Origin of the sequence: Streptomyces sp. NPDC048001 (genome assembly GCF_043203115.1) — a bacterium.
In the GTDB taxonomy this organism is placed as follows: domain Bacteria; phylum Actinomycetota; class Actinomycetes; order Streptomycetales; family Streptomycetaceae; genus Streptomyces; species Streptomyces sanyensis.
The window spans coordinates 114,838-230,180 of the sequence record NZ_JBIDBN010000005.1 but is presented as its reverse complement, the minus strand read 5'-3'; the positions used below and the strand labels follow the sequence as shown (position 1 = coordinate 230,180).

The window sequence follows — 115,343 nt, the reverse complement described above, 5'->3', positions numbered from 1 at the left end:
CGCTCCCGCAAGCTGGCGCTGACCGAACTGGCCCCGGGGAACAGCTTCTACGTCAACGGCTACCGGCACGTCGTGCGCGCGCTCGACGTCGGCACGCCGGACCGGCGGGCCTGGGCGGAGTGGCGGCTCTGCCCCTCGTGCGGGTACGCCCGTACGCACGACGCGCGCAGCGACACCAGTCCGTGTCCCCGCTGCGGCGGGCGGGAGATCGCCGACGCCGGCTGTGTGCAGTACGTGCTCCGGCCGCGGCGCGTCGTGTCCCGGGACAAGCGGGACGACGCCCGGGTGCGGGACGACCGGGACGAGCGGGACCGGCGGCGCTACGCGGTGCTGACCACGGTCGACATCGACCCGGAGCGGATCGCTCCCGGTTCGTGGCGGCACGAGACCGCCGTGTTCGGCGTGGACTTCACCCGCCAGGCGACGATCCGCACGCTGAACCTGGGACTCGACCGCGAGGAGGGCAGCAGCACCGTGCCGCTCGCCGGTGCCGACGTGCGGCTGAACCCCTTCTACGTGTGCACCAGTTGCGGTGGCGCGACGGCGGAGGGCCGCCCCGTGGTGGACGTGGCCCAGCACGCGCTGACGGAGTCGGGCGCGGCGAGCACCGCGGCCGCCGCCCACCACCTGCTGTGGTGCCCGCGCCGTCGAGTGAGGACGGCCGGGGCGGAGGAGCAGCAGGGCAAGGGGCAGGACGTACCGCTGCTGCTCGCGCACGAGCTGACCACGGAGGCGGTCCGGGTCCTGCTGCCGGCCTCCGTGGCCCGTGCCAAGGAGCGGCTGGCCTCGTTCACGGCCGCGCTGTTCGTCGGGATCGCCGCGCAGTACGGCGGCGATCCCGACCACATCGACATCGCCGAGGCGACGATGCCCGACCATGCGGGCGCCGACGGCTCGGACTGGCCGCGGCGCTTCCTGGTGGTCTACGACCGGTTGCCGGGCGGCACCGGCTATCTGCACCGGCTCGCCTCCGCCGACGGGTTCCGGGACGTTCTGCTCAAGGCCCGGGACGTCATCGAGAACTGCGCCTGCCGCGAGAAGGGCCTCGACGGCTGCCACCAGTGCCTGCTGCGACGTGTGCCGGCCGCCGACTACGACAAGGTCAGCCGCAACGAGGTGCGGCAGATGCTGGAGGATCTGCTCGGCGAGGACGGCTCGCGCTGGCGCACCTCCCCCGTCGCGACGACACGGCACATCCCGCTGGAGCGGCAGGCCGAGAGCGACCTGGAGATCATGTTCATCGACACCCTCCAGGAATGGGCGAAGCTCGCCGAGTCCGGGGCCGCGGCCGACGCGTACACCACCTCGGCCGGCACGTACGCCCTCGACCTGCGGCTGACGGGGGACGACGGGTCCACCCTGAGTTGGCGGGTCTCCCAGCAGCGCGCGCTGGACGGCACCCGGCCCGACATACTCCTGGAACGTCTCGACGCGCCGGGCCCCCGCGTCGCCGTCTACCTCGACGGCTACGCCTATCACGCGACTCCCGAGCACAACCGCCTGGCCGACGACGCCACCAAGCGGACCGCCCTGCGCAGTGAGGGACTGCGGGTGTTCCAGCTGACGTACGACGACGTCAAGGAGTGGCGCGAGCGGGTCCGGGACACCGGGTACGCGGGGGCGGGCCCGGCCGACCCGGTCTGGCTGCCCTACCCGGATCAGGCGCGGAACCGGGCACGCGACTACTACAGCCGGGTCGGCGGCGGTCTGCCCGGCGAGCTGTCCGACACCGTCTGGGTCAACCCTTCCCACCTCCTGCTCTCCTATCTGCGGTCCCCCGACGCCGCGCGCTGGCAGCGGCGGGCGGAGGCGGTCGCGGCAGGTCTGAGCGGTGCCGCCGCCGTCCGCGGTGCCGCCCTCGGGGCCGGCGTCCTCGTACCCGCCCTGGAGTCCGCCCTGCGGGGCGAGACGGTCACGGGCGCAGCAGGACAGATCCGGTTGGTGTACGGGCCCGACGGCTCCGGTTGCCGTCTGGTCCTGGTCGCGGACGGCAGGCGCACCCCTCCCGTGTGGACGGGCGTGACGGTCCTCGACGACAGCGCGGGGGCCATGGCCGACGCGCAGGCCCACCGGCGGCGCTGGCGGGCGTGGCTGTACTGGAGCAATGTGCTGCAGTTCCTCGACCACGGGGGCGGCGACAGCGCCCAGCTCACCACGGGCCAACTCGACGGCTTCACCGCCGAGGTGCTGACCGTGACCGGCGGTGAGGGCTGGTTGCCGTCCGCCCGGACCGCGATCCCCCGCACGCAGACCCCGCCGGCGTCCGCGGTGGAGGTCGGCGCCGTCCGGGACGTCGCTCCGGCGGCCGGTGACGGCGCAGCGCCCTCGCCGGCGGCGGGCGAGCGGGACGCCCGATGGGACGAGGTGCTGGAGTACCTCGACCCCGACGAGAGCGGCCTCGCCGAGCTGGCCCGGGCCCTGGCCGAGGCGGGCGTCCCCGCCCCCGAGGACGGCTACGAGCTGGACGAGCGGGGGTGGCAGGCCGAACTGGCCTGGCCGGCAGCGCGGGTGGGCGTGGTCCTCGCCGCCCGGGAGGAGACCGGGGAGCCCGACCACGAGGCAACGGACCGGGACACGGCGTTCACGGCGGCAGGCTGGGACGTACGCACCGCGGCGGCCTGGGAGGCCGCGGACCTGGCAGCCCGGGTGACGGGACGGGACCGGGGCACGCAAGACGACGGCACGGACAACGGGGAGCACACACGATGACCGCCACGGGCGTGACACTGCGCCTGCTCGACAAGGCCGACAAGGAGATCCTGAAGCTCCCCCGCACGGTCAAGGGCGCCTTCTTCGACTTCCAGCACAAGTTCAAGGCCAACCCGCACACCACCGGCCTCAAGCTCCAGCAGCTGAAGGGCGACAGCAGGCTCTGGTCCGCGCGCGTCAGCGACGACTACCGGGCCCTGCTGATCCGGCTGGCCGAGGGCGACTGGCTGATCGTCTCCGTCAAGCACCGCAAGGACGTCTACGACCGGCTGTCGGCCGGGGTCAACCAGGTCACCGGCGGTATCGAATACGTCGACCTGGAGGTCGTGGAGGAGAGCATCCTCCGTCGTCTCCCCGCTCCGCCGACCGCCCCGTCAGTCGCTCCCCAGCGGGCCGAACCAGCAGAGCCCCCACGACTTTTCGCGGCCTGGTCCGACGAACTGCTGACGGACCTCGGTGTCGCCGAACCGCTGCTCCCCGTCATCCGGACCCTCACCACCGAGGACCAGCTGCTGGGCCTCGTCGAGTACGCTCCGCAGCTCACCGGTGAGGTGCTGCTCGCGCTCTTCGACGGCACGTCCTACGACGAGGTCCTGGAGCAGGTGACCGCGCCGGTCGCCGCCGCCGACCCGGTCGACCCCGAGGACTTCCAGGCCGCCGCACAACGCCCGGCGACGGTGGTCACCACCTCCGACGAGGCCCTCCGAGAGGCCCTGGAGGGCGGCGACTTCAGCCGCTGGAAGGTCTTCCTGCACCCCACGCAGGCCAAGCTCGTGGAGCGGCGCTACTCGGGACCCGCCCGGGTCGGCGGAGGTCCCGGCACGGGCAAGACCATCGTCGCCCTGCACCGGGTGCGCCACCTGGTGGAGCAGCTGCGGCCCGGCCGCGACAAGCCGGTCCTGCTGACCACGTACAACAAGAACCTCGCCGCGGACCTGCGGTCCCGCCTGCTGGAACTGGGGGGCGAGGAACTGCTGTCCCGCGTCGAGGTCAGCCACGTCGACCAGCTGGCGCTGCGCATCGTGCGCGAGGCCGAACCGGGCAGCGGGAAGCAGGTGATGGACGACAGCCAGGCCGTACGGGAATGGCGGGCCCTGCTGGACGAGCTGGGCGAGGACGGCTGGGATCCCGAGTTCCTGCACGACGAATGGACGCAGGTCATCCTCGGGCAGGCCGTCGCCACACGCACCGACTACTTCCGTGCCCGGCGGGCCGGCCGCGGCCGGAACATCACCCGCGCCGAACGCGCCGCCGTCTGGCAGCTCGCCGAGCGCTTCACCCAGCGCCTGGACCGGCTGGGCCGCCAGACCTGGGACCAGGTCGCCGAGCGCGCCGCACGTCTGGAGATGGGACGCGAGCAGCGCATCCTCTCCCTCGCACGCCAACGGGAGGAGGCGGGCGGACTCGACAACGTCCACGTCCAGGACGGGTCGGGGGGCTGGCTGCGCTTCCGGTACCGGCACATCGTGGTGGACGAGGCACAGGACCTGCGGCCCGCGCACTGGAAGATGCTACGGGCGATGGCCCCCCGGGAGGCAGACGACCTCTTCCTCGTCGGCGACACCCATCAGCGCATCTACAAGAACCAGGTGACGCTGGGCAGCCTGGGGATCAACATCAGGGGCCGGTCGTCGAAGCTGAGCCTGAGCTACCGCACGACGCGTCAGATCCTGCGCTCCGCACTCGACGTGCTGGGCGAGACGGACTACGACGACCTCGACGGCAGCCAGGAGACGCTGGCCGGCTACCGCTCCGTGCTCAGCGGAGGCCGGCCCACCGGGCACGCCTTCCCGGACTGGTCAGCGGAGCGCGAAGGCATCGCCGCCCTCATCGAAGGCTGGGACGCGGACCCCGACCTGCGCATCCCGCACGAGCAGATCGCGATCTGCGTGCCGACGAACCAGATGGCCTCCGAGATCGGCTACACACTCGGGCTGCACGGCATCCGCCCGGTGGAGATCCGCGCCGACGGCCCCCACGGGGACGGCGGGGTGCACGTCGGCACGATGTTCCGGTTCAAGGGGCTGGAGTACCAGCGGATGATCATCGCGGGTGTCTCGGACGGTCTGGTGCCGCGGGAGTCCGTGAGCCGGTTGCGCACGAGCGACCCGGCCCGGCACCGGCACGAGATGCAGCGTGCCCGGTCCCTGCTGTTCGTGGCGGCCACCCGGGCCCGGGACAGCGTGGACGTCTTCTGGCACGGACGGCCCAGCCCGTTCCTGGGGCCCTCGCTCACACGGCGGGAGTAGGGGCGCCACCCGCCGGACGCCCCCTCACCCCGCCCCTTCGGCGGCCCCGCCCGGCGGCGGGCCGGGCAGGGGCAGCAGGATGCGGAAGGTGCAGCCGCGGCCCGGGGCTGCGTCGACGGTGAGGCGACCGCCGTGGGCGGTGACGAGGGCGTGGGCGATGGCCAGGCCCAGGCCGGAGCCGCCGGTGGCGCGAGTGCGGGAGGCGTCGGTGCGGTAGAAGCGGTCGAAGACCCGCGCGCGTTCGGCGTCGGTGAGGCCGGGGCCCCGGTCCGCGACCTCCAGGACCGCATGGGAGCCGGCGGTGCCGACGCCGATGCGCAGGGGCGTGCCGGGGGGCGTGTGGGTGACGGCGTTGCCGATGAGGTTGGTGACCACCTGGCGCAGCCGGGCCTCGTCGGCATGGGCCGGGGCCGTGGCGGGCGGTCCGCCGCCCGGACCGGTCAGCGTCACCGCTCGTGTGCTGTCGAGGGCGCGGACGTCGCGCAGGGCGTCCGCGGCCAGGGTGCGCAGGTCCATCGGGGCCGGGTCGAGGGCGGGTACGGGTTCCCCGGGGGCGGGCGCGCCCGCGGCGTCACCGCCCGCGGTGGTCCCGCCCGCGGTGTCCTCGTCGAGGCGGGCGAGGAGGAGCATCTGCTCGACGAGCCGGGTGAGGCGTTCGGACTCCTCCGCGATCCGGGTCATGGTCCGGTCGACGTCCTCGCGGGTGGGCGTCGCGCCCATGCGGTACAGGTCGGTGTAGCCCTTGATGCCGACCAGCGGTGTGCGCAGTTCGTGACCGGCGTCCGCGAAGAAGCGGCGGGTCCTCGCCTCGGCCTCGGTGCGGGCGCGGAAGGCCGTGTCGATCCGGTCGAGCATCCGGTTGAGGCAGGTGGTCAGGCGTCCCACCTCGGTGTGTGGGGCGGCCGGTTCGGGGATGCGGTGGGAGTAGTCGCCGTCGGTGATCGCGGTCGCGGTCTCCTCGATCCGGGTCAGGGGGCGCAGTCCCGAGCGGACGGCGAACCAGCCGGCGGCCCCCAGCAGCGCGAGCAGGGCAGAACCCGCGGTCAGGGAGAGGTTCCGGACCTCGGCGGTGGTGCGGTCGACCTCCGCGAGCGAGGTGGCCACGACGACGCTTCCCCGGCTCCCGGGGCCGTCCGGCGGGAAGACCTCGGCGGGCTGGGCGAGGGCGAGGACCCGCCAGTCGTGCCCGCCGTCGCGGGCGGGCACGGTGAACGGCCGGCCCTCGTGGGCGAGGACGGCCGGGCGGTCGAGACGGGGCAGCTCGGGGCCGCCGCCCGGGAGGACCGTACCGGTGTCGAAGGTGCTGCGGGTGGCCCCGGCGTCGTCCATGTACGACACGGTGGTGTCGCCGAGCACGTTCAGGGCGCGCACGCCGAGCGGGGTGCCGGTCCCCGTCGGGGGCGACAGCCGGGCGGCGACGCCTCCGGTCAGGGCGAGCCGGTCGTCCACCCGGTCCTGGAGGTAGCCGTGCAGGGCGGTGGTGACGAGCAGGCCAGTGCCGAGGAGCCCGACAGCCACCAGGGCGAGGCACAGGACCAGCAGGCGGCTGCGCAGCGACATCCGGCCCGACCAGGACGCGGCCCGGCCCGGGGAGGGGCGCCTCACGGCCGGGGCTCGCGGACCACGTAGCCGACGCCGCGGACGGTGTGGATGAGCTTGGGGGCCTCCGTGTCGACCTTGCGGCGCAGATAGCTGATGTAGGTGTCGACGATGCTGGGGTCGCCGCCGAAGTCGTACTCCCAGACGCTGTCCAGGATTTGACTCTTCGTCATGGTCCGGCCCGCGTTGGCGACCAGGAAGTGCAGCAGGCGGAACTCCGTCGGGGACAGCCGCACCGTCCGGCCCGCCCGGGTGACGTGGTGGCTGTCGGGTTCGAGGTCCAGGTCGCCGACGGTGAGCCGGGCCGGCGGCTCGCCCCGGGTGCGGCGCAGGACGGCGTGGATGCGGGCGATCAGCTCCTCCAGGTCGAAGGGCTTGGTGACGTAGTCGTCGCCGCCCAGGCGCAACCCGTGCAGCCGGTCCCGGCGCTCCTCGCGCGCGGTGACGAAGAGGACCGGCACGTCGCCGCCCCGGCCGGGACGCGGTGTGCGGGGCCGGGCGCGCAGACGGCGGATCACCTCGAAGCCGTCCATGTCCGGGAGCATGACGTCCAGGAGCACCAGGTCCGGGGTGCGCCGTGCGGCCAGGTCGAGGGCTTCACCGCCCGTGGCGGCGGCGTCGACCTCGAAACCGGCGTACCGCAGCGCGGTGCGCAGCAGCTCCCGGACGGTGGGCTCGTCGTCGACGACGAGCAGGTGGTCCGCGCGGCCCGTGGGACGCGCGGGGGGTGTCGGTGCCGTCATGTCCTGTGCTTCGCCGCCTTCCGAATGCCGTGGTGCCCCGTCCGGCTCGCGGGCACTGCTCGGCGCCCTCTCAGGAGACCACACGGCCGTCCTCGTCGGACCGGAGCCCGGGCGGCGCGGGAGCTGGAGTGGGAGCGGGGCCGGGAGCGGGCGGGGGCGCGGTGCCGGGCCGGCCCGTACGGCGTCCGCGCCGCCCGGCCCGATGGCCGTGCAGGCGGCTGCCGCCGTAGGAGGCGAGGGCGGCCACGGCGAAGGCGGTGAGCGCCGACGGCCCCGGGCTCGCGTCGAGGGCGGCCCGGAGGCCGCCCACCTCGCGTCCCATGAACTCGACGCCGATCCTGATCCCGCCGCGTGCGAGGAGGGGGAGCACCAGGGCCGCGACGCCGGCCACGGCGCCCGTGCGCAGGGCGATGTCCGTGTGCGGGCCCAGGAGCAGGCCGGCGTCCTCGCGCGCGGTGCGGGCCGGGGTGCGGGCCGCGGCGAGGTAGCCCGCGGCCGACAGCAGCAGGAGGGCGAGCAGCAGCCCGAACGCCCACAGCGGGATGCCCGCGGGCGCCAGGTGCCCGAGGTCCACGACCCGGTCGCCGCCCGCGCCGCCGTCCGGCCCGCCCGCGGCGAGCAGGCCGAGCAGCCCGCCGCCCTCGGGCTGCAGCCGCTGCACCCTCGCCTCCCAGGAGGTGCCCGTCCCGGCGGTGAGCAGGACCGCGATCATCTGAGGACCGGCGAGCAGCACCGTCCCTGCGGCCTCGGCGGCCCGCTCCCGGCCGGTCGGCGCCAGGGCCCCGGCGAGGAGGGCGGCCGCGGGCACGGCGCAGCACACCGCGGCCGCCGTCCCCGCAAGGGCGGACAGCACGGGGTTCCACCTCCGCCGGAGGCGGCTCAGCGCGAGGGGGCGCGGCAACGCCGTCCGGCGGGCGGCGAGGCAGCCGACCGCCAGCACGGCGGCCGCGCCCAGGACCCCGAGGAGCACGGTGGCGGCGGCGTCGGCCGAGAAGCCCACCGAGGACAGCCCCGGGGCGAGTCCGTCTCCGCCCCGGCCGCCGAACCTGGCGAGCAGGTCCGCCCCGGCGCCCCCGCCCATGCGGTCCCGCAGGCTCCCGGGCAGGCGGGCCGTGCCGCGGGCCAGGTGGGCGCAGACCGCGAGGGCCGCTCCCGTCACCGCCAGGGCCCCGGCGCAACGCGCCCACAGCATCGCCGGGGTGGGACGCGCCCGTCCCCTCAGGGGCCGGAAGAACCCGACCGCCAGGACGGTGGCGCCCAGGAAGGACAGTGTCAGGAGCGTCGCCGCCACCTCGCCGCTCGGCGCGAGCCCCAGGCCGCCGCCACCGCCGAGCAGTCCGGCGAGGCCCTGCGCGTCGGCGGGGGGCCCGGCCCCGGCGGGTGGTTCCAGGGTGAGGCTTCCGCCGACGGCCAGGCTCACCAGGGCGGGCACCAGGCGGGAGAGCGGTGCGAGGGCCCCGGCGCCCAGCAGGGCCAGGCCCGCCCAGGCGGTGGCGGCCATCGTCAGGAGCGCGGCTGCGGCGGCCAGGCCGCCGCCGAGGGCGTGGCGCCACGGGGAAGGGCGCCACGGGGAAGGGGAAGGGCGGTGCGCGGGTGCGGACATGGCGGGTTCCTCCGGGCGGGACGGGGTTCAGTTGCCGGGGACGCGGCCGGCGGCCGTACCGGCGGGGCCGGAGGCGCTCACCTCGGCCGGGCCGTCGTGCGGGGCGCCCGCCGGCGGCCCGCCCTCGATGTCGAGCCGGGGCACGAACCGGTCCAGCCATCGGGGCAGCCGCCAGGCGCGGCGGCCGAGGAGGGCGAGCACGGCCGGGACCAGCGCCATCCGGACGGCGAAGGCGTCGAGGAGGACGGCGGCACCGAGCCCGAAGCCGATGGTCCGCAGGATCTGCTCCTCGGACCCGAGGAAGGCGGCGAACACCGAGATCATGATGACGGCGGCGGCGGTGACCACCCGTGCGCTCTGCCGGAACCCGCTGACCACGGCGTCCTTCGGCGACTGCCCGTGCAGATACGCCTCGTGGATGCGGGTCACCAGGAACACCTCGTAGTCCATGGCGAGTCCGAAGACGACGCCGACCATGAAGACGGGCGTGATCGACACCACCGGCCCCGGTTCCGCTCCCCCGAGGACGGGCCCCAGCCACCCCCACTGGAAGACCGCGACCACCGCGCCGAGCCCGGCCAGCACCGACAGCAGGAAGCCGAGCGCCGCCTTGAGCGGGACGAGCAGCGAGCGGAAGACGGCGATCAGCAGCACGAACGCCAGGCCGACCACGAGGGCCAGATACGGGACCAGGGCGTCCGACAGCTTCTGCGCGACGTCGGCGTTCATCGCGGTCGTACCTGTGACGAGCACGGCGGCACCGCTGTCCCGGGCGAGGTCCGGTGCGCGCAGTGCGCGCACCAGATCGGCGGTCTCGGTGCTGCCGGGGGCCGAGGCCGGTACGACGTTCAGCACGGCGGTGTCGCCGGAGGCGTTCGGCTGCGGCCGTCCGACGGCCTGGACGTCCTCACGGCCGCCGATCCGCCCGGCGACCCGCCGGGCGGCCTCTTCGGCGCCCCCGTCCGCCCCGGTGCGCACGACCACGGTGAGGGGTCCGTTGAAGCCCGGCCCGAAGCCCTCGGCGATCAGGTCGTAGGCCCGGCGCTGGGTCGTGGAGAGCGGCTTGCCCTCGTCGCCGGGCAGGCCCGTCTCCAGGGACGCGGCCGGTACCGCAACCACACCGAGCAGCGCGGTCGCGCCGAGGAGCACGGCGAGGGGGCGGCGCACGACGAACCGGGCCCAGCGCACGCCCAGGTCCTGGCGCGGGGCCCCGTCCGCCGTGCGCCTGCGCCGCGGGCGGGACGGCGGGATACGGCGGCCGCAGAGCCCGAGGAGCGCCGGGACCAGGGTGAGGGCGATCAGGACGGCGACGACGACCGTGCCCGCGGCGGCGAGACCCATCTGCGTCAGCAGCGGGATGCCCACCACCCACAGTCCGGCGAGGGCGATCACCACGGTGAGCCCGGCGAACACGACCGCCGAGCCCGCGGTGCCGACCGCGTGCCCGGCGGCCTGTGCCCCGCCCCGGCCGTGGGCGAGTTCGGCCCGGTAGCGCGAGACCACGAACAGGGCGTAGTCGATGCCCACGGCCAGTCCGATCATCACGGCGAGGCCGGTCGTCGTGGAGCCGAGGCCCAGGGGTTCGGCGAGCGCCCGGATGGCGAGCGCGCCGATGCCGACGCCGAGCACCGCGGTCAGCAGCGTCAGACCGGCCGCGAGCAGCGAGCCGAAGGTGAGGACGAGCACCACGGCGGCCACCGCGAGGCCCACCGCCTCCGCGGTGTGGCCGGCGGCCCTGGTGTCGACGGCGTTGCCGCCCGCCTCCACGGTCAACTCCGGCGAGGCGGCCTGCTCGACGGTGTCCCGCAGCGCGCTGCGGGAGCCCTCCGGCAACTCGGCGGCGGGTACCCGGTAGGAGACCTGGGCGTAGGCGGTGGAGCCGTCCGGGCTCACGGACCCGGCCGTGAACGGGTCGGTGACACGGCCCACCTGCGGATCGTCCCCGAGGGCCCGCACCGCCTCCCCGATCGCCCCGCGCGCGCCGGGGTCGGTGACCTTCCCGCGCTCGGCGCGGAACACCACACGGGCCGTGGCGCCTTGGGCGTTCAGTCCGGGGAAGCCCTCCTCCAGGAGGTCGTACGCCTGCTGGGCCTCCGTGCCGGGCATGGAGAAGTCGTCCGGGGGCGCGGCGGGCGCCCGCCCGGCCAGCACCCCCGCCCCCACGAGCAGGACCACCCACAGCGATACGACCAGCCGGTGCCTGGAGAAGGAGAACCGGCCCAGTCCGGAGAGGAAGGTTGCCACGTCACAGGGCTCCACATCAGATCGGGGCTCACGGAGGATCCGTGCGTGACGCTCCCAGCCCCGTCTGACCGGACCCGGGGAGTTCCTGGGAACTTCCTGGGAGTCCGGCCGCCCGGCACGGGGCAGGACGGGCAAGTCCCCCGCCGCGGCGGCCGGATTCACAGAGGACTCCCGGGCTGCGGGGGGCCCTCGCGCGGTCCCGCCCCGGCGGGGCGTGACGGGCCGGGCGTGACGGGCGGGGCGCACGTGGGCGCCCCCGGACCGGCCGACGGGGTCCGGGGGCGGGGCGTCCCGACTACGGCCGGGGGGCAGCCCCACGGCAGCCGGGGGCGGCCGGGGGCGCTCTTCAGCCCGTCAGGCTCACTTCCGGTAGCCGAGGACGGTCATCATGCCGGACTCCGCGTGGTAGACGTTGTGGCAGTGGACCATCCACAGACCGGGGTTGTCGGCGTCGAAGTCGACGTCGAGCCTCCTGCCCGGCAGCACGATGGCGGTGTCCTTGCGCGCGCCGCCGTCCGGCAGAGCGAAGGTGTGGCCGTGCAGGTGCATGGGGTGCCACATGGTCGTGCGGTTCACGAAGGCCAGCCGGACGCGCTCCCCGGAGCGGACGGGGTAGCGCCGGGCGGGGTCGTACCTCTGTCCGTTGATGGCCCAGTCGTACGCCCCCATCGAGCCGGTGAGCCCCAACTCGATCGTCGTGTCCGGGCGTCGCGGTGCCAGCCGCACGGACTCCGCGGCCTTCAGCCGGGCGGCCTGCACGACCGTGCCGGACAGTTCCTTAGGACGCACGGAGGCCGTGGGCGCGGCTCCGCCGGAGGTGCGCAGGACGGCGAGCGCGGCGCCGCCCTTGCCCTCGGCGAGCGCGGTCAGGGGGAAGACCCCGTCCCCCGCGGTCACGAGGGCGTCGAACCGCTCCCCCATCCCGAGCAGCAGCGCCTCCGCCGGTGCCTGCTCGACGGGGAAGCCGTCGGTGTGGGTGACGGTCAGCCGGTGGCCCCCGAGGGCGACGCGGAAGGCGGTGTCACCGCCCGCGTTGATGATCCGGAGCCGGATCCGGTCGCCCGGCGCGGCGGTGAAGGTCTCCGGGTCCTCCGCCGTCCGGCCGTTGACCAGGTAGTACGGGTAGGCCACATCGCCCGCGTCACCGCCCAGCAGTTCACTCCTCGCGCCCATCAGCATCCGGGAGGGGCCGGACGGGGCGGGGGACGGGGACCTCCCGTCGGCCGGCTGCATACCCGGCATGGCATGGCCCTCCATGCCGCCGGAGGCTCCGTGGTCCATGCCGCCCATGCCCGCGCCGAGCTCGGCGAGCACGGAGTCCGGGGTGGAGCCGTCGACACCGTCGACCCAGTCGTCGAGGACGATCACCCACTCCTTGTCGTACGCCAGGGGCTCCCTGGGGTCCTCCACGATCAGCGGGGCGTACAGGCCGCGGTCCTGCTGGACACCCGAGTGCGGGTGGAACCAGTAGGTGCCGGGGTGGGTGACGGCGAAGCGGTAGTCGAAGGAGGCACCCGCCCTGATGTCGCGCTGGGTGAGCCCGGGGACGCCGTCCATGTCGTTGCGCAGGGCGAGGCCGTGCCAGTGGATGCTCGTGGGCACGGGAAGGCTGTTGGCGAGCGTGAGCGCGAGGGTGTCACCTGCGGTGACCCGGACCTCGCTGCCGGGGAGCCGGTCCCCGTACGCCCACGAGCGGACCGTCCGCCCGCCGCCGAGGTCGAGCGGGGTCTCGACGGCGGTGAGCTTGACCTTCCGCTCCGGGCCGGGCCTTCGCAGGGCTTCGGCCGCGACGATCTCCCTGCTGTCGGGCGTGAGGTAGCCGGCGGTCGGCGGTGTACCGCCGCCGTGGGAGGAGTGGCCGGGGGCGCTGCCCGAGCAGGCGGCGAGCAGACCGGTGCCGGCGGTGGCCAGGCCGGCACCGAGGACGGTGCGACGGGTGATTCGGGACATGACGGAGCAACCTCTGAACGTGGTCGTGTGATGCGGAAGGGACCGGTGCCGCTCACGGGGCGGAGCGGCCGGTCCTCCTATCTGCGCAGCGACGACAGGCGCGTCAGCAGGGATCCGGGCGGGGCGGGCGGCGGGTGCGCGCGGAGCGCATGGGCGAGGCGTGGCGAGGCCGCCACCAGGTCGCCGGTCGACGGCCGGCAGTGCGCGGCGCCTATCAGGAGCAGCGCCCCGAGGCCCGCGCCGAGCACGGCGAGGCACATGGCCGCGCCGTCCGAGCCGTGCACCGGGACGGTCTGGGCCCGGTGGAGGCTCCCGGAGGACGCGCTCCACTCGCCCGGCACTGCGGGGGCATGGGACTCCGCGACCGCGTGCGGGGTGTCCGGACGGGGTGCCGTGTGCTCGCCGGGGTGACCGAGACCGTGCATCAGCAGGAGGCCGAGGAGCAGCGCGGCGGCAAGGGCACCACGGCCCAGCCATCCCGTCCTCTCCCCGCGCACCGCCACCTCGTCGGTCCCCTTTCACGGCCAGGCCCTCCGGCACGTGCCCCATAGTACGGGGAGGGGGTATGGGGGACGTGAGTGGAGCCCGGGCCCGCGGGCGGGACGTCGGTGGGCCTCTCGCGCGTGCGGCCGGGGCGGTGCGGCGTTCCGGAGCGCCGCGACGCCGGGGCGGGGCGGTCGCTCACCCCGGCGTGTCGGCGCCGCGCCTCCGTCGGCCGCGCCGTGCCCGCGGTCCGGCTTCGGGGCGAGCGGGACGCCCGTCGACTGAACGCCTGCTCGCCACTGCCGTCCGGTGCCCCGCCGGTGCACGCGCCCCTTGGGGCCCCGGCCCCGGCGGGACCCGGCGCTCACTCCGCGATGTCGACGCCGTAGCCGCGTGCGAGGTCGGCCAGGCCGTGGTCGTACCCCTGCCCGACGGCACGCAGCCGCCAGCCCTCGCCCCGGCGGTAGAGCTCGGCGAGGATCATGGTGCGTTCGGTGGTGGCGGCGTCGAGAGTGGCCCGGGCGACCGGGGCCGCGCCGACCCCGGACGTGGCGGTGACCTCGATGGCCCCGACGTCGGCGAAGGCCGCGGCACCGTCGATCGCGGCGGCGACGACGACCCGCTGGATCTCCAGGGGCAGGCGCTCCAGGTCTGCGGTGACGGCCTGCTCCGTCGGACCGTCCGTGGCGAGGTGCAGTGTGCCGTCCGGGTGCTCGGGGGCGCCGTAGAAGACGAAGTCCTCGTCTCCCGGCACCTGTTCCCGCGCATCGACCGCGAACGCGACGACATCCACGTCGCAGGCGGTCTGCTGGCGCCACGTGGCGGCCACCGTCCATGCCGTACCGGTGAAGGGAAGGTCGGTGACAGCGCCTCGGACCAGGACCTCCGCCGCGTCCGGCCGGTCTCCGGCCCCGCCGGGCGCGGGGGCGGGCGTCTCCGCCGTCGCGGGGGCGAGGAGCCAGGCGGCGTCATGCACGCGGAGGTCGAGAGCGGCGACGCGTCCCATGCGCCGATCCGCCTCGCCTCCGGGCAGGACCACGACATCGGACACGCTGGCGGAGAGGTTGACCGCCGCGGAGGCGCCGAGGGCGACAGCACGTGCACGGGCCTCGGCGGCCTGGGGGTGCGTGCCGCCCAGGACCAGGACCCTGCGCCCGGCGAGCGACCGGCCCGCAGCGGGCAGGGCAGGTGCAGCCGTCTGCTGCGCCGGGACGCTCGCTGCCGGTGCCGGTGCGGACCGGACAGGCGGTGAGGCGGGGGCGTCCGCGGGCACCGGTGCGGCGCGGCGCGGCCGGACGACCCCCTTGGCCAGGCCTGGCCGCACGCTCCCCAGGAGCCGCACGTAGGTCGGTTCGTCCACGAGCGGGACGCCCTCGGTCGCGGCACGCAGCAGCTTCCCGGACGCGGCCCCGGGGTCGTTGGTGACGACGACACTGGTCCGGCCACTGACCGAGGTCATCATGTTCAGCCCGGCCGCCACCGAGCGGGCGACCAGTTGCTCACGGGAAACCCGGGTCTCGCCGGTGATGGCGACCTTCATCCCCTGCACCAGCTCCGCACCCGGCTCAAGACGCCCCGGATTCCGGTACGGACAGGGCGTCTTGGGGATGTACGGCCTGTAGTCCTGGCGGGGTGGGCACTCAAGGAGCGGCAGTGACAGGCCCAGTTGCTCCGCCGCACCCAGCGAGCCGCGCAGGATGCCGGAGAGCACCCGTACGTCGTCCCGCGCGTCGTGGGCCTTCTCCTGGGGCACCCCGTAGTGCACGGCGAGGGTGCCCAGTCTGAGGTCCGGAGTGGCAGGCCCGACCAGGCGGTTGAGAGCCAGCGTGCACAGCCGCCTGCTCACCGGCACCCAGGAGCGGACGCGGGCGAACTCATGGGCCAGGAAGTCGTAGTCGAACTGCGCGTTGTGGGCGACCAGTACACGGCCGCTGAGCAGCGCCCCTACCTGCGGCGCGATCTCCTCGAAGGTGGGGGCGTCGGCAAGGCGGGCGGAGGTGAGGCCGTGGATGTGCACCGGACCGGGGTCGCATCCGGGATTGAGGAGGGTGGAGAACTCCCCCGTCCTGTTGCCGTGTGCGTCCAGCGTGAGGACGGCGAGGGACAGGACACGGTCCCGGCCGGGTCTCAGCCCGGAGGTCTCCACGTCCACCAGTGCCCAGTCGTGGAAGTAGTCCGGAACAGCGGGCCACTTCGGGCTCGATGACCGCAGGACCATACGACTCCCCTCCCCCGGGTGCGGACAGCATGCGCTTCCCACAGCGGTGATCCACCGACGGGATTCTCGCACGCACCGAGTGCCCTTCGTGGTGGTTCTGCGACGGAGAGCCATCCGTCCGGAGGAGGTAGGGGGCCGGTGCCCGGCGGAGTCAGCCTCACCGCGGGTACGCCCTCCGACCGGCCTCCGGCGAACCGCTACGTGCTCCGGCTTCGCGGCGCCCCGTAGGCCCGTCGCCCCGTCCACGCTCCCCGGGGCCCTGCCCGGAGTCCTCCAGGTCTGTTCGGCCGCACCTGGGGAGGGCTGAGCCGGGGTCGGGGCGCCTCCGCACCGCGCTCCCGGCCCGACGGCGAGCGGCCGCCGCTGCGGGAAGGACGGCGCGCACCCGCCCGGCCCCCGCCTCGACATGCGCCGGGAGACAGGGTGACGCCTGCCGGGGAACTGAGTGGCCGGGAACTCCCCGCGCCGTGGGCTCAGCAAGGAGGCGTCACCAGCCGCGACGGGCTCCGCACGAGCGGAGATCCGCTGGAGGCACCAGTGGCGATCCGGCCCGTGACCGACTCGAAAGCCTCCCGCCGTCGGACGGAGCCTATGCCGTGGCCTGTGGTCACCAACTCGTCGTTTGCCCACACCATCCATGTGTGTTCAACGGCGGTCGCGCCGATCGCCGGAACTTCCGTCCAGCGAGATCGTGACCTACTGCCGGAGCGCCAGACGTACCCACGTTTGACGGAGTGAACCCTGGGAAGGGGCGGCCAACAGAGGTAAACAAGCCCCGACTTCTGACAGTTGACCGAAATGCCCCGCTGATCACCATTGACCCACACCTGACAAGAATGGTCCAGTTGGCGCCTTCGGCGATCACTTGCACCGGGCGAGTGAATCGCTCACATGGCCTTCAGGAGGGGCCTTTCTGTGAGAAGAGCTGCATCGGCTGTCGTCTTCGCGGCAGCGACACTCGTGTTCGGGATTGCCAGCCCTGCGAACGCCGGAACGTCTGGCGCCCAGGAGACCGCGAAGTGCGGAAACCTCAGCAACGGTGAAGTCTGCATCATCGGCCCGGACACCGGCAGGACCGGCACGTACCGCACCGAGTACTGCAAGAGCAGTGGCTCCGGTGACGTCTACGTGCAGCTCGGCTATCAAATAGCGTACGACGGGTCGGATTACAGCGACCTGCCGGCGCGGATCATGGACTCGCCCCTCTACGGGGTGTGGGCGGGGTCCTGTACGTCGTACTCCCGCCACCTCAATGTGAGCTCCGACAATTGCGTGCGGGGCATCATGAAGTGGCAGGACTACACCTACATCTCCAAGTGGCACTGCTGAGGCTCCTGAGAAGCGCCGTCCAGCCGTGACCGACCCCGCCGGGGGCGGAACCGGGGCACTGCGCGGGAACGGCCCTTCGGTGAGCGGCCGCACAGGAGGCTCCGTCGGGGCGAGAGGAAGAGAGAGTCATGTGGCGCGTCATCCTGTACCTGACGCCTGCGACGGTGGCGACGGCATTGTTGCTGACCCTCCTGGGGGCGCTGGGGCTACGGTGCGCCGCTGCCCGTTGGCCCCGGACTGTCGGTCGCATCGGCTCTCTCGCTCTCGCCCTCTGGCTGGCGCTCATCGCCGCGGCGACGTTCACCGCCTCTGATGGCAGTACCGGCGGAAGCGGCGGCAGTCCCTGGCTGAGCCCGGGAATGGAAACGTTGAGAGCGGACAGCGCTTACGTCACTGCCTATGAGAAGGAGATGGTGGTACGGCAGTGGGTAGCGAACGGGCTGATGTTCGTGCCACTGCCAGTGCTGCTGGCGACAGCACGCCCCGGCCTTTCGGCAGCGAAATGCCTCGGACTATGCGGAACGACGGCTGTCGTCGTCGAGCTTGTGCAATGGCTTGGGGGCAACGGACGGATCGTGGACCTCGACGATCTGCTCTTCAACTCCATCGGTGCAGCCGTAGGCGTCGGCTTCAGCGTGGCGGCCGGTCTGCTGCTGAAACGGCTCCGAGACCGAAGGACAGGCACCGAGGAGCGAGTGTGAACCTCACCCGGTGACTGCCGGCCTGCCGGCCGGCGTCAGCAGTTCCTCACACCCCCCGGGCCCGCTCGGCCCCCTCCCGCGCGGCAGCCACCTCCGCCTGCCACGCCCTCCGCGATCACACCCCGCACACGAGGAAGGCCCCTGCCCATCGAGGGGGCGCCCTCGACCACAACGCACCAAGAGCACGACCAAGGCCCGCACAACGCGCGGACTCTCAGGCAGGGCCGAGCGCCAACGCGCTTATGGCAGCGCCTTCGTGACGTGTCGTCACACCAGAGGTACGGATCTGACCGATCGTGATCGACGCGTGATCATTATTAGGGCGAAATGTCTGACTTGCACCAAGTAGGCACAGTGAAGATTTCGTAAGGTTCTTCTGACCTGTGCAACAAAACGGAGGGGATCTGGTGCTCAAACGCGGAGCCAGAAGCAGACAAGCCTCACTGGTACTTGGGATATCGATGGCGCTGTGCGGGCTGTCCCTGGGAGCGCTCGGTGGATCGACCGCCGCGGCGGCGTCGGGCTGCACCGCAGGAACGGAGTCGGACTTCAACGGGGACGGCATCCGCGACATGGCGATCGCCGACCCGGAGGCGACGGTCGCCGGGAAGGACGAAGCCGGGCTGGTCCGCGTCGTCTACGGCGGCGGCAAGGGGACGGCCACAGTCCGTCAGGGCTCCAAGGGTGTCACCGGCACCCCGGAGGCGGACGACCGGTTCGGCCACACGCTCGCGGTCTACGACGGCAACAAGGACGGGTGCAGCGATCTCGTCGTGGGTGTCCCCTATGAGGGCGTCGGCGCCGAGGCGGAGGCGGGTGTCGTGCAGGTGATCTACGGCGCTCCCGCAGGGCTCGGGGAAGGGCCCGCGGGCGTCAGCCTGATCCAGGGCACCGGCACCGGCAGTATCGCCCGTTCGGCTCCCGAGGCGGGCGACTGGTTCGGCTTCTCGCTCGCAGCCGGGGCCACCGCGGGCGGCGACCCCTATCTGGCCATCGGTGTGCCCGGCGAGGACCTGGGCACGACGAGGGACGCGGGCGGAGTCCACTACGTACGCCGGGACACCAATGTGACCCTCCATCAGGATGTCGCCGGGTTCGCCGGGGTGGCCGAGGAGAACGACCGGTTCGGCTACTCCCTCGCCGGCTCCCCCCGCCACTTCGCCATCGGCAGCCCGGGAGAGGCCATCGGCACGGAGAAGTTCTCCGGCGGTGTTCAGATAGTCGCCCATGAACCGTACTCCCAGGGCATGCCCGCGCCGGTCGCCGGGCTCGACCAGGACAGTCCCGGCATCAACGGGGCGGCCGAGGCGGACGACCGGTTCGGCGGCTCGCTGGCCATGGTTCCGTACCGTCCGTCGGGAGCTTCCGCGGCCACCGACTCGATCCTGGCGGTCGGCTCACCAGGAGAGGATCTGACCACGGGAGAGGATGCCGGACGCGTCGTTCTGATCCACGTCCAGGCATCCGGGAAGATCTCCCAGACGGCCGACATCAGCCAGAACATCTCCGGCGTCCAGGGAGTGGGCGAGGACGGCGACCAGTTCGGTCAGCACCTGACGGCTGTCAATGCCGCGCCGGCTTCCGTCGGTACTGCCTCGACGATGCTGCTCGCCGTGGGCATTCCCGGCGAGGACACCGCAGCCGGAGCGGACGTCGGCGCCGTGCAGGTGTTCCCGATGACCGGCCCCGTGGGCAAGGGGGCCTGGGTGCCGCAGAGCGGCCACGGACTCCCCCACGAGGCCGGTGAGCGTTCCTACCTCGGCAGCAGTCTGCTGGCGACGGCGGACCGCCTCCACGTCGGCCTGCCGTACGGGCCGACCGCCCAACGCGGCGTCTACGGCCTGCCCTGGGCGAACATCCTCTCCGGCGGAACCGGCGAGGTCACGGCCACCAGGCCCGGCGAGGGCGGCGTGCCTGCCGAGCAGACGTCCTTCGGTGCGGTGATCCGCTGATGAGCGCAGCCGCACCCCAACGCGGCACAGACCGACGGGGAAGAGAACACATGGGCATCCATCGGCGACGCGCCGCGTCGTCCCGTACGGCCGCCGGCCTCGCCGCCGCCCTCGGGCTGCTGGCCACCGGTCTGACCTGGCCCGCCGCACAGCCGTCCGAAACGACGGTCACCTCGGGTACCGCGGCGCGAGCCGCCGGCGCGACCGCCGGGACCGACGGGGCGCACGGCGCCTTCGGCGAGCAGACCGCGAGCGCAGCCGCCGAGAAGAACGGCCGGCGGGTCGAGGTCACCGGGCTCCGGCAGGAGCGGCGCGAGGTCTTCGCCAACCCGGACGGCTCCTTCACCGCGATCGAGTACACCGAGCCCGTCCGCACCCTGCGCGGCGGCGACTGGGTCGACGTCGACGACACCCTCGCCCAGCGCGAGGACGGCAACTGGTCGCCCAAGGCGGCGACCGTGGAGCTGGAGTTCTCGGGCGGTGGCGAGGGTGCCTTCGCCCGGATGCGCAAGGCGGGCCGGGAGTTCGCGCTGACCTGGCCGGGCGGTGCACTGCCCGCGCCTCACGTGGAGGCCAACACCGCCACGTACCGCGACGTACTGCCGGGCGTGGACCTCGTGGCGAAGGCCGAGGTCGACGGACTGGGCCACCTCCTGGTGGTCAAGACGGCGGAGGCGGCCAGGAACCCTGAGCTGGCACGCATCGAACTGGGCGTCAGGACCGAGGGCCTGAAGGTCGAGGAGACCGAATCGGGCGCGCTCCGGGCCGTCGACGCCACGGTCGGCGGCACGGTCTTCGAGGCGGGCCAGCCTGCGATGTGGGACTCGGCGGCTGTCGCGGAACAGCGCGCGGACTCCCCGGGCGGCCCCGCACCGCAGCTGGCAGCGGCGCGGCCGGTCTCGGTCCGCACCACCGCGTCGGCCCGCGCCGCCACCGAGCCGCAGGCGAACCCCGAGGTGCCGGCCGGCGCGGCGGAACTGGACGGTCCCGGCGGCGGTGGCGCCACTGCGGCAGTGGACCTGGAAGTGGGGGACGAGAAGCTCACCCTCGTGCCGGACACCAAGCTGCTGAACAGCGAGGAGACGGTCTACCCGGTCGTCATCGACCCCGTTTCCAAGACCACGCACCGCTCTGCCTGGACCGCCGTGATGTCCGGCATGCCGAGCACCAAGGAGTGGAAGTACTCCGGCAGCGCGGGCGTGGGCAAGTGCCCGCTCAACTACAACCCGACGAGCTGCAAGAACGTCGGCGTACGGCGGACGCTGTACACCGTGCCCACGTCCTTCTACAAGGGCAAGCAGATCCTCAAGGCCACCTTCTCGGCCCGCGTCGAGCATGTCTACTGGGCCGACGCCAAGGCGGAGCCGATCCAGCTCTACCGGATCGGCGGGAAGAACCACACGATCACCTCGTCCAGCAACTGGAGCAACACCAAGGACGACTGGGACGACCTCCTGATGACGGTGGACAGGAAGATCTCGCCGACATCGTGCTCCAGCTCGGCGAACCTGCACTTCGAGGGCGGCGAGCTGACCAGCGAGCTGAAGACCGCGGCAGGCGGCGGCTGGTCCTCGCTGTCGCTCGGGCTGAAGGCCGGGGACGAGAGCAGCTACGCCGGCTGGAAGCGCATCTGCGGGAACACCTACCTCTCCGTGGACTACAACAACCCGCCGAAGCAGGTGGACTCCCGGCTGATGTCGTCGTCCCCCGGCGGCACGTGCGTCTGGGGTGCCGGCCGGCCGTACGTCGAGGAGCCGCCGGAGCTGCGCGCCGAGGCACGCGACCCGGACCACTCCTCGTCCGGGACCGACAAGGTCAAGATGCAGTTCCAGGTGGACTGGACGGATTCCGCGGGCAAGGCGCAGTCGTACACCTACGACACCTCCTACAAGGCGCCGAACGCGGGCACGGTGTTCCGCCACCGGGTGAAGTCGTCGATCCCGGAGAACACGGTCGTCTACTGGAGCGCCCGGGCCTACGACGGTGACGCCTGGGGCGAGTGGAGCCACGCCGGCAGTCCGCAGCGCTGCGAGTTCGTCTACGACGCCTCCAGGCCGGGTGCACCGCTGGTGAGTTCCGCGCAGTACCCCGACGACGAGATCTGGCACCACGGCGTGGGCACCGCGGGGACGTTCACCTTCAGTCCCGACACCGAGGACGGCACCCCGGACGATGACCTGGTCGAGTACCGCTACGCCTTCGACGGCGATGCGGTGAAGACGATCGCGGCCGACAAGGCCGGGGGCTCCGCCTCGGTGACCTGGACCCCCCAGAGCGCGGGCCGCCACTGGGTGACGGTGGAGGCGTTCGACAAGGCCGGTCACTCCAGCACACGGGCCCAGCACGAGTTCCTGGTCACCGACGGCCTGCCCGCGGCCGGGCAGTGGAACCTGGCCGACGAGGAGGGCGTCGCCGACGCCCACGACGAGTCGGGCCGCAACCCCGCGGCAGCAGGCGGCGGGGTGAGCTTCGGTGTGCCGGGGCCCGGGGGCGGCGCCGACTTCGCGGCTCGCCTGGACGGCTCCCGGAACGCCTACCTGGACGTCGGCCGGACCGTCGTGGACAGCGACGCGAGCTTCAGCGTCAGCGCCTGGGCCCGCCCCGCGTCACTGGACCGGGACATGGCCGTCGTCAGCCAGGACGGCACCGGCGAGCCCGGCTTCGTCCTCGGCTACGACGCGGCTGCCGGCTCCTGGGCCTTCTCCGTCCCGGTGTCCGACGTGAACACGCTCGGACACTGGAAGGTCAGCGCGGGCGTCACTCCCGTCAAGGACCAGTGGGTGCTGCTGACCGGCGTCTACGACGCCCACGCCGCCGGCGGGCCGGAGCTGCGGATCTACGTCAACGGCCAGGCCAAGGGCAGCGTCGGGCGCCACTCCCACTGGACCTCGTACGGTCCGCTGCAGATCGGCCGCACCCTGGGCAAGAGCGGCTACCGGGACCACTTCCACGGCGACCTGGCGGAGGTACGGGCGTTCGACCGCGTCCTGCCGCCCGCCCAGGTGGCCGAGCTGATGACGGTCGCACCGCAGCGCAGGGGCTACTGGATGCTGGACGAGGCCCCAGGCGGATCCGCCGCCAACACGCAGCAGGGCGGCGAGCCGCTGACGCTCGCGGGCGGCGCCTCCGTCTACCAGCCGGATCCGCTGTTCGGCTGGCCCACCGCGCTGGTCGGCGAGGGGCATCTCGAGCTGGACGGATCGACCGGCCATGCGGCGACCGAGAGTGCCCCGGTCCGGGGCGACTCCAGCTTCACCGTCGCCGTACGGGCGCTGCCGACGACGCTCGACCCCGAGCGGTCCCAGACGGTCATCTCACTGCCGGGTGCGCACGCGGACCGCTTCGCCGTGCGCTATCAGGCGACCACAGGGCAGTGGGAGCTGGTCGTGGCGGAGGAGGACACGTCGGGGACGGCGACCGTGAAGGTCACCGACGACGTCCACCCGGCCACGAACGAGGGATCGGGCCAGCATCTGGCCGTCGTCTACGACGCGTTCGCCAACGAGCTGCGGCTGTACGTGGAGGGGCAGCTCGCCGACTCGGCGATCACCTCGGACGACACGCTGTGGAAGGCCACCGGCGGCCTGCAGGTCGGCCGGTCGGCACTGGGCGGCGGCGAGTACTTCGCAGGCGCCCTGGACGAGGTCCGGGTGTACGCGGGTGCGGCCGACCCGCTCGCCGTCCGGCACATGGCACAGATCACCGCCAGGCCGGACATCTAACGAGCGCTCGGGCGGGCCGGTCCGGTTCCCGGACCGGCCCGCTCAGGCAGCTCTTCATGAAGACGCCCGCATGGGCACAATCGGGGAGATCCAGTGAAGTCCTTCAGAGGACGATTGTTGACCCGGCGCATATCGCGCCGCTGGGCGGGATCGGTCGTCATCGGCCTGAGTCTCGCCCTGTCTGCGGGGACGGTGCAAGCCGTTCCGGTGGAAGCCGCAGGCACAGACCGGCCGGGCGTCCAGGACCTGGGCGAGCCGGCACAGGGGAAGAACGCCAGGACGAAACCACGCGGTGCCGACCCGGCGGCAAAGGCCGCGGTGGAGACGCTCGACGCGCCCGAGTGGCCGGACGGCGACAGCACCACGCTGCGCGTGGGCGCACAGCTCGGCAGCCGCGACGGCGTGCCCAAGGGCGCCGCGGCGCCCGGCGGTACCGGCGACACCGCCACGATCGGCGGACTTCCGGTCACCGCGAGCGACGCACACATCTCGGCGAAGGCCACGGCCGGCAGCGAACACTCCTCGGCGGCAAGGGCCGGGAGTCCGGCCCCGGACCGCGTGCGGGTCTCGTCGCTGGGCCAGGAGCGGGCCGCCGAACTGGGCAGCGCGGCGCTGCTGCGGGTGCAGCGCGCGGACGGGGTGGAGACGTCCGCACCGGTCGAGCTGACCGTGAACTACGCGAAGTTCGCCGAGGCGTACGGCGGCGACTACGGGGCCCGTCTGCGGCTGGTGGAGCTTCCCGCCTGTGCCGCCAAGGCGACCCCGGGCAGCAGGGACTGCCCCGAGCTGCCGAAGCCGCTCGACTCCCGGAACGACGCGGACGCCCGGACGGTGACCGCCACCGTCGAGGCCGACGCCGACCGAGCGGGCCTGTCCACCCATGCGGGTGAGGCGGCCCCCCTGCTGGCCGTCACCGGCGGGGACTCCTCCTCGCAGGGCGACTACAGGGCGACTCCGCTGTCGCCTTCGTCGAAGTGGTCCGTGGCCAACTCGTCCGGCGGGTTCTCCTGGAACTACCCGATCCGGACGGTGCCGACCCCGGGCGGCCTGACCCCGTCGGTCGGGCTGGGCTACTCCTCCCAGGCGGTGGACGGCCGCACCTCGGCGACCAACAACCAGGGTTCCTGGGCCGGTGAGGGCTTCTCCTACGAGCCCGGCTACATCGAGCGCCGCTACAAGCCCTGCTCGGACGACGGCCACAAGTCCTCCGCCGAGCAGTGCTGGGCGTTCGACAACGCCACCATCATGCTGGAGGGCGCCTCCGGTGAGCTGATCAAGGATGACACCTCCGGCAAGTGGCATCTCGCCAGCGAGAACGGCGCCAGGGTCGAGCAGCTGACCGGGGCGCACAACGGCGACGACAACGGTGAGCACTGGAAGGTGACCACCACCGACGGCACGGAGTACTACTTCGGCCTGAACCGCCGCCCCGGTTGGACGTCCGGCAAGGAGGAGACCGACTCCACGTGGACGGTGCCCGTCTTCGGAGACGACGCCGGCGAGCCCTGCCACAATGCGACGTTCAGCAAGGCCCACTGCCAGCAGGCCTGGCGCTGGAACCTCGACTACGTCAAGGACGCCCACGGCAACGTGATGTCCTACCTGTACGGCAAGGAGACCAACCACTACGCCCTCAACGGCAAGACCGACGTCGAGGGCACCGCGTACACGCGCGGCGGCTACCTGAAGCGCATCGACCACGGCCAGCGCGACGGCAAGGTGTTCTCCACCGATGCCGGGGCGCGCGTCGTCTTCCACACCGCCGAGCGCTGCCTGCCGACGAAGGACTTCGACTGCGCGGCGGGCAAGTTCACCAAGGCCAATGCCAGGCACTGGCCGGACACCCCGGTGGACCGCTACTGCAAGGCGGGGGCGAAGTGCGACTCCAGCCAGGTCTCGGCGACCTTCTGGACCCGTAAGCGGCTGACCGGCATCACCACGCAGATGCACAAGGGGTCCGGCGCCTACACGGATGTGGACGCCTGGACCTTCACCCACCTGTTCACCGACAACGGCGACGACTCCAAGACCCTGTGGCTCTCCGCGATCGACCACGAGGGCAGGGTCGGCGGCAGCGCCAGGCTCCCCTCGCTCGAACTGCAGGGCATCCAGCTGAAGAACCGGGTGGACAAGGACGGCGACAACATCGCGCCCTTCCACCGCTTCCGACTCGCGTCGGTGCTCACCGAGACCGGCACACAGCTGGACGTCAACTACGCGCCCACCCAGTGCACGGCCGACAAGCTGCCGAAGCCGGGTGAGCAGACGGGCCGCTGCTATCCCGTGAGGTGGGCCCCGCCCGGCCATATCGACCCGATCACCGACTGGTTCCACAAGTACGTCGTCGCCGAGATCATCGAGACCGACCGCACGGGCGGCGGCGAGGATGTCGTCACCCGCTACGACTACAAGGGCGACGCCGGCTGGCGGCACGGCGAGCCGGACGGCATCACCGACGAGAAGTTCCTGACCTGGGACCAGTGGCAGGGCTACGGCAAGGTCACCGTCACCAGCGGCAACGGCCAGACCATGTCGACACGGCTCGACTACACGTACCTCCAGGGGCTGGACGGCGACAAGAAGCCGGGAGGCGGCACCCGCACCGAGGAGGTCACCGACTCCACCGGCAAGACCTACACCGGGCACGAGAAGTACACCGGCTTCGAGCTCGAGACCCGGACCTGGGACGGGGACAAGGTCGTCTCCAAGGTGATCAGCGAGCCGTGGAAGCACGACACGGCCACACAGACCAGGAAGTGGAAGACGACCAAGGCCACGATCGTCCAGCCGAGGGTCACCCGCGGGTACACCGCCCTCGCGTCCGGCGGCTGGCGGGAGACGAAGTCCACCTCGTGGTACGAGACGGGGAACCGCACCGGCCGGGTCAGCATGGTCGAGGATCTGGGCGATGTCTCCACCGCCGAGGACGACAAGTGCACCCGGCTGTGGTACACGGACAACGCCTCCGAGCACATGTACGAACTGCCCTCCCGCAGTGAGGCCGTGTCGGTCAGCTGCTCGGCAACGCCGGACCGCAGGACGCAGGTGATAGCCGACGAGCGGACCTCGTACGACGGCGGCTCGTTCGGCGACCAGCCGACCAGGGGCGACGCCACCAAGACGGAGCGGCTGGCCTCCCACGACGGCTCCACGGCGACCTACCAGGTCACCGGACACACCACATACGACGTCTTCGGCCGCCCCACGTCCCAGACCGACGCTGTCGGGGCAAGGACGACCACCGAGTACACCGACGTCAACGGCCTGATCTCGAAGACCAAGGCCACCAACGCCCTCGGGCATGTCACCACCACCGACTTCGCCCCCGCGTGGGGCCAGTCGGCCGGCCAGACCGACCCGAACGGCAAGCGCACGGATTTCGCCTACGACCCCTTGGGCCGCCTGGTGTCGCTCTGGCTGCCCGACCGGCCCAGGACCCACGCCCCGAGCATCAAGTACTCCTACCTCGTCCGCCGGGACAAGCCGGTCGCGGTCAAGACCGAGAAGATCGAGATCAGCGGCTCCTACGGTGTGGAGTGGCAGCTCTACGACGGACTGCTCAGGCCCCGGCAGCTGCAGACCGAGGGCCCGGACGGCAGCCGCATGGTCGCCGACACCTTCTACGACGGCGTCGGCAAGATCAAGAAGACCAACAGCACCTACAACGCCGTGGGCGCACCCTCCAGCGAGCTGCTGGAGGTCGGCAACGGTGAGGTCGGCGCGCAGACGCTCTACGAGTACGACGGTCTCGGCCGCCCGACGAAGGAGACCTTCGCCGTCGCCGGCGCGCCGCAGTGGTCCACCACGACCCGGTACGACGGCGACCGCACTCATCTCGACCCGCCGCAGGGCGGCGTGCCGGTAACCAAGATCACCAACGCCGCGGACCAGATCACGGAGCTGCGCTACCACCACGGCGAGTCACCCGCGGTGAACGGGCCTCCCGGTCCGGGCGCAGGGTACGACGCGACGAAGTTCAGCTACACGCCGGGCGGCGAACTGGCCCAGGTCACCGACGCCAAGGGCAACGTCTGGCAGTTCGAGTACGACCAGATGGGCCGCAAGGTCAAGACGGTGGACCCGGACATCGGCGTCTCCACGTTCGCCTACGACGCCGCGGACCGTCCGGTCTCCGGCACCGACGCGCGGGGCAAGAAGCGCTCCACCGTCTACGACAAGCTCGGCCGCACCCTGACCACCTGGGAGGGCGAGCCGAACACCGGCACCCGGCTCACCGAGACCCGCTACGACCGGCCCGGGTGGCTGGGCCAGGCATGGGCCTCGCTGCGCTATGTCAACGGCGGCAGCGACTACTTCGCCACCGTCACCCAGTCCATGGACGCCTTCTACCAGCCGCTGAAGACCGCGTACTCGGTACCCAAGTCCGAGGGCGCGCTGGCGGGGACCTACACCTTCACCACCGGCTACAACTTCGACGGCACCGTCCAGGGCATCGGTATGCCGGCCGCCGGGGGCCTCGGCAACGAGACCGTGGTGTTCGGCTATGACGACCTGCAGCGCCCCACGTCCATGCGCGGCAAGACGTCGTACGTCACGGACACGGTGTACTCCAACACCAGCCTGCTCCAGCAGCTGGAGCTGTCCGACAACGGCGGCCAGAAGCTGTGGCAGACCTTCCAGTACGAGAAGGGAACCGACCGGCTCACCCGTGCGGTGGTCGACGTCTCCTCGCAGAGCCGTTCGCTGAAGGCCGCGCACTACTCCTACGACCAGTCCGGCAAGGTGCTGTCCATCTCGGACACCGCCGACACCGGGGCCGGCTCCGCGGATCTGCAGTGCTTCGCCTACGACAACGGCCAGCGGCTCGCCGAGGCATGGACGCCTGCGGCCACCGCCGAAACGGCGGCGGGCGCGGGTACGTCCGGCGCGGCGACGGGCGGCTCCCGGCCGTCCGCCTGTACCGCCCCCGCGGGCGGCAAGGCACTCGGCGGCCCCGCGCCGTACTGGAAGTCGTACGAGGTCGACGCGATCGGCAACCGCACCAAGGAGGTCGTCCACGACACCGGCCTGAACGCCGCCGAGGACATCACCCGCACCTACACCTACGGTGAAGGCGCGGCCGGACCGCACGCGGTGACCAAGGTCGTCGAGGACGGCCCGAGCGTGGACCAGCAGTACACCTACGCCTACGACGCGACCGGCAACACCACCGAGCGCGTCATCGGCGGCGACGCCCAGAAGCTGGAGTGGGACGTCGAGGGCCAGCTGGTCAGGACGACCGAGGCGGGCGGCGCGGAGGCGACCTACGTCTACGACGCCGGGGGCAACCGCGTGGTCCGCCGTGACGCGACGGCCACCACGGTCTACCTGCCCGGCATGGAGCTGCGGCTGGCCAAGGGCTCCTCGAAGGTCGAGGCCACCCGCTACTACTCCTTCGCCGGCCAGACGGTCGCGGTCCGCTCCGACAGCGGGAACCTGGCCTTCCTGTCCTCCGACCACCACGGCACGGGCCAGCTGGCGGTCGACGCCACCACTGGCTCGGTGTCCCAGCGGCGCTTCGACCCCTACGGGCTCGACCGCGGCAGCCCGGTCGGCGAGTGGCCCGGCGAGAAGGGCTTCGTCGGCGGCACGATCGACAAACAGACCGGCCTGACCAGCGTCGGTGCCCGCGAATACGACCCCGCGCTGGGCAAGTTCATCTCAGTCGACCCGATCATCGACTACAGCCAGCCGCAGCAGATCAACGGCTACGCCTACGCCAACAACAGCCCCGTGACACTCTCCGATCCGTCGGGCGAGTTCGTGGGATTCGTCCTCCAGGTCTTGTGGGCGATGCAGGCGATCGCCAAGTACTCGGAGGTCAGGAAGCAGCAGGCGGTCTACCGGGCCCAGAACGACAGGGACCGGGCGGAGCGCCAGTACAACGACGCCAAGCAGCAGACGAAGCAGGCTGTCAAGGAACTGGTCAAGATCGCCAAGCGGGAGCTCGGCATCGACGCCGCTCTGGACTGCTTCTCCAGCGGCGACCTGGGTTCCTGTGGCGAAACGGCGCTGAACATCGCAAGCAGCTTCGCCGGCGGCCTGGCCGGCAAGCTCCTCGCCAAGTACGGCAGCCCCTTCAAATGGAAGAAGGGAATCCAGCTCGCCAAGCGTGTCTGGGACCTGCTCGATGACCTCATCGGCGGCGCCAAGGACATGTGGAAGCGCTCCGAGGTCCTGGACAAGGCGAAGGACAAACTCGCCGCTGCCAAGGCGAAAGTGACCAAGCAGGCGAGTGCATGCCTGACCAAGCACAGCTTCCCACCAGGCACCGGGGTCCTTCTTGCCGACGGGAAGACGAAACCGATCGAAGAGGTCGAACTCGGTGACAGCGTCACCGTCACCGACCCGGAGACCGGCGAGACCACCACGCGTGAGGTGGTCGCCACGATCGTGACGGAGGACGACAAGGACTTCGTCGACCTGACCGTCAGGAGCGACGGCAGCGCGGCGGCGCTCATTTCCACGACGACGCATCCCTTCTGGGCCGTCGACGAGGCCACCTGGATCGACGCCGGGGACATCAAGCCGGGCACGCGCCTGCGCACCCCGGAAGGCGACACCGTCGAGGTCGCCAAGATCCGTCACTTCGAGAAGCGCCAGCGCACACACGACCTCACGATTGAGGACGTCCACACGTACTATGTACTCGCGGGCAGAACGCCTGTGCTTGTACACAACGCCAGCAAGCCCGATCAGCCGAACATTGTCAAGAACGCGATCCAGCACCTCCTCGCGGGCAACCTCGCGCAGCGGCGGCATCCGAATGGAGCTCTGGACTTCTTCATGGGACACGACCTGCCGAACGCGCGGGCGAAGGCCTACTGGGCCGACGATGAAGCGAACGGGAGAAGGACCAGGATCTATTCGGTGCCGGGCGGAGGTGACGACTACCGACTGATCGTACGCGAGACGCGAGGCGTACCGGACGCGTACGCATGGGTTGGGCCGAAGGGAATGAAGAAGGGGGCCGGACACGACTACGGCAGGCTGCTCCAGTTCAAGCCGGGATGCCCGTAAGGAGCCACGATGAACATCGAAGCGCTCACTGGCAAGCTGGCCGCGTCGGGGCTGAACCTTCTTGGCTGCGAACCAGTGGTGACGACCTGTCCGCCTGAGGCCGCCTCGCAGGCCAGTGCCTGCGGTCCGGAGCACGGGCGGGTAGATGAGGTCATCGATCTCAAGCGACCTGATGCCCTTCGGGATGTCAACGCCGTGTGGTACAGGCTGGCGACACGTTTCGCACTGTTCGGTGAGCGGGGAGAGTTCCTGCTCTTCGCCAATCTGAGCGACGACGATGACGACATCGATTTCGGCTGGCTCCCGGTGAAGCTTCAAGAGAGCTGGAACATGGCCGGATCCGCCGAAGGCACCATCAACGGTCCTTCACTCGACGGGCTACTGACCATGTCGCCGCACGGTGACGTCATCATTGAAGGGACGACTTATCAAGGTGGTATGGCGACGGTACTGGCCGTCCCAAATCCCCAACGCGCTCTCCCCATTCGCCGCTTCGCGGAAAGCATCATGAAAAGCGGGAATATCCCGCCCGAAAAGGCGGCGAGCATCGGCGCTTGGCTCGACCGGAGCTGAGGTATCGGGGCCGGTAGTAAGTAGAACGCTCGACTGGGTTTCCAGTCGAGCGTTCTGCGTTGTGGCTTGAGCTCCACCGTGGCGCGGTCGCCGAGGGCACGGATGGCTCCGATCAGGCCGTCGACCCCTCCGCCACCCAGCGGGGAGAGGACGAACACCGCGGGGTGCGGTGCGGGCGGGCGACCGCGACCTGCTCGACCTGACCGTCCGCACGAAGGGCGGCAAGACCGCCACCCTCCACACCACGTCCAACCATCCCTTCTGGAACGACACCACCCACACCTGGGTCGCCGCCGGTGAACTTCACCGCGGAAACCTGCCCCGCCCCGACCATGTCGCCGGACATCCGGCCTTCGTCGCGCTTCAGGCCCTGCCCCGGCCTCGCCCTCGAAGGCCACCCACGCGCCCAGGAGCCGGCCCGTCCTCTTGCCCGCGACCACGGCTCCGTCCGCCACACGGCGACGGCCCGCCCATCCCGCTCGGCCGCCCGATGTGCGGGCACCTGAGGCGACCAGCCCAGCCGGTGCAGCGGATACGACACCCCACGCGGGTGTACCGGTGGGCCTCGGGCACCAAGAGTTGCAGAAATTTGCAATTACATACATCCTTAGGTGCCGTGTCCGCAGGTAGCCGCGGGCACGGCCCCGGGCATCCGTGGGCGGCCTGGAGATCGAGCGGAGGAGAGACCGTGCCGGTTCCGCTGCAGCTGGCGAGGGCCGAGTCCTCCCGCAGGCTCGGGTACCCGGGGCGCGCACGCGTACCGGAACCGCCGCGGACCGCGCCGGTACTGCGGAGCACGCTCCCGGGGGAACGGCGCACGGGCGGGGATCCGGCTCCGTGAATCCCCTGCTGCTCGGCGCGGCCGGTCGTCTGCGTGCCGTCCTGCCCGCACGCGCCGATCTCCGGCTCATGGCGCGCAACCCCCGCCGGGACCTGCTGGCCGGGATGACCGTCGCGATCGTCGCCCTCCCCCTCGCCCTGGGATTCGGGGTGTCCTCGGGGCTCGGCGCGGAGGCGGGGCTGGTGACTGCGGTGGTCGCGGGCTCCCTCGCCGCCGTGTTCGGCGGCTCCAACCTCCAGGTGTCGGGGCCCACGGGCGCGATGACCGTGGTGCTGGTGCCGATCGTGGCCCGGTTCGGGCCCGGCGGTGTGCTGACGGTCGGGCTGATGGCCGGTGTGCTGCTGATCGCTCTGGCGCTGCTGCGGGCCGGGCGGTACATGCGGTACGTGCCGGCTCCGGTGGTGGAGGGCTTCACGCTCGGCATCGCCTGCGTCATCGGCCTCCAGCAGGTGCCCCATGCCCTCGGGGTCGCCGTGCCCGAGGGGGAGAAGGTCCTGCCGGTGGCGTGGCGGGCGGTGCAGGCGTTCGCCGCGGCCCCGAACTGGAGCGCTGTCGTCCTCTCCCTGGGCGTGGCCGGGGTGATGCTGGCCGGGGCGCGGTGGCGTCCGGCGGTCCCCTTCTCGATCGTCGCGGTCGTCGCCGCGACCCTCGCCGCGCAGCTCCTCCACCTGGACGCGGCTGCCACCATCGGGGACCTGCCCGCCGGGCTCCCGGCCCCCTCCCTGGCGTTCCTCGACGTCTCCGCGCTCGGCTCACTGCTCGCTCCGGCGGTGGCGGTGGCGGCACTGGCCGCGCTGGAGTCGCTGCTGTCGGCGACCGTCGCCGACGGGATGACGGTGGGGCAGCGGCACGACCCGGACCGGGAGCTGTTCGGGCAGGGCGTCGCCAACCTGGCCGCCCCGCTGTTCGGCGGGATCCCGGCGACGGCCGCGATCGCCCGGACCGCGGTCAACGTCCGCAGCGGCGCCTCCTCCCGCCTCGCCGCCCTCACCCACGCCGCGGTCCTCGCCGCCGTGGTGTTCGCCGCCGCTCCCCTGGTGTCGGCGATCCCGCTCGCCGCGCTCGCCGGTGTCCTGCTGGCGACGGCGGTACGGATGGTGGAGGTCGGCGCGCTGCGCGCCATGGCGAGGGCGACCCGCTCCGACGCCGCCGTCCTGGTGCTGACGGCCGCGGCCACCCTGGTGCTCGACCTCGTCTACGCGGTGATCATCGGGCTCGTCGTGGCCGGGGCCCTGGCCCTGCGCGCGGTGGCCGCCCAGGCCCGCCTGGACGAGGTCGGGCTCCGCCCGGACCTGCCCGGCGGGCACAGCGACGAGGAGCACGCGCTGCTGGCCGAGCACATCGTGGCGTACCGGATCGACGGTCCGCTGTTCTTCGCCGCCGCCCACCGTTTCCTCCTCGAACTCTCCGAGGTCTCCGACGTGCGGGTGGTCATCCTGCGGATGTCGCGGGTGACCACGGTGGACGCGACCGGGGCCCTGGTGCTGAAGGACGTGGTGGAGAAGCTGAACCGGCGCGGCATCGCCGTGCTGGCCTCCGGCATCCGCCCCGGCCAGCGCCAGGCCCTGGAATCGGTCGGCGCCCTGGCGCTCCTCCGGCACGAGGGCCGCGAGTACGCGACCACACCCGAGGCGATCGAGGGGGCCCGCAGGCACCTCGAACACGCCGGGCTGCTGCCCGCACGGCACCACCCCCTCCCCGCCCCCCGTCCGCACCGCATCCGGAAGGCGCCGCGATGACCGACCCCGCCGCCGCGGCCCTGCGCTTGATCGAGGTCTCCGGCACCGAGGCGCTGTGGCTCCTCGAGGGCTCCTCCCGGGGCAGGCTCGTCCACCTCCAGCGCGATCAGGCCGTCATCCGCCCGGCCTCCCATGTCGTGGAGTACGGGCGCCTGGTGGTGCGCGCGCCCGTCCAGGCGGCCGCGGCCCTGGCCAGGACGGCGCTGACCTACCAGGTCGACGAGATCCGTCCGGCGGGCACCGGCTGGACGGTCAGCGTCCACGGTCCGGCCGAGGTCGTCACCGACCCCCACGAGGCCGCCCACTACCGGCGTACCCTGCCCGGCCGGAGCCACGGCCCCCACGACACGCTGCTGCGCCTCCGTCCGCAGTCGGTGTCCGGGTTCCGTATCGCCCGTGCCGACCACCCGGCGGGCCGATGACGGCCGCCCTGCCGCAGGCGCTGCCGTACCGGCATGTCCTGACCGTGCCCGCGATGGGAGCGGCGGTACGGATCGCGCGCGAGACCACCGAGCTGGTCCTGGTCGAGTGCGGGGTCGGCCTGCGCCACCCGAGTACCGGACCGGCGCTGCTGATCCTGGCCGAACTCGTCACCAACGCGGTCCGGCACGCCGCGGCCGTCACCCCGACGATCACGGTCACCTACGCGTACGGGCCGGGTGTGTTCGCGTTCGCCGTCCACGATCGCCACCCCTACCGGCCGCCGCTGCTCCGCGCCCCGGCCACGGCCCCCGGCAGCGGGCTGGCCACCGTGACCGAGCTGACCGCGGAGCTGGGCGGTACCGCCGTGGTCCGCGGCGACGCGGACGGAGGCGGGAAGAGCATCTGGATCACCCTGCCCCTGTGAGGCCGGGTGACGGCAGCGCACGGGGCCGGGCGACGGCGTGGTCGGGACCCCCGGCAGCCCGCGGGGGTCCCCGGGAATTGCAGGAATCTGCAATTGTGGAGGTCGCACACTGTGTGGCGGGGCGGAAGGGCTGCCCCCGGGACGATGGGCATGGGGTGGACGAGGTGCGCAGTACAGGCGCGAGAGGCAAGGCGGGGGCCGCCGGCGGGACGCAGGCGCCGCTGTACCAGCTCAAGGCGGAGTTCTTCAAGACCCTCGGCCACCCGGTCCGCATCCGCGTCCTCGAACTGCTGAGCGAGCGCGAACACGCGGTCGCCGAGATGCTCGCCGAGGTCGACGTCGAGGCGGCCAGCCTGTCCCAGCAGCTCGCCGTCCTGCGCAAGGCCAACCTCGTGGTCACCCGCCGCGAGGGCTCCACCGTGTACTACCGGCTCACCAGCCCCGAGGTCGCCGAACTGCTCCGCGTGGCACGCAGCATCCTCTCCGGTGTGCTGCAGGGCCAGGCCGAACTCCTGGCCGACCTGCGCGCCACCCGCCCGCGCTGACAGGGCACCCCCGGAGGGGCCCGCCGCAAGGCCACCGCCGGGCCGCCGGTACGGGTCCGCCGCGGCCGGGGGAAGCGGCCCGCCGCACCGGTCGGCTCACTTCTGGGAGTGCTGCCCCACGTAGAACAGCAACCACACGAACCCGGCGATGAGGTGGGTTCCGAACATGTAGAAGAAGGCGCGCAAGGCGACACCCCTCTCCAGCCACCGCTCGTGCGCCGCCGCCGCGTCGTCCTCGGGTTCCACCGTCACGACCTTCCGCCTCCGCTCCCGGCACCGTCGGCCGGATGACCGGGGTACGGGTGGACGAGCCCCGCCCGCGCCTCCCCGGAGGCGGCCCCGGCCGCCGTACCGGCCCGCACCTGACGGGCCGGCCCCGGTGCCGGGTCGGCGGACCCGAGCGCGTCCGCCGACCACCCGTATCCGAAACTGGCAAATTGCATAACTCTGCAAGTCTACGCGGATCGGCCGTTCCCGGGAACGGTACGGGTGGGCCCGCGACCAGCGGCCCCTCCGGGCGGAGGCGGCCTCCACGGCCCCACCGCCCCCAACCGGCTCCCCACCGGCTCTCCACCAGGCCACCCGCCGGGCGGAGAACCCCCGGCCCCGGGGTGTGCGCCGGGTGCCTCAGGGATGCCCGGCCGGCGCCCGGGAGCCCTCCCGGGGCGGGTCCGCGACGGGCCGCGGGCGGCGCGCCCGCACCGTGCCCCAGGTCACGGCCGCGGCCACCGCAAGACCGATACCGGTCCAGGCGAGCGGACTGGCCCACACCCCCTGGGGCAGCTGCCCGCCGAGGACGAAGACGCCCATGACGACGACGAACCAGCCGAAGGCCTTGCGCAGGGCATCCTGGGGGATGCGCCCGGCGAAGCGGCTGCCGACCACACTGCCGACCACGGCCGCGGCGGTCACCATCAGCGCGAGGTTCCAGTCGATCTGGACGCCGGCAAGGTGGCCGGCGAGCCCCGAGAAGGACTTCATCGCGATGACCAGGAGCGAGGTGCCGACGGCGACGCCCATGGGCAGCCCGCCGAGCAGGGCGAGGGCGGGGACGACGAGGAACCCTCCGCCGGAACCGACCAGACCGGTGACCGCGCCGACCACGAGGCCCTCGACGACCACGTGCGGGACGGGGAGCTCCGCCGGGGCGGGTCCGGCCGCCTTGGTCCTGCGGGACTTGCGGAGCATGGCGGCGGCGGTGGCCAGCATCATCAGCGCGAACGCCACGAGCAGGGCGGTGGCGGGGATGTACTCGGCGAGGCGCCCGCCGCCGTAGGCACCGACCATGCTGACCGCACCGAAGATCAGGCCGGTGCGCCAGCGGACCCGGCCGGCGCGGGCGTGCGCGACGAGACCGACGAGGCTGGTCACGCCGACGACGAACAGCGAGGTGGCGATCGCCTCCTTGGTGTCCTGACCGGCCAGGTAGACCAGGATCGGCACGGTCAGGATGGACCCGCCGCCGCCCAGGATGCCCAGGCTGACGCCGACCAGCACGGACGCCGCGAGGACGAGCGTGATCACGACCGGTCCCGCAGTGAGGCGACCACGGTGCGGATGTCGGTGCGCGGGCCGCGGTTGTAGGGCAGCTTGGACAGCATCATCCCCATGGCGCAGGTGTTGCTCAGTGCGGCGAAGGTCAGCCCGGCGCCGATCGCCGTGCCGATCAGGTGCACTCCGGGCACGAGCAGCCCGGCGACGCCCGTGACCAGCACCACGGCGCCCGCGACCAGGCGGACCTGGCGCTCCAGGTCCCAGCGGGCCTCGCCCCGGTTGACCGGGGCGCCGGAGGCCTCCCAGGCCGTCATGCCGCCTTCCAGGACCCGCAGATGGGGCATGCCCGCCTCGGCGAGCGCCTCTCCGGCCTGGGAGGCACGGGCGCCGGAGCGGCAGACGAGGACGACGTCCTCGTCGAGGTGGTCGAGCAGTTCGGCGCGGTGCTCGCGCAGGGTGTCCAGCGGGACGTTGTAGGAACCGGGGATGTGGACCGTCCGGAACTCGCCCGGGGTGCGCACGTCCAGCACCCGGGGACCGCGTCCGCCCTCGGTGAGCCGGCGGAGGGCGGCGGGGGTGAGGCCGGGTGCGCGGGAGGCGTCGATGGTCATGAGTACTCCGTGGTGGTGAAGGGACCCGCATGAGTTGCGGGGAGGGGGTTGGAGGGGGGACGGGCGGGGCCGGTGCTTCCGCGGGTGCGGTCGGCCCCGGGCCCCGCACCGGTGCGCCGGTGGCGCCCGGGGCCGGGCCGCTTCCCGTGAGGCCGGGCGGGCCGGGCCGTTTCCCGTGAGGCCGGGGGCCGGGCGGGCCGGGCCGTTTCCCGTGAGGCCGGGGGCCGGGCGGGGACAGGCGGGGCCCGGGGGCCCGGCCCGGCCCGTCAGGCGGCGGCGGGGGCCTTCGACAGGTCCCAGGCGGCGTAGCCGCCGAGGATGTCGGAGACGTCGGCGAAGCCGTGGTGGCGCAGCAGGCTCGCGGCGATCGAGGAGCGGAGGCCGCCCGCACAGTGCAGGACCAGGGGCCGGTCGCGCGGGATCTCGTCGAGGCGGCGGGGCAGTTCGCCCAGCGCGATGTGCAGGGCCCCGTCGATGAAGCCGTGTTCGCCGCGCTCGCCGCAGTTGCGGACGTCGACGACGACCGGCGGGTTGTCGCCCGCCAGGGCGGCGCGGACCTGCGCGGCCGTCAGGCGGCTGGCCGGAGCGACCTCCCCGGCCAGTGCGGCCAGGGCGTCGCCCGGGGAGCGCAGGTAGCCGGCGACGCGGTCGAAGCCGATCCGGGCCAGGCGCGTGACGATCTCCTCCTCGCGGTTCTGCGGAGCGACGACGAGCAGCTCGGCGTCGGCGGGCAGGACGGTGCCGGCCTGCTCGGCGAACCGCCCGTCGGCCGGTACGTTCACCGAGCCCCGCAGATGCCCGGCGGCGAACTCCTGCGGGTCACGGGCGTCGACCACCACGGCGCCGGAGGCGCGGAGCGCGGTGGCGTCCTCGGCGGTCAGCGGCCTCGGTGCGGCGGCGGGGTCGAACAGCGGGCGCTCGCTGCGGTTGAGGACCGCGTCGTAGACGAAGTAGCCGGGGGCCGCGGACTGGCCGGCGGTCACGAGCGCGACGAAGTCCTCCTGCGGCATGGGCGCGCAGGCGTAGTTGGTGGCGCGCTGCTCGCCGATGGTCGACTGCCGCTCCGTGGACAGGTTCTTGCCGCAGGCGGACCCGGCACCGTGCGCGGGGAACACGCGCACCTCGTCCGGCAGGGCCATCAGCCTGTTCTGGACGCTGTCGTGGAGCATGGCGCCGAGCTCCTCGGCGGTCACCCCCACGGAGGCCAGCAGGTCGGGGCGGCCCACGTCGCCGATGAAGAGCGCGTCGCCGGTGAGCACCCCGTACGGGACGGTGTCCTCGCGGCGCTCGCGGACCAGCACGCTGATCGACTCCGGGGTGTGCCCGGGCGTCTCCATGATCTCCAGGGTGACGTCACCGAGGCTGACGACCTCCCCGTCGGCCAGTGCGCGGATCGGGTACTCCGTCTCGGCACGGCGGCCGTAGCCGATCCACGCGCCCGTCTCCGCCGCCACCTCCAGGTGCCCGGCGACGAAGTCCGCGTGGAAGTGGGTGTTGATGACGCCGACCACGGTGAAGCCGCGGGCCTCGGCGTCCGCCAGGTACTCCGAGACGTCCCGGCGGGGGTCGACGACCACGGCCCGGCCGGTCGCCTCGTCGGCGATCATGTACGACGCCTGCGAGAGGCAGTCGAGGTAGTACTGGGCGAAGAACACGGGAACCTCCGTCAGCGATGGCATATACCCCATGGGGTATATGGAGGGTGGAAGATCGGCCCACCCCGGAGCGGCGGGCACACGAGCAGGGAGCGGTCGGACCGACCCCGGGGCGGATCCGGTCGCCACCGGGCGGCCGGACGCGGTCCGGCCCCGGGCTCCGTCGGCGACACGGAGGACCTCCGGGTCCCTGCGGCGAGCCGCGGGCGGATTCACCTCCGTATACCCCCCTGGGTATCTGATACCCGACCGTAGGGGCGGTCGCCGGGCTTTGTCAAATACCCCCCTGGGTATCCACCCCCGAGCCGCCGGCCGGGCGCGGGAACAATCCCGGGCGGACACCGGTTGAACCCGCCATATACCCCACCGGGTATACAGGAAGGAGTGTGGAACCCATGGCGACCGTCGAGCTGACCCAGCAGAACCTCGAAACCACCGTCACCGGCTCGGAGATCGTGCTGATCGACTTCTGGGCCGGATGGTGCGGACCGTGCCGCATGTTCGGCCCCGTCTACGAGAGGGCCTCCGAGCGCCACCCGGACATCGTCTTCGGCAAGGTCGACACGGAGGCGCAGCCGGAACTCGCCGGCGCCTTCCGGATCTCCTCCATCCCCACCCTGATGGCCGTCCGCGACCGGACCGTGCTCTACGCGCAGCCCGGTGCACTGCCGCCGCAGGCCCTGGAGGAACTGATCGCCCGGATCAGGAGCGTCGACATGGACGAGGCACGCGGCGGGGCCGTCCGCACCGCCGGCCCGAGGTGAACCGCCGCAGGGCCCGGGACACCCGGCGGTGCGGGGGCCGCACCGGGCGGGCCCGCGTGCCGCGGCTCCCGGACGCGCGCCAGGCTCCGGGAGGCCGGGGCGGCACGGGGCCGCGGGGCGGCTCCGGGACGCCGAACGGCCCCTCGGCGCCTGTCGCTCCCCTCCCGGCGGACACGCCGGGAGATCATGCTGCCGGAGGCCGCGCGCCCTCGCGGGCGGGCCTCCGGCAGCCACGAGGCCCGAGGCCGCCGCGGACCGACGGGTCCGCCAACGGAACAGCGAGGTGAGGACCATGCCCTACGACCGCACCGTCCGGCTCCCCGGAACCTTCGGCGAGACGGTGGAGTCCGTCCGCCGCGCCCTCTCCGACCAGGGCTTCGGGGTCCTGACGGAGATCGACGTCCAGGCCGTGCTCAGGGCCAGACTCGGCCACGAGATGGAGCCCTACCTGATCCTCGGCGCGTGCAACCCCCCGCTCGCCCGCCAGGCCCTGGAGACCGACCGCTCGATCGGCCTGCTCCTCCCCTGCAACGTCGTGGTCCGCGCCGAGGGCGAGCAGGTGGTCGTGCAGGCGATCGACCCCTCCACCATGGTCACCCTCACCGGCGACGAGGCCATGGCCCCGGTGGCGGACGAGGCGGCCCGCCGCCTCGACGCCGCACTCGCCGCCCTCACGGAGGCCGGTGGCTGAGCCGCCGGGGACGGGGCGCCCTTCCCTCGGTTCGCGGGGCAGCACGCGACCGCCCCCACCCGCCTCAGCTCGGCGGGCATCGATCCCGATGCCCGCCCCGGGCACTGCGGGCGGCGCCCTCGGCCGCGGCGCTCCGGCCGCCGTCCCGGACGCCCGGCCCGGCGGCCGGGCGAGGGGCCGGTCAGGCCCGGTCCGGCGGCGGCGCCTCGTGAAGGCGGCGCGTCTGGGTGTCGTAGTCGCTCAGCACCTGCGTGAGCTGCTCCAGCGACTCCTCGGGCAGGTCGGGGGGAGCGGACTCGACCACATAGCGGGCCGCGGCCACGAGCGCCGCGAACTCGAAGGCGTGCGCGGTGACCCGCAGGACGCCGGGCCGGGACCACTCCAGGTGCATGATCAGCCCTTCGACGACAGGTACTCCTTGATCTGGCCGAGCTCCTTCTCGAAGTCGTCGTAGTCCTCACGGATGCCGTTGAGGTACCCGCTCCAGCCGATGCTGTTCTTCGCGTAGTGGACGGCTTCCTGGATCTCCTCGTCGGTGGCCCCGAACAGCTTCGCGGCCTCGGTGTGGAAGAGCGTGCAGTACCGGCACTTGGTCTCGGAGTGCACCGCGATCCCGATCAGTTCCTTGTACTTGTTCGGGATCAGCGTCTCGCCGAGTTCGAGCCTCTTGAAGATCTCCCACTCGTGGTCGAGCAGGTCGTCGGGGATGCGGGAGAAGAAGTGGGGAACAAGCCCCAGGGTCTCCTTGATCTCCGCCTCCACCTCGCTCCGGTTGCGTCCCGCCATGGCGACCACTCCTCTCAGCCGAGCGGAACAGGCCCCTCCCTCCACGCTAGGCCGCCGGGACGGCTCCGGCGACTCCTTGCGGCCCGTGCCCCGCCGGGCCTCCCCCGCGGCACCGGACCGGCGCCCGGGGGTTCCCCGTCCCCCGGGGCCCGGGAGCGGACGGGGCACGCCACCGCGCGGGAGGGGCGCGCCCGGCCGGGGAGGACTCCGGCCGGCCTCCCGCCGCCATGATCGACGGCCGTGCGAAGCCCCGCCGTCCGGGAGCCGAAAAGGCGTGCGCACCCCACGGATTGACAGCCCGTCAGCAAAGATCGGCATTGTCCTTCACGCCAGGGGACCCGGGTCATAGGATTCCCCGACCAGAGGGATCGGCGGGACCGGAGGAGCCGGAGGGGACGGAGCCCTTCGGGAGCGGCTTCGCCCCGGGCCGGTGCGGCTTCATCCGGGCACGTCGCGTCTCCTGTGCCCCAGTGAGAGAACACGAGCAGCTAGGACGAGTGTGGCAAACCCGAGTGGTTCCGGCGGCGGTGACGAGCTGGAACGGTTCAGAAGGATCCTGGCCGACTGGCGGACGTCGCTCGTCGACCTGAGCGGCCGAAACCGGCTCCTCAACTTCAGGCACACCAAGGCGGCGACCCTGGAGATCACCTATCCGCCGGCCGGGGAACTCCTCAAGGGACTGGAGCGCGGCTGGGACTTCGCGCCGCTGCCCGACGAGGAACCCGCCGCCCCGGAACCCGAGGGGGCGCAGGCGCGGACGCCCGTCACCGGACAGCAGGGCCGCACGGGCGGAATCGTCACCCAGAAGAGGACGGGCCCGGCGCTCCTCCGTGCCCTGACCCGCCTGCGCGGCAGGTCCACCCAGCTCTTCAACGACTACGGTCTGTGGACGCTCCAGTTGGGCGTCGGCATCCTGCGCTGGCACGAGGACGGCGCATCGACGCGCAGCGACGCCCCGATCGTCCTGCTTCCCGTGCGCATCGAGCGGCTGGGCAACGGACGGGTCCGCCTGGTGGCCAACGACGACGAGGAACCGCGCCTCAACCCCGCGCTCAAGGTCAGGCTGGAGCAGCTCTCCCTCGACTGGTCACCCGTCACGGAACGGGAACCGACGGACCTCGACGCGGTGATCGACGCGGTGACCACGGCGGTGGCGGGGAAGCCGGGCTGGCAGGTCTCACGGCGCGTGGTGCTGGCGCTCTTCGCCTCCCACAAGGAGTCGATGTACCAGGACCTGCTGGACAACGAGGCCCGCATCCTGGACAGCGACCTCGTCCGGGCCGTGGCGCTCGGGCCCGGGGCCGGACTGGCGCCGGACCGCTTCGACTTCGAGGAGGTCGACGCCGACCGGATCGACGAGCTCAGCCCGCCGGAGGCGGGTCCGCTCGTGCTGGACGCCGACGCCTCGCAGCGCCAGGCCGTCGCGGCCGCCGTCGCCGGGCGGTCCTTCGTCCTCGACGGCCCGCCGGGTACCGGCAAGAGCCAGACGATCACCAACATGATCGCCGGTCTGATGCACGCGGGCCGCAGCGTGCTGTTCGTCAGCGAGAAGGCCGCCGCGCTCGATGTGGTGCTGGACCGGCTGAAGTCCGTCGGACTCGACTCGTACGCTCTGCCCCTGCACAGCCACAGCACCAGCCGCCGGGCCGTCGCGCAGGAGCTGGGGAGGGCCCTGGAGGAGGAGCCGCGGGCCCCACGGCTCCCCCCGGAGGCGGTGGCCCGGGCCCGCGAGGCGCGCGAGGCCCTGAGCGCCTACGCCGAGGCGATGAACGAGACGAGCGGGCCACTCGGCCGGAGCCTGCACGAGGTGATCGGCAGGGTGGGGCAGCTGTCCGAGGCGCACGTGGCGTTCCTGCCCTCGGAGGCGGACGGCGGCGCCCGGGAGCAGAAGGTGTTCGACGCCGCGTCGATCAGCGGAGAGGACCTGCACGACATCGTCGAGGCCACGAAGGCCCTCGCCGGTGCCTGGCAGGCGGTCGCCGACGACTCCTTCCCCTGGCGGGACCTGAAGGCCGAAGGCCCCCATCCCCGTCCGGCGCTCGACCAGGCCATGGCCGCACGGGACGGGCTCGCCACGGCGGTGGCGCGCTACCGGGACCTCGCGGAGGACGGGGAGCCGATCGAGGAGGAGGACGGCGTCCACCGGCTCATCGCGCTCCTGGCGCTGATCGAGTCGCGCCACCCGGTGCCCGAAGCATGGCTGACCCGTGCCGACTTCGCCCACGCGGTGGAGGGCCCGGCCGACGACTTCCTCGCCGCGCTGCGGAAGGTGCTCGGGGCGCAGGCCGCGGCCCGCTCCTCGGCAGGAGAGCGCTGGAGGGAGCTCTCGTCGCGGCTGGTCCCCGAGCCGAGCGAGGACGAGCGCGCCCTCGCGGCGCTCTTACCGGCCGGGATCGATCCCTCCGAGCTGTCGGAGGAGCGTGCGAAGGACCTGGCCGGGGAGTTCGGGAGGACCGCGGACCGCCTGGAGCGCGCCCACCGCAGACTTGCCCAGGTCGCGCAGCAGCTGGGGCTGAACGTCCCGGACAGCGCCGCGGCGGCGGAGGACCTCTGCGAGGTCCTCTCGCTGGCGGGGGCCGACCACCGGCCCCTGGAGCAGTGGCTCGTGCCCGGAGGGGCGTCCCGCGCGGACGGGGCGGCGCTGGGCGTCGTCGCCGACGGTCTGCGCGCGTTCGCCCTCCGGCGTGACACGGTCCTGTCCGCACGTGCGCGCGCGACCGCGGAGGCCGGACCGGGCTGGGCCTCCCTGCCCGCCGACCTCGACCCGGAACCACCGGCGTCCGAGCGGGACCTCGCCGGACGGGAGCCGGCCGGCCTGGACCTGAGTCCCCTGACGCGTACGCAGGCCACCGAGCTGGCCGAGCGGTTGGCGGGCCTGGCGGCAAGCCTCGCATCGGCCGAGGAGCATGCCGCGGCCGTCGCCGGGCTCCTCGGACGCGACCGGCCGGGGACGCTGCAGGAGGCCGAGGAGCTGATCGCCCTCGTACGGCTGGCCACGGTCTCCCACCGGATACCGGACCCGTGGCTCGACCCCGGGGTGATGTCACGGGTACGGGAAGCCTGCACGGAGATCACCGGCGCCGCGCACCGGCTCGCCGGGGCCGAGCGGGCCGCGCAGGAGGTCTTCCGGCCCGAGACCGCCGTCACCCCCGGTCTGCCGGGGCTGATACGCCGCCTGTCCGAAGGCTCGCGGGGAATCGGCGGCCTGCTGTCCGGCGCGGTCCGCGCGGACCGCAGGGCACTCGGTGCGCTGGCGACCGGGGGCTCGTGGCACAACGACCTCTACGAGCGGCTGCCGCTCGCCCTGGACTGGCATACGGCCCACGACCGCCTGCGCTTCCTCGCCCGTACGCATGCCGCGCTCCTGGGACCCTACGCGGGGACGACTCTGCCCGACGTGCCTGCCCTGGAGGCGGCGCTGGCGCACGCCGACTCCGTGCACCGGCTCGCGCCGGACACGGTCCGGGACCCGCACCGTCGCGGCCTGCTGGCCGCCCAGATCGCGGACGGCCGCACCCCCGCCCCGGAACTGCTGCGGCACGGCGAGGCCCTGAGCGGGTGTCTGGGCGCATGGCGACAGGGCCTGTCGGACCCCCGGCTGGCGGCCGTCGCGGACGGACTCGCCCGGTGCTCCCCGGCCGAGGGCGCCCGCTGGCTGCGCGGCCACCTGGATCCGCTCGCCCGGGCCGTCGAGGTCATCGACACGGTCGCGGACGTCGGCCGTCGCGACGGCGGGCCCGGCTTCGCGTACACACTCGCGGGCGCACGGACGGCGATCGGCGCCGCCCGGGAAGCCCGCCGGGAGACCGCCGGGTTCGCGGCCGAGGAGGACGCGCACCGCCGCCTGTGCGGCTCCTGGTACCGGGGCCTGGACACCGACCCCGCGGACCTGCGCGCACCGTCCCCCGACGCGGTGCACGGACCGGGCGGCATCCCCGGACTCCTGCACCGGGCCTGGGACCTCCACGCATCCGCCCGGGGCGCCTGCGCCGACGAGGAGCAGCGCACGCTGCTCGGTCGGTACGCGCCCGACGGCGGTGTCGACACCGCCGCGCTGCAGGACGCCCTGGAAGCCGCGCACACCGTGGAGCGGCTGGCACCGGACACACTCACCGATCCCGTACGCAGGGAACGCCTGCTCGACTTCCTCGCGGACGGGCGCCCCGCCCTGCCCGCTCTGATGCGGCAGGCGGAGCCGCACCTCCGCACCGAGCTGCGCGACTGGCGGGAGTACGCCCGTCGGCCGCACCTCGCGGCCGCGGGCGCACAGCTCCTCGCCGGTCCGCTGCTCGACGCGGCGCGGTGGCTGCGCGCCCATGTCGAACCGTTCGAGGAGGCGGCGGAGCTCGTCCATGCCGTGGCGCGCGTCGCCGACGCCGACGGCGAGCTGCCCCTCGCGCGGGCCCGCCGCGCGGTGACGGCGGTGCTCGACGCGCGGGCGGCCGAAGCGCGGTTCACCGAGGGCGCCCCGCACCACCGGGAGCTGCTGGGCGAGCTCTACCAGGGGGCGGCGACCGGCAAGGCGGCCGTGCTCGACGCCCTGGACTGGGCCCGGGAGGTACGCCGGACGGCACACGGGGGCCACGGAGCCCCGCTGTCCGCCCCGGCGGCCCGCGTGATGCTCGAGGCGCCCGCCGACACCTCCGTGGCCGACCGGCACGAGGACTGGCAGCGCCAGCGGGACCACCTCGTCGCCCACTTCGACGTGCAGCGCGGCCGTCTCCTGCACCGCGAGCTCCGGGAGTCGCTGCCCGCCGCCGCGCTCTGCCTGTCGCGGCTGGACGACGACCCCTTCGGCCCCGAGGCATGGACCACGCGCTCCGAGGCCCTGGGGCGGTTGCGCCGGTACGGCCTGGAGGGGCTGCCCACCCAGCTCGCGCAGCGCGGCGTGTCCGCGGACGGCTTCCCCGCCTCCGTCGAACGCGCGGTCCTCACCGCGTGGATCGAGCGCCGCCTCGGAACCGACACCCGGCTCAGGCCCCTGCGCGCGGCGGACCGCGACCAGCTCGTCGAGCGGTTCCGGGACGCGGACCGCGCGCTGGTGGAGGCCGCCCACGCCGAGGTCATCGCGGCCTGCAACGCCCGCCGCCCGCGCCGGACCGGCATCGGCCCCGCCGCCGAACTACGCCGCCAGTCGCAGCTGAAGCGCCGCCACAAGCCGGTGCGAAGGCTGCTCGACGAGACACGGGAGGTCGTGCGGCTCCTCAAGCCCTGCTTCATGATGAGTCCGCTGACGGTCAGTCAGTTCCTGCCGCCGGACTTCCGCTTCGACGTCGTCATCTTCGACGAGGCCTCCCAGGTGCTGCCGCAGGACGCGGTGAACTCCGTCTACCGCGGCAGTGCGCTCATCGTGGCAGGCGACCAGAGGCAGCTCCCGCCGACCTCGTTCTTCAGCGCCGGCGGGGACGGCGACGACGACGACACGTGGGACGAGGAGGCCAGGGACGACTTCGAGTCGGTGCTCGACGCCTGCAAGGCCAGCGGCGTGCTGCGCGGCCTGCCGCTGCGATGGCACTACCGGAGCCGCCACGAGAACCTCATCGCCTTCAGCAACCACGAGTTCTACGACACCGCCATGGTGACCTTCCCGGGCGCGCACGAGCAGAGCCCGGACCTCGGCGTCGCGTTCTTCAAGGCCGACGGTGTCTACGACCGGGGCGGCCGAAGCGACAACCCGGGCGAGGCGGCCGCGGTCGCGCAGCGGGTGATCCACCACTTCACCACCAGGCCGGGGCTCAGCCTGGGGGTGGTCGCCCTGTCCAAGGCGCAGGCCGAGGCCATCGAGGAAGCCGTCCAGAAGGCGCGCACCGCCCGGCCCGACCTCGATCGCTTCTTCACCGACGACCGTCTCGACGGCTTCTTCGTCAAGAACCTGGAGACCGTCCAGGGCGACGAGCGCGACGTCGTCATCCTGTCCGTCGGCTACGGTCCGGACCACCGGGGCAGGCTGCTCTCGACCTTCGGCCCCATCAACCGGGACGGCGGCTGGCGCCGCCTCAACGTGGCCGTGACCCGCGCCCGGCGCCGCATGGAGGTCGTCGCCTCCTTCCACGGCTCCGAGCTGGCCGACAGCCCCAACCGGAGCGTCCAGCACCTGAAGCGCTACCTCCAGTACGCCGAGCACGGCCCCCGCATCCTGGAGACGGCTCCGGCCGACCCGCACGCCGCGCCCGAGAGCCCCTTCGAGGAGGAGGTCCTGGGCGTCCTGCGCGACTGGGGTTACTCCGTGCAGCCGCAGGTCGGCGTCGCCGGTTTCCGCATCGACATGGCGGTACGGCACCCCGGAGCCCCGGGCAGCTACGCCCTCGGCATCGAATGCGACGGCGCCATGTACCACTCCTCGCGCGCGGCCCGCGACCGCGACCGGCTGCGGGAGGCCGTACTGCGCGACCTCGGCTGGGAGCTGCACCGCATCTGGGGCACGGACTGGTACCGCGACCGCCGGGACGCGACGGCGCGCCTGCGCGCCGCGGTGGAGGAGGCGTGCGCGCGGGACCCGTTCCCGGTGCCTCCGGACGGGCCGCCCGACGAGGGCGCGCCCGGGGAGGTCTCCGCCGGGCCGGACCCGGCGGAGGGCACGGGGGCGGCGGTGACGTTCGCGGCGGTGGACGACGGGCCGCCGGCGTGGAGCCGGGCCTACGAGGAGGTCGCCGACGTCCGGCTGGTCGAGCTGCGGGGCGCCTCCGCCCGGCGGCGCGGCATGCGGGACGCGGAGCTGCAGGACCCGGACGCCGTGGGAGTCGTCGCCGACGTCGCCCTCGCCGTGATCACGGCCGAGGGGCCGGTGACGGAGGAGCTGCTCGTCGCCCGGGTCCGTTCGGCGTGGGGCCTCTCCAGGGCGGGCACCGTGGTCCGGGACTCCGTCGGCCGGGCGCTGCGGAGGATCGCCTCCGAGGGCCGGATCGTGCGGGTCGGCGAGGCGTACGACCTCCCGTCCCGGGATCTGGCCTTCGCCCGCACCCCGACGCCGGCCGTGGCGCGCAAGGTCGGGCAGGTCCCGTCGGTCGAGCGGCGGCTCGTCCTGGGGCGCGTGGTCGAGGAGAGCCCGGGCGTCCACCGGGAGGACCTGCTCCGCGAGGTCGCCCGGTTCTTCGGGTGGACACGGCTCGGCCCGGACATCAGGGATGCGCTGACGAAGGACGTGGAGGAGCTCCTGGCGCAGGGGGCGGTCCGTGAAGCGGACGGGTATCTGATGCCCGCGGACGGCGGCTGACGGGGCGCGAGGAGTGCCGCTCGGCGGGGCCGCCGTCGAGCGGCCGCGCCGAGCGCCGGCGGGGAGTCCCGTCCCTGCCGACGCCGCAGCGGCCGGGCCGGCCGGCCGTGTCGGCCGGCGGGAGCACCGGCCCCGGGGGCCCGGCACGCGCGTCGTCCGGCAGGTTCGGGCCAGAGGGTTCGCCGATCGGCCGCGCCACGTCGGCGCAAGATCGACTACCCGGCCGGGGGCGGCTCCGCGAGACTGGTGGCACCGATCCCCGGAAGAAGATCGAGGTGCCCGGTGGTGCCATCGGAAGACGAAGCCCTCACCATCCGCCAGGTGGCCGAACGGCTGGTGAAGGCACACCCCCAGCTCGACGTCGGCCTGGTCCGGGACTCGGTGCAGACCGCGTTCGAAGAACTCAGGTACGCACGGGTGCGCACCTATCTGCCGGTCCTGATGGAACGCCGGGCCAGGGACCTGCTCGCCTCCGGCGAGGGCACCGATCCCGGTACCTGACCCCTGGGCGGGCCCCCCGGGGGCGCATCCGGCGGCGCGTGCACCACGGGCCCCCGCCTCGCCCCTCCGCTCCGACGCGGCCGCAGACGCCCGTGCCCCGGGCGGTGGCGGGCGGGGCGACGAGCCGGGGGCCTTCGCCGGGCCGGTCGGAGCAGCCGGGCCGGTCGGGGCAGCCGGGCCGACGGCGGGCCCGGCCGCCGGGACGGGGCTCGCCGTGTCCGCGGTCGCCCGCGGGCACCGGGTCGGCGGGCCCCGCCTTCCGCACCCGCCGAGGACCGTCCGGGCTGCGAGGGACGGCCTCGGGCAGCTCCCGGCTCAGGGCGCGTCCGCCCGAACCGCGGTCGCCGGATCCTCCTCGGCGCATCCCCCGTGAGAGCTACCGGGACCGCCTCCCCGGGGGTGACCCGGGGGCGACGCCGCCTCCCTAGCGTTGCCGGTGGGTCGCCGACCGGGTGGCCGATGCCCAGGGGAGGCCACCGTGCACATGACATCGACCGCAGACCGTGAGGCGGGCGACGGCTCCGGACCGGGCGGCGGCCGCACCGCCCGGATCGCCGGTTCTCCGCCGGTCTGGATGCTGACGGGAATCGTCGCCGTCGGTGCGGTCTCGGGCCTGACCGCGACCGGCCCCGGTCCGGTTCCGGTGATCGGCGCGGCTGCCGCGGTGGTCGTGTACGGGGCGGTCATGCGCCGTGCCGCACGACGGCCCGTACCGGAGATCGCCCGGCGCGGAGCCGGTCGGGAGGCGCTGCTCGGCGGCGGGATCGGCCTGGGCTTCATCCTCGTCTCCACCGTCCTGATCACCGTGTTCGGGGGCTATTCGTTCTCCTGGGCGGGCCACGGCTTCCTGTCGGTCCTGTGGTCCGCGCTCGCGGTGCAGACCGGCGCCGCGGTCACCGAGGAGCTGATGTTCCGCGGTCTCGCCCTGCAGGCCCTGGAGCAGCTGTGGGGCAGCCGGGTCGCCGTCGCGGTCACCGGTCTGTTCTTCGGCGCCGCCCATCTGCTCAACCCCGGGGCGAGTGCGTGGAGCGGACTGGCCATCGCGCTGGAGGCGGGCATCCTGCTCGGGGCCGCGTTCCTGTGGCGGCGTAGCATCTGGTTCGTCGTGGGTCTCCATCTCGCCTGGAACACCGCCGAGCAGCTGCTCGGCATCCCGGTCTCGGGGCACACCCCCGAGGGCCTGTTCTCGGTCGACGTGCACGGCCCCGCCCTGCTGAGCGGGGGCGCCTTCGGTCTGGAGACCTCGGTCGTGCCCGTCGTCATCGGTGTGCTGCTCACGGTCCGCATGCTGGTCCTCGCCCGGCGCAGCGGCGGTCTCCGGGCCCGGCGGCGTGCCCGGCGCTGAGACCGGCCGACTGGAGGAACCGGACGTGATATCCCGTCAGGCACCCTGGGGTCCCCCGTGGCTCCGGGTGCCGCTCGACTGGTGGCAGGAGCGGGACGTCCGCCTCAAGGACGGCGTCCTGGCCCTGCTGCTGACCGCACTGGCGTTCGTCCCGACCCTGTCGGACCTCGGGGCTCAGATCGGTGATCTGCGCAACCGGCCGGGGAGTGCGCTGGGCGTCGCGCTGACCCTGGCCCAGAGCCTGCCGACGGCGGCCCGCCGCCGGTGGCCCGCCGCCTGTTTCGCCGTCGTCGCCGGTGCGTTCGCCGCCCACCAGGCGCTGGGCTTCGCCACGACCTTCGGCAGCCTGGGGCTGTACCTGGCCCTGTACTCGGCCGGAGCCCACCAGGTCCGCTTCCGCCGGACCCTGGCGGCCGCGGCGAGTGCGGGCTATGCGGTCCTGGCCGTCGTCCTGCACCGTCTCGGCTCGCCGCAGGGCATCCCGGAGCACCTCGCGTTCCATCTGACGCTGGCCGCGGTCTGGCTGGTGGGAAGTACCGTGCGCAGGCGGCGGGCGGCAGAGGCGGAGCAGCGGCGGCTGGCCGCCGAGCGGGCCTCGTCCGCCGAGCGGAGCCGGATCGCCCGCGAGCTGCACGATGTGGTCACCCACCATGTCACGGCGATGGTGGTCCAGGCCGACGCGGCGCAGTTCCTGCTCACGTCCGCTCCGGAGCGCGCCGGTGAAGGGCTTGCGGCCGTGAGCGACACCGGCCGCCGGGCGCTGACGGAGCTGCGGTACCTGCTCGGCGTGCTGGAGGCGACCGGCGAGGCCGCGGCCGGCCCGGCCCCCGCGCACCGGTCCCCCGCCCTGGGTCAGGTGGGCGACCTGGTCGAACAGGCCCGCAGGTCGGGCCAGCCGGTCGAGTTCAGCGAGCGGGGCGAGCCGGTGCCGCGGTCCGTCGACGCGGAGCTGGCCGCGTACCGGGTGGTGCAGGAGGCGCTCACCAACGCGATGAAGCACGCCGCCGGGCAGCCGACACGGGTGGTGATCCGGCACGGCGAAGCGCACGTCGACATCGGGGTGACCACCGGCGGACCCGACGGGGGGCAGGGGCCGCCGCCGTCGGCTGCGGCGGCGGTGCCGGCGCCCGGCCCGGCGGGCGGGCGCGGACTGGCCGGGCTGCGTGCACGGGTCCGGATGCTGGATGGTGAACTGGAGGCCGGTCCCGGGCCCGGAGGCGGGTTCGAGGTCCGCGCCGTGATTCCGTCCGAGCGCGCCCAGGAGTGATCCCGTGAGCGATGTGCCGCCGCCCGTCCGGGTACTCGTCTGCGACGACCAGGCACTGGTGCGGACCGGGTACGCCACCATCTTCTCCGCACAGCCCGACATGGAGGTCGTCGGCGAGGCCGCGAACGGCCACGAGGCGGTGGCGGCCGCGCGGCGACTGCGCCCCGACGTGGTGGTGATGGACATCAGGATGCCGCTGCTCGACGGCATCCGGGCGACCGCGCAACTGGCCGGACCCGATGCCGAGGACCCGCCGAAGGTGCTGGTCGTCACGACCTTCAACGTCGACTCCCACGTCTACGACGCCCTGCGGGCCGGAGCCGGCGGCTTCCTCCTCAAGGACGCGCCGCCGGCGGAACTGGTCAACGGCATCCGGACGCTCGCCCGCGGCGAGGCCCTGCTGGCACCCGCCGTGACCAGGCGCCTCATCGGCCACTTCGCCGAACACCTGCGCCCGGCCGACGCCTCCCGTCCGGCCGTGCAGGACATCGTGAACGCGCTGACACCCCGCGAGCTGGAGGTGCTCCGGCAGATCGCCGAGGGGCTGTCGAACACGGAGATCGCCGCGGCGCTGTTCATCACCCCCGAGACCGTCAAGACCCATGTGTCACGCATCCTGGCGAAGCTCGGCCTGCGCGACCGTGTCCAGGCCGTCGTCCTCGCCTACCGGACGGGGCTGGTCTCCGGCACACCGTGAACCGGCACCGCCGCGGGACCCGCGCGGCGGCACCTCCCGCCCGGCCGGGCGCCGGGGCGGGGCCGTGGCCCCGGCCCCACCCCTGTGTCTGCGACGATCCGGGGGTGGACCACCCGAACGATCATGCCCCCGGCGCCCCGGTCCGCTCGGGCGTCCCCGAGCACGGACGCGTCCCGAAGTACTACGCGGTCAAGGTGCGGATCGCCTCGCTCGTGGCGGAGCTGGAGCGCGGTGACCCGATCCCCACCGAGCGGGATCTGGCCGAGCGGTACGGAGTCGCCCGCGAGACCGTCCGGCAGGCGGTGCGCGAGCTGGTGCTGGAGGGGCGGCTCAGACGGCAGGGCCGGGGCACCGTCGTGGCGGGGCCCAAGCTGGAGCAGCCGCTGTCCCTCGCCAGCTACACGGAAGGGGTCCGGAGGCAGGGGCGCACCCCCGGCCGGACGCTCGTCTCCCTCGACCGCTTCCGGTGTCCGCCCGCCCTCGCCGCCGAGCTCGGCCTCACTCCCGGCGAGCCGGTCTGGCACCTGGAGCGCGTGCTGCTCGCCGACGACGAGCGGGTCGGCCTGGAGAGCACCTATGTCGCCGTGGCCCGGGTTCCGCGGCTGGACACCGAGTTCGACCCGGACTCCTCCTTCTACCGCTACCTGGGGGCTCGGGGCATCGCGGTCGGCGACGCCGACGAACGCGTCGAGACCGTGCTCGCCACGCCCCGCGAGGCACTGCTCGTCGGCACGCCGCCGGCGCTGCCCATGCTGCTGATCCACCGGGTGTCCCGGGACACCGCAGGACGCCCCCTGGAGCGGGTGCGGGGCCTCTACCGGGGGGACCGGTTCTCGTTCACCGCGCGCCTGCGCGGCTGAAAGCCGCCGCCTCCCACCCGGCGGGCATCACGGAAAGATAACGGGTCTAGCCCAGACGTGAGGGAGCGTTCATGCTTCCGCCGTCAGCCGGACCCTTCCGGTTACCGGTCCGCGAGGAGCGTTGCCGCCGTGAGAGTGACAGTCGTCGGAGCAGGCGTGGTGGGCACCATGCACGCCTGGCATGCAGTGGAACGCGGCCATGAGGTCGTGCAGATCGAGCGTGAGGCGGAGGCGCGCGGCGCCTCGCTGCGCAACTTCGGGCAGATCTGGGTCAGCGGGCGCGCCCCCGGAGAGGAGCTGGAGACCGCGCTGCGGGCGCGGGAGCTGTGGGAGGGGATCGGCCGGCGCGTGCCCGGGCTCGGCTTCCGGGCCAACGGGTCGCTCACCCCGGTGCGCGGCCCCCTCGCGCTCGCCGTCGCCGAGGCGGCGGTGGCCCGCGAGGACGCCGCGGCCCGGGGCCGCGGGCTGCTCACCGCCGACGAGGCACGGACCCTCAACCCCGCACTGCGCGGCGCCTTCGACGCGGCCCTGTACTGCGAGCGCGACGCCGCCGTGGAGCCGCGCACCGCCCAGCGGGCCCTGCGCGAGGAGTTGCTGAAGTCCCCGAACTACACCTTCCTGCCGGGCCGCGAGGTGCGCGAGGTGGTCGGCGCCGGGGCCGTCCGCGACGACCACGGCGCGGTGCACCGCGGCGACGTGGTCGTGCTGTGCACGGGCGCCTGGCTGAGCGGGCTGGTGCGGGAGCTGGCCGGGCCCGAACTGCCCGTGCGCCGGGTGCGGTTGCAGATGATGCAGACCGGCCCGCTGGGCGAGAGGCTCACCACCTCGGTCGCGGACGCCGACAGCTTCCGGTACTACCCGGCCTACGCCTCCCCGGCGCTGGACGCGTTCAACGCCGGCCGGCCGCAGTCGGAGACGGCCGCCGGGCACAGGATGCAGCTGCTCATGGTGCAGCGCGCCGACGGCGGTCTGACCATCGGGGACACCCACGAGTACGAGCACCCGTTCGCCTTCGACACCCTCGAAGACCCCTACGAGCATCTGGCCGGGGTGGTCGAGTCCCTCCTCGGCCGGCCGCTGCCGGCGATCCGCCGCCGCTGGGCGGGGGTGTACGCGCAGTGCACCGACACCGGCCGGGTCGTCCACCGGCAGCAGGTGGGCGACGGGGTGTGGCTGGTCACCGGGCCCGGCGGACGCGGTATGACCTGCGCACCCGCGATAGCCGAGACGACCGCCGACGCACTGGGCTGGTGAGGGAGCCGACCATGCAGGAAACCGACATCCGACTCGTCGTGCTCGACATGGCCGGCACCACCGTCGCCGACGGCGGCCTGGTCGAGCGCGCCTTCGAGGCCGCGGCCGCCGAGCTGGGCATCGAGCCCGGCTCGGCCGACCACGCCCGGAAACTGGACCATGTCCGGGCCACCATGGGCGAGTCCAAGATCTCCGTCTTCCGGCACCTGTTCGGGGACGAGGGCCTCGCCCGGCGCGCCAACGCCGCCTTCGAGGACGCGTACGGCGACCTCGTCGACGCGGGCCTGATCGCCCCGGTCCCCGGCGCCCGCGAGACGATCGAGGAGCTCACCGGCAGCGGACGTACCGTCGTACTGACCACCGGCTTCTCCCGCGCCACCCAGGACGCGGTGCTGGCCGCGCTCGGCTGGCGGGACCTCGTGCCGCTCACCCTCTGCCCCGCCGACGCGGGCGGGCGCGGGCGGCCCTTCCCGGACATGGTCCTGGAGGCGTTCGTGCGGACCGGCGCCGCACAGGACGTCCGGCAGGTCGCCGTGGCCGGGGACACCTCCTACGACGTGCTGAGCGGCCTGCGGGCCGGGGCGGGAGTGGTGGCCGGTGTGCGCACCGGGGCGCACGGGGACGCCGAGTTCCGGGCCGCCGGCGCCACCCACGTCCTCGACTCCGTCGCCGCCCTGCCCGCCCTGCTCACGGGAGCCCGGTGAGACGGACCGCCCTCCTGCATCGAGGACGGGAGGTCCGCCACCGGCAGCCGGCCTCCCCCGGCCTCCCCCGCCGGACGCTGCGCCCCCGGAGCCACCGGGGTGGCGGACCCCGACGCAGGGCGCCTGACGCCGCCCCGGACGCCGGCCGGCGCAGCACGCCCGCAGGGATCCGCCCGGGCACAGGGGGCAGGGCACAGGGGGCAGATCGTAATGACATCCATTTTCAGGTATGGTCTGCCCTGCTCACCGATCGCACCCGGAGGTCCCCATGGCCGTGCCCAAGCGCAAGATGTCCCGCAGCAACACCCGGCACCGCCGCGCACAGTGGAAGGCCACGCCTCCCCAGCTGGTGACGGTCACGGTGGACGGGGTTCCGTACCGGGTCCCCCAGCGGCTGGCCAAGGCCTACGAGCGCGGCCTGCTCCGCCCCGAAGGCTGACCCCGCATGCCCCACGCCCCCTCGCGGCGCCTGCCCGTCACCGTGCTGTCGGGATTCCTCGGCGCCGGCAAGACCACCCTGCTGAACCACGTCCTCACCAACCGCGAGGGCCTGCGCGTCGCCGTCATCGTCAACGACATGAGCGAGGTCAACATCGACGCCGCCCTGGTGCCCGGCGGCGAGGCGGCCCTGTCGCGGACCGAGGAGCGCCTGGTCGAGATGACCAACGGGTGCATCTGCTGCACCCTGCGGGACGACCTGCTGGAGGAAGTGGACCGGCTGGCGCGCGAGGGGCGTTTCGACTACCTCCTCATCGAGTCCTCCGGCATCTCCGAGCCCATGCCGGTGGCCGCCACCTTTGCCTTCCCCCGCGACGACGGCGCCACCCTCGGCGACCTGGCCCGCCTCGACACGATGGTCACGGTCGTGGACGCCGCGGGCTTCCTGCCCGAACTGGCGGCCGGGGACGAACTCGCCGAGCGGGGCCTGGACCAGTACGAGGACGACGAACGCACCGTCAGCGACCTGCTGATGGACCAGATCGAGTTCGCCGACGTGATCGTCCTCAACAAGCTCGACCTCGTCGACGCCCCCTCCGCCGCCCGGCTGCGGGCCACGCTCGCCCGGCTGAACCCCGCCGCCCATGTGGTCACCGCCGTGCGGGGCCGCATACCGGCCGGCGAGATCCTGGGCACGGGCCGCTTCGACCTGGAACGGGCACAGCAGGCCCCGGGCTGGGTGCGGGAGCTCAACGGCGACCACGTCCCCGAGACCGAGGAGTACGGAATCTCCTCCACCGTCTTCCGTTCCGCGACGCCCTTCCATCCCGGGCGGCTGTGGACCTTCGTCACGGAGACGCTGGACAGCAGCACCCACGGGCAGATCCTCCGGTCCAAGGGCTTCTTCTCCCTCGCCACCCGGCCCCGGGTGCTGGGACTGTGGTCACAGGCCGGCTCGGTGGCACGCTTCGAGCCCTCCGCCGCACGCGACACCGGCAGCCGCCACGCCCAGGAACTCGTGTTCATCGGCACCGGGCTGGACGCGGACTCGCTGCACACGGCCCTGACCGCCTGCCTCCTCCGGGACGGCGAAACCCCGCCCGCCGAGGACCCGTTCCCGGCCTGGGACGCCTACGGCTTCGACGAGAGCTGCGAGCACGGGCACGAACCCCTCACCACCGTGACGGGACACTGAGACTCCGGGCCGGACGGTGGTCGCAGCCACGGCACCGTCCGGCCCGGTACACCCTCCGGCACGGTATGCCGGTCGCCCCGGGCAGACCGCCCGCCCCCGGGGGAAGGCGCGGGCGAGGCCGATCGCCCCGCCGCACGCCCCGCGCGGGCCGGGGACCTCGGGGAGCAGCCCCCGCCACGGAACGAGCGGCGGACTTCCCGCCCGGCCGTCCGCCCGGCGGCCGGGCGGGAGGGCGGCCTCGGCACACGCCACGAGCGCCTCGACCACGCCAGCGCACCCGGTGGCCCGACGCGCCCGCCGCCTTCCCGCCTTCCCGCCTTCGCACCTTCTCGCCTTCCCGCCCCCGGTGCCCGCGCGAACCACCGCTCCCGCACCGGGGATCGGCGGCCACCACCGCTCGGGCGGCGACCGCCTCACGGCGAGGACCACCGGCTCGGCCTCCCGCGTCCGCCGCGGCATCGGGCCGCGGCCCCGCAGGAGACGGCGCTGCCGCCCGTGACCCCGCCGGGCCACGGACGGCAGCTCGTCACACCGGTGCGGCGGTACCGCTACCAGGAGGACTTGGTGACTCCGGGGAGGAAGCCCGCGTGGGCCTGCTGACGCACACGGACCCGGGAGAGGCCGAACTTGCGCAGGTGGCCGCGGGGCCGCCCGTCGACGCTGTCCCGGTTGCGCACGCGCGTGGCACTCGCGTTGCGGGGCTGACGGCGCAACTCCTCGGCAGCGGCCTGCCGTTCGGCGTCGGTGGAGGACGGGCGGCGGATGATCTCCTTCAGCTCGGCACGACGGGCCGCGTACCGCTCGACGGTCGCCTTGCGCTTCTCGTTCTGCGCGATCTTGCTCTTCTTGGCCATCAGACCTTCACTCCCCTGGCGCGGATACGGGCCACCGCGGCCTCGATGCCGATGCTGTCGATGGTCTTGATCGCCCGCGCGCTGAGCGTCAGCCGGACGTACCGGCCCTCGCTCGGCAGCCAGTAGCGCTTGCGCTGGACGTTGGGGTCGAACCGGCGCGAAGTGCGCCGGTGGGAGTGGGAGATGGCGTTGCCGAAGCCCGGCTTGGCGCCGGTCAGCTGGCAGTGGGCGGACACGGTTCTGCTTCCTCTCGTCGGACGACTACTTTTTGGTAATGGAAACCATTCCCATATAGTACCCGTCATGGCACGCAACGAGGTACGCCCGATCGTCAAGCTCCGCTCCACCGCCGGAACCGGCTACACCTACGTCACCCGCAAGAACCGCCGCAACGACCCCGACCGGATGGTCCTGCGCAAGTACGACCCCATCGCCCGCCGCCACGTCGACTTCCGCGAGGAACGCTGACCTTCCCCTCCCCACCCGCCCCGGCCCAGCCCCGAAGGACACCCCGATGAAGCCCGGAATCCACCCCGCCTACGGCCCCGTCGTCTTCCGCGACCGCGCCGCCGACTACGCCTTCCTCACCCGCTCCACCATGACCAGTGACAAGACCATCGACTGGGAGGACGGCAACACCTACCCCGTCGTCGACGTCGAGATCTCGAACGTGAGCCACCCCTTCTACACGGGGACCGCCCGCGTCCTGGACACCGCCGGTCGCGTCGAACGCTTCGAGCGCCGCTACGGCCGACGCGGAGCCGTCTGATGCGGCACGAATCCCCCCTGCCCGTCGTCCTCGTCGGCGGGCTCCACTCCGAGGCGCGACGGCAGGTCGTCGACCGCCTCCTGCACACCGTCCCCGGCAGCGTCGCCCTCCACCACGACCTGTCCACCGCCGCCGGACACGGCACCGTCCTGCGCCATGTGCGCGACGCCACGGGCGAGCTGTCCCGCGGGGAGACCCCGCTGGTCAACGACTGCGCGTGCTGCGCACTGCGCGAGGACCTGGTCCCCGAGCTGGAACGGCTCGCCGACGCCGGCCTCACCCGACTCGCCGTCGTCGAGCTCTGGGACTCCGTCGAGCCCAGGTCGATGGCCGAGGTCGTCGCCGCCCACGGCGGCGACGCGGTCCGCCTCGGCAACGTGATCACGGCCGTCGACCCCGCCCTCGTCCTGCCCTGCCTCGCCAACGGCGACGACCTGGCCGAGGCCGGCCTCGCCGCCGCCCCCGGCGACCAGCGCACCATCGGCGACACCTGGGCCAGGCAGCTGGAGTACGCCCCCGTCCTGGCCCTGGTCGACAGCGAGGCCGCCGACGACGAGGACCGGGCGCTGCTGGCCCAACTGCACCCCACCGCCCGCCGGGTACCGGCCGACTCCCCCCGGCTCGCGGAGTCGGCGTTCGCCGGCTTCGACGTCGAGGCGGCCGCGGCGGCCCAGCACCCCGCCTGCGCCCTGCTCCCCCAGGAGGCCGACGCGGCGGGCGTCACCACCCTCGTCTGGCGCCGGCACCGGCCCTTCCACCCCGAACGGCTGTACCACGCGCTGGAAGACCTCTGCTGCGCCGCGGCCCGCAGCCGCGGCCGGTTCTGGCTCGCCGACCGCCCCGACACCCTGCTCGCCTGGGACGCCGCCGGCGGAGCCCTCTGCGTGGAGAGCGCAGGCCCCTGGCTCGCCTCCCTGCCCGACGCCGCCTGGGAGATGGTGCCGCCCGTCCGCCGGGCCGCCGCCGCCCTCGACTGGCACCCCGAGCACGGGGACCGCTGCCAGCACCTCGTCTTCACCTCCCCCGGACTCGACCGCGACGGGCTCGCACACGTCCTCGAGTCCTGCCTGCTCACCGACGACGAGTACGCGGCCGGCCCCGAGGCCTGGAAGCACCTCCCGCCCGCCTTCGACACCCTCCTCGACCCGGTCGGCTAGTCACCGGCCCACCCGGCCCGCAGTCCCTCAGGCACCCACCCGACCCGCAACCCCTCGCACAAGGAGCACCCATGGCCCCTCGCCAGTCCTCCCGCAAGCCGCCGAAGGCACGTCCCAACCCGCTCGACGCGGCCGGGATCACCTTCATCGACTACAAGGACACCGACCTGCTGCGGAAGTTCATCTCCGACCGCGGCAAGATCCGAAGCCGCCGCGTCACCCGCGTCACCGCCCAGCAGCAGAGGCAGCTCGCCGCCGCCATCAAGAACGCCCGCGAAATGGCGCTCCTTCCCTACTCGTCCAGCCGATAGGACTCCCCGGTTGCGCAACGGCGCCGAATCCCCCTACGGCGGCCGTTCTTCCCCGAGGCGGCCCTTTCTCCGGGGTCGCGGCAGTGAGCGCACGGTAATGCACCGCCGAAAGGGGGTGCATTACCGTGCGGACGAGGACGAAGCCCGTCAGTGGTCGTCCCAGTGCCCGTCATGGGCCGCGTGCCGGTGACCGTCGTGCACGTAGTCCACGTGGTCGCCGTGCGGCACGGCCGGATGCCCGCAGCCCTCGCCGTGCGCATGGGTGTGACCGGCGTGCTCCTGGTGCCGACCGGGCTCGCACTCGTCCACGTGGCCGTCGTGGTGACGGTGCAGATGGCCTTCGTGCGCGTAGTCGACGTGATCGTGGTGGGGTACCGCCACATGCCCGCAGCCCTCGCCGTGCACATGGTCGTGTCCGGGGTGCGGCCGGTGCTCAAGGGGTGTTGCCACGCTGCCCATCTCCATGGAATCGGGCCGCCTCGCACTGAAGGCGGCGGCGTTCGGTTTCCGGGCCATTCCTATCCTCCCCGCCAAGGCTGTCACCGAAGACACGCAGCGGCAATCGACGTGCTTTCCTCGTGAAACCGACAACGATTCCCATCGTGAATCACCGGGCCGCTTCGTTAATCACCGGGCCGCTTCGTGAATCACCGAGCCCCTCGGCGGATTCCGGTTCTCCGCGCACGGCGTCGCCGCGAGCGGGTGCGGCGACCCGGCGGCCGGATCCCCGGGCCACCGGCGGAGGCAGGGCGCCGGGTGACATGCTGTCGCGCGTGACCGCATGCGAACCGACCGCACCGACCCTCACGCAGTTCGCCCGCCCGTCCGAACTCCCCGGCGCCCGCAGACGCGAGCTCGCCGCGTGCTGGGCGGCGGTGGTCAACGCCGGCGGGGCGGTCGTTCCGGCGGACTGCCCGCCGCCGCCCCTGACGGGGGCAGACCTGGCGGCAGCCGTGGACCGCGTCGCGGAGGGCCTGGCGCCCGAGCAGGGCAGGCTGCTGGTGGCCGGCCTCGACGGCTCCCTCGCGGGCTGGCTGCTCCTGCGACGCGAAGAGCACCCGCTGGAAGCACACTGCGGAGTGGTGAACCATGTGCAGACGCATGTGCACCTCAGGCGCCGGGGGATCGGGGCCGCGCTGCTGCGCGAGGTCCGCCGCGTCGCAGGGGAGGAGATGGGGCTCGAACGCCTCAAGCTCTCGGTGCGGGCGGGCCTCGGGCTCGAGGACTTCTACCGGCGGGCGGGCTGGGCCGAGGTCGGCCGGTGGCCGGGGGCCTTGCGCCTGGCACCGGGCGACGACCGCGACGAGGTGCTGATGAGCCTGGCCCTGTGACGACGGGGCCGGTACCCCCCGGGAGGCGTCCGAGGGCGGCGCGGTGAGGACAAAGGACCGTCAGTCCTTCAGCGCCACGAGCACGCAGCTGTCCCCCACCTGCCACACCGGCGCGACATGCCGGAAGCCCGCCCCGCGCAGCAGTTCGGCGTGCCGGGCGACCGGGAGGTAGTGGCTGCCGTCCTCCGCTCCGGACGACGGGCCGCCCCGCCTCCGCCGCTCGAACACGTCCGCCAGCTCGGGATCCGCCGCCGCGGCCCGCCACCAGGACTCCCAGTCCTCGTGACCGTGCTCCCCCGCCCGCTCGGCACGACGGCGCCCCACATGCGCGGTCAGACAGGAGAACGGCCCCAGGTCCGGAGGGAAGTGATCCCCGTTGACCAGCGCCCCGCCGGGGCAGAGCAGGGCCGCGAGGCTGCGGTAGGTCTCGGACAGGGCGGCGTCGGGCAGGCAGTGCAGGGCGGTGGTCGACACGGCGACGTCCGCACCGCGCCGCAGCCCCAGCGCGTCGGTCCAGCCGTCCTGGCCGATCACCGCCTCCGCATAGCGGGCGGCGTGCCCGTGGTGGGTGCGTGCCAGTTCCAGCAGCACCGGATCCCTGTCGACCGCGACGATCTCCGCGTCCGGCAGCCGGCGGGCGAGCCGTGCGGACAGCGAACCGGGTCCGCAGCCCAGATCGAGGAGGAGCGGCCGGGGGCGGCCCGCGCACACGTGCTCCACGACGTCGGAGATCACGGAGAAGCGCTCCTCGCGCTCCACCGCGTAGCGCTGCTGCTGCCGCTCCCAGCGCTCCACCCAGGTTCTGGCCGCTGCCGTGCTCACGCCCATGCGGTCACGCCACCCCTTTGCCGTTGCTCCACCCGCTGCGACTGGCGCACAGCCTACAGATGGAAACGGTTTTCAGTTGCCGTGCCTCCGAAAGTGCCGTGGAGATCACCCCAACGAGGCGAGTACGGTCAGCAGCCGGTCGATCTCCTCTCCGGTGTTGTACACGTGCAGGCTCACCCGGACGGAGCCGTCCTTCTCGTCGGCTCCCGCCTGGCAGTGGCTGTCGGCCCGCACCATGAAGCCGTGGCTGAAGAGGATGAAGCCGAGGTCGTCCGAGGGGATGTCGCGGTGCCGGAAGGTGACGATGCCGTGCCGGCGCTGCGCCGCGGGCAGAACGGAGTCCGCCGCCAGGCCGGCGGGGCAGCCGAGGATCTCGTAGGCGTCCAGACGGCGCAGCCGGTCCGTCAGGCGGACGGCCAGCGCCGCGACATGGGCGCTGACACGGTCGACGCCGACCGCGTCCAGCCAGTCCAGCGCGGCCAGCAGCGAGACGAGGCCCGCGGTGTTGGGGGTGCCCTGCCATCCGGCGGGCCGCAGCAGGGGGCCGCGGGTGTTGCGTGCCCAGACCGCTCCGGTGCCGGGCAGTGCGAACGCCTTGTGCCCGGAGAAGACGACGAAGTCGACGTCGAGCGCCGGATCGCCGACCCGCAGGGGGAGATGGCCGACGCTCTGGGCGGCGTCCAGGCAGATCGGCACCTCGGGGCCGACGGCGGCGCGCAGCCGGTGGACGTTCATGTCGCCGCCGTAGACGTGGTGGACGTGGGTGGCGGCGACGAAGCGGGTACGGGGCCCGACGACCGAGCGGAGTGCGCGGTGGTCGTAGTCCCCGGAGGTCTCCTGGTACGGCAGGGCGCGGATGCGCACCTCGGTGCCGCGTGCGGCGAGCAGGTCCCGGGCTTCGAGCCAGGGGTCGAGGTTGGCCCGGTGGTCGGCGAACGGGACCAGGATCTCGTCGCCGTCGGTGAGGTGCTCCGTGAGCCAGTCGCGGGCGACGGTGCGCAGTCCCTCGGTGGTTCCGCTGGTGAAGTGGACGGCGGAGCGCTCCGGTTCCGGGTCGCCGAGGAACTCCTTGACCCGGTCGCGGGCCCGCGCGATCGCCTCCGTGGTCCGGTTGGCCCAGGGGTAGGTGCCGCGGCCGGCGTTGGCGTTGGAAGAGGTCAGATAGGTGAGGACGGCGTCGAGGACGGCCTGGGGCTTCTGCGAGGTCGCGGCGCTGTCCAGATAGGCCAGTTCGGGGTGTGCGGTGATGATCGGGAACTGCGTCCTGACCGCCCGCTGCCAGGCCGGGTCCGCGTCGTGGGCCACTGCGCTCAACGGCTCACTCCCTCACCAGCGGTGCGCCCGCGTCCCGCCAGGCGACGACGCCGCCCGCGAGGCTGCGCACGTCCGGGTGCCCCATGCGGGTCAGCAACGCGGCGTAGCGCAGCGACTTCTCCCCCACCGGGCAGGCCAGCAGCACCGGCGTCCGCTTGCTGAACGGCAGCCCGGTGCGGACCAGTTCCTCGAACAGCTCGTCGACGATGTTGACCGAGCCCTCGATGTGCAGTGCGGCGTAGGCGTGCGGCCCGCGCAGGTCGACCACCAGCGGGCGGGGGTCCGCACCGGCGATCCAGCGCCGGGCGTCGTCGACGTCGACGGACCGGCCCTCGGCGCGGGCCTCGGCGTCGGTGAGGGAGGTGAGGGAGTGGCCGCGGCGCGCGGCTCCCAGCAGTTCCGGGCGCCGTGCGCGGACGTAGCTGAGATAGCTCTCGGCCCGGTCGCAGACGATGAACACCGCGGTCCTGCGGCTGCCGGTACCGGCCGGTTCGGTGTCGACGGACGCCAGGTGCCGGACGGCCCCCTGGTAGGCGGCGCCGCCGGTCGGCCCCGAGAGCAGCCCGCAGCGCCGGATCAGCGTCACCATCCCGTCGATGGCGTCCTGGGAGGTGACCGGCGCGAGCGCGTCGTATGTCGCGGGGTCGAACAGGCCGACCTGGTGGACCTCGTCGATCGTGCGGATGCCGGGGACGAAGTCGCCCTTGTCCGCGACCAGCCCGAGGACGCGCACCCCCGGGTCGTGCTCGCGCAGCACCTGGGCGACACCGGTGGAGGAGCCCGCGGTGCCCACGCAGGCGACGAACCAGTCCGGGACCCGGCCGCCCAGGTCCTTGACGATCTCCGGTCCGGTCCCGGTCGCGTGCGCCTCGACGTTGCGCGGGTTGAAGTACTGGTCGGTGTGCAGATAGGTGCTGCCGGGTTCCGAGAGCGCCTGGTGGAAACGGGTGAGCGGATCGTCGGTGTCCGTGGGGTCCAGGCACTCGCTCTGCCCCGGCAGCTCCTCGATCTCCGCGCCGAGGAGCAGCAGCAGCTCCTTGATCTCGGGGACGCGCATCCGGTTGGTCACGCTCCGGAACCTCAGCCCGTGCATCCCGGCCAGCAGGGCGAGGGCCTTGGCCGTGTTGCCGCTGGAGAGTTCCACCACCGTGGCGTCGCCGCCGGTCGCCTCCTGGAGGTGCGGGCGGGCCATGTGCCAGGCGGGCCGGTCCTTGACGGACCCGAACGGGTTGAGCATCTCCAGCTTGGCGTAGAGGTCGATGTGGCGCAGTCCGTGAACGGCCGGGTCGATGCGGACGAGGGGGGTGTTGCCTATCGCGTCGGTGATGGTGTCGTACTTCATGACGGCACTCCCTGCGGGTCGGTGAGCGGCCAGTAGTCCTCGTCGGGGCACCAGCGCCAGCCGCCGCCTTCCCGGGTGACCGCCACCGTCCGTGCGAGGGGCTGGCGTTGGGCGCGGTGGGCGTGGAAGTCCATGGCGTACCCGGCCGTGTTCACGAAGGCCAGCAGGTCCCCGGCGCGCGGCAGCCGGGGCAGGTACACGAGCCGGCGGGTGATCAGGTCGGCCTCCAGGCAGAGGTTGCCGACGAGGTGGACCCCGACGGGCCCGTCACCGGAAGGGGCGTCGGCTCCTGCGCGGGGGAGCAGGACGGGGTCGACGAGGACGCCGTGCTCCTCCAGGCTCACGTCCCCCGCGTTCATGCCCAGGCGCACCAGATGGCGGGGCGGGCCCTCCCCCGTGGGCCGTACGTCGAGCACCCGGGCCAGCGACAGGCCGCACTGGTCGACGAGGGCCCGCCCCGGCTCGATGTACAGGTCGTTCAGATGCTCCAGCAGCAGCGTGGCGGGCGGGCGGTCCAGGGCCGGCGCGGGGCGGGAGAGGAGGGCGTCGAGGTAGCCGGGCCCGGCGACGGGCCGGTGTGCGGGGTAGAGCGCTGCGGTTCCGCGCACCGTGCCGCCCTCGTTGCGCAGCCCGTAGCCGTGGCCGCGCCAGGTCAGCGGCGGACGTGCGCCCAGCACCGCCTCGCTCAGCGCGGTGGTCCACCGCTCCCACTCCCCCGCGTCGGCCAGGTACCCGGTCCCGAACCCGCCGCCGATGTCGACGGCCCGAGGGCTCAGGCCCCGCGCACGGCACTCGTCCATCAGCAGCACACAGCGCTCCAGTGCCCTGGCCTTCTCCTCCAGTCCCGTGGTGTCCAGGTGGTACGCCAGCCCGACGAGCCGGACGGCGTCGGCGTGCCGCTCCAGCGCCTCCCACAGCTCGCCGGCCCGGGCGACCGGGGTGCCGAAGCGGCTGCGGCGCGACAGCAGCCGGGTGCCCGGCCCCGCGTGCCCGCCGTCCGACTCGAACTCCGACAGCCGCGCCAGCACGTCCACCCTGCCGAGCCCGTACGTCCGCACGAGACGGGCCAGTCGCTCCAGTTCACCGGCCGAGTCCAGGTTGACCGTCGCCCCCACCCGGGCCGCCAGCCACAGGAACTCCTCGTCCTTGGGACCGGTGGCCATCACCCGGTCCGCCGTGAACCCGCAGCCCAGCGCATGGCGCAACTCTCCCAGCGAGGCCACGTCGACCCCGACGCCGGCGGTGTCGCAGGCGGCCAGCCTGCGCACCAGGGCGCTCGACCGGTTCGCCTTGTGCGCGAAGTACACCCGCCCGGCGAGGTGATGACGCCGGTAGACGGAACGGAACCGCTCCGCGTTCCCGGCGACGGCCTCCGGGAGCAGTACGTTCAGCGGCGATCCGAGCGCGTCGCACAGCGCGTGCAGGAACGGCGCGTCCCGAAGGAGCGAAGCGAGCCCCGGGTCCACCCGCGGCCGCAGATACAACGGTTCTTCCTCCACCCGACCCCCTGGTCGACCGGTCGCCGTACCGGCCGTGCCGGCGACCATCCGCCAGTAGTCGTTTCCCACCGCGCGCTCCGCTAAGCCGGGAAGGACCATGACGTTCGAGACTTCCGAGGGACCGGGACCTTCGAGACCTCCGGCGGCAGGGCGTCCGGCGGCGATACTGGGTGCTCCGCCTGCCCTGGGCTCCGGACGCCACGGGCAGGGAGAGGGAACCGTTCCCGTCAGGGGTTCCCTGTACGCGCCCGCATGCTCGGCGACGCCCGGACCACCGGGAGGCGAGAGCGCGGCACGCCCGCCGGCCAAGGGTCGGCGGGCGTTCCGCGCAGCAGGCTCCAGGGCGGACCGGTCAGTGGCCGGCCACCGTGCCGGACAGCTCGTTGACTGCCTTCGGCAGGGTCACGGACGCCACCTTCTCTCCCGACTCCACGTCGAAGGCGTGCAGTCGGCGCGTGGCCGGTTCGGAGACGTAGGCCGTGTGGTCGCGGACGAACAGGGTGGGCCTGGGCTGCTGCCAGTCCAGGGGCTCCGTCCAGTCGCCGACGGCCTCGATCCTCTTCTCCACCGTGCCGGTCTCCGGGTCGATGACGTGGAGGACGCCGTTGGTGCCGAGGACGAGGGCTTCGCCGTGCGGGCCGCGGGCGAGCGAGCGGAAGGAGTAGCTGGTGCCGAGGTCGACCAGGCGCAGCTTCGCCGTCCGGGTGTCGATCAGCGAGATGCGGGTGGGCCGCTCCAGTTCCGCCTCGGGGTCGGTCTTGTAGTCGCCCAGGAGGATCGGGGAGAGCTCGCTGCCGCGCTGGTTGCCGATGCGGCCGTAGTCGTCGGGGGCCTCGACCTTGGTGAACTTCCCGTCCCGGTAGATCAGGACCCCGTCCTCACAGCCCAGGGCGATCGCCTCGTCCTCGGCGGCGGCCTCGCCGTGCACGCCGGGGCAGTTCTCGGCACGCTCGACCTCCTTGTCGTCCTTGTCCAGGACGAGGGCACCGGTGCGCTTCTCCTCGGTGCCCAGGGTGGTGAGGAGTTCACCGCCGGCCAGCTCGACGGCGACGCCGTGGTGGGGCTCGGCGGAGGTGTAGCTGCGGGCCCGCGGCTTCCCGCCGTCGGCGAGATCGGCGGGGTCGAAGACGTTCACCTCACCCGTGCCGTCGGTGAACAGGGCCGTCCGGCCTCCGTGCAGCACGACGTGTCCGGGCTTGGGGCCCTTGAACTCGGCGCCCGTGAAGGTCTGCCGGGCGGCGTCGAAGACGCGGAAGCCGGTGTCGGTGGAGACGAGGACATGGTCCTCGTCTCCCGCGGGGTTGACCCGGTTGAAGCCGGGCATCCCGACCGTCCTGGCCAGCTTCAGGGTCTCACCGTCGAGGACGTACAGGCCGCCGTCGAAGGTGGCGACCAGCGGGTGGTCGACCGCGGCGGCCCCGCCGGCCTCCGCCTGCTTCGGCTTGGCCTCGGACGGGGCGTCGCCGCTGCCGCCGCAGGCGGTCAGCGCCGTCGTCGCCACCAGGGCGAGGGCGGTGCCCGTGAGCACGCGGGCTCGCGTCGGCTTGTTCATTGCGCGTGTTCCTCTCCGGCCCCGTGCGGGGCGGGTTTCGGGGGTGGAGCGGCCGGCACGGTGTACCGGGCCGCGGGGGGGTCAGTTGCCGCCGAGGCTCGCGGCCATGGCCGTGGTGTTGGCGCGCATCATCTCCAGGTAGGTCCCGGCGCCCTCGCCCTTCTCGGTCAGCGACTCGGAGTACAGCGGGACGACGTCCACGTCGCCGCCCGTCTCCCGGCGCAGGACCTCGGCCAGCCGGGTGGGCTGGGAGGAGTCGGCGAAGACGGTGCGCACCCGGGCCTTCTCCATGGCCCGGACGAGGGAGCCCAGATCGGATGAGCTCGGGGAGGCGAGGGTCGTGCCGCTGGGGACGACCGCGCCGATCACACGGAAGCCGAAGCGGTCGGCGAGGTAGCCGAAGACGTGGTGGTTGGTCACCAGGGCGCGCCGGTCCTCGGGGATGGCGGCGAAGGACGTCTCCATCCAGGTGGTGAGGTCGGCGAGTCGGCCGTCGTAGCGTGCGGCGTTGTCCCGGACGGCCTGCTCGCTCACGCCGTCGACGTGCTCGACGACCTGCTCGGCGATCAGGCCGACGGCCTTGCGCACCCGGTCGGGGTCGGTCCAGAAGTGCGGGTCGGGCTCTCCGACGTCGTCCGCGGGGCGGCCGTCGTTCCCGGTGCGGAAGCGGAGCGGGTCGACCGCCTCACCGACCGCGAGGGTGGCCACCCCCGAGGTGCGGGCCGCCTCCACGTGCCGCAGTACGTTCTCCTCCAGCCCGAGCCCGTTGCAGACGACCAGGTCCGCGTTCTCCAGCTCGGCGGCCTGCACGGCCGACAGGCCGAAGGAGTGCGGGTCGGCGTTGGGGCTCATCAGCACGCTGACGCCCGCCTCGTCCCCGACGACCTCCCGGGTGATGTCACCGAGGATGTTGGTCGTCACCACGATCCGCGGCCGGTCGTCCTCGCCGCCCGCGCAGCCGGTCGCCGCTCCGGCGACGACGAGGAAGCTGATCAGGGTCAGCACCAGGGCGCGCACGCGCGCCGCTGCCACACGCACGCGCATCAGCCCGTCACCCCTATCAGGGACGGCCGGACGTCCAGCTCGAAGGTGCGGGCGACGCGGAGGGCGTCGTTGTGGTCGATCTCGTGTACGCGCCTGCCGGCGGGGTCGTTGAGGTAGGCACGGCTGCGGTCGACCTCGATCACCGGGGCCATGGCCCGGCCGGGGCCGGTACCGGGGGCGTCCCGCAGCAGGGGCTCCGTGACCGCTGTCTCCTCGCCACTGGGGATGTCGTAGCCGTGGAGGGCTCCGTCGCTCTCCAGGACCAGCAGCGGGGCGCCTTCGCCCGCGGTGTTCGCGGCGGTCGCGGGGCCCGTCCGCACCCGGGTCCAGGCGCGCCCGGTCACGTCCAGGACCCAGACGGCGCTCTTCCCGGCGAGTGCGGTGAGCGTGGTGCCGCCCGGGCGGTGCCGGAACTCCGCGGCCCGCTCCGCCCTCGGCACCTCGGCACCGTAGGGGATCTTCTCGGCGGTGAAGGCGCCGCCGTCGCGGTGGACGAGCAGGGCGCCGTCGGCGCAGCCGAGGACGACGCCCCGCCGGGTGACCGCGTCGCCCCTCGGGTCCTCGCACGCGGACTCCGGGGAGGCGACGCGCCGGCCCGAGCGGTCGAGTACGACCACCCGTGCGGGGCCGGCCCCGTCCTCGGTGAGAGCGATCAGGTGGCCGGCGTAGGGGACCACCGCTCCCGCGTAGGTGCCGGGAAGTCCGGTGGGTGTGCCCGTCGCACCCTTCTCCAGGTCGGTACGGGAGTGCACACCCGCCCTGCCGTCCGCGCCCGTCACCACGGTCACGCCGGTGTCGCCGCGGACGCTCGCGCCGGTGCCTGCGGGGAGGTCGCCCACGTCCCGGATCTTCGCGCGGTAGTAGTGCATGTGGTCTCCGTGGTCGACCGTCCACGCGCCGCCGTCGAGGACGTGGACGCCGCCGGGGCCGTGGAAGTAGCCGAAACGGCCGTCCGTGGTCAGTCCGGTCAGCCCCGCCCGGCGGGACGTCTCGTGCACCCGGCCGGTGATCAGGTCCAGCACCCGGGTCTCACCGGTGGTGCCGTCCCCCACCAGGAGCCGGGACTGCTGCTCGGCCGCCTCCGTGGCGCCTTCGACATGGCCGTGGCGGGCGGCCGCGGAGGGAGCCGCCGCCGAGGCGGGCTCGGGGACCGGGGCCCGGCCGGCGCATCCCGCGGTCGGCAGGACCGCGGACAGAACGGCCGCCGCCAGGGAGGTGACGTTTCTTCGGACGAACAAGGGGACCGCCTCAGGTGTCGTTCGATCGGGTCGCGGGGGCGTTCGCCGGGACGGCCGCGGCCGGGAGGGGCGCGGTGCGGCAGCGGTGCCGTATCCCGGACGCCGCGTGGGACAGGAGGAAGAGGCCGACGGCGAGGGCGGACACGGTCGCGCCGGCCGCGGTGCCGAGGTGCCAGGAGAGCTGCAGGCCGCCGAAGACGGCGGCCGCGCCGAGGGCCGCGGCGAGGGCCATGACGCCGCGCACACTGCGCGCCCAGGGCAGGGCGGCCGCGGGCGGGGCGATGAGCAGGCCGAGGACCAGCAGCGTTCCCACGATGTGGAAGGAGGCCACGATGGCCAGGGCCAGCAGCCCGAGCAGCGAGGCGTGCGCGAGACCGGGACGCAGGCCGAGCGTCCGGGCCTTGCGGTCGTCGAACGCCAGCGCCAGGAAGGCCCGGTGGCCGAGCGCCGAGACGGCCAGCGCCGCCGGCAGCGCCGCCCCGAGCAGGATCAGCTCGCTCTCCCGTACCGCGAGGACGTCGCCGAAGAGGAACCCGGTGAGGTCCACGGCGAAGGACTGCGAGCGGGAGACGATGATGACGCCGAGGGACAGCATGCCGACGAAGAGCAGGCCGATCCCGGTGTCCTGGGACAGCTTCGGGGTGCGGCGGAGGGCGGTGACGCCGGCCGCCATGACGGCCGCGCTCACCACCGCCCCCACCAGCAGGTCGACCCCGAGCAGTGCGGCGACCGCGAGGCCGGGCAGCAGGCCGTGGGACATGGCGTCGCCGAGGAAGGCCATCCCCCTCAGCACCACCCACGTCCCGGCGAGGGCGCAGATCGCCGACACCAGGATCCCCGCCCACAGGGCACGCTGCACGAAGGCCGCCTCGAAGGGGGCCGTCAACCACTCCATACGACGACACTACAATGACAATCATGTTCAATAACAACCGCCCGGGGCCTCACCGCACCGACTCGGGCGAGCAGCGCATACGCATCACCGACCTTGACGCGGGCTATCCGGGCAGGCCCGTGCTCCGTCAACTCAGCGCTTCGATACCGGCGTTGGCCATGACGGCACTCGTCGGGCCGAACGGCAGCGGGAAGTCCACGCTGCTCGGCGTTCTCGCCGGCGTGATCCAGCCCACATCCGGACGGCTCCGGTACGCGAAGGGCCGCCCGCCCGCCTTCGTCCCGCAGCGCGGCGCCGTCGGTGAGGAGCTCCCCCTCACCGCACGGCAGACGGTGGAGATCGGCCGCTGGGGCGAGCGCGGGCCGTGGCGGCGGCTGACCCGCCACGACCGCGCGGTGGTCGACTCCTCCATGGACCGACTCGGCGTGGCCCACCTCGCCACCCGCCAGCTCGGCGAGCTGTCCGGCGGACAGCGCCAGCGCGTCCTGATCGCCCAGGGCCTCGCCCAGCAGTCCGACCTGCTGCTCCTGGACGAGCCGACCACCGGGCTCGACCCCGAGGCCCGGGAGCGGATCACGGACCTGCTGAGGGACCTGGTCGCCGACGGCACGACCGTCGTCCAGGCCACCCACGACCTGGCGGCCGCCCGATCGGCCGACGTCTGCCTGCTGCTGAGCGGCGGCCTGCTGGTCGGGCAGGGCCCGCCCGGGCAGGTCCTCACCCCCGCGGTGCTGTCCGAGCTCCGGCAGCCCGCGTGAACGGGGCGCACCGGCCCGGAGCCGTCCCCGCCGGCACCGGTGCCGCCGGGCAGCGGTGGGACGCACGGGCCCGCCCGGTCTCCGCCCCCTCGCGGCTCGATAGGGTGCGCGGGTCCGGCACCGCGCGCCCGGCGCGCCGAAGGCCACCGGCGGGGGCGGGGGCGGACGGCACCGAAGGCGGAGCGAGCGAGATGAGCGATCAGAAGTACGCGGGCAGGCGGGGCGGTGTCGCCGACGCCGTGCGCCTGTCCGTGCGGGCGGCGGTCCACCTCCTGCTCGGCGGATTCGCGCTCCTCACGATCGTCACCGTCGTCGACGCGCTCGGGCCGGTGCTCGCGCTCGGCCTCTACACCCCTCCCGTCGCCGCCTGGTGGACCGTGTTCACCGCCGTCGTGGTCCAGGGGGTTCCGTTCCTCCTGCTCGGCGCGCTGGTCTCCGCGGCCGTCGCCACCCTCGTGCCCGAGCGCGTCTTCGCCCGGCTGCTGCCGCGCAGCCCGGCTCTCGCGGTGCCGGTGGCGGGCGCGGCCGGGGTGGTGCTGCCCGGGTGCGAGTGCGCGTCGGTACCGGTGGCCGGCAGTCTGATGCGGCGCGGGGTCGCCCCGGCGGCCGCGCTCGCGTTCCTGCTCTCCGCGCCCGCGGTCAACCCCGTCGTGCTCGTCGCCACGTCCCTGGCGTTCCCCGGTCAGCCGATGATGGTGGTGGCCCGGTTCGTCGCCTCGCTCGCCACCGCCGTCGTCATGGGCTGGCTGTGGGCACGCTTCGGCCGCACGGAGTGGCTGCGGCTCCCGGCGAGGCCCGCGTCCGGACCGGGCGCGTCCCGCGCCCGCTCCTTCGTCGCCGGGCTCCAGCACGACTTCCTGCACGCCGGCGGCTTCCTCGTCCTGGGGTCGGCCGCGGCGGCCACCTTCAACATCGCCGTGCCGCGGACGGTACTGGACCTCTTCACGGCATCCGCCTGGGTGTCGGTGCTTCTCCTGGCGCTCCTCGCGGTGGTGCTGTGCGTGTGCAGCGAGGCGGACGCCTTCGTGGCCGCGTCGCTGAGCGGGTTCGGCCCGGTGGCCCAGCTGGCCTTCATGGTGGTCGGCCCGATGGTCGACCTGAAACTGTTCGCGCTCCAGGCGGGCACCTTCGGGCGGGACTTCGCCCTCCGGTTCTCGTCCGCCACCTGGGTGACCGCGGTCGCGGGCAGCGCGCTCGTGGGGTGGTGGCTGCTGTGAGGAAGTACGGTCCCGCCGTGCTGTTGCTGCTGGTGGGCGCAGCGGTGCTGCGCATCTCGCTGTTCGGCGATCTCTATCTGCGGTATGTGCAGGCCGGGCTGCGGCCCTGGCTGGTCCTCTCCGGGACACTGCTGGCCCTGCTCGGCCTGCTTCAGGCCGCGCTCACCGCGCGGGCGGCAGGGAAGGGCGCCCCCGGCGCGGACGGGCACGCGCACCAGGCCGAGGGGGAACCGGACCACGGCCACTCCCACCCGGGGGGTCCGCGCATCGCCTGGCTGCTCGCGCTCCCCGCCGTCGCCCTGCTCTGCTTCCCTCCCCCGGCGCTCGGCTCGTACAGCGCGGCCCGTGAGGAGGCCCGGCGCACCGAGGCGTACGTCGGCACGTTCCCCCCGCTCCCGGCCGGCGACCCGCTGGAGCTGCGCCTGTCCGCGTTCGCCTCCCGCGCCGCCTACGACAGCGGATACTCGCTGCGGAACCGCACGCTGCGGCTCACCGGCTTCGTCACCCGCGGCGACGGCGGCACCTGGTACGTCACCCGTCTACGGGTGGCGTGCTGCGCGGCCGACGCGACGGCGGTCAGGGTGGAGGTCCGCGGGGCGGCGGCGCCGGAGCCCGACACCTGGGTGACGGTCACGGGCAGCTGGCACCCCCGTGGCAGGCCGGGCTCGGCCGCGGCCTGGCCCCCGGCGCTGGACGCCACGGCGGTCCGCACGATCCCCGAACCGCCGGACCCCTACGAGAAGCGCTGAGGCCCGGATTCCGAACGGGACGGACGGCCGCCCCCGACCGCGGCGGCCGGTCGCGCCGTGGTGGGGAGGTAGGTGATACGGAGGGCGCCGGTGGCGGGTTCCCGGTCGACGAGCACCTCGACTCCGTAGACCGACCTGATCAGCTCCGGGGTCAGCACGCTGTCCGGGGCACCGGCCGCGACCACCGTTCCGTGCTGGAGGAGGACGAGGTGGTCGCAGTACCGCGCGGCGAGGTTCAGGTCGTGGAGGGCGACGACGCAGGTCACGTCGAGCGAGGTCAGCAGGTCGAGGAGGTCGAACTGATGGCGGATGTCGAGGTGGTTGGTGGGTTCGTCGAGCAGGATCTCGCGGGGTTCCTGCGCCAGGGCGCGGGCGAGTTGGGCGCGTTGCCTCTCGCCTCCCGAGAGGGTGTGCCAGCTCCGGTCCTGCCGGTCGGTGAGGTCGGTCCGCTCCAGCGCGGCCTCGACGGTCCGCCGGTCGTGCTCGCCGAGGGCGTCGAAGCGTCCGCGGAAGGGGGTGCGGCCGAGTTCCACGACCTGCCGGACGGTGACGTGGTGGTGGGCGGTGACGTCCTGTTCGACGACGGCGAGCCGGCGGGCCAGCACCCGGCGGCCGAGGTCGGCCAGGTCGGAGTCGTCGTAGCGGACGGTTCCGGTGTCGGGGCGGCGCAGTCCGGCGAGCAGGCGCAGCAGGGTCGACTTGCCGGAGCCGTTGGGGCCGAGGAGGCCGGTGACCTTTCCGTCGTGGGCCGCCATGTCGATGCCGTCGAGGAGGCGCTGGCCCTTGACGGACCAGGACAGACGGGTGGTGGTGATGCGGCCCATCAGGACTCCAGACGCTTCAGGACCAGGGCGAAGGCGGGCGCGCCGAGCAGAGCGGTGATGACCCCCGCCGGCAGTTCGTGGGGGGCGAAGGCCGTGCGCGCGAACACGTCCACCCAGATGAGGAAGACCGCGCCGGCGATCGCGGACAGGGGAAGGAGGGAGCGGTGCGCCGGGCCGGCCAGGATGCGGACCGCGTGGGGGACGAGCAGGCCGATGAAGCCGATCGCGCCGGAGGCCGCCACGGCGGCCGCCGTGATGACCGAGGTCAGCACCATGAGCCAGACGCGGGCCGCGGTGACGTTGATTCCCAGGGCGGCCGCGGAGTCCCATCCGAAGGTGAAGGCGTCGAGGGCGGGCGCGAAGAACTGCACGGCGAGCACCCCGGTCAGGATGAGGACGACGGTGACGGTCACCCCCTCCCACCGGGCGCCCCCGAGGGTGCCGAGCAGCCAGTAGGTGAAGCCGCGGGTGGAGTTGGCGTCCCCGCTGACCATGAGGATGACCGAGGTGACCGCGGCGAAGAACTGGGAGACCAGCACGCCGGTGAGCACCACCCGGGACGGGCTGGCCACGCGCCCGCCGCCGAGCAGGATCAGCAGCAGGCCGAAGGAGAGCAGGCCGCCGGCGAACGCTCCGGTGGACAGGGAGACGCTTCCGCCGATGCCCAGCAGGAGCACGGCGACCGCTCCGGTCGAGGCGCCGGAGGAGACTCCGAGCAGGTAGGGGTCGGCGAGGGGGTTCCGGGTGACGGCCTGCAGGACCGCGCCGGAGACGGCCAGGGCCATGCCGACGGCGGCGGCGAGCAGGACCCGCGGGAAGCGGGACTCCCAGATCAGGGCGTCGAGGAGCCCGGGCAGGGGCTCGGTGGGGGCGATGCCGCCCAGGCCGGTGTGCCGGAGGATCGTGGAGACCACGTCCAGGGGCCGGATGTCCGCGCTCCCGAACAGCGAGGCGGCGAGGACCGACACCAGCAGGGCGGTGACGGCCAGGAACCACAGCGCCACCGTCGGGGCGCGCCGCCGGCGCACCGGAGCCCCTTCCCGGCGGTGGGTCGGGGCCTCGGTGCGCGCGGTGGTCTCGTGTGAACTCGTCGTCATGATGGCGGGCGGTTCACCGGAGCTTCTTCAGGCCGTCGACCAGCGCGGGAACGGTGGACGCGCTGCCGTAGCCGGGATCCATGTGACTGCCGGGGAGGGTGATGAACCTGCTGCCCTTCACTGCGGCGAGCTTGCTGGTGAGGGGGTCCTTCCTGAGCAGTTCGATCTTCTCCTCGGCGGTGTCGTCGGGTTCGCCCCGGGTCAGGTCGGCCAGGATGATGACGTCGGGGTTGCGGGCGGCGACCTCGTCCCAGCTCACCTCGGCCCACTTGGTCCTGGCGTCGGCGAAGATGTTCTCGACCCCGACGAGTTCGGAGACGTGCTGGGGCAGACCACCGGGCCCGGCGGCCCACGGGGTGCCCTCGTAGGTGGAGTAGAACCACATCACCTTCAGCGGCTCGTCCCGCTTCTCGACAGCGCCCACCGCCTTGTCGACCACGGCCTTCTGCTCGGCCGCCAGCTTCTCGCCGGCCTCGGGCACGCCCATGATCCTGCCGAGCCGGCGGTACTCCTCGAACAGCATCGCGAAGTCCGCGTCGGCCACGCTCTCGTGGTAGCTGCAGTCGAACTCGGTCAGATAGGTGGGGACGCCCAGGTCGTGGAGCTGCTCGCGCTCGCCGGACTGCTCCTTGGTGAACATGCTGGCGAAGGAGCCGTAGACGAAGTCCGGCTGGGCTTCCAGGAGCTTCTCGTGCTTGATCTCGGCCCCGGGTGCGGACAGGACCGGGATCTTCCCGTACTGCGCGGCGATCGCGGGCGGCGGCTTCTCGATCTCGTAGCCCGTGCCGGCGATCCGGTCGCCCACCCCGAGGTGGATGAGGATCTCGGCGGCGGTCTGGTTGAGCGTGACGACCTTCTCCGGCGCGGCCTTGTAGGTCACGTCGGTGCCGCAGTTCTCGAGGGTGAACGGGTAGGCCGTCGCGCTCTTCGCCGTCGCCGCCCCCTTCCCGTCGGCACCGGTGGAGGAGTTGTCGGCGCATCCCGCGATCCCGAACGCCGTCAGGGCCGCACACATTATGGAAATCGTTTTCGTTTTCATTAGTTGCAGAGTACCAGTCGTTCGAAGGGCCGGAAGAGGAGGTGCCGGTCGAGAGGGCCGACCGGAAGGGGGGATCAGGACGGCGTCCCCCGGGGGCGGTTCGACGTCCGGGGAACGGTCCCCACGCCGCCATGGGGGTGTCCGCGGCGCTACCGAAGCGTCACGGCCAGCCTGCGGACGACCTGCTCGTCGAAGAGGCCGTGGGCGGCCATCCAGTCGTCGTTGAAGACGGTGTCCAGGTACTTGTCGCCGCCGTCGCAGACCAGCACGACGATCGTGGTGCCGGGGAGCGCGGTCCGCGCCCGCTCCAGGGCCTTGTACACCACGCCGCCCGCCGAACCGCCGATCAGCACACCGTGGTTCCTCGCCAGATAGCGGCAGGTCTCGAAGGCCTCCGCGTCGCTGACCTTGATCCCCTCGTCAAGGACCGCGTAGTCGACGACGCAGCCGATCTCCGAGCCCGCCGGCGTACCCGTGCCGGACTGGTGGTAGGGCGCGCCCTCGCCGCCGAAGACGACCGAGCCCACCGGCTCGACGCCGACGACCTTCAGGTCCGGGATGCGTTCGCGGAGGAAGCGGCCGGTGCCGCAGAGCGAACCGCCGGTGCCGACGGCCCCGTACAGGAAGTCGATGTCGTCACCCAGCTCGTCGTGGAGTTCCCGGGCGAGCGGGCGGTAGCCGTTGGGGTTGCCCTCGTTGCGGTGCTGGGCGGTCCAGTACGCACCGTGTTCGGCGGCGAGACGCTCCGCCGTGGTGTCGCGTTCGGCGGTGGCGAGACCCTCCCCGTCCCCGGCGACGTTGAGGATGTCGGCACCGTAGGCGAGCATGCCGCGCAGCTTGTCCGTGCTGGAGTGGTTGTCCACCACGGCGGTGAACTTGTAGCCGCGTTCGGCGGCGACGAGCGCGAGGCCGAGCCCGGTGTTGCCGGAGGTGGACTCGACCAGCCACCCGCCGGGGGCCAGGAGCCCGGCCTCCTCCGCCTCGTCGACCATGTTCCGGGCCATCCGGATCTTGGCGGTCCCGGTGGGGTTGAACTGCTCCAGCTTCAGCAGCACGGTCGCTCCGCCCTCCGCGACGGGCAGCTTCAGCAGCGGCGTCCGCCCGATCAGGTCGGAGATCCTGGTCGCAATCACGGCTTGTCCTTCGCGCAGATCGCGGTCAGACACCGTACGAAGACGTCGTTGTCCCCGGGGGTCGACAGCGAGGCTCGGATATAGGTCTCGTATCCCGGCTCGCGCCACGCCTTGACGATGATCCCGGCGCGGTGCAGCTCCCGGGCGACATGGTCGGCGGGCCGGCCGGTGTCGATGAAGAGGAAGTTGGTCGAGGACGGGACCACGCGCAGTCCCGCCGCACGCAGCCGCTCGGAGACTCTGGTGATCTCCAGGGCGGTGCGGCGGACCGTGTCCGCCAGGTGCGTGTGGTCGCCCAGCGCGGCGATCGCGGCCTCCTGGGCCGGGTGGTTCACGTTGTACGGGGTACGGACCCGGTCCAGGGCCTGGACCAGGGCCGGGTCGGAGGCGATGCCGTACCCGACGCGGACGCCCGCCAGGCCGTAGGCCTTGGAGAAGGTGCGCAGCACGATCCACGGCCGGTCGAGACCCCGCAGGGCCCCGAGGCCGTCGGGGTAGCCGGGGCGGGACCGGGCGAACTCGCCGTACGCCTCGTCGAGCACCAGCAGGGCCGACTCGGGCAGAGCCGCCACCACCCGTTCCAGCTCATCGGCGGTGAGCATCGCGCCGGTGGGGTTGCACGGGTTGGCGAGGAAGACGAGCTTGGGCCGTGCCGCGAGCGCGTCGTGCCAGGCCCCGGCGTCGAACCCGAACTCGGCCGTGACCCGGACCTTGTGGACCCGGGCACCCATGACACGGGGGAAGGTCTCGTGCAGGCTGAACCCGGGGGCCTGGGTGACCACCAGGTCACCGGGGTCGAGCACGGCCTGGCACAGCAGCCCGAGGATGTTCTCCGAGCCGTTGCCGAGCACCACCCGGTCGGGCGGCACGTCCAGGCTCTTCCCGAGGGCCTCCGCCAGCCGTCGCCCGGAGGGGTCGGGGTAGCGGGAGACACCGTCGGCCAGCGCCTTCCGGACGGCTTCGCCGACCACCGGTGAGATGCCGTACGGGCTCTCGTTGTTGGAGAGCTTGATGACGCGGCCGGAGCCGCTGAGGGCCGCCACGTCCGCCGGGTCGGCGCCGGGGTCGTACGGGGGCAGTCCCGCCACCTCCCTGCGTACCAGGGACGCGGAAGGGGTCGGCGTGAGGACGGGGTTCATGAGCGCTCCGGTTCCGTGACGGGGGCGCCGGACGTCTCCCGGTGCAGGCGGGCGACGCGGCGCAGGAAGGCGGCCAGCAGGAGGGCGGCGGTGGCGGCGAGGCCGACGGTCTGCCCGGTCCAGACGCCCTCGACGCCCCAGCCGGCCGTGATCCCGAGCAGGCAGCCCGCGGGAAGGCCGATCAGCCAGTAGCCGACGAGGGAGATGCGGAAGGGACCGGCGGTGTCGCCGATACCGCGCAGGATGCCGTTGCCGATGTTCTGGGTCGCGTCGAAGACCTGCATGAGGGCGGCGATCAGCAGTCCGGTCACGGTCAGCGCGATGATGTCCGCGTTGCCGGCATGCTCGGCGGAGATGAACAGGGACACGATCGTCTCCGGTGCCACCAGGTACACGACGGCGACCAGCAGCGTCGCGACCACGCCCCAGGCGGTGCCGAGAAGCCCCATCCCCCGGGCTTCCCGGTAGTCGTCGCGGCCGTCGGCCTCGCTGATGAGGATGGACGCCGCGTGGGAGAGGCCGGCGCTGATCATGAAGACGATGTAGACGATCTGGTTCAGCACCGTCTGCGCGGCCAGCGCCTCCACGCCCAGGGAGCCGATGACCAGGGTGAGCACGCTGAAGAACCCGGCCTCCGAGGCGTAGGTCCCGGAGATCGGCAGGCCGAGGCGCCAGACGGAGCGGACCGCCTCCCCGTTCCAGCGCCGCGCATGGGGCGAGGTGAGGTACGGGCGGAGGGTGCTGTCACGCAGGACGACCGCGACGAACGCCAGGAAGGACAGCAGGAACACGGTGACGGTGGCGATCGCGACGCCGACGAAGCCGAAGGCGGGCAGCCCGAACGCGCCGTAGATCAGGACGTAGTTGAGGCCGATGGTCACGCCGACCGATGCCAGGGTGATGGTCAGCAGCGGGCCGGGGCGCTTGAGGCCGGTGGTGAAGTGCCGCAGGTTCTGGAACCACAGGCAGGGCAGCATGCCCGGCGCCAGGACCGTCAGGAACTCGCCCGCCTTGTCGACCACGGTCGGGTCCTGGCCCAGCAGGACGAGCAGCGGGCCGATCAGCAGCAGCGCCGCGCAGAAGACCGCACCGCAGACGGTGGCCCAGAAGAAGCCCGCGAACAGCAGTGCGCCGACGCGTTCCCCGTCGTCCCGCACGCGCGCCTCGGCCACCAGGTTGCTGACCCCGGTCACCAGGCCCGTCCCCGTGGTGCGCAGCTGGTTGAACAGCGCGATGGCCAGACCGGCGGCGGCGATCTCGACCGCTCCGAGCCTGCCGAGCATGACGATGTCGACCGTGGTCAGCGCGACATGGGCGAAGTTGGTGAGGATCAGCGGGAACGCCAGCCCGAGCAGGGCACGGGAGTTCCCGACCCACCAGGCGGCGCCGGTGGTCCGCGCGGGGCTCGCAGGGGGTGCGGAGGTGGTTTCGGTTTCGGTACTCACCAGAAGTCGACCTTCTCCCCGCGCCCGGCCGCCAGGGCGAGGTCGGCCATGTACCGGCCGAGCGCGGCGTCGGTGACCGCCATTCCGCTGTTGTAGGCGAAGACCACGTCGTCCGGCCGCCGCCGGGCGGGTGCCAGGCCGAGCAGGATGTCGGGGAGCTGAGCGTCGACGTGCGGCAGCCCGCCCTCCGCGTCCCGCAGGTCGTCGCAGGTGGCATGCATCTGGGCGGTGTCCGTGGCGATCCGGTAGTCCGCGCCGTGGCAGACGTCGGCGTGCACGCCGTACCCGAGGAGCACGGCGACCGAGCCCGGCTTCATCCAGTCGCGCCGGACCTCCTCCGTGACGGACAGGCCGGCGGCTCCGACCACGATGTCCGCCTCTTGGGCGGCCTCCCGCAGATCCTTGACGATCCCGACCTCGCGGCCCTCGACGGCCTCCTGTACGGCACGCAGCCCCTCGGGGTACGTGCCGAACACCTGCAGGCGCTCCAACTCGGGCATCGCCGCGACCAGCATCGGCAGCGCCGCCTGCCCCTGGACCCCGGTGCCGACGACGAGCGCGGTCCGCGCGTCCGGGCACGCGGCACGGGCGAACAGGGCGGTGGTGGCCGAGGACCGCAGGGGCCCGAGCTTCACCACGTCCATCAGCGCGACGGGCGCCCCGGTGGTGTCGTCCACGAGGAAGACGAACGAGTGGAACCGGTAGCCGTTCCTCGTCCGCCTCGGGTCGAACTCGTAGACGGCCTTGAAGCAGACGGTGCCGCTGCCGGCGTCCCGCGCCACCATCGAGTAGCTGAGCGAACGGTGGTCGGGATCGTCGATGATCGTCTTGACCGGGTTGTTCGAGCCGCCTTCCCGCAGCGCGCGGTAGGCCTGCTCGACGACCGCGATCACCTGCCGGTGGTCGAGGTCCAGCGCTTCCTGCTGCGCCTGTGGCAGCAGCCACAACTGCCCGGGCGGGGCATAGCTCGGGGACATGGGGGTCTTCTCCTTCGAGGGGGGTGGGATCGAATCGGTGCGCGGTCTCAACGGATGCCGTCGAGTCGCCAGCGCGGGACGGTCCCCTCGCCACCCGGCCGGAGGACGACCTTCGACGGCAGGGGAGCGTCATGGAACGGGGACTCGTTGGAATCCATCTGGTAGCCGGCGGTGTTGAGGTAGACCAGGTGGTCACCGCGCCGCACGGGCCGCGGGAAGCCGATCTTGCGCCAGGTCACCATGTCGCTCTCCAGGCAGGTCGAGCCCGCGACACACGCCGGGAACAGCGCGTCGCCGACCGGCTGTGCGGACATCAGCAGCGGATCGGGGAGGTAGTCGCTGTTGAACCACTGCTCGGAGAGGCTGAAGCTGCTGCCGTCGACGGTGACGACCGCGTACCCGTCGGACTCCCGCCGGTCGTCGACCTGTTGTACGCGGAACAGGGTGAACCCCGCCTGGTCGAGCAGGGCCCGGCCGGGCTCGACGACGAACCGGATGCCGTGGCGTCCCGCCTTCACGGCCAGGCTCTCGCCACCGCCGACCGGGTGGGCCATGATCGCGCGGACCGCCTGGCCGGCGGACGGGCCACCGTACGGGTAGAAGTCCGTGAAGGACCTGGCCGCGTGATAGTGGGTCGCGTCGTTCTGTGCGAGGAACTCGTTCCACAGCTGCGGCTCGACATAGCGGACCGGCAACCCGCCGCCGATGTCGACCAGTCCGGCGTCGGTCGCGCCCTGCCGCCGGGCGTCGAGGCAGTACTCGACCATCTCGTCCGCCGCGTCGGCGCGTTCCGCGCTCGCGTAGCCGTTGAGGTGGAAGGAGAAGCCCCGGAGGCTGATGTGGCCCGCACCGTCGGCGCACAGGGCGACGGCGGCCCCCCGCTCCGCGGCGGACATGCCGAAGCGGCTTCCCGGCTGGCCGGCCGTACGGGACCGGAGAAGCACCCCGGCCCGCCCGCCCGCGAGCCGGGCGGTGGCGGCGAGCCGGCGGAGTTCGCTGAGCGAGTCGACGGCGACCAGGCAGCCGTGCTGGACGGCGAGGGAGTGCAGTGCGTCGCCCTTCTCGGGGCCGGAGATGCCGATCCGGTGTCCGGGCACGCCGCCGGCCAGCGCCTTGACCAGCTCGGGAGCGCTGGCGACATCGACGCCCACACCGAGGGCCGCAGCCGAACCGACATAGCAGTCGGCCTTGTTCGCCTTCTTGGCGTACAGGATGTCGGCGTCGGCCCCCGCATCGGCGAACGCCTGGCGAAGCCTGCCCACGTTCTCCTCGAACACGTCGGGCAGCACGACGTGCAGAGGGGACCCCAGGCCGTCCAGGAGTTCGGTCAGCAGGCCGCGGTGGTCCGCCAGGAGCGTGGAGACGAGGGGATGCCGAAGTGCGGTGAGGGCGAAGGGCCGGACGGCGGCCGTCGGGCGCTCCAGCACGTGTCGAGAGATGAGCACTCCGCACTTCTATACGATTATGACACTCATTTTCAATAGAGATTCGGAGGGTGGCCCCGGCATCACATGACAGACGAGGGCAATTCGACACCCCCCGTGGGAAGTTCGGCTGTCTGCCGCCGTCCCGTGCGGCGGTGGGCGGCGCATCACGCGGGGGGCAGGCCGCTCCCGGAAGGCGTGGACTCCAGCGCCGCGCGGCCCCGCACGCGCGGCGTGAGAAGCGCCACAGCCACCCGTCGGCCCGGGCGCGGGGCACGGCCGTCCCGCCCCGCCCCGGGAATCCGGGCCGCCACCGGACCGGCCCCTGCCTGCCGCCCCGGACTCCCGGTGGGCCCGCGGCCGGCGACCCGGGGCCGGGAACGGTACGGCCGGCGTGCCGCCGGCGTCACCTCCGTACCGGGGGCACGGGCGCCGCCGCGAGGAGTTCCCGGGTGTAGGGGTGCCGGGGGGAGCCGAGGACCTGCTCCGTGGCCCCGTACTCGGCCACCGAGCCCTGGTGGAGGACGGCGACCCGGTCGCACAGCGCCCAGGCGAGACCGACGTCGTGGGTGATGAACAGCAGGCTGATTCCCTCGGTCCGGCGGAGTTCGGCGAGCAGGCCCAGCACCTGGGAGCGGACGGAGACGTCGAGCGCGGAGACCGGCTCGTCGCAGATGAGTGCGCGCGGTCCGAGGACCACGGCCGCGGCGATCACGACGCGCTGGCGCTGGCCGCCCGAGAGTTCGTGGGGGTAGCGGTGCCAGTAGCGCTCCGCCGGCGCCAGTCCGCAGCGTTCCATCGCGGTGACGGCGAGGGTGACGCGTTCCTCCTCCGAGGCGCCCAGGCCGTGGATGTCCAGCCCCTCCATGACCTGGGAGCCGACGGTGCGGCGCGGGTTGAGCGACTGGTAGGGGTCCTGGAAGACCATCTGGACCTGCCGCCGGAAGGTCCGGTCCCGTCGGCCGGTCAGCTCCTCGCCGCCGAACAGCACGGTGCCGTGGCTGGGCTCCCGCAGGCCCGTCAGCGTGCGCCCGAGGGTCGACTTGCCGCTGCCGGAGGCCCCGACGAGGCCGAGTACCTCTCCCCCGATCCAGCTGAGGTCCACCTCGCGCAGCGCGTGGACGGGGGCCTCACGGCGGCCTCGGCCGGGGTAGGTCACGCCGAGGCCCCGGGTCTCGAAGAGCGGGTGGTCGGTCATCGTGCGGGCTCCGGTGTCGAGGTGGCGGGCCAGGGCAGCAGGTGGCAGCGGGCGGTTCGGGTGCCGTCGGGTGCCGTGCGCCCCGTCGGTGGCGAGGTGCGGCAGAGGTCGTAGACGCGGTCGCACCGGGGGGCGAAGGAGCAGCCGGGTTCGGGCGCGGCCGGGTCGGGCGGGGAGCCGGGGATCGGGGGCGGTAGCTCGCGGGGTCCGCCCACCGCCGGGAAGGAGGCCAGCAGCCTCTGGGTGTAGGGGTGCCGGGGATCGCGGTACACCTCGTCCACGGAGCCCGTCTCGACGATGCGCCCGGCGTACATCACCGCGATCCGGTCGCAGGTCTCGGCGAGGACGGACAGGTCGTGGGTGATCAGCAGCACCGAGAGGCCCAGCTCGCGGCGGAGTTCGTCCAGCAGGTCGAGGATCTGCCGCTGGGTGATGACATCCAGTGCGGTGGTCGGTTCGTCACCGATGATCAGGTCGGGATCGCAGGCGAGCGCGAGGGCGATCATGAGGCGCTGGCGCTGGCCGCCGGAGAACTCGTGCGGGTAGGCGCGGGCCCGCCGCGGGTCCAGGCGCACCTGCTCGAAGAGCGTGCCGACCCGGGTGTCGGCCGCCGTACGGTCCAGTTCGGGCCGGTGCAGACGGATCGCCTCGCGTATCTGGTCACCGACGCGCATCACCGGGTCCAGGGCGTTCATGGCGCCCTGGAACGCCATGGAGATGCGACGCCACCGCACCGCGCGCATGCCGCGGCCGGACAGGGTGTGCAGGGGGCGCGGCCCCTGCTCGGTGTCGAGGTACATCTCGCCGCCCGTGCGTACGAGTCCGTCGGGCAGGAGCCCGAGCAGGGCCAGCGCCGTCGTGGTCTTTCCGCAGCCCGACTCGCCGGCCAGGCCGAGGGCCTCGCCCCGGCGGAGGTCGAAGCTCACCCCGTCGACGAGCCTGGCGGCCGGACGGCCGCGGCGGGCGACGGTGAGTTCGCGGACCGACAGCAGGGGGCGGTCCACGGGGTCGGGCACGGTCATCGCTGCTCCCTGGTGCGTGGGTCGACGCGGCTTTCGACGGCGTGGCCGAGCAGGGAGAACCCCAGCACGACCAGAGTGATGCACAGGCCCGGGGCGAGGAAGTACCCCCAGGCTCCGCTGCCCATGGCCCCCGCGTCCTGGGCCGACTGGAGCATCCCGCCCCAGGAGAGGCGGTCGGGGTCGCCGAGGCCGAGGTAGGACAGCGTCGACTCGGTGAGCACCGCCAGCGCCACGTAGATGACGGCGTTGGCCAGGACCAGGGGCATGACGTTCGGCAGGATCTGGGTACGGATCACCCGCCACCGGCCGGCGCCGAGCACCACGGAGCGCTCCACGAAGGCCCGGCCCCGCAGCGACATGACCTCCGCGCGGACGATGCGCGAGGTCCCCGCCCAGCCGAAGAGCCCGATGACCAGGATCAGCACGCTGGTGCGGCCCAGCGGGAGGTCGGCGGCCCGGTTTCCCAGGAGGCTCGCGGCCAGCACCGTCACGGGGATCATCGGCAGGACGAGGAACCAGTCGTTGAGGACGTTCAGCACACGGTCGGTCCAGCCGCCGAAGTAGCCGGAGGCGACGCCCACCGCGGTACCGATCACCGAGGAGACCAGGGCGGCGGTGAAGCCGACGAGCATGGTGTCCTGGGCGCCGAGGAGGAGCTGGGAGAGCAGGTCGCGGCCGTTCTCGTCGGTTCCGAGCCAGTGCGAGCCGCTCGGCCGGGCGAGGATGTCGGTGGAGAAGGAGCCCGCGGCCCTGGGGTCCTGCGGGGCGAGCCAGGGCGCGAGGACCGCGACCGCGGCGAAGAAGACCAGCAGGCCCGCGCCCACGGCGCCGCGGCGGTCCCGCAGCAGGTCCCGGACGGCTGCGACGGCCCGTGCGCGGCGTCCGCCGCGGGTGTGCGCGAGGATGCTGCGCGCCACCGCCGGGGCGCCCTCGTCGGCCATGGGTGCGGTCGGGTTCACGGTTCCCTCCGTGGTGGGCGCCATCAGTTCCGGATCCTGGGGTCGAGCCTGCCGTAGAGCAGATCGGTGGCCAGGTTCATGAGGATGACCAGGGCGGACGAGAGGAGGAACAGTCCCTGGAGCATCGGGTAGTCCTTGCCGTGGATGGCCTCCATGGTCAGCTGTCCGATCCCCGGCCAGGAGAACAGCGCTTCCACGGTGATGGCGCCGCCGAGGACGAAGCCCAGGTTGAGACCGATGACGGTGACCACGGGAAGCATGGCGTTGCGGACGATGTGCCGGTTGCGGACCGCGCGGGGGGTGAGGCCGATGGCCCGGGCGGTCAGGACGTAGTCCTCCCGCATGGTGTCGACCACGGCACTGCGCATGTTGACGGCGTACTGGGCGAGCAGGCCGATGGTGAGCGTGGTGACGGGCAGCACGGCGTGCCGGGCGACGTCCGCGGCGTGGGCCCAGCCGGTGGCCGTGGAGCCGGGGGTGGCGGCGAGGCCGGTGGGCAGGAGTGGCCACCACTGGGCGAAGACGGCGATCAGGACCATGCCGAGCCAGAAGCTCGGCATCGAGTAGAGCACGACCGAGCCCTGGGTGAGCAGGGTGTCCCGGGTGCGTCCGCGCTTCCACGCGGCGAGCAGGCCGATCCACGGACCGAGCAGGGAGGCCAGGACGGTGGACACGCCGACCACGATCAGGGTGTTGGGGAGGGCCTGGAGGAGTTCGGCGCCGACCGGGCGGTTGGTGACGAAGGACGTGCCGAGGTCACCGCCGAGGGTGTCCTGGAGGTACCGGACGAACTGCACCCACTGGCTCTGGTCCAGTCCCCGTTCCCTGATGAGCGCCGTCTGCGCGGCCTCCGTGAGGTGGGGGTTGCGGGCCAGGTCGTGCCGGGGGTCGCCCATGGCGCGGAAGATGACGAAGTTGAGCACCAGGACAAAGGCGAGCGTGCCGAGGGCGGTGCCCAGGCGGGCGGCGGTACGGCGGAGTGTGCGCATGGTCGGGTCTCCGTCCTACTCGTCGGTCCAGTCGCGGACCGCGGCGGGGCGGGCGCCGCTCCGGCGTCCGATCCCGTAGCCCGCGCCGGCGGTGAGGAGGGCGACCGCCAGCCATGCGGGTGTGCTGAGGAGGCCGCCCGGGGAGGCGGTGGCCGCGGTGGTCCCGGGCTCCGGTCCCGGGCGGAGCCCGGTGAGCTGGCCCCAGTTGGTGCCGAAGGGGGATCCGGCGCCGGTAGCGGGCGAGGGCTGGTAGCCGTGCCAGGTGTCGTCGCGGGTGAGGACGACGGCGGCGGCGTACACGGTGGGGATGTACGGCAGGTCGGTGAGGGCGATGCGCTGGGCCTCCCGCATGGCCGCGGTGCGGCGGGAGAGGTCCACGGTGTGCAGGGCGGTGAGCGAGGCGCGGTCGTAGGCGGGGTTGGAGTAGTAGGTGTCGGACCAGGAGTTACCGGTGCGCAGCACCTCCAGGTTGAGGTCGGGGGTGGCGACGTCGCCGCTCCAGGCCCAGTAGAAGGCGTCGAAGCTGGGGGCGTAGGTGCCGGTGCGGGCGCCCGGGTTGTAGATGGTGTTGTTGAGCGCGTCCTCGGTGACGACGCTCATGTGGATGGTGATGCCGATCTCGGCGGCCCAGGCCCTGATGCGCCGGACGGAGTTCTGGTCCTGGGTGGAGGTCGAGCGGACCATCAGCTCGAACTCGGCCCTGACTCCGCCCTTGACGCAGGGGCCCTCGGTGCCGCAGGTCCAGCCGCCGTCCTCGAGGATGGCGCGGGCCTTGGCGGGGTCGTAGGCGTAGCCGATCTCGGGGTCCTCGGCGAAGCTGTGGTAGTACGCCGTGTAGTAGGGGGAGATCAGACCGTCCGCCGGCTTGTTCTGCCCGGCGTGGAGGGTGCGCGAGAGGTTGTCGCGGTCGATGCCCCAGGCCAGGGCGCGGCGGATGGCGGGGTCCTGGACGACCTTGGTCCTGACGTTCTCGGCGGGCCCGGTGCAGGCCCCGGCGCCGCCGGGGGGACAGGAGTTGAAGGCGATCTCGGAGAAGCCGGGGGCGGGGGCGCTCCAGACGGTGATGCCGGACTCGGTCCGGAGTCTGGACACCCAGGTGGCGTCTCCGTCGGCGACCATGTCCAGGCTGCCCAGCTTGATGTCGCGGAGGGCCGCTTCACCGGCCTGGTAGTGCACGAACAGGACGCGCTGCATCGGCGGCCGTTCTCCGCGGAAGCGCGGGTTCGCCTCCAGGACGGTGGTGCCGCCCTTCTTGTAGGAGACGAGCCGGAAGGGCGCGGTGGTCACCGCGGGCATCGGAATCGGCGCCTTGTCGAGCGACTCCACCGGCCGGGAGGCGAAGACGTGCCGGGGCAGGATCGGGATGAAGACGGATTCGAGCCGTGCGTCCGCCTTGTCGAGCCGCATGACCACGGTGCGGGCGTCCGGGGCGGTGACCTCCTCGATGTTGGTGACATAGCCGCCGAGGACGTTGGTCTCGTTGGTGAGCGCGGCCTCGTAGGTCCACTTCACATCCGCGCTCGTGAAGGGCCTCCCGTCCGACCAGGTGATGTCGGGGTGGAGCGTGAACGTCCAGGTGCGGCCGTCGGGGGAGGTCTCGTAGGCGCTCGCCAGCGACCTGTCCAGGTCCGGCCGGCCGTCCTCGGTGCGGTAGTTGAGGAGCAGGTCGTAGCCGAGCTGGCTCACCGAGTTCGAGATCGCGTTCTGCTGCCCGAAGGGGTTGACGCTGTCGATCGGCTGGGAGTGCCCGATCCGGTAGTCCCCGCCTGCGGCCTCGGCCGTCGACGGGGAAGGGCCGGCAGCGGCCGCGGGCGCTGCGGCCGCCGTGGTGAGGACGAGCCCCAGGACGAGCGGTACGAACCGTCGTGCGCGGTTCCTGATCCACCGGTTCATGGCGGTGCGGGCCTCTCTCACTTGCTGTCCAGGGGAAGGTGGGTGCGGAACCAGTCGAGGACCCGGCGGTGCCGGTCGAGACGGCGGTCGAACCGGCCGCCGCCCTGGTAGAGGTGACTGGACTCCGGATACAGCACATAGCGGACGGTGCGCCGCAGGCTCCGCAGGGCCAGGAACAGCTGCTCGTTGTCCGAGGCCGGGCAGCGCAGGTCGTCCTCGGCCTGGAGCATGAGCAGCGGGGTGCGGATCCCTGCGGCCAGGCGCAGGGGGGACGCCTCCCAGAGCCGGGCCGCGCCCTTGTCGGTGAGGGGGTCCCCCATGCCGGACTCCGCGGCGTACGCGGGGCCGATGTCGCAGTTCGCCCAGGCGGAGAGCTGGTTGCTCACCCCGTTCTCGGCCACGGCGGCGGCGAACCGGTCGCTGGTGGCGACCAGCCACTGGGTGAGGAACCCCCCGTAGGAGAGACCGCAGACGCCGAGGCGTCCGGCGTCGGCCCGCCCCGTGGCCTGCAGGTGGTCGACGACCGCGTGCACGTCCTCGGCGTCGGCCCGTCCCCAGGCCCCGTGCAGCCCGTCGACCCAGGCGCTGCCCCGGTCCGTGGAGCCGCGCGGGTTGGGCAGTGCCACGCGGTAGCCGGTGGAGGCGAGCAGCAGGGCCTCGATGTTCGGGAGCGGACCCCACTGCCCGGTGGGCCCGCCGTGCAGGGAGACCACGGTCGGCAACGGGGTGGCCGGACCGGCTCCGGGCGGGTGCAGCAGGTACACGGTGATCGGCCCGGCGGGGCCCGGTGCCTCGGTCCGCTCCACCGTGGGAAGCGCCAGCCCCCGGAGCCACCGGGAGCCGGTGCTCGTGAGGCGGCGGGGAGGGCGGTCGTTCCCGAGGGCGTGGACCTCGGGGCCGGCCACGGCTCCGGACGGCACGAGGACGGCGGCGGTGAGGCCACCGTGGCGGGCCAGGGAGGCCACCGTGACCCCGGAGGGTGCGAGGGGGCGGCCGTCGAGCAGATCGTAGGGCCGCACCTCGCCGTCGTGGGCGACGGCGGTGACCTCGGCGCAGTCGTCCGGTTCGGTCCACCAGTCGTGGAGGTCGCTCTCGCCGCCCAGGGCTCCGACCCACCGGTTCGCGCACTGCGGCAGCAGCCGCTCGCACGCGCCGGAGACGGGGTCGACGTGGAACGCCTGCGGGGGATCGGCGTCCCTCGGCTCTGCCGCCTCCCTGCCGACGACGGTCAGCGTGCCGTCCGCCCGGACGTGGTGGCGGACGACGCCGCCCGTGAGCCCGGTGACCGGACGGATGCCGTGCGCGGTCAGCGCGTGGACCTGCGGACGGGGGGCGAGGTCCGCGTCCGGCCCGGTGGCCGCGAGAACGTACACCGTCCCGTCGGGGCCGACGCGCGGCCGGTCGTGGGAGACCGGGCCCGAGGTGAGCCGCCGCACGGTGCCGTCCAGGGACACCCGGTGCACATGCCGCCGTCGCAGCACCAGCCCCTCGCCGTCCAGCCGCCAGCCGGCCCGGTCCAGAACCCGGCAGGTGGGCTGCCCGTCGCCTCCCTCGGTCCCGCCGTCCCAGCACTCCTCGGGCGCGCGTTCGTCCTCGGCGAGAACGGCCAGCCAGTCGCCGCCCGGCCCCCAGTCGAGGTCGCGGGCGCCGTGCGGGAAGGCCGCCAGCCCGCTGGCCTCGCCACCGGCCGGATCCATCACGAAGGGCTGTCCGTCACGGAGGAACGCCAGCCGGCTGCCGTCGGGCGAGAACCGGGGAAGGGTGTCGCACCAGGCGCCGTCGGTGAGCGGTCGCTCCTCGCCACCGGCGTGGGGCACCGCCCACAGCCCCGTGCGGTCCCGCCCGTCGACGACCACCCGGCGGGTGAACACCACCAGCCCGCCGCCCCCGCAACCCGCCGTCGCATGCACCGCGAGCCGGCCGATCGCCACCTGGCCGTGCAGGAGCTCGGGACCGAAGAAACGATTCGGCGCGCTGGGCATCATCCGGGGACTCCTTCGTCCGGCTCATCCGGTGGGGTGGCGCACAGCCTGCCAGGGCATCGATTTTCAGACAAGAGGTCTCTTGAGAATTGTCGTATCGGGCATCTATCGTTCTGGCTGTGATGGATTCAGACAGCCTCGATGACCTTGATCGGCGGATCGTCGCCGCGCTCCAGATCAACCCCCGCATCCCCTACGGGGCCCTCGCCGGTGCCCTCGGCGAGGTGGAACGTACGGTCTCGCGCCGCGTCCAGCGGCTCATCGACACCAAGGCGCTCCGTCTCACCGCCTTCGTCGACGAACTCCGGACCGGGCTCGGGCAGGCAGTCAACATCCGGGTCCAGGTCGAACCCGGCAGCGCCGACCAGGTCGCGGAAGCGCTGTCGCTGCGCGGTGACACGCGCTGGGTGGCCGTCGTCACCGGAGACGCGGACATCTCGTGCGAGCTGGTGGCCGACGGACGCGCGGCTCTGCACAAGGTCGTCGCCGAGGAACTTCCGGGCATCCCCGGAATCCGCAGCACACGCAGCTACCCGGTCCTGCGCCACATCAAGCCCACCACCGCGTGGCATGCGGACCGCCTCACCCCCGAAGAGGCCGCCCAGGTGGCGTCCACCACCACCGCCCCCGGGCAGCGGCGCCCGCCGGTCGACCTCCAGCCGACCGATCAGACCCTGATCGGACTGCTCGTCGAGAACGCGCGGTACGGCTGGGTCGAACTGGCCGAGCACCTCGGGGTGGTCCCGGCGACCGCCCGCCGCTGGACGGAGCGGCTGCTGGCCGGTGGCGCGGTGGCCCTGCGCGCGGAGATCGAACCCGAACTCCTGGGATACGCGGTCGAGGCCGAGCTGTGGATGGAGACCGCCCCCTCCGCGATCGAGCCCGTCACCGCGGCCCTGGCGGGCCATCCCGCGGTCCGCTACTGCGGCGTGGTGGCGAGCGGCCAGGCGGTGAACATCCATGTCGTGCTCCCCGCGATGGAGGACCTCTTCGACTTCCAGGTGAACGTCCTGGGCCGGCTCCCCGGGCTGGTGCGCAACGAGGCCACCCTCGTCACCCGGGCCCACAAGCGCGGATTCGTGGTGAAGACGTGAACGCCGCCACCCAGGACACCGTCACCCGGGACGCCGTCACCAAGGACGCCCTCACGCTCCTCACCGACCTGCTGCGGATCGACACCTCCAACCCCGGCGACGGGAGCGGCCCGGGAGAACGCCGCGCGGCCGAGTACATCGCCGAGAAGCTCTGCGACGCCGGCCTCGAACCGGTGTACCTGGAATCCGAGCGGCTGCGGGGGAACGTGGTCGTACGCCTTCCGGGCCGGGACCCGGCGCTGCCCGGCCTCCTGGTCCACGGCCACCTCGACGTCGTCCCCGCAGACGCCTCCGAGTGGACCCTTCCCCCCTTCGCGGGGGAACACCGCGACGGCGCGGTCTGGGGACGCGGCGCCGTCGACATGAAGGACATGGACGCCATGATGCTGGCCCTCGCCCGCTCCTGGGCCGCCACGGACCGGCGCCCCCGCCGGGACCTGGTGTTCGCGTGGATGGCCGACGAGGAGGCGGGAAGCGCCCTGGGCTCGCGCTACCTGGTCGAACACCACCGCGACCTCTTCGACGGCTGCGCCGAAGCCATCAGCGAGGTCGGCGGGTTCTCCGTCGACACAGGCGCCGAGCACCGTCTGTACCTCATCGAAACCGCCCAGAAGGGCCTGCACTGGCTGCGGCTCACCGCCGAGGGCAGACCGGGCCACGGCTCGATGCTGCACACCGACAGCGCCGTGGCCGAACTCGCGGGGGCGGTCGCCAGGATCGCGGCACACCGCTGGCCGCTGGTCCTGACCCCCACCACACGGCACTTCCTGACCGAGGCCGCCGACGCCTTCGGGGTGCCCTTCGACCCGGACCGTCCGGACCCCTCCCAGGTCCTCGACTGCCTCGGACCGCTCGCCCGCTTCGTCGGCGCGTCTTTCCACCACACCGCCAACCCCACACGGCTGACCGCCGGATACAAGACCAACGTGGTGCCGGGAAGCGCCACGGCCGAGATCGACGGCCGGTTCCTGCCCGGGCTGGAGGACCAGTTCCTCCGATCACTCACCGAGCTCGCCGGCCCGAAGGTGCGGTGGGAGACCATCGAGCGCGACGCCGCCGTCTCCTCGCCGTTCGAGGCACCGCTCGTCTCCGCCATGACACAAGCCCTGCTCGACCACGACCCCCGTGCGAGAACCGTCCCCTACTGCCTCTCGGCCGGCACCGACAACATGTCGTTCGCCTCGATGGGCATCACCGGCTACGGATTCGTCCCCCGGCAACTGCCCCCGGACCTGGACTTCGCCGCACTCTTCCACGGCGTGGACGAACGGGTGCCGGAAGCCTCGGTCGCCTTCGGCCTGCGCGTCCTCGACGACCTGCTCACCCGGTACTGAACGGGCGGAGACGCTGGCTCTCCGGCCGTGCCTCGCGAACGATGGGGAACCCTTCGCAGCCGGTTCGAGGACCGCCACGCACTCCACGTGGTGCGTCGTCGGAAAGGATGTCGGCCTGCGCGTGTCTCGGAAGGGGCCGGCTCAGAGGTCGTTCTTCGGCTCGCGGTACCGCGTGGTGGCGCCCGGGGCGTCGAACGAGGGTCATGACCAGCAGTGAGCGTTTTCCGCGTTGCCTTCTCCATGGTGAGGACGGCTTTGGCGATGACGGTCACGCGGTTGGGGCTCATGCGGAGTCTGCGGCCGATCTGCCAGGATTTCAGCCGTGCCATGGTGCGCTCGACCGGGTCGCCTGGGTGCGCTCGACCGGGTCGCCTGCCTGGGCGAGTGCCCGGTTGACGGTGCGCTGGGTCATGGTGGGTTTCCCGCCGAGTGGCCGTTCGAGTCCGGTGGTGACCCAGGAGCCGGCGCCGTGGAGGCGCGGTCGGCGGGGATGGGGACCCCCTGGCGTTCTCAGATCCGGATGATGCGGTGGGCGCGGGCTGCGGTCAGGTCGTGGGGCGGCCCGGCAGCGCTGGCAAGATCCACAGCAGGTTTCCGTCCGGGTCGGTGACGCACCGGAGGTTCACTCCGTCTCGGCGGTGCTTCAGTCGGCGCGGCTGTCGCCCACGCAGCGGATCTGGTGGGAACGGATGCGGGCCAGCCAGCCGAGGATGACAGCGATCAGGCCCAGGAGCACGGCGACGTAGGCTCCGCCGAGTCCGTTGCCGGTGCCGAGACCACCCTTGGCTGTGGCGGCGACCGTCCCGCCGACGGCTGCGGCGATCAGGCCCGTCACGAGGGCGGTCACCGGTCCGTTCCGTCTGGCCCAGGCGGCGGCGCGACCCTTGCCGGTGGTGCGTGTCAGGGCTATGCCTCCGCATACCGAGCCGATCAGGCCGGTCAACGCGGAGAGAGAGGCTCCGATCCGGCCGACGCTCAGGGTGAAGACGTCGGCGGCGACCGGCGTGGCCGACGCGGCGGCAGCGGGTCCGGCCAGCGCGAGAGCGGCGATCAGGACCGCGGTGGCAGCGGAGAGTGAAAAGCGAGTGGGCATGGCGTGATGCGTCCCTTCGGGGATTGTCTGAGCGGACCGGTCGTCGCGCGGGCGACGCCGGCGGTGGCGATGCGATGCCGGGCTGGGGCAGCCGACCGAGCGGCGTGCAGGTCGTGCCCGCCCGACGAGTTCGCCGCAGGCCCCGTCTCCTCGGCGGCTACGAGCCGGTGGCCGGGCGCAGCGTCGAGCCGGAGGAGAGCGCGCGGACGAGGGCGAGGACGCTGAGGGCGCACATCAGCACGCCCAGGGGGACGTGCAGCGATGCCACGTGGGCGACGCCCAGCGCGACCTGTGCGGAGGCGAGCACGAGGAAGCCGGTCGAGTACAGCACGGGGCGGGGGGATCCGCCGCCGGGGCGCCAGGCCAGGACCGTGGCGAGCACGTACAGCATGGCGGCCCCGTACATCACCTTCGATCCGTAGTCGTGCAGCGTGTAGGCGCGGGACGAGGTCAGCAGCAGGCCGGCGGTGGACGCCTGGAAGAACAGGGCCAGGGTCTGCAGGGCTGCCGCGGTCCTGAGGAAGGTGTCGCCGCGGGCCGTGGTGGTGGTCGCCTGTCGGGGCATGGCGCGGTCTTTCCTTTCGTCATGTGCTGCGGTCGGCGAGGCGCCGGGGTCTCCGGTCCTATGACAGGGCCTGGCGGGTGAGCGGGGTCTCGGAGTCGAGGCGGGCGAGCTTTTCGGGGTTGCGGACGAAGTAGAGGCCGGCGATGCGGGTGTTCTCGACACGGACGGCCATGACGCCGTCGAGTACGCCGTCCAGGTAGGCGGCGAGCGCGGGGCTGCCGTTGACGACGGTGGGTTCCCACGTGACGGTGGCCTGGAGTTTGGCGGTGCCACCGAGGTAGAAGCGGACGATCTTCTCGGCGCCGACGACCGGGTGCAGCGCCGCCTTCTTCAGGCCGCCCCCGTCGCTGAGCAGCACGACGTCGGGGGCGAGGACGTCGAGGAGGTCCTGCGGGTTGCCGGTCTCGATGGCGCGCCGGAACGACTCCAGGGCTGCCTGGGCCTCGCCGGCCGATGCCGTGGTGCGGGGGCGGCGGGCTCCGACGTGCTTGCGGGCGCGGTGCGCGATCTGGCGGACCGCGTCGGGGCTCTTGTCGACGGCCTGTGCGATCTCGTCGTAGCCGACCTCGAAGACCTCGCGCAGCACGAACACCGCCCGCTCGGTGGGAGCGAGGGTTTCCATGACGAGCATCATCGCCATCGACATGCTCTCGGCGAGTTCAACGTCCTCGGTCACGTCCGGTGTGGTGATCAGCGGCTCGGGCAGCCACTGGCCGACGTAGGCCTCGCGGCGTCGCTTCACGGTGCGCAGCCGGTTGAGTGCCTGCCGCGTCGAGATCCGCACGAGGTAGGCCCGCGGGTCGCTCACCCGCCCGAGGTCTACGGTGGCCCAGCGCAGCCAGGTCTCCTGGAGGACGTCCTCGGCGTCGGCCGCCGAGCCGAGCATCTCGTAGGCGACGGTGAACAGCAGGTTCCGGTGGGCGATGAACGCCTGCGTCGCCAGGGCGGTGGTGTCGTCGGTCATCTCAGGGCCTCACTTGTGGCTTGTAGGGCGGGACGTTTCAGCCACGGGCGGCTTCTCCGTTTCCTGCCGGTCGGGCCGCCGTCTGGTCGTTCGATTCCGGCAACCCGGTCAGGCGCTGCTGTCGGGTGGGGAGGCCGAAGGTGGGGTGGGATGTGGTCCACAGCGACATGGCGAGGATGCCGGCCTTGATCCGCGCGGCTTTGCGGCCGCCCAGGTACTTGGGCTTGGCCTGGGCGTCGTGGTCGACCATCTGCAGGATGCCGTCACACCGCCCGAGGCTGATGTGGTTGCCCACGTACTCCAGCCCGGTCTGCTTGACCTTGCCGCCGGTCAGGCGGGCCACGATCGCGGCCGTCGCCTGTCGGCCGGTGTAGCCGGCCGAGGCGCAGGACATGGGAAGGGGAAGGCCGTTGTCACCGAGGGCGTGGGCGCTGTCGCCGACGGCGTACACGTTCGGGTGCGACACCGAGCGCATGGTGCGGTCCACGACGATCCGGCCGTCGTCGGTCACCTCTAGGCCGGCGGCGCCGGCGATCGGGGCGACCGCGAACCCGGCCGTCCACACGGTCGCGTCGGAGGGCAGGACGGTGCCGTCCGCGCAGAGCACCCGCGTCGCTTCGACGCCTTCCACGCCGGCGTGCTCCAGGACGGTGATGCCGAACCGGTCGCAGGCCCGTCGCAGGTGGTCGCGGGCTCCGGCGGAGAGCGGAGTGGCCAACGCGCCGCGGGCGATCAGTGTCACCGACAGGCCCGGCCGGGACTCGGCGATCTCGGTGGCGGTCTCGATCCCGGTCAGCCCGTCGCCGACGACGACCACCTTCCCGCCCTCGCCCCGCGCCTCCAGACCGTCCAGGCGGTCACGCAGCCGCAGCGCGGAGGGCCGGGCGGCGACGTCGAAGGCGTGCTCCGCGGCACCGGGGACGCCATGGTCGGCGCCGTGACTGCCCAGCGCGTAGACGAGCGTGTCGTAGCCGACCTCACCGCCACCGTCGGTGCCGGCCACGAGGGCGACACGCTGGGCGGGGTCGATGTCGGTGACCCGGCCCAGGCGGAGCCGGATCCCGGTCCCCGCGAAGACGTCGGCGAGCTGAGGGGCCTCGATCTCCTGGCCGGCCGCGAGCTGGTGCAGCCGCAGCCGCTGCACGAAGTCCGGCTCGGCGTTCACCACGGTGATCTCGGCATCCGACGGTGCCAGGCGCCGCGCCAGGGTCCCGGCGACGTAGGCCCCGGCGTAACCGGCGCCGAGAACCACGACGTGGTGCTTCGTGCCGTTCCTGTCAGGCATGGCTTCCTCCTCAGCATTCAGGCGATCGGACACAAGACACCGGACCACCACCCCCTGTGACAGAAGGGACCCGGATCACTTCTCGGAGGGCATGGCGGGGGCCGGAGAGCGAGGGCCGCGTCGGCCGGACCCCGGCCGCCTCAGGGGCGTCGACCGGTTCTCGCGCTCAGGGCCGTCCGCACGGAGAGGCCCACTGCAGGGCCCTGGCGAACGTGCTGGGCCAGGCCGGAGCGTCCGCCCTCGCGCACGGCGTCCAACCTCACGGCATGAAGATCGGCTGGAGGGCGGAGTACCTCTGCCTCGTGGGCGGCCGTCGCTCCGGGTTCTTTGACCCGGACATCATGCGACGGGACGGCTTTCCGCTGGAGCGGAGGCTGACCGAGACGGACCTCCGGGAGGCGGAGGAGGAGCTCGGGATCACGTTTCCGTCCGAGTAGCGCAAGCACCTCCTGCGGCGGGGAAACCCCGAAAGGGGGTTCAACCGGCTGTGGCGCGGCCCCCGGGGCCGGGGCTGGTACGGCGACACCCACACCAACCACGACCTGCTCACCCAACCCTTCCCGCACCCCGACTCCTACCGCGCCGCCGACGACGACCTCGACGAGCGCGAGCCGCCCCGCGAGGACACGGAGGCCTGGGAGGCGTGGGACGACGAGTGCGGGGTGCTGGAGGAAAGGAAGACGGCCGGCGCGGTGTACATCCAGGAGGGCGGCTGCGACTTCTCCACTCTCCTCGTTGTCACGGGCCCTCACCGCGGCGAGATGTGGTTCGACGGCCGTGCCACCTGCGACCAGATCCTCCCCCTGAGGTGGGCCGGTCGACCCGTGTTCTTCGCGGAGTGGGTCGAGCGGGGCATGAGCCTGATCCCGTGGTGAACCGAGAGGCTTACTGAGTCCGTCTACGGCGACGCCCCCCGGCCGCGGCCGCGGCCGACGAAACAACGCCACAACCTTGCCCTCACCGAGAAGGCAAGCGGAGCGCATGACCACCGATGACGCCCGCGGCGACTTGGAGATCATTTAGGGGACGGCCCTTAACCGAGGCCAGATCGCGCAAGAGGTCACGCTTCGCGGCGAAGCCGCCGAACGCAGAGGTCTCGACGAGATCGAAGCAGCCCGTCAGAAGCGCATCCACTGGGAAGCCGCCATCATGAAGCGCGCGTCCAGTACGCCGAGGCATATCGCGTCAGGCACTTCGAGGCACAGGAAGCCGCATGGCGCCACGCCAACCGACTCGCGGAGTACGTGAGCGCCGTACGCACCCGGGTCGAGACCATGCCCCCAGGCCAGACCAGGACCGAAGCCGAAACATGGATCGACTGGGCGGCAGCACGCGTGGAGCATCTGAACCCGCTGAACACACCGCCCCGGCTGCCCGACATCCCCGAACCACGAGCCGACGATCTCAGGCCCTTTCTCGGGCACTGGAGCCCGTGCGGCCCCTGACACAGCACGGACCGGACACCCCACCCAGTGTCACGGAACGTCATTAGCGAGAAGCCGATGGGGCAGGGGGAGCCAACAGCTCGGCAGCCAATGCCCCAGCCACTTCAGGGTGCCTCCGACCACACAGCTGAGGACTCCATCCGGCGGTCACCAATCACGCATGACGACCCACCAGAAACCGCGCCATCCGTGCGTCAAACGTGCGTCAAACGTGCGTCACGTGCGTCGAATACGCGTCAAGATATCGCACCTAACGCACGTAACGCCCATAGCGCACACTCGGAGAAACGCCAGGTCAGCGGCCCTTCTCAGCAGGCTCAAGGATCGCCACGCACTCCACGTGATGCGTCATCGGGAACAGGTCGAACGCCCGCAGCGTGCGCGGGCGGTAGCCCGACTCGTGGAAGTAGGCCAGGTCGCGGGCGAGGGCGGCCGGGTCGCAGGCGACGTAGGCGATGCGGCGGGCGCCCAGGGAGGCGAGGTGGCGCACCGTCTGCTTGCCCGCCCCTGCGCGCGGCGGGTCCAGGACGACGATGTCGGCCTCGGTGATGCCCGTCCGGGGCAGCACCGACTCCACCTTGCCCTGCTCGATGCGGACCCGGTCGAAGTCCTGGAGGTTGTGCCGGGCGTCCTCCACCGCGCGCTTGCCCGACTCGATGCCCAGCACCGCGCCCTTGTCCCCCACCCGGTCCGCGAGGGCCCCGGCGAAGAGGCCCACCCCGCAGTAGAGGTCGAGCGCCATGTCCCCCTTGCGCGGCAGCAGCCCCTGCATCACGGCCTTCACCAGCAGGTCGGCGGCCCCGGGGTGGACCTGCCAGAAGCCGCCCATCCCGACCCGGTAGGTGCGGTCGTCGGCCCGCTCCCGGACGAAGGCGCGGCCGTGGACCCGGTGGACCGAGCCGTCGCGCTCCTCGACGCGCAGCACGGACACCGGCCTGTCGAGCTCCACCAGCGGCAGGCGCCCGCCGGGGCGCGGGGTGAGCACCACCTGGCGGTCGTGGGAGCCGGTCGCGGCGATGGCCTCGACGGTCGCCATCTGCGGCCAGTCCTGCTTCTCGATGCCGAGTTCGGTCACCCCGGGGGCGGCGATCATGCAGTGGTCGACCGGCTGGACCTCGTGCGAGCGGTGCTTGCGCAGCCCGGCGCGGCCCTCGGGGTCGACGGCGTACTGGACGCGGGTGCGCCAGGCCGGTACCTCGCCCGCGGGGAGCTTGTCCCCGGGAGCGGGCATGACGGTGCCGTCCCAGCCCGCCTGCTCCGGGGTGAGCCCGGCGAGCCGCTGCAGCTGCTCGGCGATCACCTCGCCCTTGAGGCGGCGCTGCGCACCGGGCTTGGCGTGCTGCCAGTCGCAGCCGCCGCACCTGCCCGGGCCGGAGTAGGGGCAGGGTGCCTCGACCCGGTCCTTGCTCGCCTCCAGCACGGTCACGGCGTCGGCGCGCAGGAAGCGGGAGTCCTCGCCGCCCTCGGTGACGCGGGCGACGACCCGCTCGCCCGGCAGGGCGTGGCGGACGAAGAGCACCCGGCCGCCCTCGGTGCGGGCGACGCAGTGGCCGCCGTGGGCGACCGGGCCGACCTCGACCTCGTACTCGGTCCCGACCAGCGACGTCTCGGGTGCGTTCTGCATGGCGGGGTGACTCCAGGGGGCGGGGGCGGGCGGCCGGACAACGACCGTCCAGTGTACGTCGGCGCGGGCGTGCTCCCGACCGCCCCGCGGGCGCCGGGCCGGGGCGGTCGGCCTCCCCGCGGCCCCGGCCCGGGCCGCCGGCCGCCCCGCGTCAGCCCTTGCCGCTGGGCTCCTTGGTCCGCCGGTCCACCGGCCCGCGGCGCACCGCGCCCGGCGCGCTCCAGTCCTGGCGCTTGCGCGCCCGGCGCTTGGCCGCCTCGGAGGACTCCAGCTGGTAGGGCACGGAGGTGACCATGACGCCCGGGGTGAACAGCAGCCGCCCCTTCAGGCGCAGGGCGCTCTGGTTGTGGAGCAGGTGTTCGTACCAGTGGCCGACCACGTACTCCGGGATGATCACGCTGACCGCGTCGCGGGGGCTCTCGCGGCGCAGGCTCCTGACGTACTCGATCACGGGCCGGGTGATCTCGCGGTAGGGCGAGTCGAGGATCTTCAGCGGGACGTTGATGCCCCGGCGCTCCCACTCCGCCTGGAGGGCGCGCGTCTCGTCCGGGTCGACGTTGACGCTGAGCGCCTCCAGCCGGTCGGAGCGCATCAGCCGGGCGTAGGAGACCGCCCGCAGGGTGGGCCGGTGGACCTTGGAGACCAGCACGATCGAGTGGACCCGGGAGGGGCGCACGGTGTCGTCGGCGGGCTCCTCGGGCGCGGAGATCTCCTCGGCGACCCGGTCGTAGTGCCTGCGGATGGCGGTCATGGTGCCGAAGAAGATCACCATGCCGAGCAGGGCGACCCAGGCTCCGTGGGTGAACTTGGTGACGAGCACGACGACGAGGACCAGCCCGGTGAAGAAGGCTCCGAAGGCGTTGATGGCGCGCGAGCGGATCATGTGGCGGCGCTTGGCCTTGTTCCGCTCGGCGGCCAGGAGGCGGTTCCAGTGCCGCACCATGCCGGTCTGGCTGAGCGTGAAGGAGACGAAGACGCCGACGATGTAGAGCTGGATCAGGCGGGTGGAGTCCGCGCCGTAGATCCACACCAGCAGGACGGCGGCGCCCGCGAGGAGCACGATGCCGTTGGAGAAGGCGAGCCGGTCTCCGCGGGTGTGGAGCTGGCGGGGCAGGTAGCGGTCCTGGGCCAGGATCGAGCCGAGCAGCGGGAAGCCGTTGTACGCGGTGTTGGCGGCGAGGAACAGCACCAGGGCGGTGGCGGCGGCCAGGAGGACGAAGAAGAAGGTCCCGTCGCCGAAGACGGCCGCCGCGACCTGGGAGATCACGGGGTGCTGCACATAGTCGGGCCCGACCGGCGCGCCGTCGCGGTAGAGGTCCTTGGCCGGGTACTCGGCCATCTTGACGTCGCTGGCCATGGCGAGGGCGATGATGCCGCAGAACATGGTGACGGCGAGGGCGCCCATGAGGGCGAGCGTGTTGGCGGCGTTGCGGCTCTTGGGCTTGCGGAAGGCGGGGACGCCGTTGCTGATGGCCTCGACGCCGGTCAGGGCCGCGCAGCCGGAGGAGAAGGCGCGCAGCAGCAGGAAGACGAGGGCGAAGCCGGCGAGCCCCGGGTGCTCGGGCTTGATCTCGTAGTCGGCGGTGGGGGCCTGCAGGGTGTCGCCGAGGACGAGGCCCTTGAACGCGCCCCAGGCGAGCATGAGGAAGACGCCGCCGACGAAGACGTAGGTCGGGATGGCGAAGAGCTTTCCGGACTCCTTGACGCCGCGCAGGTTCATCAGCGTCAGCAGCACGATTATCGCGGTGGCGCTGAAGGTCTTGTGCTCGACGACGAAGGGGATGGCCGAGCCGAGGTTCTCCACGCCCGCGGAGATCGAGACGGCGACGGTGAGCACGTAGTCGACCAGCAGGGCGCTGGCGACGGTGAGTCCGGCCTTGGGCCCGAGGTTGGTGTTGGCCACCTCGTAGTCGCCGCCGCCGCTGGGGTAGGCGCGGACGTTCTGGCGGTACGAGGCGACGACGGTGAACATCAGCACCACGACGGCCGCGGCGATCCAGGGGCTGAAGTGGTAGGCCGACACACCCGCGATGGACAGGACCAGCAGGACTTCGCCCGGTGCGTACGCCACGGAGGACAGCGGGTCGGAGGCGAAGACGGGGAGTGCGATGCGCTTCGGGAGGAGCGTCTCCCCCAGCCTGTCGCTGCGCAGCGCCCGGCCGATCAGAATCCGTTTGGGCAGGTCGGTCAGTTTGGACACGGGGAGGATCGTAAGCGCTCGAAATCCGCCGGGCCCACTCACCACCCTGGCCTTAACAGAATCCTGTTGCGCTTTGACGGAATGACGTCTGTCCAACACGCGCAGTCCGCGGTAGGACCGCGCGTGCTTAGCTGGGTCCGTGGTCTGAGACCCTGTAGGGCCTTGACAGCATGACGGATCGCGTCGGACGGATCACGTCATGGGACCGAGTCAGCCGGAAGGACGGTCGTGCACATCGTCATCATGGGGTGCGGGCGAGTGGGAGCCGCTCTCGCCCAGACCCTGGAGCAGCAGGGGCACACGGTCGCGGTCGTCGACCGCGACCCGACGGCCTTCCGCCGCCTGGGGTCGGGCTTCGGCGGCCGCCGTGTCACCGGCGTCGGCTTCGACCAGGACACCCTGCGCGAGGCGGGGATCGAGGAGGCCGGCGCCTTCGCGGCGGTCAGCAGCGGCGACAACTCGAACATCATCGCGGCGCGGGTGGCACGGGAGATGTTCGGCATCGAGAACGTGGCCGCGCGGATCTACGACCCCCGCCGGGCCGAGGTCTACCAGCGCCTCGGCATCCCGACCGTGGCGACGGTCCGCTGGACGGCGGACCAGATGCTGCGGCGGCTGCTGCCCTCGGGTGCCGAGCCGCTGTGGCGGGACCCGAGCGGCGGTGTGCAGCTCGCCGAGGTGCACACCTCCCCGGCCTGGATCGGGCACAAGATCAGCCGTCTCCAGGAGGAGACGGGGGTGCGGGTGGCCTTCCTCACCCGGCTGGGCGAGGCGGTGCTGCCGACCTCGCAGACCGTGCTCCAGGAGGGCGACCTGGTGCACGTGATGATGCGGACGGACGACATCGCGAAGGTCGAGGAGGCCTTCGCCGAGGGGCCCGAGGAGGGTGGTCACTGATGCGCGTCGCAATCGCGGGCGCCGGCGCGGTGGGGCGCTCCATCGCGGGCGAGCTGCTGGAGAACGGCCATGAGGTCCTGCTGATCGACAAGGCCCCGACCGCCATCTCGGTGGAGCGGGTGCCGCAGGCCGAGTGGCTGCTGGCCGATGCGTGCGAGATCACCTCGCTGGACGAGGCGGCCCTCCAGCGCTGCAACGTGGTCATCGCCGCGACCGGTGACGACAAGGTCAACCTGGTGGTCTCGCTGCTGGCCAAGACGGAGTACGCGGTGCCCCGGGTCGTCGCGCGGGTCAACAACCCCAAGAACGAGTGGCTCTTCAACGAGGCCTGGGGGGTGGACGTCGCGGTGTCCACGCCGCGCCTGATGTCGGCGCTGGTCGAGGAGGCGGTGAGCGTCGGCGACCTGGTGCGCCTGCTCCGGTTCAGCCACGGCGACGCCAACCTGGTGGAGCTGACGCTGCCGCCGGAGTCCGCCGTCTCGGGCACCCGGGTCGGGGACGTGGCCTGGCCGGACGACACCTCGCTGGTGACGATCATCCGCGGTTCGCGGGTCCTCACCCCGAGCCCCGAGGAGACCCTGGAGGACGGGGACGAGCTGCTGTTCGTGGCGGCCCAGGCGCGCGAGGAGCAGCTGGAGGAGCTGCTGTCGGTGCGCCGCGAGGGCTGAACCGGCCGCGGGAGGCGCGCGCACGGGGCCCGGCGGGGCACCGGGCCGGGCGCACGGAGCGCAGAGGGCGGAACCGCACCGGTTCCGCCCTCCGTACGTCCGGGGTGCCGGGGGGACCCCGGCCGGGCTCAGGGGGAGGCGTCGCGGGCGGCGGCCGCCTTGCGCTCCTTCTCCGCCCGCTCCTCCGCCTCCATCTCGGCGAACACGTCGATCGGCGGCGGTGCCTTGGCCAGGAAGACCCAGGTCAGCCATACGGCGAGCAGGAACGGTGGGATCTTCAGTGCCACCAGCACCCAGCCGAGCTGGGTCGTGTCGGCCCACCAGTACAGCGGGAAGAGGATGGCGCACTTGGCGAGGAGGATCAGGCCCCAGGCCCAGCTGGCGCGGGTGTAGGCGCGCTTGCGGCCGGGGTTGCGGGTCCGCCAGGAGAGGTTCTCCTTGAAGACCGGCCCGAGGATCAGCCCGATCAGCGGCACGCCCGCCACGGCGGTGACGATGTACGCCAGCGCGAGGCCGAGGGTGTAGAGCATGCCGGGGAGGTAGAAGTCCTTGGCGTTTCCGGTCATCATCGCGAAGACCACACCGAAGGCGACGCCGAAGACGCCGCTGAAGGCGTGCTTGACGGTGTCGCGGCGCAGCAGCCGGACGGCGACCAGGACCAGGGAGACCGCGAGTGCGGCGATCGCCGAGCTGTGCAGGTCCTTGTTGACGGTGTAGATCGTCACGAAGAGCAGGCCCGGCAGGACCGTCTCCACCATGCCGCGCACGCCGCCGAACGCCTCGAACAGCGCCGCCTCCGTGACCGCCTTGGAGTCGGTCCCGGAGGCCGTGGCACCGGCCGGGTCCTGCTGCTGGTGGTCGGGGGGCGGGGGGGTCGGCTTGTCGAGGGACGTCACCGGCTACTCCTGTCCGAGTGGTCGGAGTTCGTATTTGGGATTGAACAGCACCCGCCGGCCGTGGCTCATCGAGATCCGGCCCGAGGCGATGAGGCGGCGGCCCGGTTCGATGCCCGCGATGGAGCGGCGGCCGAGCCAGACGACGTCCAGCGGCGCCGTGCCGTCGAACATCTCGGCTTCCAGCGCGGGCACTCCGGCCCGCGGACGCAGGGTCACCGTGCGCAACGTACCAGTCACCCGGACGATCTGGCGGTCCCCGCAGTCGCAGATGGGCGTGCACCCCGTGGCCTGCGTGTCCTGAAGGAGCTCCGCCGACTCGATGTCCTGCTGGGAGGAGGCCAGCCGGTCGAGCATGCGACGGAAGCGGCCCGCGGGTTTCGCCCCCCTGCCGTCCTGCGCGGCCCGCTGCGAACGGGGTGTTGCGTTCATACGGAAAGCCTACCGGCCCCCCTCCCCGGCGCAGCAATGCCGGAGCGATCCCGGATCAGCGTTCGAAGCGGTAGCCCATGCCCGGTTCGGTGACGAAGTGCCTCGGGTGGGAGGGGTCCGCCTCCAGCTTCCGCCGCAGCTGGGCCATGTAGACGCGCAGGTAGTTGGTCTCGGTCCCGTAGGAGGGGCCCCAGACCTCCTGGAGGAGCTGCTTCTGCCCGACCAGGCGGCCGGTGTTGCGCACCAGCACCTCCAGCAGGTGCCACTCGGTCGGGGTCAGCCGCACGTCCCGGCCCTCCCTGCGCACTTTGCGGGCGGCCAGGTCGACCGTGAAGGACTCGGTCTCCACGGTGGCCAGGCCGTCGTCGCCGCCGGAGGGCTCGGCGCGGCGGACGGCGGCGCGCAGCCGGGCGAGCAGCTCGTCCATGCCGAAGGGCTTGGTGACGTAGTCGTCGGCGCCCGCGTCCAGGGCGGCGACCTTCTCGTCGGAGGAGTGGCGCGCCGACAGCACGAGGATCGGGACACGCGTCCAGCCGCGCAGGCCGCGGATGACCTCGACGCCGTCCATGTCGGGCAGCCCGAGGTCGAGCACGACGACGTCGGGATGGCGGGCGACGGCCAGTTCGAGGGCGGTGGCCCCGTCGTGGGCCGAGTCCACCTCGTACTTGCGCGCCTTCAGGTTGATCACGAGGGGGCGTACGATCTGCGGCTCGTCGTCGACCACGAGCACCCGGGTCATGACCGGTCCGCCTTTCTGGTGTGCGGATGGGGAGGAAGGTGGGTGAGCAGGGTGGGGGCGGCGGGCCCCGGTCCGGCAGGGCGGCGGGGCGCGGGCGACGCGCGGACGGGACGCGACCGCGCCGCGGCGGCCGGGGGCGGCCCGCTCATGTGGTGGCCTCCGCCAGGTGGTCGGCGCCGCCGACGTGCCCGGGCTCGGCGGCCAGGGTGAGCACCATGGTCATGCCGCCTCCCGGGGTGTCCTCCGCGGTGAGGGTGCCGCCCATGGCCTCCACGAACCCGCGGGACACGGCCAGGCCCAGGCCGACCCCCGCGCCCCGCGGGGTGTCGCCGTAGCGCTGGAACGGCTCGAAGATCCGCTCCTTCTCCTCGTCCGGCACGCCCTGGCCCCGGTCGACCACCCGCAGCTCCACCCGGGAGCCCAGGGCGCTCGCGGCGACGGCGACGGGTATGCCGGCGGGACCGTACTTGACCGCGTTCTCGACGATGTTGGCGACCGCCCGCTCCAGCAGGCCCCGGTCGACGGCGACCATGGGCAGCGACTCGGGGACGTCGAGTTCGACGCTCTCCGGCGGGACGCCCGCGAGGGCGAGCGGGATGACCTCGTCCAGCGCGGTCCGGCGGATCAGCGGGGTGACCGTGCCGGTCTGGAGGCGGGACATGTCCAGGAGGTTGCCCACCAGGTGGTCCAGGCGGTCCGCGCCCGCCTCGATCCCGGCGAGGAGTTCGGCCTCGTCCTCGGGGGACCAGGCCACGTCGTCCGAGCGCAGCGAGGTCACCGCGGCCTTGATCCCGGCCAGCGGGGTGCGCAGGTCGTGGCTGACGGCGGCGAGCAGCGCGGTGCGGATGCGGTTGCCCTCCGCCAGGGCCCGCGCCGTCTCCGCCTCCCCCGCCAGGCGCTGCCGGTCGAGGACGACGGCCGCGTGCGCGGCGAAGGCCGAGAGCACCCGGCGGTCCTCGGCGGGCAGCACGCGGCCGGAGAGCGCGAGGGCCATGTGGTCGCCGACGGGCATGTCCACATCGGCGTCGTCCGGCCGGGAGGCGGGTGCCGGGCCGGTGCTCGCGGTGCAGGTCCACGGCTCCAGGTCGCCGGCCCGCTCCAGCAGCGCCACGGACTCCATGGCGAAGGTCTCCCGCACCCGTTCCAGGAGGGCGTCGAGCACGGTCGCACCGCCGTTCTGCGGGGCGGGCGGGCTCACCCTGAGGACGCTCCCGGCGAGGAAGGAGAGGACCTCCGACTCGGCGCGCAGCCGGGCGGCCTGCTGGGTGCGGCGGGCCGCGACGTCCACCACCGAGGCGACCGCCACGGCCACCGCCACGAAGATCATCAGGGCGACCAGGTTCTGCGGCTCCGCGATGTCGAGGGTGTGGGTCGGCGGGGTGAAGAAGTAGTTCAGCAGCAGGGAGCCGACGGCCGCCGAGACGAGGGCCGGGAGCAGCCCGCCGAGCAGGGCGGCGAGCACGGTCAGGAACAGGAAGAGCAGGACGTCGTTGGCGAGCCCGGGGCCGTCCTCCAGGTGCCGCAGCAGCACGGTCAGCACGGCCGGGCCGAGGACGCCGACGAGCCAGGCGGCCACCGTCCGCGGGCGCCCCAGGCGGGCCCCGCGGGCACCGGGCAGGCCGCGGCCCTTGCCCGCCTCGTCGTGGGTGACGATGTGCACGTCGAGGTCGGGCCCGGAGTCGCGGGCGACGCTCGCGCCCACGCCGGGGCCGAACAGGTACTGCCAGGACTTGCGGCGGCTGGACCCGAGCACGATCTGGGTGGCGTTGACGCCGCGGGCGAACTCCAGCAGCGCCGAGGGCACGTCGTCGCCGATCACATGGTGGAAGGTGCCGCCGAGGTCCTCCACCAGGGTCCGCTGGACGGTGAGCTCCTTGGGCGAGGCGGAGGTGAGGCCGTCGCTGCGGGAGATGTAGACCGCGAGGATCTCCCCGCCCGCGCCCTTGGCGGCCATCCGGGCCGAGCGGCGGATCAGGGTGCGCCCCTCGGGCCCGCCGGTGAGGCCCACGACCACGCGTTCGCGCGCCTGCCAGGTGGAGCGGATGTTGTGCTCGCCCCGGTACTGCTGGAGGTACTCGTCGACCCGGTCGGCCAGCCACAGCAGGGCCAGCTCGCGCAGGGCCGTCAGATTGCCGGGGCGGAAGTAGTTGGACAGGGCGGCGTCGATCCGGTCCGGCTGGTAGATGTTGCCGTGGGCCATCCGGCGGCGCAGCGCCTGGGGGGCCATGTCGACGAGTTCGATCTGCTCGGCCCGGCGGACCACCTCGTCGGGCACGGTCTCGCCCTGCCGGACGCCGGTGATGGAGTGCACCACGTCCCCCAGCGACTCCAGGTGCTGGATGTTGATCGTGGTTATCACGTCGATCCCGGCGGCCAGCAGGTCCTCGACGTCCTGCCAGCGCTTGGCGTTGCGGGAACCGGGGACGTTGGCGTGGGCCATCTCGTCGACCAGGACCACCGCGGGCCGCCGCTCGACCACGGCGTCGACGTCCATCTCCTCGAAGGCCGCTCCCCGGTGGGTGAGCCCCCGGTGCGGCACCTGCTCCAGACCGTCGAGGAGCGCCACCGTGCGCGGCCTGCCGTGGTGCTCCACGTGGCCGATCACGCAGTCGGTACCCCGCTCCAGGCGCCGGTGCGCCTCGCAGAGCATGGCGTAGGTCTTGCCGACGCCGGGCGCCGCACCCAGGTAGATCCGCAGTCTGCCGCGTCCCATGGCCTCATCGTCTTCTGTGTCGCGCGGGTGCGCGGCCGTGCCGGACGGGCGGGCCGCGCACCGTCGACCCTACGTCGGCGGACGAGGCCGGACGGTGCGGCGGGGGTGGCAGGGGCCCGGCGTTGACGGGATCCTGACGCGGGCCGACCCGGATCCTGACGCGGGCGGGCCCGGGCGGGCGGCGACGGCGGCCCCGGGGGCGGGGGCGGGGCGGCGCGCGACCGGCGGGAGCGGGGGTGTGCCGAGCCGCGGGCGGGGTCGCGCCCTGCCGGGCGCGGCCCACCCGCCGCCGCGGGCGGTCAGCGGACCTCGGTGATCTCGGGGCCGCGCTGGAGCTGGCCCATGCCGCCGGAGAAGCGGGAGCCCTCCTGCTCCTCCTGCTGGACGCCCTCGGGCACCATGTGGGCGTCGTCGGGCAGCTTGAGGACGATCGGGTCGCGGGGGGCCATGGGGCCCTCGCCGCGGACGACCACGGTGTCCCGGAAGATCTGCTCCAGCAGTCCGGCGGCCTGCGGCTGCACGGCGCCCTGGCCGGAGATCACCCCGCGCAGGAACCAGCGGGGGCCGTCGACGCCGATGAAGCGCACGAGCTGCACCCCTCCGGTGCCGTTGGGCAGCTGGACGGGCACCTGGGCCCGCAGCTCCCAGCCCAGGGGGCCCTCGACCTCGTCGATGACGCCGCCCTGCTGGGTGATGCCGGTGGCGATCTCCTCGCGGACCTCGCCCCAGATGCCCTCCTTCTTCGGGGCGGCGAACGCCTGGAGCTGCACGGCGCTGTCCCGCAGGACCACCGTGGCCGCGACGATCGCGTCGCCCGCGACCTCGACCCTCAGCTCCATGCCCTCGACACCGGGCACGAAGATGCCGCCGAGGTCGACACGTCCCTCACCGGGCTTGGAGACCTCGGAGACGTCCCACGGGCCGTCGGGCCGCGGTGCCGGCGGGAGGTTCACCCGGCGGGTCTCCCCGGCGTCCGCACCGGGCTCGTCGACCTGCTCGACCTCGCCCGCTGCGTCCGCCGCGTCCTCGGCGGAACCACTCTTCTTGCGACGTCCGAACACGTCACTGTCCTTCCCGGTCGGATACGGCCGAAGCGTATCGATTCCCACCCGTAGCGCCGCCCACAGCGGCATGACCGCCGGTGGACCCGAAGCCCCCCTCGGCCCGTGCCGAGCCGGGAAGCTCCGCCACCTCGTGGAAGCGCACCTTCTCGACCTGCTGGACGACTAGCTGGGCGATCCGGTCGAACCTCCCGAACCGCACCGTCTCGCGCGGGTCGAGGTTGACCAGGATCACCTTGATCTCTCCACGGTACCCGGCATCAACGGTCCCCGGGGCATTCACCAGAGCCACTCCGCACCGGGCGGCGAGTCCGGAGCGGGGGTGCACGAAGGCGGCGTACCCGTCGGGCAGGGCGATCGCGATGCCGGTGGGCAGGACGATCCGCTCGCCGGGGGCCAGTTCGGCGGCCTCGCAGGTCACCAGATCGACGCCCGCGTCGCCGGGGTGCGCGGTGGACGGCAGGGGGACGTCCGCCCTGACGCGGCGGATCAGTACGTCGACGGGTTCACGCATCAGGGGTTCACCTCGAACGCTCGGGTACGGCGCACCTGGTCGGGATCGGCCATGACCGCCTGGATCTCCTCGGACCGGCCGTTGTCGATGAAGTGGTCCACCTTGACCTCGATGAACAGCGCCGAGGCGCGGACGGCCACGGGCCCCTCGGGGGATCCGATGCGGCCGACGGCCGAGCAGTAGATCTTGCGCCCGGCCACGGCGTTCACCTCGGCGTCGAGATGCAGCACGGAGTCCACCGGCACGGGGCGGACGAAGTCGGTCTCCAGCCGGCCGGTCACCGCGATGACCCGCAGCAGCCAGTTCAGCGAGCCGAGCGTCTCGTCGAGGGCGGTGGCGAGCACGCCGCCGTGCGCGAGGCCGGGAGCCCCCTGGTGGGCGGGCCGCACGGTGAACTCGGCGGTGACGCGCACACCCTCGCGGGCCCGCGCCTCCAGGTGCAGCCCGTGGGGCTGGAGGCCCCCGCAGCCGAAGCAGTGCTCGTAGTGGGAGCCGAGCAGCTCACCGGGAGCGGGCGCGTCGGGGTGCCGGACCGGGGCCGTCGCGTCGGGGGGCGGGATCAGGGACGCCGAGCCGGACGGCGGGCGGGCGGCGGCCTCCTGGCGGTTGTCGTTACTCACAGCCGCAGACCTTACCCGCGCGGATACCCGCGGGTCGCCCCGTGCCAAGCTGGATCCATGCAGCCCTCCGCCCCGCAGTTCTCGGAACGTCTGACCGCACCCCGATCCTGGTGGGTGGTCGCAGCCCTGTTCGGCGTCTCCGGCGGCCTCGTGGCCCTGCCGCTGGGCGTGCTGCCCCTGCTGGGCGGACTGATCCTCGCGGGGGCGGCGGCCGGTGCCGTGGTCAGCTCCTACGGCTCGGCGCGCATCCGGGTGGTGTCCGGCTCGCTGGTGGCGGGCGACGCCCGGATCCCCGTGTCGGCGCTGGGCGAGGTGCGGGTGCTGGATCCCGAGGAGGCCCGGGCCTGGCGCTCGCACAAGGCGGACCCGCGCGCCTTCATGCTGCTGCGCAGCTATGTGCCGACGGCGGTGCGCATCGAGGTCACGGACCCGCAGGACCCGACGCCGTACCTGTACCTCTCCACCCGTCACCCCGAGCAGCTCTCCGAGGCGCTGCGGGCGCTCGCCTCGTCCTGAGGGCCTCGCGCGCAAAGGGCGCGTACAGGGGGCGCGCGGGCCGGGCGGCCGGCGCGCCCTACCGCGGCGTGGTCCGGGGCACGGGGGCGCGGGACCCCCGGCGCGACGCGCGGTGGCCCCGGGGCGTGGCGGCGGTGTCAGGGGGACCGGTCGGCGGCACCGGGCGGCGGCTCCCCCTTGAGCACGTGCTCGGGGATGGCGTCGGCGGGCCGCTCCAGGGCGGGAAGGTCCGGCAGGGCCTCCCAGGGGACCTGGCGGGCGCGCAGGTCGGTGCGGATGTGGTCGGCCAGTCTGCGGGTGTCGCGCCGGTTCATCACGGCGCCCACGGCCGCCCCGACCATGAACGGGATCAGGTTCGGGAGGTTGCGCACCATGCGCCTCATGATCTGCTGGCGCAGCCGGCGCTTGTACGGGGAGTTCATCGCGGCGCTGTACGTCGACGGCCGGGTGACGTCGATGCCCCGCTCCGTGGACCAGGAGCCGAGGTAGGCGGCGCTGCGCTCCTTCAGCGAACCGGGCGGCCGCTGCCCGTAGACCTCGTGGAGTTCGGCGATGAGCTTGAGCTCGATCATGCCCACGCCGGCGACCTCCGCGGCCAGCTCGGTGGGCATGGCGGGAGGCACGGGCATCATCGCGGCGGCGCCGACACCGGCGCCGACCGTGGAGGTGGCCAGGGACGCGCCGGCCACCAGTTTGTCGGCGAGCTGCTCGGGGCCGAGGCCGGGGAACTGGCGGCGCAGGGTCGCAAGGTCCCGCACCGGCACCCGGGGCGCGATCTCGATCAGGCGGTCGGCGAGGTGGGCCAGGGCCGCCTTGGCGCCCTCGCCGGTGCGCACGACCCGCTCGCGCGCGCCCCGTCCCGTCCGTGCCAGCCCCGCCTTGGCGCCGGTGCCGCCCCGGACGACTCCCTCACGCACGGCGGCGAGACCTCGGGCCCTGGTCGGGGGCCCGGCACGGTCCACCGCTTCGAGCGAGGCCGCCGGGCCCCGCTCCGCCCCGTCGTCGACGCCGTCCGGCGGGAGGGTGTCCCGGTGCCCCGTGGGCGGCGCGGGATCCCGCACCGGGTCCGGCGCACCCTGGAGCGCCTCCGGCGGCTTCTGACGCCGGAAGCGCCGCTTCGGGGACGGTTTCTCGCCTGCCACCGGCGATCGCCCTCAGTCGCAGTCGCGGCAGATGGGCTGGCCGTTCTTCTCGCGCGCCAGCTGGCTGCGGTGGTGCACCAGGAAGCAGCTCATGCAGGTGAACTCGTCCGCCTGCTTGGGCAGGACCCGGACGGCCAGCTCCTCGTTGGACAGGTCGGCGCCGGGCAGCTCCATGCCCTCGGCCGCGTCGAACTCGTCGACGTCGACCGTGGACGTGGACTTGTCGTTCCGGCGGGCCTTCAGCTCTTCCAGGCTGTCGGAATCGACGTCGTCGTCGGTCTTGCGTGGGGTGTCGTAATCCGTTGCCATATCGCTCTCCCCCTCTGGGTGTCTGCGGTGTCTCCAGCGCACGTAACGCGCGAGAGGCCGGACTTGTGCCCGACCTGAGGCGGAGATTTTGCCTCACATCAAGGTCTGTTACTCAATCGACACCCAGCCGGATCGCCCGAGAGTGATCGGGACGGGTGGCGATGGGGACCGTACACGGTCCGATCGGTGCACTTCAGCGGCACCACCCCGTGTACTTCCCGTGAGAGGGAACCCCGGAAACTCGGACTTTTTCCGACTTTACCGGGGCGCCGAGAGTGACGGAGAGTGGATATCGAGGGAGAGGGACATGTGAGCGATCCCACAGCCGCATCCGTCCGGCCCGTCCGGAAAATTCCGCTTAAAGCGAACACCGGTCGGGTCTCAGATCGGCAGGGTGACACGCATCACAAGGCCACCGCCCTCGCGGGGCTCCGCGATGATACGTCCCCCGTGGGCGCGCGCGACGGAGCGTGCGATGGAGAGACCGAGACCGACCCCCTTGTCGCTCCCCGTGCGCTGCTGGCGCAGCCTTCTGAACGGCTCGAAGAGGTTGTCGACCTCGTACGCGGGAACCACCGGTCCGGTGTTCGAGACGACCAGGACGGCCTGTCCCTCGGCCGTCTCCGTCGAGACCTCGACCCAGCCGCCCCCGCCCTCGGCCTCCTCGTCCCGGGGCACGTTGTAGCGCACCGCGTTCTGGACGAGGTTCAGGGCGATCCGCTCCAGCAGCACGCCGTTGCCCTGCACCACCGCCGGGGCCCGCTCGCCGCGGATGGCCACCCCGAGCGCCTCGGCCTCCGCGCGCACCTGGTCGATGGCCCGGGAGGCCACCTCCGCCAGGTCCACCGGCTTGCGCTCCACGATCTGGTTGTCGCTGCGGGCGAGCAGCAGCAGGCCCTCCACGAGCTGCTCGCTGCGCTCGTTGGTGGCCAGCAGGGTCTTGCCGAGCTGCCGCAGCTCCACGGGCGCGCCGGGGTCCGAGAGCTGCACCTCCAGCAGCGTCCGGTTGATCGCCAGCGGGGTGCGCAGCTCGTGCGAGGCGTTGGCCACGAACCGCTGCTGGGCCGTGAAGGCCCGCTCCAGGCGGTCGAGCATCTCGTCGAAGGTGTCGGCGAGCTCCTTGAGCTCGTCGTCGGGTCCGTCCAGCTCGATCCGGCGGGACAGGTCCGATCCGGCCACCCGACGGGCCGTGCGGGTGATGCGGCCCAGCGGGGACAGCACCCGGCCGGCCATGGCGTAGCCGAAGGCGAAGGCGATGATGCTCAGGCCCAGAAGGGCGAAGAGCGAGCGGCGCAGCAGGTCGTCCAGCGCGAGTTCGCGCTGGTGGGCCAGGCATCCGGACACCGCCTGGTTGAACTGCGCCCCCGAGCCCTCCTCGGGCAGCACGCACCAGTCGGTCGTCGGCTTGACCTTGCCGGAGACGATCTCGAAGGGCAGCTCGCTGATGTTGTTGAGCGCCTGCGCCGTGAAGAGGTAGATGATCGACAGCAGCAGGATGCCCGCGATGAGGAACATCCCGCCGTACAGCAGGGTGAGGCGTATCCGGATCGTCGGGCGCAGCCACGGCTGCACCGGGTCCCTGGGGTCCCAGGTCGGCTTGGGGGGCGCCCCCGGGGGCGCGGGTGTCGCGGCCACGGCCGTCAGATCCGGTAGCCGGAACCGGGCACGGTGACGATCACCGGCGGTTCGCCCAGCTTGCGGCGGAGCGTCATCACCGTCACCCGGACGACGTTCGTGAACGGATCGGTGTTCTCGTCCCATGCCTTCTCCAGCAGCTGCTCGGCCGAGACGACCGCACCCTCACTGCGCATGAGCACCTCCAGCACCGCGAACTCCTTGGGGGCGAGCTGGATCTCGCGGCCCTCGCGGAAGACCTCGCGGCGGTTGGGGTCCAGCTTGATCCCGGCGCGCTCCAGCACGGGCGGCAGCGGGACCGTGGTGCGCCGCCCGAGGGCCCGCACGCGCGCGGTGAGCTCGGTGAAGGCGAACGGCTTCGGAAGGTAGTCGTCGGCCCCGAGTTCGAGGCCCTCGACGCGGTCGCTCACGTCCCCCGAGGCGGTGAGCATCAGCACCCGGGTCGGCATGCCCAGCTCGACCACCTTGCGGCACACGTCGTCGCCGTGCACCAGCGGCAGGTCGCGGTCGAGGACGACCACGTCGTAGTCGTTGACCCCGATGCGCTCCAGCGCCGCGGCACCGTCGTACACGACGTCGACGGCCATGGCCTCCCGGCGCAGCCCGGTCGCCACCGCATCCGCGAGCAGCTGCTCGTCCTCGACGACGAGTACGCGCACGTCCCCTGTCCCTTCCTCGGAGCCGGTCCCTTTGCGGACACGGCAGTTCTGCGCACCTGGTGTGCGTGCCCATCCTGCCTGCTACGTGCGTAAACCGGCAGTAAGGCGACGGACGGCGGCGCGGGCCGCCGATTCCCCCGGGATGCCGAGGTTTCCCCGGCGGGAGGGGTGGGGAGGACGACTGCACACCCACGATCACGCCCTCCCGAGGGGGCCGCAGGACATGTTCGAGGGTTGATCACCCACCCTTCACCCGCCGGTCGCCTGCGGTGGTGAGGGGGAACCCCAGGCACACCCCCGTGCCACCGACCTAGCCGAGGGGGCGCATCGATGGACGCATTCACCGCGGGGCTTCTGCAGCGCATCAAGGCTGCGGAGAACGACCTGACGAGGGCCCGTGAGACGGGCGACGACTTCCTC

96 protein-coding genes and 1 pseudogene (2 of these 97 only partly in view) are annotated in these 115,343 nt (G+C 73.0%); 40 read left to right on the top strand and 57 right to left on the bottom strand.

The genetic code is table 11. The annotated features are described in order from the left end of the window. A protein-coding gene (locus ACGF15_RS11480) for a DEAD/DEAH box helicase (RefSeq protein ID WP_392798021.1) crosses the window boundary here: on the top strand, window positions 1–2,709 show its end. The gene continues 4,200 nt to the left of window position 1, outside the view; 2,709 of the gene's 6,909 nt are visible here — the last part of the coding sequence; the start codon falls outside the window, past its left edge; the stop codon is at window positions 2,707–2,709. After that, window positions 2,706–4,958 carry a UvrD-helicase domain-containing protein gene (locus ACGF15_RS11475; RefSeq protein ID WP_392798018.1) on the top strand — a complete coding sequence of 751 codons (2,253 nt, stop codon included), beginning with the start codon at window positions 2,706–2,708 and terminating at the stop codon, window positions 4,956–4,958. The genes ACGF15_RS11480 and ACGF15_RS11475 overlap by 4 nt, the downstream gene beginning before the upstream one ends. 24 nt (window positions 4,959–4,982) lie before the next feature. Here the strand turns inward: ACGF15_RS11475 and ACGF15_RS11470 are convergent, their stop codons facing one another. The 7 genes from ACGF15_RS11470 to ACGF15_RS11440 all read right to left on the bottom strand — a co-directional run bounded on the left by ACGF15_RS11470 (window position 4,983) and on the right by ACGF15_RS11440 (window position 15,798). Next, window positions 4,983–6,518, bottom strand: coding sequence for an ATP-binding protein (locus ACGF15_RS11470; RefSeq protein ID WP_392798015.1), 1,536 nt, complete (start codon window positions 6,516–6,518; stop codon window positions 4,983–4,985). Between the two features lie 41 nt (window positions 6,519–6,559). Continuing rightward, window positions 6,560–7,300, bottom strand: coding sequence for a response regulator transcription factor (locus ACGF15_RS11465; RefSeq protein ID WP_392798012.1), 741 nt, complete (start codon window positions 7,298–7,300; stop codon window positions 6,560–6,562). A 70-nt stretch (window positions 7,301–7,370) separates the two neighbouring features. Continuing rightward, window positions 7,371–8,903 (bottom strand): streptophobe family protein, encoded by a 1,533-nt coding sequence (locus ACGF15_RS11460; RefSeq protein WP_392798010.1) that lies wholly within the window; start codon window positions 8,901–8,903, stop codon window positions 7,371–7,373. Between the two features lie 27 nt (window positions 8,904–8,930). Beyond that, window positions 8,931–11,147 carry an MMPL family transporter gene (locus tag ACGF15_RS11455; RefSeq protein WP_392798007.1) on the bottom strand — a complete coding sequence of 739 codons (2,217 nt, stop codon included), beginning with the start codon at window positions 11,145–11,147 and terminating at the stop codon, window positions 8,931–8,933. 360 nt (window positions 11,148–11,507) lie between these two features. Beyond that, entirely contained in the window at window positions 11,508–13,097 is a 1,590-nt protein-coding gene (locus tag ACGF15_RS11450) for a multicopper oxidase family protein (RefSeq protein WP_392798004.1), read from the bottom strand. Window positions 13,098–13,174: 77 nt separating this feature from the next. Continuing rightward, window positions 13,175–13,600: a hypothetical protein gene (locus ACGF15_RS11445; protein WP_392798001.1), complete on the bottom strand. Its 426-nt coding sequence runs from the start codon at window positions 13,598–13,600 to the stop codon at window positions 13,175–13,177. Window positions 13,601–13,944: 344 nt separating this feature from the next. After that, complete coding sequence (locus ACGF15_RS11440; RefSeq protein WP_392797998.1) at window positions 13,945–15,798, bottom strand: TerD family protein; 1,854 nt, start codon at window positions 15,796–15,798, stop codon at window positions 13,945–13,947. Between the two features lie 891 nt (window positions 15,799–16,689). Between ACGF15_RS11440 and ACGF15_RS11435 the strand changes: the two genes are divergently transcribed. From ACGF15_RS11435 to ACGF15_RS11410, 6 genes are all read left to right on the top strand, one after another. Further along, the gene (locus ACGF15_RS11435) at window positions 16,690–17,127 is read left to right on the top strand and encodes a hypothetical protein (protein ID WP_392797996.1); all 438 of its coding nucleotides are present in this window, start codon (window positions 16,690–16,692) and stop codon (window positions 17,125–17,127) included. A gap of 128 nt (window positions 17,128–17,255) precedes the next feature. Continuing rightward, window positions 17,256–17,828, top strand: coding sequence for a VanZ family protein (locus ACGF15_RS11430; protein WP_392797993.1), 573 nt, complete (start codon window positions 17,256–17,258; stop codon window positions 17,826–17,828). 461 nt (window positions 17,829–18,289) lie between these two features. Then, window positions 18,290–19,780, top strand: coding sequence for a VCBS repeat-containing protein (locus tag ACGF15_RS11425; RefSeq protein ID WP_392797990.1), 1,491 nt, complete (start codon window positions 18,290–18,292; stop codon window positions 19,778–19,780). A 50-nt stretch (window positions 19,781–19,830) separates the two neighbouring features. Next, entirely contained in the window at window positions 19,831–23,502 is a 3,672-nt protein-coding gene (locus ACGF15_RS11420; protein ID WP_392797987.1) for a LamG domain-containing protein, read from the top strand. A gap of 207 nt (window positions 23,503–23,709) precedes the next feature. Continuing rightward, a complete protein-coding gene (locus ACGF15_RS11415) occupies window positions 23,710–30,522 on the top strand; it encodes a polymorphic toxin-type HINT domain-containing protein (protein ID WP_392797984.1) in 6,813 nt (2,270 codons plus the stop codon). 9 nt (window positions 30,523–30,531) lie between these two features. Then, window positions 30,532–31,095 carry a hypothetical protein gene (locus tag ACGF15_RS11410; protein ID WP_362605728.1) on the top strand — a complete coding sequence of 188 codons (564 nt, stop codon included), beginning with the start codon at window positions 30,532–30,534 and terminating at the stop codon, window positions 31,093–31,095. 112 nt (window positions 31,096–31,207) lie between these two features. On the opposite strand, the gene ACGF15_RS11405 is transcribed toward ACGF15_RS11410, so the two are convergent. Beyond that, window positions 31,208–31,690: a winged helix-turn-helix domain-containing protein gene (locus tag ACGF15_RS11405; RefSeq protein WP_392797981.1), complete on the bottom strand. Its 483-nt coding sequence runs from the start codon at window positions 31,688–31,690 to the stop codon at window positions 31,208–31,210. A gap of 314 nt (window positions 31,691–32,004) precedes the next feature. Here ACGF15_RS11405 and ACGF15_RS11400 point away from each other — a divergent pair, with 314 nt between their 5' ends. From ACGF15_RS11400 to ACGF15_RS11385, 4 genes are all read left to right on the top strand, one after another. Next, window positions 32,005–33,675, top strand: coding sequence for a SulP family inorganic anion transporter (locus ACGF15_RS11400; protein WP_392798296.1), 1,671 nt, complete (start codon window positions 32,005–32,007; stop codon window positions 33,673–33,675). After that, on the top strand, window positions 33,672–34,097 hold the full coding sequence (locus ACGF15_RS11395) for a pyridoxamine 5'-phosphate oxidase family protein (RefSeq protein ID WP_345613961.1): 426 nt from the start codon (window positions 33,672–33,674) through the stop codon (window positions 34,095–34,097). Before ACGF15_RS11400 ends, ACGF15_RS11395 begins: the two co-directional genes overlap by 4 nt. Next, window positions 34,094–34,522, top strand: coding sequence for an ATP-binding protein (locus tag ACGF15_RS11390; protein ID WP_345613960.1), 429 nt, complete (start codon window positions 34,094–34,096; stop codon window positions 34,520–34,522). Before ACGF15_RS11395 ends, ACGF15_RS11390 begins: the two co-directional genes overlap by 4 nt. Window positions 34,523–34,686: 164 nt before the next feature. After that, window positions 34,687–35,067 (top strand): metalloregulator ArsR/SmtB family transcription factor, encoded by a 381-nt coding sequence (locus ACGF15_RS11385; protein ID WP_345613959.1) that lies wholly within the window; start codon window positions 34,687–34,689, stop codon window positions 35,065–35,067. Window positions 35,068–35,163: 96 nt separating this feature from the next. On the opposite strand, the gene ACGF15_RS11380 is transcribed toward ACGF15_RS11385, so the two are convergent. From ACGF15_RS11380 to ACGF15_RS11365, 4 genes are all read right to left on the bottom strand, one after another. Further along, window positions 35,164–35,313, bottom strand: a complete 150-nt coding sequence (locus ACGF15_RS11380; RefSeq protein ID WP_374212032.1) for a DUF6126 family protein — start codon at window positions 35,311–35,313, stop codon at window positions 35,164–35,166. Between the two features lie 381 nt (window positions 35,314–35,694). Continuing rightward, window positions 35,695–36,591 carry a sulfite exporter TauE/SafE family protein gene (locus ACGF15_RS11375; RefSeq protein ID WP_345613958.1) on the bottom strand — a complete coding sequence of 299 codons (897 nt, stop codon included), beginning with the start codon at window positions 36,589–36,591 and terminating at the stop codon, window positions 35,695–35,697. Next, window positions 36,588–37,172 carry a rhodanese-like domain-containing protein gene (locus ACGF15_RS11370; RefSeq protein WP_392797976.1) on the bottom strand — a complete coding sequence of 195 codons (585 nt, stop codon included), beginning with the start codon at window positions 37,170–37,172 and terminating at the stop codon, window positions 36,588–36,590. Before ACGF15_RS11370 ends, ACGF15_RS11375 begins: the two co-directional genes overlap by 4 nt. Window positions 37,173–37,438: 266 nt before the next feature. Then, the gene (locus ACGF15_RS11365) at window positions 37,439–38,827 is read right to left on the bottom strand and encodes an MBL fold metallo-hydrolase (protein ID WP_345614014.1); all 1,389 of its coding nucleotides are present in this window, start codon (window positions 38,825–38,827) and stop codon (window positions 37,439–37,441) included. A gap of 395 nt (window positions 38,828–39,222) precedes the next feature. Here ACGF15_RS11365 and ACGF15_RS11360 point away from each other — a divergent pair, with 395 nt between their 5' ends. Together ACGF15_RS11360 and ACGF15_RS11355 are read left to right on the top strand one after the other, a co-directional pair. Continuing rightward, window positions 39,223–39,591 carry a thioredoxin domain-containing protein gene (locus tag ACGF15_RS11360; RefSeq protein ID WP_345613956.1) on the top strand — a complete coding sequence of 123 codons (369 nt, stop codon included), beginning with the start codon at window positions 39,223–39,225 and terminating at the stop codon, window positions 39,589–39,591. Window positions 39,592–39,883: 292 nt separating this feature from the next. Next, window positions 39,884–40,282, top strand: a complete 399-nt coding sequence (locus tag ACGF15_RS11355; protein ID WP_345613955.1) for a DUF302 domain-containing protein — start codon at window positions 39,884–39,886, stop codon at window positions 40,280–40,282. Window positions 40,283–40,463: 181 nt separating this feature from the next. Here ACGF15_RS11355 and ACGF15_RS11350 read toward each other — a convergent pair whose 3' ends face one another. Continuing rightward, window positions 40,464–40,673 (bottom strand): hypothetical protein, encoded by a 210-nt coding sequence (locus tag ACGF15_RS11350; protein ID WP_345613954.1) that lies wholly within the window; start codon window positions 40,671–40,673, stop codon window positions 40,464–40,466. Between the two features lie 2 nt (window positions 40,674–40,675). Then, entirely contained in the window at window positions 40,676–41,068 is a 393-nt protein-coding gene (locus ACGF15_RS11345; protein ID WP_256525704.1) for a carboxymuconolactone decarboxylase family protein, read from the bottom strand. Window positions 41,069–41,567: 499 nt separating this feature from the next. Between ACGF15_RS11345 and ACGF15_RS11340 the strand changes: the two genes are divergently transcribed. From ACGF15_RS11340 to ACGF15_RS11295, 10 genes are all read left to right on the top strand, one after another. Beyond that, the gene (locus ACGF15_RS11340) at window positions 41,568–48,281 is read left to right on the top strand and encodes a DUF3320 domain-containing protein (RefSeq protein WP_392797971.1); all 6,714 of its coding nucleotides are present in this window, start codon (window positions 41,568–41,570) and stop codon (window positions 48,279–48,281) included. A 285-nt stretch (window positions 48,282–48,566) separates the two neighbouring features. Then, on the top strand, window positions 48,567–48,782 hold the full coding sequence (locus tag ACGF15_RS11335) for a three-helix bundle dimerization domain-containing protein (RefSeq protein WP_345613952.1): 216 nt from the start codon (window positions 48,567–48,569) through the stop codon (window positions 48,780–48,782). A 484-nt stretch (window positions 48,783–49,266) separates the two neighbouring features. After that, window positions 49,267–50,127, top strand: coding sequence for a CPBP family intramembrane glutamic endopeptidase (locus ACGF15_RS11330; protein WP_392797967.1), 861 nt, complete (start codon window positions 49,267–49,269; stop codon window positions 50,125–50,127). 28 nt (window positions 50,128–50,155) lie between these two features. Continuing rightward, window positions 50,156–51,394 (top strand): sensor histidine kinase, encoded by a 1,239-nt coding sequence (locus ACGF15_RS11325; protein WP_392798291.1) that lies wholly within the window; start codon window positions 50,156–50,158, stop codon window positions 51,392–51,394. A gap of 4 nt (window positions 51,395–51,398) precedes the next feature. Further along, window positions 51,399–52,091 carry a response regulator transcription factor gene (locus ACGF15_RS11320; RefSeq protein WP_362605701.1) on the top strand — a complete coding sequence of 231 codons (693 nt, stop codon included), beginning with the start codon at window positions 51,399–51,401 and terminating at the stop codon, window positions 52,089–52,091. 104 nt (window positions 52,092–52,195) lie between these two features. Beyond that, window positions 52,196–52,951, top strand: coding sequence for a GntR family transcriptional regulator (locus tag ACGF15_RS11315; RefSeq protein WP_392797964.1), 756 nt, complete (start codon window positions 52,196–52,198; stop codon window positions 52,949–52,951). Between the two features lie 129 nt (window positions 52,952–53,080). After that, window positions 53,081–54,205, top strand: coding sequence for a TIGR03364 family FAD-dependent oxidoreductase (locus ACGF15_RS11310; RefSeq protein WP_345613947.1), 1,125 nt, complete (start codon window positions 53,081–53,083; stop codon window positions 54,203–54,205). 11 nt (window positions 54,206–54,216) lie between these two features. After that, window positions 54,217–54,909 carry a phosphonatase-like hydrolase gene (locus ACGF15_RS11305; RefSeq protein WP_392797960.1) on the top strand — a complete coding sequence of 231 codons (693 nt, stop codon included), beginning with the start codon at window positions 54,217–54,219 and terminating at the stop codon, window positions 54,907–54,909. Between the two features lie 268 nt (window positions 54,910–55,177). Beyond that, on the top strand, window positions 55,178–55,348 hold the full coding sequence (rpmF, locus tag ACGF15_RS11300; RefSeq protein ID WP_345613945.1) for a 50S ribosomal protein L32: 171 nt from the start codon (window positions 55,178–55,180) through the stop codon (window positions 55,346–55,348). Window positions 55,349–55,354: 6 nt separating this feature from the next. After that, window positions 55,355–56,542, top strand: a complete 1,188-nt coding sequence (locus tag ACGF15_RS11295) for a GTP-binding protein (RefSeq protein ID WP_392797956.1) — start codon at window positions 55,355–55,357, stop codon at window positions 56,540–56,542. Between the two features lie 548 nt (window positions 56,543–57,090). Here the strand turns inward: ACGF15_RS11295 and rpsN are convergent. Together rpsN and rpmB are read right to left on the bottom strand one after the other, a co-directional pair. Next, on the bottom strand, window positions 57,091–57,396 hold the full coding sequence (rpsN, locus tag ACGF15_RS11290; protein WP_345613943.1) for a 30S ribosomal protein S14: 306 nt from the start codon (window positions 57,394–57,396) through the stop codon (window positions 57,091–57,093). Next, on the bottom strand, window positions 57,396–57,632 hold the full coding sequence (gene rpmB / locus ACGF15_RS11285) for a 50S ribosomal protein L28 (protein ID WP_345613942.1): 237 nt from the start codon (window positions 57,630–57,632) through the stop codon (window positions 57,396–57,398). Before rpmB ends, rpsN begins: the two co-directional genes overlap by 1 nt. A gap of 67 nt (window positions 57,633–57,699) precedes the next feature. Between rpmB and rpmG the strand changes: the two genes are divergently transcribed. The 4 genes from rpmG (at window position 57,700) to rpsR (ending at window position 59,633) form a co-directional block, all read left to right on the top strand. Next, entirely contained in the window at window positions 57,700–57,864 is a 165-nt protein-coding gene (gene rpmG / locus ACGF15_RS11280; protein ID WP_345613941.1) for a 50S ribosomal protein L33, read from the top strand. Between the two features lie 46 nt (window positions 57,865–57,910). Then, the gene (locus ACGF15_RS11275; RefSeq protein ID WP_345613940.1) at window positions 57,911–58,165 is read left to right on the top strand and encodes a type B 50S ribosomal protein L31; all 255 of its coding nucleotides are present in this window, start codon (window positions 57,911–57,913) and stop codon (window positions 58,163–58,165) included. Continuing rightward, window positions 58,165–59,322, top strand: a complete 1,158-nt coding sequence (locus ACGF15_RS11270) for a GTP-binding protein (protein WP_345613939.1) — start codon at window positions 58,165–58,167, stop codon at window positions 59,320–59,322. Before ACGF15_RS11275 ends, ACGF15_RS11270 begins: the two co-directional genes overlap by 1 nt. Window positions 59,323–59,393: 71 nt before the next feature. Beyond that, window positions 59,394–59,633: a 30S ribosomal protein S18 gene (rpsR, locus tag ACGF15_RS11265; protein WP_345613938.1), complete on the top strand. Its 240-nt coding sequence runs from the start codon at window positions 59,394–59,396 to the stop codon at window positions 59,631–59,633. A 147-nt stretch (window positions 59,634–59,780) separates the two neighbouring features. Here rpsR and ACGF15_RS11260 read toward each other — a convergent pair whose 3' ends face one another. After that, complete coding sequence (locus tag ACGF15_RS11260; RefSeq protein ID WP_345613937.1) at window positions 59,781–60,092, bottom strand: hypothetical protein; 312 nt, start codon at window positions 60,090–60,092, stop codon at window positions 59,781–59,783. 314 nt (window positions 60,093–60,406) lie between these two features. On the opposite strand from ACGF15_RS11260, the gene ACGF15_RS11255 reads away from it, so the two are divergent. Beyond that, on the top strand, window positions 60,407–60,964 hold the full coding sequence (locus ACGF15_RS11255; RefSeq protein WP_392797948.1) for a GNAT family N-acetyltransferase: 558 nt from the start codon (window positions 60,407–60,409) through the stop codon (window positions 60,962–60,964). A gap of 60 nt (window positions 60,965–61,024) precedes the next feature. On the opposite strand, the gene ACGF15_RS11250 is transcribed toward ACGF15_RS11255, so the two are convergent. The 8 genes from ACGF15_RS11250 to aztB all read right to left on the bottom strand — a co-directional run bounded on the left by ACGF15_RS11250 (window position 61,025) and on the right by aztB (window position 70,676). Next, a complete protein-coding gene (locus tag ACGF15_RS11250; protein ID WP_345613935.1) occupies window positions 61,025–61,792 on the bottom strand; it encodes a class I SAM-dependent methyltransferase in 768 nt (255 codons plus the stop codon). Between the two features lie 105 nt (window positions 61,793–61,897). Further along, a complete protein-coding gene (locus ACGF15_RS11245) occupies window positions 61,898–63,106 on the bottom strand; it encodes an aminotransferase class V-fold PLP-dependent enzyme (RefSeq protein WP_392797945.1) in 1,209 nt (402 codons plus the stop codon). Window positions 63,107–63,110: 4 nt separating this feature from the next. Then, the gene (locus tag ACGF15_RS11240; protein WP_345613933.1) at window positions 63,111–64,448 is read right to left on the bottom strand and encodes a pyridoxal-phosphate dependent enzyme; all 1,338 of its coding nucleotides are present in this window, start codon (window positions 64,446–64,448) and stop codon (window positions 63,111–63,113) included. Next, complete coding sequence (locus tag ACGF15_RS11235; RefSeq protein WP_345614013.1) at window positions 64,445–65,995, bottom strand: Y4yA family PLP-dependent enzyme; 1,551 nt, start codon at window positions 65,993–65,995, stop codon at window positions 64,445–64,447. The genes ACGF15_RS11240 and ACGF15_RS11235 overlap by 4 nt, the downstream gene beginning before the upstream one ends. A gap of 304 nt (window positions 65,996–66,299) precedes the next feature. Next, window positions 66,300–67,499 carry a zinc metallochaperone AztD gene (aztD, locus tag ACGF15_RS11230; protein ID WP_392797941.1) on the bottom strand — a complete coding sequence of 400 codons (1,200 nt, stop codon included), beginning with the start codon at window positions 67,497–67,499 and terminating at the stop codon, window positions 66,300–66,302. Window positions 67,500–67,580: 81 nt separating this feature from the next. Beyond that, entirely contained in the window at window positions 67,581–68,543 is a 963-nt protein-coding gene (gene aztC, locus ACGF15_RS11225) for a zinc ABC transporter substrate-binding protein AztC (RefSeq protein WP_345613931.1), read from the bottom strand. Next, a complete protein-coding gene (locus tag ACGF15_RS11220) occupies window positions 68,543–69,781 on the bottom strand; it encodes a hypothetical protein (protein WP_392797937.1) in 1,239 nt (412 codons plus the stop codon). The genes aztC and ACGF15_RS11220 overlap by 1 nt, the downstream gene beginning before the upstream one ends. A gap of 10 nt (window positions 69,782–69,791) precedes the next feature. Further along, entirely contained in the window at window positions 69,792–70,676 is an 885-nt protein-coding gene (gene aztB, locus ACGF15_RS11215; RefSeq protein ID WP_392797934.1) for a zinc ABC transporter permease AztB, read from the bottom strand. Window positions 70,677–70,690: 14 nt separating this feature from the next. On the opposite strand from aztB, the gene aztA reads away from it, so the two are divergent. The 3 genes from aztA to ACGF15_RS11200 all read left to right on the top strand — a co-directional run bounded on the left by aztA (window position 70,691) and on the right by ACGF15_RS11200 (window position 73,400). Then, the gene (gene aztA / locus ACGF15_RS11210) at window positions 70,691–71,434 is read left to right on the top strand and encodes a zinc ABC transporter ATP-binding protein AztA (RefSeq protein WP_392797931.1); all 744 of its coding nucleotides are present in this window, start codon (window positions 70,691–70,693) and stop codon (window positions 71,432–71,434) included. A gap of 191 nt (window positions 71,435–71,625) precedes the next feature. Beyond that, window positions 71,626–72,651, top strand: coding sequence for a permease (locus tag ACGF15_RS11205; RefSeq protein ID WP_392797928.1), 1,026 nt, complete (start codon window positions 71,626–71,628; stop codon window positions 72,649–72,651). Beyond that, window positions 72,648–73,400 carry a TIGR03943 family putative permease subunit gene (locus ACGF15_RS11200; protein ID WP_392797925.1) on the top strand — a complete coding sequence of 251 codons (753 nt, stop codon included), beginning with the start codon at window positions 72,648–72,650 and terminating at the stop codon, window positions 73,398–73,400. Before ACGF15_RS11205 ends, ACGF15_RS11200 begins: the two co-directional genes overlap by 4 nt. On the opposite strand, the gene ACGF15_RS11195 is transcribed toward ACGF15_RS11200, so the two are convergent. The 14 genes from ACGF15_RS11195 to ACGF15_RS11130 all read right to left on the bottom strand — a co-directional run bounded on the left by ACGF15_RS11195 (window position 73,385) and on the right by ACGF15_RS11130 (window position 90,524). After that, a complete protein-coding gene (locus tag ACGF15_RS11195) occupies window positions 73,385–74,224 on the bottom strand; it encodes an ABC transporter ATP-binding protein (protein WP_392797922.1) in 840 nt (279 codons plus the stop codon). The two genes, ACGF15_RS11200 and ACGF15_RS11195, sit on opposite strands and share 16 nt — an antisense overlap. Beyond that, window positions 74,224–75,252, bottom strand: coding sequence for a FecCD family ABC transporter permease (locus ACGF15_RS11190; RefSeq protein ID WP_392798288.1), 1,029 nt, complete (start codon window positions 75,250–75,252; stop codon window positions 74,224–74,226). Before ACGF15_RS11190 ends, ACGF15_RS11195 begins: the two co-directional genes overlap by 1 nt. An 82-nt stretch (window positions 75,253–75,334) precedes the next feature. After that, on the bottom strand, window positions 75,335–76,336 hold the full coding sequence (locus tag ACGF15_RS11185) for an ABC transporter substrate-binding protein (RefSeq protein WP_392797919.1): 1,002 nt from the start codon (window positions 76,334–76,336) through the stop codon (window positions 75,335–75,337). A gap of 173 nt (window positions 76,337–76,509) precedes the next feature. Further along, window positions 76,510–77,493 carry a cysteine synthase family protein gene (locus ACGF15_RS11180; RefSeq protein ID WP_345613922.1) on the bottom strand — a complete coding sequence of 328 codons (984 nt, stop codon included), beginning with the start codon at window positions 77,491–77,493 and terminating at the stop codon, window positions 76,510–76,512. Next, entirely contained in the window at window positions 77,490–78,632 is a 1,143-nt protein-coding gene (gene hisC / locus ACGF15_RS11175; RefSeq protein WP_392797916.1) for a histidinol-phosphate transaminase, read from the bottom strand. Before hisC ends, ACGF15_RS11180 begins: the two co-directional genes overlap by 4 nt. Then, window positions 78,629–80,077, bottom strand: a complete 1,449-nt coding sequence (locus ACGF15_RS11170; RefSeq protein WP_392797913.1) for an MATE family efflux transporter — start codon at window positions 80,075–80,077, stop codon at window positions 78,629–78,631. The genes hisC and ACGF15_RS11170 overlap by 4 nt, the downstream gene beginning before the upstream one ends. Next, window positions 80,074–81,054: an ornithine cyclodeaminase gene (locus ACGF15_RS11165; protein WP_392797910.1), complete on the bottom strand. Its 981-nt coding sequence runs from the start codon at window positions 81,052–81,054 to the stop codon at window positions 80,074–80,076. The genes ACGF15_RS11170 and ACGF15_RS11165 overlap by 4 nt, the downstream gene beginning before the upstream one ends. A 47-nt stretch (window positions 81,055–81,101) precedes the next feature. After that, window positions 81,102–82,499, bottom strand: coding sequence for an alanine racemase (locus tag ACGF15_RS11160; protein ID WP_392797907.1), 1,398 nt, complete (start codon window positions 82,497–82,499; stop codon window positions 81,102–81,104). A gap of 385 nt (window positions 82,500–82,884) precedes the next feature. Next, the gene (locus tag ACGF15_RS11155) at window positions 82,885–83,676 is read right to left on the bottom strand and encodes an ABC transporter ATP-binding protein (protein ID WP_392797904.1); all 792 of its coding nucleotides are present in this window, start codon (window positions 83,674–83,676) and stop codon (window positions 82,885–82,887) included. Further along, complete coding sequence (locus ACGF15_RS11150; protein ID WP_392797901.1) at window positions 83,673–84,698, bottom strand: ABC transporter ATP-binding protein; 1,026 nt, start codon at window positions 84,696–84,698, stop codon at window positions 83,673–83,675. Before ACGF15_RS11150 ends, ACGF15_RS11155 begins: the two co-directional genes overlap by 4 nt. After that, on the bottom strand, window positions 84,695–85,657 hold the full coding sequence (locus ACGF15_RS11145) for an ABC transporter permease (RefSeq protein WP_362605629.1): 963 nt from the start codon (window positions 85,655–85,657) through the stop codon (window positions 84,695–84,697). Before ACGF15_RS11145 ends, ACGF15_RS11150 begins: the two co-directional genes overlap by 4 nt. A gap of 23 nt (window positions 85,658–85,680) precedes the next feature. Beyond that, on the bottom strand, window positions 85,681–86,646 hold the full coding sequence (locus ACGF15_RS11140; protein WP_345613914.1) for an ABC transporter permease: 966 nt from the start codon (window positions 86,644–86,646) through the stop codon (window positions 85,681–85,683). A gap of 15 nt (window positions 86,647–86,661) precedes the next feature. Next, on the bottom strand, window positions 86,662–88,539 hold the full coding sequence (locus tag ACGF15_RS11135) for an ABC transporter substrate-binding protein (RefSeq protein ID WP_392797897.1): 1,878 nt from the start codon (window positions 88,537–88,539) through the stop codon (window positions 86,662–86,664). Between the two features lie 17 nt (window positions 88,540–88,556). Next, window positions 88,557–90,524 (bottom strand): S9 family peptidase, encoded by a 1,968-nt coding sequence (locus ACGF15_RS11130; protein WP_392797894.1) that lies wholly within the window; start codon window positions 90,522–90,524, stop codon window positions 88,557–88,559. A 119-nt stretch (window positions 90,525–90,643) separates the two neighbouring features. Between ACGF15_RS11130 and ACGF15_RS11125 the strand changes: the two genes are divergently transcribed. Together ACGF15_RS11125 and ACGF15_RS11120 are read left to right on the top strand one after the other, a co-directional pair. Then, complete coding sequence (locus ACGF15_RS11125; RefSeq protein WP_345614012.1) at window positions 90,644–91,615, top strand: Lrp/AsnC family transcriptional regulator; 972 nt, start codon at window positions 90,644–90,646, stop codon at window positions 91,613–91,615. Further along, window positions 91,612–92,949 carry a M20/M25/M40 family metallo-hydrolase gene (locus tag ACGF15_RS11120; RefSeq protein WP_392797891.1) on the top strand — a complete coding sequence of 446 codons (1,338 nt, stop codon included), beginning with the start codon at window positions 91,612–91,614 and terminating at the stop codon, window positions 92,947–92,949. The genes ACGF15_RS11125 and ACGF15_RS11120 overlap by 4 nt, the downstream gene beginning before the upstream one ends. A 233-nt stretch (window positions 92,950–93,182) precedes the next feature. Here ACGF15_RS11120 and ACGF15_RS11115 read toward each other — a convergent pair. From ACGF15_RS11115 to ACGF15_RS11100, 4 genes and pseudogenes are all read right to left on the bottom strand, one after another. After that, a pseudogene (locus ACGF15_RS11115) lies at window positions 93,183–94,042 on the bottom strand (DUF6223 family protein); the annotation flags it as partial. Between the two features lie 157 nt (window positions 94,043–94,199). Then, window positions 94,200–94,607, bottom strand: coding sequence for a hypothetical protein (locus tag ACGF15_RS11110; RefSeq protein ID WP_392797888.1), 408 nt, complete (start codon window positions 94,605–94,607; stop codon window positions 94,200–94,202). Window positions 94,608–94,665: 58 nt separating this feature from the next. Further along, a complete protein-coding gene (locus ACGF15_RS11105; RefSeq protein ID WP_345613902.1) occupies window positions 94,666–95,571 on the bottom strand; it encodes an RNA polymerase sigma-70 factor in 906 nt (301 codons plus the stop codon). A 37-nt stretch (window positions 95,572–95,608) separates the two neighbouring features. After that, window positions 95,609–96,856, bottom strand: coding sequence for an NAD(P)/FAD-dependent oxidoreductase (locus ACGF15_RS11100; protein WP_392797885.1), 1,248 nt, complete (start codon window positions 96,854–96,856; stop codon window positions 95,609–95,611). Window positions 96,857–97,122: 266 nt separating this feature from the next. On the opposite strand from ACGF15_RS11100, the gene ACGF15_RS11095 reads away from it, so the two are divergent. Next, window positions 97,123–97,293, top strand: a complete 171-nt coding sequence (locus tag ACGF15_RS11095) for a hypothetical protein (protein ID WP_392797882.1) — start codon at window positions 97,123–97,125, stop codon at window positions 97,291–97,293. Window positions 97,294–97,518: 225 nt separating this feature from the next. Continuing rightward, window positions 97,519–97,731 carry a hypothetical protein gene (locus tag ACGF15_RS11090; RefSeq protein ID WP_392797879.1) on the top strand — a complete coding sequence of 71 codons (213 nt, stop codon included), beginning with the start codon at window positions 97,519–97,521 and terminating at the stop codon, window positions 97,729–97,731. Window positions 97,732–97,813: 82 nt separating this feature from the next. Here the strand turns inward: ACGF15_RS11090 and ACGF15_RS11085 are convergent, their stop codons facing one another. The 3 genes from ACGF15_RS11085 to ACGF15_RS11075 all read right to left on the bottom strand — a co-directional run bounded on the left by ACGF15_RS11085 (window position 97,814) and on the right by ACGF15_RS11075 (window position 102,125). Then, a complete protein-coding gene (locus tag ACGF15_RS11085) occupies window positions 97,814–97,990 on the bottom strand; it encodes a hypothetical protein (RefSeq protein ID WP_392797876.1) in 177 nt (58 codons plus the stop codon). Window positions 97,991–98,596: 606 nt separating this feature from the next. Further along, window positions 98,597–99,925: a class I SAM-dependent RNA methyltransferase gene (locus ACGF15_RS11080; RefSeq protein WP_362605597.1), complete on the bottom strand. Its 1,329-nt coding sequence runs from the start codon at window positions 99,923–99,925 to the stop codon at window positions 98,597–98,599. A gap of 151 nt (window positions 99,926–100,076) precedes the next feature. Further along, complete coding sequence (locus ACGF15_RS11075) at window positions 100,077–102,125, bottom strand: APC family permease (protein ID WP_345613897.1); 2,049 nt, start codon at window positions 102,123–102,125, stop codon at window positions 100,077–100,079. Window positions 102,126–102,353: 228 nt separating this feature from the next. Between ACGF15_RS11075 and ACGF15_RS11070 the strand changes: the two genes are divergently transcribed. Together ACGF15_RS11070 and ACGF15_RS11065 are read left to right on the top strand one after the other, a co-directional pair. Further along, on the top strand, window positions 102,354–103,022 hold the full coding sequence (locus ACGF15_RS11070) for a TrkA family potassium uptake protein (RefSeq protein ID WP_256525674.1): 669 nt from the start codon (window positions 102,354–102,356) through the stop codon (window positions 103,020–103,022). Continuing rightward, the gene (locus ACGF15_RS11065; RefSeq protein WP_345613896.1) at window positions 103,022–103,690 is read left to right on the top strand and encodes a TrkA family potassium uptake protein; all 669 of its coding nucleotides are present in this window, start codon (window positions 103,022–103,024) and stop codon (window positions 103,688–103,690) included. Before ACGF15_RS11070 ends, ACGF15_RS11065 begins: the two co-directional genes overlap by 1 nt. Window positions 103,691–103,818: 128 nt before the next feature. Here ACGF15_RS11065 and ACGF15_RS11060 read toward each other — a convergent pair whose 3' ends face one another. The 7 genes from ACGF15_RS11060 to ACGF15_RS11030 form a co-directional block, all read right to left on the bottom strand. Then, complete coding sequence (locus ACGF15_RS11060; RefSeq protein WP_345613895.1) at window positions 103,819–104,586, bottom strand: DUF3159 domain-containing protein; 768 nt, start codon at window positions 104,584–104,586, stop codon at window positions 103,819–103,821. Window positions 104,587–104,589: 3 nt separating this feature from the next. Continuing rightward, window positions 104,590–105,015, bottom strand: coding sequence for an OB-fold nucleic acid binding domain-containing protein (locus ACGF15_RS11055; RefSeq protein ID WP_345613894.1), 426 nt, complete (start codon window positions 105,013–105,015; stop codon window positions 104,590–104,592). A 55-nt stretch (window positions 105,016–105,070) separates the two neighbouring features. Continuing rightward, window positions 105,071–105,754, bottom strand: a complete 684-nt coding sequence (locus tag ACGF15_RS11050; RefSeq protein WP_345613893.1) for a response regulator — start codon at window positions 105,752–105,754, stop codon at window positions 105,071–105,073. Between the two features lie 145 nt (window positions 105,755–105,899). After that, window positions 105,900–108,467, bottom strand: a complete 2,568-nt coding sequence (locus ACGF15_RS11045; protein ID WP_392797869.1) for a DUF4118 domain-containing protein — start codon at window positions 108,465–108,467, stop codon at window positions 105,900–105,902. A 299-nt stretch (window positions 108,468–108,766) separates the two neighbouring features. Continuing rightward, window positions 108,767–109,528, bottom strand: a complete 762-nt coding sequence (locus ACGF15_RS11040; protein WP_345613891.1) for a DUF3710 domain-containing protein — start codon at window positions 109,526–109,528, stop codon at window positions 108,767–108,769. A gap of 1 nt (window position 109,529) precedes the next feature. Next, window positions 109,530–110,042, bottom strand: a complete 513-nt coding sequence (dut, locus tag ACGF15_RS11035; RefSeq protein ID WP_345613890.1) for a dUTP diphosphatase — start codon at window positions 110,040–110,042, stop codon at window positions 109,530–109,532. Further along, window positions 110,042–110,662 (bottom strand): PaaI family thioesterase, encoded by a 621-nt coding sequence (locus tag ACGF15_RS11030; RefSeq protein ID WP_345613889.1) that lies wholly within the window; start codon window positions 110,660–110,662, stop codon window positions 110,042–110,044. Before ACGF15_RS11030 ends, dut begins: the two co-directional genes overlap by 1 nt. Window positions 110,663–110,719: 57 nt before the next feature. On the opposite strand from ACGF15_RS11030, the gene ACGF15_RS11025 reads away from it, so the two are divergent. Then, window positions 110,720–111,178: a DUF3093 domain-containing protein gene (locus ACGF15_RS11025; RefSeq protein WP_345613888.1), complete on the top strand. Its 459-nt coding sequence runs from the start codon at window positions 110,720–110,722 to the stop codon at window positions 111,176–111,178. A gap of 137 nt (window positions 111,179–111,315) precedes the next feature. Here the strand turns inward: ACGF15_RS11025 and ACGF15_RS11020 are convergent, their stop codons facing one another. The 4 genes from ACGF15_RS11020 to ACGF15_RS11005 form a co-directional block, all read right to left on the bottom strand. Further along, the gene (locus tag ACGF15_RS11020; protein WP_392797864.1) at window positions 111,316–112,320 is read right to left on the bottom strand and encodes a hypothetical protein; all 1,005 of its coding nucleotides are present in this window, start codon (window positions 112,318–112,320) and stop codon (window positions 111,316–111,318) included. 12 nt (window positions 112,321–112,332) lie between these two features. Continuing rightward, window positions 112,333–112,629, bottom strand: coding sequence for a DUF4193 domain-containing protein (locus tag ACGF15_RS11015; RefSeq protein WP_018848140.1), 297 nt, complete (start codon window positions 112,627–112,629; stop codon window positions 112,333–112,335). A gap of 381 nt (window positions 112,630–113,010) precedes the next feature. Next, window positions 113,011–114,264 (bottom strand): ATP-binding protein, encoded by a 1,254-nt coding sequence (locus ACGF15_RS11010; RefSeq protein WP_345613886.1) that lies wholly within the window; start codon window positions 114,262–114,264, stop codon window positions 113,011–113,013. Window positions 114,265–114,269: 5 nt separating this feature from the next. After that, window positions 114,270–114,923 carry a response regulator transcription factor gene (locus ACGF15_RS11005; protein ID WP_256525659.1) on the bottom strand — a complete coding sequence of 218 codons (654 nt, stop codon included), beginning with the start codon at window positions 114,921–114,923 and terminating at the stop codon, window positions 114,270–114,272. A 330-nt stretch (window positions 114,924–115,253) separates the two neighbouring features. On the opposite strand from ACGF15_RS11005, the gene ACGF15_RS11000 reads away from it, so the two are divergent. After that, on the top strand, window positions 115,254–115,343 hold the 5' portion of the coding sequence (locus ACGF15_RS11000; protein ID WP_256525658.1) for a hypothetical protein. 78 nt of this gene lie beyond the right edge of the window; 90 of the gene's 168 nt are visible here — the first part of the coding sequence; its start codon is at window positions 115,254–115,256; its stop codon lies beyond the right edge, outside the window.

Coding starts and splice junctions, on each gene's coding strand:
- ACGF15_RS11270 (WP_345613939.1), top strand. CDS start 58,165: ATGCGGCACGAATCCCCCCTGCCCGTCGTCCTCGTCGGCGGGCTCCAC.
- ACGF15_RS11440 (WP_392797998.1), bottom strand. CDS start 15,798: ATGGTCCTGCGGTCATCGAGCCCGAAGTGGCCCGCTGTTCCGGACTAC.
- ACGF15_RS11235 (WP_345614013.1), bottom strand. CDS start 65,995: ATGGTCGCCGGCACGGCCGGTACGGCGACCGGTCGACCAGGGGGTCGG.
- ACGF15_RS11195 (WP_392797922.1), bottom strand. CDS start 74,224: ATGGGCCGCATCACCACCACCCGTCTGTCCTGGTCCGTCAAGGGCCAG.
- ACGF15_RS11410 (WP_362605728.1), top strand. CDS start 30,532: ATGAACATCGAAGCGCTCACTGGCAAGCTGGCCGCGTCGGGGCTGAAC.
- ACGF15_RS11095 (WP_392797882.1), top strand. CDS start 97,123: ATGAAGATCGGCTGGAGGGCGGAGTACCTCTGCCTCGTGGGCGGCCGT.
- ACGF15_RS11395 (WP_345613961.1), top strand. CDS start 33,672: ATGACCGACCCCGCCGCCGCGGCCCTGCGCTTGATCGAGGTCTCCGGC.
- ACGF15_RS11465 (WP_392798012.1), bottom strand. CDS start 7,300: ATGACGGCACCGACACCCCCCGCGCGTCCCACGGGCCGCGCGGACCAC.
- ACGF15_RS11435 (WP_392797996.1), top strand. CDS start 16,690: ATGGCCTTCAGGAGGGGCCTTTCTGTGAGAAGAGCTGCATCGGCTGTC.
- ACGF15_RS11345 (WP_256525704.1), bottom strand. CDS start 41,068: ATGGCGGGACGCAACCGGAGCGAGGTGGAGGCGGAGATCAAGGAGACC.
- ACGF15_RS11050 (WP_345613893.1), bottom strand. CDS start 105,754: ATGACCCGGGTGCTCGTGGTCGACGACGAGCCGCAGATCGTACGCCCC.
- ACGF15_RS11390 (WP_345613960.1), top strand. CDS start 34,094: ATGACGGCCGCCCTGCCGCAGGCGCTGCCGTACCGGCATGTCCTGACC.
- ACGF15_RS11205 (WP_392797928.1), top strand. CDS start 71,626: ATGAGCGATCAGAAGTACGCGGGCAGGCGGGGCGGTGTCGCCGACGCC.
- rpsR (WP_345613938.1), top strand. CDS start 59,394: ATGGCCCCTCGCCAGTCCTCCCGCAAGCCGCCGAAGGCACGTCCCAAC.
- ACGF15_RS11150 (WP_392797901.1), bottom strand. CDS start 84,698: ATGACCGTGCCCGACCCCGTGGACCGCCCCCTGCTGTCGGTCCGCGAA.
- ACGF15_RS11240 (WP_345613933.1), bottom strand. CDS start 64,448: ATGAAGTACGACACCATCACCGACGCGATAGGCAACACCCCCCTCGTC.
- ACGF15_RS11055 (WP_345613894.1), bottom strand. CDS start 105,015: ATGAACGCAACACCCCGTTCGCAGCGGGCCGCGCAGGACGGCAGGGGG.
- aztB (WP_392797934.1), bottom strand. CDS start 70,676: ATGGAGTGGTTGACGGCCCCCTTCGAGGCGGCCTTCGTGCAGCGTGCC.
- ACGF15_RS11135 (WP_392797897.1), bottom strand. CDS start 88,539: ATGAACCGGTGGATCAGGAACCGCGCACGACGGTTCGTACCGCTCGTC.
- ACGF15_RS11400 (WP_392798296.1), top strand. CDS start 32,005: ATGGCGCGCAACCCCCGCCGGGACCTGCTGGCCGGGATGACCGTCGCG.
- aztD (WP_392797941.1), bottom strand. CDS start 67,499: ATGAACAAGCCGACGCGAGCCCGCGTGCTCACGGGCACCGCCCTCGCC.
- ACGF15_RS11350 (WP_345613954.1), bottom strand. CDS start 40,673: ATGCACCTGGAGTGGTCCCGGCCCGGCGTCCTGCGGGTCACCGCGCAC.
- ACGF15_RS11140 (WP_345613914.1), bottom strand. CDS start 86,646: ATGCGCACACTCCGCCGTACCGCCGCCCGCCTGGGCACCGCCCTCGGC.
- ACGF15_RS11065 (WP_345613896.1), top strand. CDS start 103,022: ATGCGCGTCGCAATCGCGGGCGCCGGCGCGGTGGGGCGCTCCATCGCG.
- hisC (WP_392797916.1), bottom strand. CDS start 78,632: ATGAACCCCGTCCTCACGCCGACCCCTTCCGCGTCCCTGGTACGCAGG.
- ACGF15_RS11360 (WP_345613956.1), top strand. CDS start 39,223: ATGGCGACCGTCGAGCTGACCCAGCAGAACCTCGAAACCACCGTCACC.
- ACGF15_RS11420 (WP_392797987.1), top strand. CDS start 19,831: ATGGGCATCCATCGGCGACGCGCCGCGTCGTCCCGTACGGCCGCCGGC.
- aztA (WP_392797931.1), top strand. CDS start 70,691: ATGACAATCATGTTCAATAACAACCGCCCGGGGCCTCACCGCACCGAC.
- ACGF15_RS11330 (WP_392797967.1), top strand. CDS start 49,267: ATGACATCGACCGCAGACCGTGAGGCGGGCGACGGCTCCGGACCGGGC.
- ACGF15_RS11165 (WP_392797910.1), bottom strand. CDS start 81,054: ATGTCCCCGAGCTATGCCCCGCCCGGGCAGTTGTGGCTGCTGCCACAG.
- ACGF15_RS11425 (WP_392797990.1), top strand. CDS start 18,290: ATGGCGCTGTGCGGGCTGTCCCTGGGAGCGCTCGGTGGATCGACCGCC.
- ACGF15_RS11100 (WP_392797885.1), bottom strand. CDS start 96,856: ATGCCTGACAGGAACGGCACGAAGCACCACGTCGTGGTTCTCGGCGCC.
- ACGF15_RS11460 (WP_392798010.1), bottom strand. CDS start 8,903: ATGTCCGCACCCGCGCACCGCCCTTCCCCTTCCCCGTGGCGCCCTTCC.
- ACGF15_RS11015 (WP_018848140.1), bottom strand. CDS start 112,629: ATGGCAACGGATTACGACACCCCACGCAAGACCGACGACGACGTCGAT.
- dut (WP_345613890.1), bottom strand. CDS start 110,042: ATGCGTGAACCCGTCGACGTACTGATCCGCCGCGTCAGGGCGGACGTC.
- ACGF15_RS11155 (WP_392797904.1), bottom strand. CDS start 83,676: ATGACCGACCACCCGCTCTTCGAGACCCGGGGCCTCGGCGTGACCTAC.
- ACGF15_RS11025 (WP_345613888.1), top strand. CDS start 110,720: ATGCAGCCCTCCGCCCCGCAGTTCTCGGAACGTCTGACCGCACCCCGA.
- ACGF15_RS11185 (WP_392797919.1), bottom strand. CDS start 76,336: ATGTGTGCGGCCCTGACGGCGTTCGGGATCGCGGGATGCGCCGACAAC.
- rpmG (WP_345613941.1), top strand. CDS start 57,700: ATGGCACGCAACGAGGTACGCCCGATCGTCAAGCTCCGCTCCACCGCC.
- ACGF15_RS11355 (WP_345613955.1), top strand. CDS start 39,884: ATGCCCTACGACCGCACCGTCCGGCTCCCCGGAACCTTCGGCGAGACG.
- ACGF15_RS11450 (WP_392798004.1), bottom strand. CDS start 13,097: ATGTCCCGAATCACCCGTCGCACCGTCCTCGGTGCCGGCCTGGCCACC.
- ACGF15_RS11275 (WP_345613940.1), top strand. CDS start 57,911: ATGAAGCCCGGAATCCACCCCGCCTACGGCCCCGTCGTCTTCCGCGAC.
- ACGF15_RS11475 (WP_392798018.1), top strand. CDS start 2,706: ATGACCGCCACGGGCGTGACACTGCGCCTGCTCGACAAGGCCGACAAG.
- rpsN (WP_345613943.1), bottom strand. CDS start 57,396: ATGGCCAAGAAGAGCAAGATCGCGCAGAACGAGAAGCGCAAGGCGACC.
- aztC (WP_345613931.1), bottom strand. CDS start 68,543: ATGCGCGTGCGTGTGGCAGCGGCGCGCGTGCGCGCCCTGGTGCTGACC.
- ACGF15_RS11130 (WP_392797894.1), bottom strand. CDS start 90,524: ATGATGCCCAGCGCGCCGAATCGTTTCTTCGGTCCCGAGCTCCTGCAC.
- ACGF15_RS11080 (WP_362605597.1), bottom strand. CDS start 99,925: ATGCAGAACGCACCCGAGACGTCGCTGGTCGGGACCGAGTACGAGGTC.
- ACGF15_RS11260 (WP_345613937.1), bottom strand. CDS start 60,092: ATGGGCAGCGTGGCAACACCCCTTGAGCACCGGCCGCACCCCGGACAC.
- ACGF15_RS11430 (WP_392797993.1), top strand. CDS start 17,256: ATGTGGCGCGTCATCCTGTACCTGACGCCTGCGACGGTGGCGACGGCA.
- ACGF15_RS11370 (WP_392797976.1), bottom strand. CDS start 37,172: ATGACCATCGACGCCTCCCGCGCACCCGGCCTCACCCCCGCCGCCCTC.
- ACGF15_RS11110 (WP_392797888.1), bottom strand. CDS start 94,607: ATGCCCCGACAGGCGACCACCACCACGGCCCGCGGCGACACCTTCCTC.
- ACGF15_RS11125 (WP_345614012.1), top strand. CDS start 90,644: ATGGATTCAGACAGCCTCGATGACCTTGATCGGCGGATCGTCGCCGCG.
- ACGF15_RS11250 (WP_345613935.1), bottom strand. CDS start 61,792: ATGGGCGTGAGCACGGCAGCGGCCAGAACCTGGGTGGAGCGCTGGGAG.
- ACGF15_RS11305 (WP_392797960.1), top strand. CDS start 54,217: ATGCAGGAAACCGACATCCGACTCGTCGTGCTCGACATGGCCGGCACC.
- ACGF15_RS11105 (WP_345613902.1), bottom strand. CDS start 95,571: ATGACCGACGACACCACCGCCCTGGCGACGCAGGCGTTCATCGCCCAC.
- ACGF15_RS11470 (WP_392798015.1), bottom strand. CDS start 6,518: ATGTCGCTGCGCAGCCGCCTGCTGGTCCTGTGCCTCGCCCTGGTGGCT.
- rpmF (WP_345613945.1), top strand. CDS start 55,178: ATGGCCGTGCCCAAGCGCAAGATGTCCCGCAGCAACACCCGGCACCGC.
- ACGF15_RS11045 (WP_392797869.1), bottom strand. CDS start 108,467: ATGGGACGCGGCAGACTGCGGATCTACCTGGGTGCGGCGCCCGGCGTC.
- ACGF15_RS11295 (WP_392797956.1), top strand. CDS start 55,355: ATGCCCCACGCCCCCTCGCGGCGCCTGCCCGTCACCGTGCTGTCGGGA.